This is a genomic window from Kitasatospora sp. NPDC058444, assembly GCF_042721415.1.
Classification (GTDB): Bacteria; Actinomycetota; Actinomycetes; order Streptomycetales; family Streptomycetaceae; genus Kitasatospora.
Genome location: NZ_JBHXLL010000002.1, coordinates 304,369 through 417,635, shown reverse-complemented (window position 1 = coordinate 417,635; position 113,267 = coordinate 304,369). Strand labels below are relative to the sequence as shown.

The following is a 113,267-nucleotide window of genomic DNA, read 5'->3' as shown; positions in this document are numbered from 1 at the left end:
ATCGCGACGGAGAGCACGACCGCGAGCACCGGCGCGGCCAGCGCGAGCACGATCCGCTCACCGCTGAACCGCTGGGCCAGGCCGGGCTTCGCGGCGGCGGGGTTGGGACTGGTCATGGGTTACTCCCCCGCCTGCGGGTCGTCGGCGGTGTCGGTGGGCTGGTCCCCGGCCTCGGCCTCGGTGCCCTCGGCCGCGACGGCCTGCGCCTCGGCGAGGGCCTCCGGCTCGGACTCCAGGTGGCCGCTGGCGGCACCGGTCATCGCGGTGCCGAGGTCCTCGGCGGTGACGGTGGCCGGGTCGGCGTCGGCGACCAGGCGGCCGCGGTAGATCACCCGGATGGTGTCGGACAGGCCGATCAGCTCGTCCAGGTCGGCGGAGATCAGCAGGACGGCCAGACCGGCCCGCTGGGCGACCCGGATGTGCTCCCAGATCTGCGCCTGCGCGCCGACGTCCACACCGCGGGTGGGGTGGGCGGCGATCAGCAGCTTGGGCTGGTGGCTCATCTCGCGGCCGATGATCAGCTTCTGCTGGTTGCCGCCGGAGAGCGAGGCCGCGGTGACCTCGATGCCGGGAGTGCGGACGTCGTACTGCTCGACGATCCGCCAGGTGTCCGTACGGGCGGCGGCCGGGTCGAGCAGCACGCCCTTGGAGTTGGGCTCCTCGGTGACGTGGCCGAGGATGCGGTTCTCCCAGAGCGGGGCCTCCAGCAGCAGGCCGTGCTTGTGGCGGTCCTCGGGGATGTAGCCGATGCCGGCCTCGCGGCGGGCCCGGGTCAGGGTGCCGGAGAGGTCCTTGCCGTCCAGGGTGACGGCGCCGGCGTTCAGCGGCAGCATCCCCATGACGGCCTCGACCAGCTCGGCCTGGCCGTTGCCCTCGACACCGGCGATGCCGAGGATCTCGCCCTTGTGGATGCGCAGCGAGATGTCGTCCAGGACGACGCGCTCGATGCCCTCGGCGTCGGTCTTGGCGATCCGCAGGCCCTCGACGTCCAGCATCACGGTGTCGGTGACGGTCGACTCGCGGCTCTCCGGGGAGGGCAGCTCGGCGCCGACCATCAGCTCGGCGAGCTGCCGGGCGGTGACGGCCTTCGGGTCGGCGTCGCCGACCGTGGTGCCGCGCCGGATGACGCTGATCGCGTCGGCCACCGCGAGCACCTCGTGCAGCTTGTGCGAGATGAAGATGACGGTGACGCCCTCGGACACGAGCTCGCGCAGGTTGTCGAACAGCGCGTCGACCTCCTGCGGGACGAGCACGGCCGTGGGCTCGTCGAGGATCAGGATCTTGGCGCCGCGGTACAGCACCTTGAGGATCTCGACGCGCTGGCGGTCGGCGACGCCGAGGTCCTCGACCAGGGCGTCCGGGCGCACGCCCAGGCCGTACTGGTCGGAGATCTCCCTGATCTTCGCCCTCGCCTTGGCGCCGATGCCGTGGAGCTTCTCGCCGCCGAGGACGACGTTCTCCCACACCGTGAGGTTGTCGGCGAGCATGAAGTGCTGGTGCACCATGCCGACGCCGCGGGAGATGGCGTCGCCGGGGGTGTTGAACTCGCACAGCTCGCCGTTGATCGCGATGGTGCCCTCGTCCGGCTTCTGCATGCCGTAGAGGATCTTCATCAGCGTCGACTTGCCGGCGCCGTTCTCACCCATCAGGGCGTGCACGGTTCCGGTGCGGACGGTGAGGTTGATGTCGTGGTTGGCCACGACACCCGGGAAGCGCTTGGTGATGCCGCGCAGTTCGACGGCCGGTGTCGCCGTCCCCGCGCTGGGGGTGCCGTCCTTGCGCAGGGGGACGGGGTCGGATGCGGTGATGGCGATCTCCTGGTGGTCTGGAGGCGCGTCGTTGCGCACGGAGGGCCAAGGGGGAACGGGGAGACGGAACGGGGCCCGGGGGTACGCGTTGAGCGCACCCTGCCGGGCCCCTCCCGTGAACTGTCCGGATGCGTCGCGCTGCCGGGCAGGCGGCAGGCGCTGCGGTGTCCGGGACGCGCGGTCCTTACTTGACCGGCGCGGTCGGAATGGTGGTGGCGCCCGACTTGATCGCGTCGGAGGCGGCCTTCAGCTTGTCCTGGATGTCGTCGATCTTGCCGCCGGTGATGGCGAGCGAGACACCGTCGGCCTTCAGGTCGAACAGCTTGATGCCGGTCGGGCTCTGGCCCTGCTTGACCGACTGGATGTACGAGAACACCGCGTTGTCGACGTTCTTGACCATCGAGGTCAGGATGCTGTTCTTGTACTTCGCCAGGGCCGGCTGGCTGGCCTGGTCGGAGTCGACGCCGATGGCCAGGGCGCCCGGCTTGTTGGCGACGGCCTCGATGGCGCCGTTGCCGGAGGAGCCGGCGGCGGTGTAGATGACGTCCGCGCCCTTGTCGAGCTGACCCTGGGCGGCCTCCTTGCCCTTGTCGGGCGAGGCGAAGCCGGTGAAGTCCGGCGGGGTGGTCAGGTAGGTGGTCTCGACCGTGATGTTCGGGTCGACGGACTTGACGCCCGCGGTGTAACCGGCCTCGAACTTCTTGATCAGCTCGGACTGCACACCGCCGATGAAGCCGACGTGCTTGGCCTTCGACTTGTTCGCGGCGGCGACACCGGCCAGGTACGAGCCCTCCTGCTCGGCGAAGAGCAGCGAGGTGACGTTGGCCGGCTGGTCCTTGTCGTTCGAGTCGATGATCGCGAACTTGACGCCCGGGTTGTCCTTGGCGACCTTGTCGACGGCCGGCTGGTAGACGAAGCCGACCGCGATGATCGTCTTGTAACCCGCGTCGATCAGGTTCTTGAGACGGGTCTCCTTGTCGGCCTCGGCCTCGCCGGACTTGGCCTCGGCCTCGGTCACGGAGACGCCCAGCTCGGACTTGGCCCGGTCGAGGCCACGGGCGGCGGAGTCGTTGAACGACTGGTCGCCGCGGCCGCCGATGTCGTAGGCCATGCCGACCTTGAGCGAGCCGTCGCCCGAGGCGGAGGAGGAGGAGGAGTCGGTGCTCTTTGCGCCGCAAGCGGCGAGCGAGGCCATGCCCAGGGAACCCGAGAGCACAACCGCGGCGAGCTTCATTGAACGGCGCAAGGGGATATCTCCTTCTACACGCAACCGTTTAGCGTGGTCGGACGCCACCGTAACGCGCGTAGAACACGGTTGTGTTACGGGGTGCCGGAGCATACGGGTTGTTATCAAACCGTGGTCTGATGTTCTTCCCGGGGCTCTATCCCCCGCGCGGACGGTGATCCGAGATCGGTTCGGCCAGTTTACGGAACCATTTCGCGACACCGGATCCCGCCATTCCGCTCCGTGCCGGCCGCACCGCCCCCGGACCCGCCGTCAGCTGCCGTCCGCCTCCAGCGCGAGCGCCGAGAACAGCTCCACGCCGACGCCGATCGCCCGCTCGTCCACGTCGAAGCGGCCCTGGTGCAGGTCCCGCACCGTGGCGTCGCCGGGGGCGCGGACGCCCAGCCGGGCCAGGGCGCCCGGGGCGTGCTCCAGGTACCAGGAGAAGTCCTCGCCGCCCAGGCTCTGCTCGGTCCCCTCCACCACCACGGCGCCGTCCCGGCCGAAGCGGGCGTGCATCGCCTCGTCCAGCCGTGCGACCGAGACCGCCTCGTTCACCACCGGCGGCACCCCGCGGTGGTAGTCCAGCGTCCACTTGGCCCGGTAGGTCTCGGACACCTTGGCGATCAGCTCGTGCAGCAGGTCCGGCGCCTCACGCCAGCCGTCCAGCTCCAGGCAGCGGACGGTGCCCTCCAACTCGGCGTGCTGCGGGATGACGTTGGGCGCGGAACCGGAGGCGATCCGCCCCCAGACCAGGCTGACGCCCCAGCGCGGGTCCATCCGGCGGGCCAGCGAGCCCGGGAGGTCGGCGGCCATCTTGGCGACCGCGGTGACCAGGTCCGTGGTCAGGTGCGGACGGGCGGTGTGCCCGCCGGGGCCGTCCAGGTGCAGCAGCAGGCGGTCGCAGGCCGAGGTGATCGCCCCGACCCGCAGGGCGATCCGGCCGACCTCCACCTTCGGGTCACAGTGCACCGCGAAGATCCGCCCGACGCCGGCCATCCCGCCGGCCTTGATCACGTCCAGCGCGCCGCCCGGCATGACCTCCTCGGCGGGCTGGAACACCAGCCGGACGGGGCGGCGCAGCTCGCCGGTGCGGACGGCCTCGGCCAGCACCAGGCCGGTGCCCAGCACCACCGAGGTGTGCACGTCGTGGCCGCAGGCGTGGGCCCGGCCGGGGACGGTGGAGCGGTACGGCACGTCGGTCTTGGCGTCGTCGATCGGCAGCGCGTCGATGTCGGCGCGGAAGGCCAGGAACTCCGTCCCCGGGGTGGTGCCGGGCGGAACGATGTCGACGAGCAGGCCGGTGCCGCCGGGCAGCACCCGGGGTTCGAGGCCGGCGGCCACCAGTCGGTCGCACAGCAGCCCGGTGGTTCGGAACTCCTGGCGGCCCAGCTCCGGGTGCCGGTGCAGATCACGGCGGAAGGCGATCAGCTCGGGCTCCAGCTCCCGGACCCGCTCGCGCAGATCGGCGGCGGGGCGTGCGACGGCGAGAGTGGTGCCCGGCTGAGCGGGCTCAGGACGGTTCATCTCGCCAATCGTAGGCCCGTTGGGGGGATTTGGCCCGACTTCCGGAAAATTAGTCCCCGGATGGGTGCATACCGGCCGGACACGTGGGTATGACATCTTGTTTCAGCCGCCTTCCCCGGATTGCGTGCCCTGTGCAACGATCCCCCCGGCCGGCGGTCACGGCCGCCACCTCCTCGACGACACCCGGGGGTTGACGGCCGTTCAGCGCGAGGTCAGAAGCGCTCCACCGGGGCGTACGTCCCCCACACCCCGCGCAGCGCGTCGCACACCTCCCCGACGGTGGCCCGGGCGGCCAGCGCCTCCTTCATCGGGTAGAGCACGTTGTCCGCCCCCTCGGCCGTACGGCGCAGCGCGTCCAGCGCCCGGGTGACGGCGCCGGCGGAGCGCTCGGCCCGCAGCCGGGCCAGCCGCCGCGCCTGCCGCTCCTCGATCGCCGGGTCCACCCGCAGCGGCTGGTACGGCTCCTCCGTGTCCGACCGGAAGCGGTTGACCCCGACCACCGTCCGCTCCCCGGAGTCGGTCTCCTGCTGGAGCCGGTAGGCGGTGCGCTCGATCTCGCCCTTCTGGTAGCCGCGTTCGATCGCGGCCACCGCGCCGCCCTGCTCCTCGATCCGGTCCATCAGCGCCCTCGCGGCGGCCTCCACCTCGTCGGTGAGCGACTCGACGGCGTAGGAGCCGGCGAACGGGTCGACGGTGGCGGTCACGTCGGTCTCGTACGCGAGCACCTGCTGGGTGCGCAGGGCGAGCCGGGCGGCCTTCTCGGTGGGCAGCGCGATGGCCTCGTCGAAGCCGTTGGTGTGCAGCGACTGGGTGCCGCCGAGCACCGCGGCGAGCGCCTGCACGGTGACCCGGGCCAGGTTGACCTCGGGCTGCTGGGCGGTGAGCTGCACTCCCGCGGTCTGGGCGTGGAAGCGCAGCATCTGCGAACGCGGGTCCCGGGCGCCGAACACGTCCCGCATGATTCTGGCCCAAATCCTGCGTGCGGCCCGGAACTTGGCCACTTCCTCCAGCAGGGTCACCCGGGCCACGAAGAAGAAGGAGAGCCGGGGGGCGAAGTCGTCCACGGCCATCCCGGCGGCGAGCGCGGTACGGACGTAGGCGATGCCGTTGGCCAGTGTGAAGGCGATCTCCTGCGCGGGATCGGCCCCGGCCTCGGCCATGTGGTACCCGGAGACGGAGATGGTGTTCCAGCGCGGGATCTCGGCCCGGCAGTACCGGAACACGTCGGCGGCCAGCCGCAGCGAGGGCTGCGGCGGGAAGATGTAGGTGCCGCGGGCGATGTACTCCTTCAGCACGTCGTTCTGGACCGTGCCGGTGAGCGCCGCCGGCGCCACCCCCTGGGCCTCGCCGACCAGTTGGTAGAGGAGCAGGAGCAGGGCGGCGGGCGCGTTGATGGTCATCGAGGTGGACACCCCGCCGAGCGGGATGCCGTCGAACAGCACCGCCATGTCCTCGACGCTGTCCACCGCGACGCCCACCTTGCCGACCTCCCCGGCGGCGAGCGGCGCGTCCGAGTCGTAGCCCATCTGGGTGGGCAGGTCGAAGGCGACCGAGAGGCCGGTGCCGCCGCCCGCGATCAGCCGGCGGTAGCGGGTGTTGGACTCGGCGGCGGTGCCGAAGCCCGCGTACTGGCGCATCGTCCAGGGGCGGCCGGTGTACATCGTCGGATAGACGCCCCGGGTGTAGGGGTACTCCCCCGGCCGGCCCAGCCGGGCGCCGGCGTCCCAGCCGGCCAGGGACCCGGGGCCGTACAGCGGCTCGATCGCGAAACCCGACTCGGCGCGGCGCGGCTCGGCGGTCATGGGGTGCCTCCTCCGGAGCTGGGGAGCGGGGTCCTCGCAATGTAGGCCCTGACCGGCCCGCCGAGGCGGCGACGCGGTTGAGATGATCGGGTGAACGACCGACGAGCCCCAGGGAGTGGCAATGACCGAGCAGAAGGTGGCCGTGGTCACCGGTGCCAGCAGCGGAATCGGCGCGGCGACCGCCCGCCGACTGGCCGCCGAGGGCTTCGACGTGGTGCTGACCGCCCGCCGCACCGACCGCGTCGAGGCGCTGGCGAAGGAGATCGCCGAGCGGGGCGGTTCGGCCCGGGCCGTCACCCTGGACGTCACCGACCGGGCCGCGGTGGACGCCTTCGCGGCCGCGGTCGGCCGGGTGGACGTCCTGGTGAACAACGCCGGCGGCGCGATCGGCGCCGAGACCGTCGAACACGGGGACCCGGCCGACTGGCGGGCCATGTACGAGGTGAACGTGCTCGGCGTGCTGCACGTGACCCAGGCCCTGCTGCCGGCCCTGCGGGCCACCGGCGACGGAACCGTGCTGGTGCTCTCCTCGACCGCCGCGCTGGCCGCCTACGAGGGCGGCGGCGGGTACGTCGCCGCCAAGCACGCCGCGCACACCATCGCCGCCACGCTGCGGCTGGAGCTGTGCGGGGAGCCGATCCGGGTGATCGAGATCGCGCCCGGCATGGTGAAGTCCGAGGGCTTCGCGGTCACCCGCTTCCGCGGCGACGAGGAGAAGGCCGCCGCCGTGTACGCGGGCGTGGCCGAACCGCTCACCTCGGAGGACATCGCGGACACCGTGGCGTGGGCGGTCACCCGGCCCTCGCACGTCAACATCGACCTGCTGGTGGTCCGCCCCCGGGCGCAGGCCGCCAACCACAAGGTCCACCGCGCCTGAGCCGGCCGGCCGCGCGGGAAGGGGAGGGCGGCGCTGACGCACAGGTGTCAACGTCACAACTTGATAGCTCGTCCGGATGAATTCGGCGCGCGCCCTCCCCAACTGATGACCGCTCAACTACCTTTGAGGCGCAGGTCGACCGGCGCCAACGCGCCCCTCGGCAGCCCCCATCCCACCTGTTCACCACCCCACTCCACCGGCACCTTCCCGCCCTCACGAGGAGGACCCGCTGGCCAGCGACATCCCGCCACAGCGGCTCGACGTCACGACGGAGCCGACCCTCCTCGGGTTGCACCGCTTCAACGAAGCCGACGCCGGCGCTGCCGAGGAGGCCCTACTGGCCTGCTGCGGCAGCCACCGCTGGGCCCTGCGACTCACCGCCCACCGGCCCTACCCCGACATCGAGTCCCTGCTGGCCGCGGCCAGCGAGGCCTCCTACGACCTGCGCCCGGCCGACCTCGCCGAGGCACTGGCCGACGAGAGCTGGATGCCGCAGCCACTGCTCGGCATGCGGGCTCCCGGAAGCCAGGCCGCGCACACCGCCCTGCGGGCGGCGCACGCCGCGTACGAGGCCCGGTTCGGCCACGTGTTCGTGGTCTGCCTGGAAGGGGTCGCCCCGGAGGAGATGCTCGACACCGTGCTCTCCTCCATCCGCACCCGCCTCGCCAACGACCCGGACGAGGAGCGGCTGATCGCGGCCGACGAACTCCGCCGGATCGCCCTCACCCGCCTGGAGCACCTGGTCGCCACCCCCTCGGAGGCCGCGGCGCGCTGAGCACGCATCACGCACTCCCCTCACCCGCGAGGGTGAACCAACCCGCGAAACCGCCCGAACGAGTGAGGCCGAAGCACCGCCCGATCCGAACCACCGCCGAACCACCGACCGCCCCGCCCCGCGCCCCTCACCCTCCGGCGCGGGGCGCGAGCATGCCGTCACCCATCGTGATGACCTCGGGTTTGGTTCCCGCCCCGCTAGGCCAGAAGTGCCTGATTGATCACACCTGGGGCCCCCGGAGGCGGTTCACGACAAGGCGTCGATAGGATGCTGGCGGCCGGTGGACCGTACCCGGCCGGGCTGACCGACACCGAAGCCGGCCGAGCCCCCAATCGCTTCCGGAGGGTTTTTCCGTGCCGGCTGGAACGCTGTACCGCGGCCGGGAAGGCATGTGGAGCTGGGTGGCTCATCGAGTCACCGGCGTCCTCATCTTCTTCTTCCTGTTCGCCCACGTCCTCGACACCGCCCTCGTGCGAGTGTCGCCGGAGTCCTACGACACCGTCATCCAGACGTACAAGACTCCGCTCGTGAACCTGATGGAGTACGGCCTGGTGGCCGCCATCCTGTTCCACGCCCTCAACGGCCTGCGCGTCGTCGCGGTGGACTTCTGGTCCAAGGGCCCGAAGTACCAGAAGCAGATGCTCTGGAGCGTCGTCGCCGTCTGGGTCCTCCTGATGGCCGGTTCCTTCTACGGGATCCTCCAGCACACGCTGATCTCCTGGTTCGGGAAGTGAGCCGAGACATGTCCACGGAAATCTCCGACGCCATCGTCGTCCCCTCCAAGCAGGCGCACACCGGCAAGGGACTGGGCACCGGCAACCCGGCCGACGCGTTCGTCATCGAGCCCCCGCGCCAGCGGACCAAGAAGACCCCGCGTCGCACCCGCACCAACTTCGAGATGCTGGCCTGGCTCTTCATGCGCCTGTCCGGTGTCGTCCTGGTCGTGCTGATCCTCGGCCACCTGCTGATCATGCTGGTGCTCGACGGCGGCGTCTCCAAGATCGGCTTCGCCTTCGTGGCCGGCCGCTGGGCCTCGCCGTTCTGGCAGGGCTGGGACCTTCTGATGCTCTGGCTCGCCATGCTGCACGGCGCCAACGGCATGCGTCAGGTCATCAACGACTACGCCGAGAAGGACTCGACCCGGCTCTGGCTCAAGGGACTCATGGGTACCGCCACGGTCTTCACCGTGCTGCTGGGCACCCTGGTGATCTTCACCTTCGACCCCAACATCTGAGCCGCGAGCACCATCGACCATCGGCAGAGGCCAGAGGCGAGTTAACCCCCCATGCAGATTCACCAGTACGACACCGTCATCGTCGGCGCCGGCGGCGCTGGCATGCGCGCGGCCATCGAGTCGACGCAGCGCAGCCGCACCGCCGTCCTGACCAAGCTCTACCCCACCCGGTCCCACACCGGCGCGGCCCAGGGCGGCATGTGCGCCGCCCTCGCCAACGTCGAGGAGGACAACTGGGAGTGGCACACCTTCGACACGGTCAAGGGTGGTGACTACCTGGTCGACCAGGACGCCGCCGAGATCATGTGCAAGGAGGCCATCGACGCCGTCCTCGACCTGGAGAAGATGGGCCTGCCCTTCTCCCGCACCGAGCAGGGCCGGATCGACCAGCGCCGCTTCGGCGGTCACTCCCGCAACCACGGCGAGGCCCCGGTCCGCCGCTCGTGCTACGCGGCCGACCGCACCGGTCACATGATCCTCCAGACGCTGTTCCAGAACTGCGTCAAGCACGGCGTCGAGTTCTTCAACGAGTTCTACGTCCTCGACCTGCTGATCAACGAGGGCAAGACGGCCGGCGTCGTCGCGTACGAGCTCGCCACCGGCGAGATCCACGTCTTCCAGGCCAAGTCGGTCGTGTTCGCCTCCGGCGGCACCGGCAAGTTCTTCAAGGTCTCCTCCAACGCCCACACCCTCACCGGTGACGGCCAGGCCCTGGTCTACCGCCGCGGCCTGCCGCTGGAGGACATGGAGTTCTTCCAGTTCCACCCGACGGGCATCTGGCGCATGGGCATCCTGCTCACCGAGGGCGCCCGCGGCGAGGGCGGCATCCTGCGCAACAAGGACGGCGAGCGCTTCATGGAGCGCTACGCCCCCGTCATGAAGGACCTCGCGTCCCGTGACGTCTGCTCCCGCGCGATCTACACCGAGATCCGCGAGGGCCGCGGCTGCGGTCCCGACGGCGACCACGTCTACCTGGACCTGACCCACCTGCCGCCGGAGCAGCTGGACGCCAAGCTGCCGGACATCACCGAGTTCGCGCGCACCTACCTCGGCATCGAGCCCTACACGGACCCGATCCCGATCCAGCCCACCGCGCACTACGCCATGGGCGGCATCCCGACCAACGTCGAGGGTGAGGTCCTGCGCAACAACACCGACGTCGTCCCCGGCCTGTACGCGGCCGGCGAGGTCGCCTGCGTGTCCGTGCACGGCGCCAACCGCCTGGGCACCAACTCGCTGCTGGACATCAACGTGTTCGGCCGCCGCGCGGGCATCGCCGCCGCCGACTACGCCAACGCGAACGGCTTCGTCGAGCTGCCGGAGAACCCGGAGGAGAAGGTGCAGGCGCTGGTCGACGGCCTGCGCGAGTCCACCGGCACCGAGTCCGTGGGGCAGATCCGCAAGGAGCTGCAGGAGACCATGGACGCCAACGCCATGGTCTACCGCACCGGCGCCACCCTGAAGCAGGCGGTCGAGGACATCGCCGCGCTGAAGGAGCGCTACAAGAACGTCTCCATCCAGGACAAGGGCTTCCGGTACAACACGGACCTGCTGGAGGCCGTCGAGCTCGGCAACCTGCTCGACCTGGCCGAGGTTCTGGCCGTCTCCGCGCTGGCCCGCGAGGAGTCCCGCGGCGGCCACTACCGCGAGGACTTCCCGACCCGTGACGACGTGAAGTTCATGCAGCACACCATGGCGTACCAGGAGGTGGACGCCGACGGCACCACCTCCATCCGCCTCGACTACAAGCCGGTCGTCACGACCCGCTACCAGCCGATGGAGCGTAAGTACTGATGAGCACTCCGACCGTGGAGAAGCACTCGGCCGCTCTGGACGCGGTCGAAGCCGGCGCCGTCCAGCCGATCACCGTCACCTTCCGGATCCGCCGGTTCAACCCGGAGGAGCACCCGGACCCGGTGTGGGTGGACTACCAGCTGACGATGGACCCGAAGGAGCGCGTCCTGGACGCGCTCAACAAGATCAAGTGGGAGCAGGACGGCACCCTCACCTACCGCCGTTCCTGCGCGCACGGCATCTGCGGCTCCGACGCCATGCGGATCAACGGCCGCAACCGGCTGGCGTGCAAGACCCTGATCAAGGACGTCGACCCGGAGAAGCCGATCACGATCGAGGCCATCAAGGGCCTGACGGTCCTCAAGGACCTGGTCGTGGACATGGACCCGTTCTTCCAGGCGTACAAGGACGTCATGCCGTTCCTCATCACCAAGGGGAACGAGCCGACCCGCGAGCGCCTGCAGTCCGCCGAGGACCGCGAGCGCTTCGACGACACCACCAAGTGCATCCTGTGCGCCGCGTGCACGTCGTCCTGCCCGGTGTTCTGGAACGACGGCCAGTACTTCGGCCCGGCCGCCATCGTCAACGCGCACCGCTTCATCTTCGACTCGCGCGACGAGGGTGCCGAGCAGCGCCTGGAGATCCTCAACGACCGTGAGGGCGTGTGGCGCTGCCGCACCACCTTCAACTGCTCCGAGGCCTGCCCGCGCGGCATCGAGGTCACCAAGGCGATCCAGGAAGTGAAGCGGGCCCTGGTCACCCGCCGCTTCTGATCCCCGCCTGACAGCCCGGAGGCCCCCGCCCCGATCATCCGATCGGGGCGGGGGCCTCCGGCGTTCCCGGGCTCTAACGCAGCGCGCCGAGGTCCTTCGGAGCGGACCAGCCGCTGAAGGTCACCAGGTGCCGGTCGGGAGTGACGGCCCACAGGTCCGGCTTGCCGTCCCCGTCCCCGTCGCCCGCACTGTCGAGGGTCGGGTACGCGGCGGTGGTGAAGCCGGTGGCGACCACGTTCGCCGAGGGATCGGCGAGGGCGGAGAAGTCCAGCAGATCGTCGGACGTCCTGGTGACCGGGTAGGCGTGCAGGGTGCCGGTGGCCCGCTCGCGCGCCCACACGGTGAGGTTGCCGGAGGCGTCCGCGCCCGGGGCGATCAGCTCGTAGCCGCTCCAGTCGCCGGTGGTGGCGACGGGCTGGGCGTAGCCGTAGCCACGGCCCGTGTCGATGAAGGCGTACAGCTTGCCGTGCTCGACCGAGAGGAGCGTCGGCAGGGACGGCTCGGTGCCGGTGCGGACGCCGACCGCGACGAGCTGGTCGGCAGCGGACCAGTCCGCGGCGTAGTCCTCGGGGCAGGCGATCGACCCACCCGCGGGATCGAGGCAGTCGGACGGCTTCCACGCGAAAGTGGGCAGTCGGTCGCTGAAGTCGCCCTTGCTCCAGTTGGCGTAGACGTACAGGCCCCCGCCGTTGCCCTTGGGGCGCACCACCAGGTCGTCGCCGGGTCCGTGGATGTTGGCCCAGCCCCGGTGCAGCACCTGGTAGTCCTGCCAGCCGGCGTGTGCCGGGGCGAGCGCGGCCGGGACGATGGAGCTCGGAGTGGTGTCCGCGGCGGCGGCGCTGATGAGCTGCAGGTTGCCCTGGGCGTCCGGGAGCAGGATGTCCGGCACGGCGTCGCCGTCGACATCACCGGGGACGGCCGGCTTGGGGCGCGGGTCCCACGGCGCGTAGAAGGCGTAGGTGGAGGGCTGGCCGACGTTGCCCGCGTCGTCCATGGCCTGGACGGTCAGGAGGTTGGTGCCCCAGTCCTTGGGCTTGAGGGTGAGCTGGGCGGTGCCGTCGGCGCCCGCCTTGACGGTGTGCCCGGAGGCGCAGTCCCAGCCGACGCCGAGCGAGCCGTTCAGCACGTACTGGTAGCAGGCCACGCCGGAGGCCTGGCCGCCGGCCGGGGCGGCGTCGAGGCCCTTGAGGGTGAAGACGCCGTTCTCACCGGCGTACTTGCCGGGGGTGGTGCCGGAGCCGGTCTCCGGGAAGTCGGTGGAGGAGACGGACAGGCCCGGGTGGGTCAGGTCGACCCGGAAGTGGCAGGTCGGAGCGGGCTTGCCGCTGCCCGGGTCGTACGCGGGCCAGGTCTGCCAGGAGTAGGAATGGCCGTCCGCCAGGCCGCTGGTGGCCAGCCGGGCGGTACCGCCGGTGACGTCGACGGCGGTGTCGACGATCTTGTCGTGCTCCGGGGTCGAGTCGTCCCAGACCTTGAAGCGCACCTGTGGCGAGGTGGCCGAGACGGTCAGCACCGGGTTCGCGACCTCCAGCCAGCCGGGGGCGGTGGTGTCGTCGCAGGCGTCGGTGCGGACGCCGGTGGCGGCGAAGCCCGGTGCGGGCAGCGCCTTCGGGTCGGTGACCGCCTCCCCCGGAACGGCGGCGGCACCCGGCGCCGCGAGCAGACCGGCGGCGAGCACCGCCGCGGTGGCCCCGCCGATGCGACGGGCGTGTCGAAGTGTCATGAAGGTTCCCCACCCCTGGTGTCCAACGGACCGGTTTCATGTGAAAGCGGTGAGGATCCTGCCAGTGGGGACCGACAGCGGCAACGGGATTGTCAGTCGGTGGCCGGGGTGCGGCGGGTGGCGCGCAGGCCGCGGACGCCGATGGTGCCGACGGCGATGCCGAGGGCGAAGGAGGTGACGGCGAGGAGGAGGTGGACCCAGAAGAAGGCGGTGGGCTGGGAGTGGTCGCCGCCGGTGAACGCCTGGCCGCCGGAGTCCTTCCAGAGGTTCTTCACGAAGGTCGTCCAGATGATGATCGACCAGACCCCGAAGGCGGTCAGGAACCAGGAGGTGCGGCGGCTGAGCTTCATGGGGGTCCTCGGCGTGTGAAGGCGGTGTGCGTCCCCAGTATGCGCGGGCCGCCGATCGGCGTACGGCGGGCCCCTCCTGCGGAGGACGGGCTGCGGGGGGCGGGCGCCGGAAGCGGTGAGTGGGTACGGTCTGCTGGTGCCCACACCCCGTCTCACGTTCGCGCGCCTGTGCGCCGCGGTCACCGCGGCCCTGCCGGTACTGCTCGCCGCCCCGGCGGGCGCGGCCCCGCAGCAGCCGCCGCCGTCGGTCGCGATCGGTGGCGAGCGGCTCGGGCTCCCGGGGGTGCAGGTCGCCCCGATGGCGGGCGCCCCGCCGCTGCCCGGCGACCTCACCGGCCGGTCCTGGATGGTCTCCGACGTGGCGTCGGGGGAGGTGCTGGCGGCCAGCAATCCGCATCTGCGGCTGCCCCCGGCGAGCACCCTGAAGATCCTCTTCGCGGACACGGTGCTGCCCAAGTTCGACCGCGACGCGGTGCACCGGGTGGCCGACGAGGAGATCCAGGGGATCGGCCCCGGCAGCAGCCTGGTCGGCATCAAGGAGGACCTGGACTACCGGGTCGAGGACCTGTGGCGCGGGGTGTTCCTGAGTTCCGGCAACGACGCGGTGCACGTCCTGGCGCACATGAACGGCGGGATCCAGCGGACCGTCGCCGAGATGCAGGCGCGCGCCGAAGCGCTCCAGGCGCGGGACACCAGGGTGGTCTCCCCGGACGGCTACGACATGGACGGCCAGGTCTCCTCGGCCTACGACCTGTCGCTGATGGCCCGGGCCGGTCTGCGCAACCCGGACTTCCGGATGTACTGCGCCACCCGGGACGCGATGTTCCCGGGCGCCGTCGACCGGAAGACCGGCCAGCGCGGCAGCTTCGGGATCGCCAACACCGACCGGCTGCTGGGCAAGTACCCGGGCCTGATCGGCGTGAAGAACGGCACCACCACCAACGCCGGCTCGACCTTCGTCGGCGCCGCCGAGCGCGGCGGCCGCACCCTGCTGGTGACGGTGATGCACCCGGCGAGCTACCAGAAGGTGTACGACGAGACGGCCGCGCTGCTGGACTGGGGCTTCGCCGCGGCCGGCAAGGTCCAGCCGGTCGGCAGGCTGGTCGACGAGCTGCCGCCCGGCGGCGCCGAGCCGGCCGGCCAGGCCGGCGGCACCGACGGCCCGCCCGCGCCACCGCCGCACCCCTCGGCCCCGGCCGCCCCCGCGGCGTCCGCCGCGGCGGACGGGAACGGCTGGTTCGGCCCGGTCGGCTGGTCGGCCGTGGTGCTCGCCGGGGCCGCGGCCGGGTTCGGCGCGGTGGTGCTGCGACGGCGCCGCTCCGCCGGCCGGTCCCCCGGCTGATCCCCGGCCGATCCCCGCCTGGTCCGCCGCCTGGTCCGCCGCCGCGCCGGCCCGTGGGAGGGCCCGGTCTCAGTCCTGGGGCCGGGTGCTCCCCTTCCCCGTCGCCTCCTTCTTCTTCCCGGCCCGGACGGCCCGCTCCGCGGCGTCCGCCTCGGCCGCCGCCTCCGCCTTGTCGGCCGCCTCCAGCAGCGTCCGACCGTGCGCCCTGGTCCGTTCCCGGGCGGCCCGCGGGTCGGCCGTCGCCGTCCAGGCCACGCAGTACATCAGCAGCCGGGAGACGAAGTTGATCCACAGCAGCAGCGCCACGGGCGTGGCGAACGCCCCGTAGAGGCTCCGTCCGGCGACCGAGCCCAGGTAGGAGGCGAGCAGCAGCTTCAGCAGCTCGAAGCCGACCGAGCCGATCAGCGCGCCCTGCACGAGGTCCCGGCGGCGCTGGTCGGTGATCCCGGGGAAGGGCGCCAGCAGGTAGGCGAAGAGCAGCATGTCGCACGCTATGGCGATCAGCACGCCGACGGTGGTCAGCAGGTATCCGCTGCCCAGGCCGGTCGCGTCGGCGATCCGGCCGGCCAGTGTGGTCCCGGTGGCGGAGGCGGCCAGCGAGAACAGCGACACCAGGCCGAGGCCGGCCAGCACCGCCACGTCCCAGGCCTTGCGCAGCACCGGGTTGCCCTCCTCCTGGGGCAGCTGCCACAGGTCCCGGATCGAGGTGCGCATGGTGTCCACCCAGCCGAGGCCGGAGATCAGCAGCAGCGCCCCGCCGACCAGTCCGACGGTGCCCGCGTTGGACACCAGGGCGGGCAGGTTGAGCGCGTCCGAGAGCCCCGGCAGCTGGTCGGCGATGTGCTCCTGGAGCTCGTGCACCCGGCTGTCGCTCAGCGCCGCGGCGGCGATCGCCAGGCCCACCGTGAGCAGCGGGAACAGGGCGAGGAAGCCGAAGAAGGTGACGGCGCCGGCCAGCCGGTTGCCCCGGGCGGCGGAGAAGTACTCGTACACCCGGTACGGGCGGCTGCGCAGCACCCGGGCCACGAGCGGGCCGACAACCGGCAGACGGGTCAGGAAGTCCACCTACCGGTTATACCGGCATGTCCCCCGAACGGGTGTCAGGCCGTACTTACCGCTTGACGAGTCGGCGGGCCTTGGCGAGGGCGCGGACGGCCTGGTAGGCCCCGTAGCGGCCGTGGCTGAGCAGTTCGGTGCGCACGCCGTCCACGCCGGGCGGCGGCCGGTAGCCGGCGGGCCGCAGCCGGGCGCAGTGCTCGGCGGCCCGGCGGAAGTACTCGCGGCGGTCGCCGGGCGGGACCCGGCCGGGCTTGGAGACCACGGTGTTGAGGTGGTGCAGCATCCGGCCGTAGACGACCGGGCGCCAGCGCTCCAGGTCGGGGCGGCGGTCGAGGAAGGCGAAGACCAGGTCGTACTGGGCGAACACGTCGAAGTGCTTGCGGCTGGCGGTGGCCAGGATGTTGCCGCCCTCCTGGCGCTGGCGGTAGTGCACGCCGACCTCGTCGAGCAGGGTGATCCGGGCGGCGGCGAGCAGTGCCGGGTACGTCCAGGGGGTGTCCTCGTAGTAGCCGGCCGGGAAGACCAGCCGCTGCTCGGTGACGAAGTCGCGGCGGTAGGCCTTGTTCCAGACGACCTGGAGCAGGTCGAGCAGGTCGGGGCGGGCGTCGAGGTCGAAGACGTCCGGGGAGGCGGCGCCGAAGACGTGCGCGGAGGCGGCGCGGGTGATCCGGCCGTCGGCGTAGGTGCGGGCGTAGTCGTAAACCAGGATGTCCGGTTCACCCGTGGCGGTGAGCCGCTCGTCGATGCCCTTCAGCAATCCGGGGGTGAGGGTGTCGTCGCTGTCGAGGAAGATCACGTAGTCCCCGGTGGCGACCTCCAGGCCGGCGTTGCGGGCCCGGCCGAGGCCGACGTTCTCCGGCAGGTGCAGCACCCGGACCCGGGCGTCGGCGGCCGCGGCCTCGTCCAGCATGGCGCCGCAGCGGTCCGGGGAGCGGTCGTCCACGGCGATCAGTTCGAAGTCCGGGCCGTCCTGGGCGAGCACCGATTCGAGGCACTCGGAGAGGTAGTCCTGGACCTGGTACACGGGGACGATCACGCTGAAACGGGACACGGACCCAGCGTAGTGGTCCCCGGGTGGGCGAGGTCCCCGGAGGTAGGATCGGGGGCGCACGTACGCACCGATCCAAGTGCGGCCAGGCCCCGTACGGGCTGCCACGCTCCTCCAGAGAAAGGCCTGCGTAGCCGATGGCTCCCCGCCTCTCCATCGTCGTCCCGATCTACAACGTCGAGCGCTATCTCGTCGAATGCCTCGACTCGATCGCCGCCCAGACCTTCACGGACTTCGAGTGCGTCATGGTCGACGACGGTTCGAAGGACGGCAGCGCGGCGCTCGCCGAGGCGTACGCGGCGAAGGACTCCCGGTTCCGGCTGGTCCGGCAGGTGAACAAGGGCCTCGGCGCGGCCCGCAACACCGGCATCCGGCACATCGACCCGGACTCCGAGTTCCTGTGCTTCGTGGACAGCGACGACTCGATGCCGCCGAGCGCGTACGAGCTGATGATCAACACGCTGGACGAGACCGGCTCGGACTTCTGCACCGGCAACGTGCTGCGCTTCCGCGCCGTGGGCTACTACCAGTCCGGCGGCCACCTGAAGCCGTTCAAGGAGACCAGGCTCAAGACCCACATCACCGAGATCCCGGCGCTGGTCACCGACCGCACCGCGTGGAACAAGGTGTACCGCCGCTCGTTCTTCGACGCGGCCGGCCTGCTCTACCCCGAGGGCATCCTGTACGAGGACGCGCCGGTCAGCGTGCCGCACCACTTCCTGGCCAAGAGCGTGGACGTGCTCTCCGAGCCGATCTACCACTGGCGCGAGCGCGAGGTCGGCGAGATGTCGATCACGCAGATGCGCACCAACCCCAAGGGCCTGATCGACCGGGTCGCCTCGGTCGAGCTGGTGCGCGCCTGGCTGATGAAGCAGACCGAGCCGCGCTTCGCCGAGTACCTGCGCTCCTACGACGAGAACACCCTCGTCGAGGAGATCCCGATGTTCTTCTCGTCCCTCGTGGAGGGGGACAAGGAGTACCGGGACGCCTACCTCCAGCACGTCGGCCGGCTGCTCCGGGCGATCGGCGCCGACCACGTCAGCCGGCTGCGCGCGCCGCTGCGGCTGAAGTTCCACCTGACCCTGTCGGACCGGATGGACGAGCTGGTCGACCAGATCACCTACGAGCGCGAGAGCGGCGGCGGCGTCCAGGCCCGCGGCCTGCTGCGCCCGTACGCCGACTACCCGTTCCTGCGCGGCGGGCGCAAGAGCGTGCCGGCCGGGGTGCTCAAGCTGGACAACTCGCTGGTCATCCGCAGCCGGCTGTACCGCAGCTCCTGGGAGGACGGGAAGCTGCGGCTGACCGGGCACGCCTACCCGGAGCAGCTGGGCGCGGCCGGCAAGCACGACATGGTCCGCACCCTGGTGCTGCGCGAGGCCAAGGGCCGCCGGGTCATCGCGGTGCCGATGAAGACGACGTACGCCCCCGAGGCCACCGCGAGCTGCCAGCACGACCTGTACAGCTGCGACTGGTCCGGCTTCAGCGTGGCGATCGACCCGCGGAAGCTCCGGCACCGCGGCCAGTGGAAGGACGGCAACTGGCGCGTCCTGGTGGCCGGCGCGGGCAAGGGCGGCGTCTACAAGGGCCGGGTCTCGGCCGGGTGGAGCGACAGCGCGCTGTTCCTCCCGTCGCACTGGGTCGAGCCGGACGTGCGGATCGTGCCGTGGATCCGGGACAACTTCCTCTACCTCCGGGTGGAGACGGTCAGCGCCCGGGTGACCGGTCTGGCCGCGCGGGGCGACCGGCTGGAGGTCTCGGGCGCGGCCCGCTCCGGCCCGAGCTTCGCCGGGGCGCGGCTGCGGCTCACCCACGCCGAGTCGGACCGCCACGTGACCTTCCCGCTGGAGCTGGGCACTCCGGTCGGCTCGCTCCAGCCGTTCACCGCGGCCGTCCCGGTCGCCGAGCTGACCGCCGTCCGCGAGGCCTGGGCCGAGCTGGACCCGGTGGCCTCCGAGCGCAGCCGCGACCACTGGAACGGCGCCCTGCTGCTGGCCGACGGCAGCACCGTCCCGCTGGCCTGGGACGACCGCAACGCGCCCGAGCGGCTGCACCTGGCGCTGAACCCGCAGGCCCCGGCCGCCGAGCGCCGGGCGCTCTACTCCAAGCCCTCCCCCGACGGGCACCTCCAGTTCTCCGACCAGGTGCTCCAGCCGCTGGTGGACGAGGTGTCCTCGCGCGGCGCCGACGGCTTCCTGCTGAGCGGCTCGTTCCCGCTGCCCGGCGCGCACCGCTGGGAGCTGGTGGTCCGTCACGAGTGGCGCGAGGAGGAGCACGCCTACCCGGTGGAGATCTCGGACGGCCGGTTCCGCACCGCGCTGCCCGCCGTGCCGACGGCCTCCTTCGCCGGCCGGGTGCCGCTCTCCCGGGGCACCTGGCACGTCGTCTTCCGCCCGGTCGGCGTCCAGGTGCCGGACCTGCCGGACGCTGCCGCGCTGGTCACCCCGGACTGCTTCGACGTCCTGCCGGTCGTGGTGGAGTCCCGCGGCAAGCGGATACTGCTGGAACGCCGCAGCCACGACGGCCTGTCGCTGGAGTCGGACTCGGTGCTGCTGCCCGAGGAGCGGGCCGGCTACCGCCAGCGCCAGCTGCAGAGCGTGGACTACCCGGCCGCCCGGCGGCTGCCGGTGCGCGACACGGTGCTCTACCACACCGGCAAGTACGGCACGTACTCCGGCTCGCCCCGGGCCGTCCACGAGGAGCTGGTCCGCCGCGGCCTGCCGCTGGAGCACCTGTGGGGCAACGACGACATGCAGGCCGAGCTGCCGCAGAGCGCGACGGCGCTGCGCTTCCGGAGCCCGGAGTGGTACGAGGCGCTGGCCACCGCCAAGTACGTCGTGGCCAGCACCCACCTGCCCGCCTTCTTCGTCCGCCGTCCCGACCAGGTGGTCGTCCAGACCTGGCACGGCACCCCGCTGAAGCAGATCGGCTTCGACTTCGAGAAGGTCTGGTTCACCGACTCCAAGTACCTCAAGAGCCTGGCCCGGGAGGTCCCGAACTGGAGCCTGCTGGTGGCCGGCAACCGCTGGTCGGCCCCGGTGCTGCGGCGCGCCTTCGACTTCAAGGGCGAGATCCTGGAGAGCGGTTCGCCGCGGAACGACCTGCTGTTCGCGTCCGACCGGGAGAAGACCGCCGAGCAGGTCCGGGAGCGGCTCGGCCTGCCCGAGGGCAAGAAGGTCGTGCTGTACGCGCCGACCTGGCGCGAGGACCGGCGCCGGCCGCAGAACGGCTACCAGATCGACCTGCGGATCGACCTGGCGGCGGCCAAGGCCGCGCTCGGCGACGACCAGGTGCTGCTGGTGCGCCGGCACCACCTGATGTGCGGCCAGATCCCGGGCGCCGGCAACGGCTACATCTGGGACGTCGGCAGCTACCCCGACATGGCGGAGCTGCTGCTGATCGCCGACGTGCTGGTGACGGACTACTCGGCGAGCGTGTTCGACTTCGCCGCGACCGGCAAGCCGATCGTGTTCTTCACCTACGACCTGGAGCACTACCGGGACAACCTGCGCGGCTTCAGCCTGAACTTCGAGGCCGAGGCGCCCGGCCCGATGCCGGCCACCTCCGAGGAGCTCGTCTCCGTGCTCGGCCGGGTGGACGAGGTCGCGGCCGAGTACGCGGACCGGGCGGCCGCGTTCCGCGAGGCTTACTGCGACCTGGACGACGGCAAGGCCTCCGCCCGGGTGGTGGACGCGATGCTCCGCAAGGAGCCGTAGCCGCACCGCGCACGATCCGGGAGGCGCCCGGCACCGCAACCGGTGCCGGGCGCCTCCGCGCGCGTTCGGGAACCTTTCGGGGGAATCCTTCGAAGGTCCTTTCGGGGGAATCTTCGAGGAACCTTCGAGGGGCCTTTGGAGGAGCCTTTCGGGGGATCCTTTCAAGGGGAAAGGGCGGACAGCCGGAACACCGGAGCCGGTGTCGAACCGGTGTTCCCGGAAATGCATTCCCCGGAGCATTCGAAAAGGCGTGCAATTGACCCCGGCGCCATTTCTGGGTGGGATGTTGGTTTCCCGTCCGAAAGGCTTCCACCGCCATGCCCGTGCTCACGCGGCTGGTCCTGCCGCACGCCGCTCCCCGGGTGGCCGCCGGCCGCCCCGCCGACGACGAGGACGTCGTCTTCGGGCTGCTGCGCGCCCGCTGGCACGGCCGCGGCCTGGAACTCACCGGCTTCGCCCGCCCGAACGGCCAGGACACCGCCCGCCCCGGCTCCGCCTGGACCTGGCTGACCCTGCGCCACCAGAACCGCTCCCAGCCGCCGGTGCACCTGCGCTCGCGCCCCCGCCGGATGCCCGAGGTCACCGACGACAGCGCCCAGTCCGCGCACAACCACGACTGGTCCGGCTTCACCGCGCTGATAGCGCCCGGCCGGCTGCGCCGCGGGGACCACTGGCTGCTCGGCGACTGGCGGATCGAGGCCACCCTCTTCACCCGCCCCGGCCCCGCCCGGGTCCGCCGCCGCTACGGCACCCTCGCCCCGCACTGGTGCGGCTCCGGCGAGTACCCGCCGGCCCACTGGGTGGACCACGGCGTCCGGCTCCAGCCGTTCTTCGCCGACGGCCGGCTGCACCTGCGGCTGGAGCGCCCCGCCGTCCGGATCACCCGCGCCGCGCCCGCCCCCGACGGCCTGGACCTGGGCGGGGTCGCCGACGCCTGCCCCTCCGGCACGGTGCTGCGGCTGCGCCACCGGGAGAGCGACGCGGTGCTCGAGCAGCCGCTCGCCCGCACCGGGAACACCTTCACCGTCCGGGTGCCGTACCGGCCGTTCACCGCCGACGGGCGGGGCAGCGGCAGGCTGGAGCACTGGGACGCCGAACTGCTGCGCCCCGACGGCGGCACCGAACAGCTCTGCCTCGACGAGCGCGGCGGCCCGGTGGCCGGCCAGCACCCGCTGCCCGGCACCCCGGACCGGGTGCTCTACCTCAAGCACCTCGCCGACGGCCGGCTCCAGCTCTGCGTCCAGCCCGCGGCCGGCCTGGTCGACCGGATCGCCGTCCGGGACGACGGCTTCGAACTGTCCGGCCACTGCCCCGGTCCGGCCGCCGACCGGCTGCAGCTGGTGCTGCGGCACTCCGGCTCCGCGAGCGAGGTCCGCACCCCGGTCGACACCGGCCCGGGCGGCCGCTTCCGGGTCCGGGTGCCCGCCGGCCGGACCGGCTCGGACGGCGTGGCGCTGCCGCTGCGCAAGGGCGTCTGGGAGGCCGCCCTGGAGCCGGCCGGGCGCCCCGGGGACGGCCGGCCGCTGCTCGCCGCCCCCGCCGCACTGCCCGGTGTCCCCGCCGCCACCACCACCGGCGGCAAGCGGATCCTGCTGCAACGCCGGTGGCACGACACCCTGGTGGTGGACTCCACCCCGGTGCTCACCGCCGCCGAGCGCAGTGCCTGGACGCAGCGCCGGCTGCGCACCGAGCGCTACCCCGCCGCCCGCCGCGCGCCGCTGCGCGAGGCGGTGCTGTACGACGTGTTCGGCGGCCGCGGCTACGCCGACTCGCCGCGCGCGGTGCACGCCGAACTCGTGCGCCGGGGCGCCCGGTTGGAGCACCTGTGGGTGGTCGACGACGCCCAGGCCGAGCTGCCGCCCGGGGTCGTCCCGGTGCGGAGCTGGAGCCCGGAGTGGTACCGCGCGCTGGCCACCTGCCGGTACCTGGTCGGCAACACGCACTTCCCGGACTTCCTGGAGCGCCGACCCGGCCAGGTCGTCGTGCAGACCTGGCACGGCTCCCTGCTGAAGCGGATCGCCCACGACGTCGAGAGCCCCTGGCTGGCCGACCGCGGCTACCTGGCGGCGCTCGACCGGGAGACCCCGCAGTGGAGCCTGCTGCTCTCCCCCAGCCCGTTCGCCACCCCGATCCTGCGCCGCGCCTTCCGCTACGGCGGCGAGCTGCTGGAGTCCGGCTACCCGCGCAACGACGTGCTCGCCCGCCCGGACCCGCGGACCGCCGCCACCGTCCGCCGCCGGCTCGGCGTCCCCGCGGACCGGCGGATCGTGCTGTACGCGCCGACCTGGCGCGAGGACCAGCAGCGCGGCGACGGCGACGGCTTCCGGCTCGACCTGCGGCTGGACCTCGACCACGCCCGGCGCCTGCTCGGAGCGGACCACGTGCTGCTGGTCCGCCCGCACGCGCACGTGCGCGAACCGCTGCCCGGCGCCGGCGACGGCTTCCTGTACGACTGCGGGGACTACCCCGACCCGCAGGAACTGCTGCTGGTCGCGGACGTCCTGGTGACCGACTACTCGTCGATCATGTTCGACTTCGCCATCACCGGCCGCCCGATGTACTTCTTCACCTACGACCTGGAGCACTACCGCGACACCCTGCGCGGCTTCTCCTTCGACTTCGAGGCGGACGCCCCCGGCCCGCTGCTGCCCACCTCGGCCGAACTGCTCGGCGCGCTGCGCGAACTCGCCGACGGCGACGGCGGACCGCCGCCCGGCTACGCCGGGCGCTACCGGCGCTTCCGGGCCGAGCACTGCGCGCTGGACGACGGCGGCGCGGCCCGCCGGGTGGTCGACCGGATGCTCGAACTCGGCGGCGCGGGAGGCTAGTTCACGAAGTTCAGCCGAACGGGTAGCTCCGCCAGGGCCGCCAGACCTCGTCCGCGTCGAAGCGGGAGAGTCCGAAGCCCTCCACCGGGAAGTCCGCCCGGAAGTCGCGCGCCTGCTCGTACGCCTGGTCCAGCACGTCGTCGGACAGACCGTGGGCGACCGTCACGTGCGGGTGGTACGGGAAGGCCAGCTCGCGGGCCAGCGGGCCGGAGCGGATGTCCGCCTCCAGCAGCCGGCACTCCTGGGCGCCCTCCTCGACCCGGACGTACACCACCGGGGAGACCGGACGGAAGGTCCCGCTGCCGTGCAGCAGCATCCGGAACGGGCGGTGCGCGGCCGCCACCGCCGCCAGGTGCTCCTCGATCTTCGCCAGCGCCTCGGCGGGCACCTCGGTCGGCGGCAGCAGGGTGACGTGGGTGGGTATCGACCGGGCCAGCGGATCCCCGTGCCCGGCCCGGGCGTCCTGGATCGCCGTGCCGTACGGGTCCGGAACGGTCACGGACACGCCGATGGTGACGACCTCGGGGAGGTCGTCACCACCAGGCAGGCGTGTGAGGGGAGTCACCGCTTGGCGGCCGGGAGGAAGCCGATCCGGTCGTACACCGTCTCCAGGGTCACCGACGCCACCGAGCGGGCCTTCTCGGCGCCGATCGCCAGCACCCGGTCCAGCTCCGCCGGGTCGTCCAGGAACAGCCGGGTGCGCTCCTGGAAGGGGGTGACCCACTCGGTGAACAGCTCGGCCAGCTCGGTCTTCAGGGCGCCGTACATCTTGCCCTCGAAGTGCTCGACCAGCTGCTCGACCGACTGGCCGCTGAGCGCGGAGTGGATGCGCAGCAGGTTGGAGACGCCCGGCTTCTCCTCCTCGTCGTAGGAGACGACGGTGCCGGTGTCGGTGACGGCGCTCTTGAACTTCTTGGCGCTCGCCTTCGCCTCGTCCAGCAGGCCCACCAGGCCCTTGGCCGAGGAGGCGGACTTGCTCATCTTCACGCCCGGGTCCTGGAGGTCCATGATCTTCGCCGTCTCCTTGAGGATGTACGGCTTCGGGACCGTGAAGGTCGGGCTGTAGCGGGTGTTGAAGCGCTCGGCGATGTCACGGGTGATCTCCACGTGCTGGCGCTGGTCCTCGCCGACCGGGACGGCGTCCGCCTGGTAGAGCAGGATGTCCGCGATCTGGAGGATCGGGTAGGTGAACAGGCCGACCGTGGTGCTCTCGGAGCCGTACCGGGAGGACTTGTCCTTGAACTGGGTCATCCGCGAGGCCTCGCCGAAGCCGGTGAGGCAGTTCATCACCCAGGCGAGCTGCGCGTGCTCGGGCACGTGCGACTGGACGAAGAGCGTGCAGTGGTCCGGGTCCAGGCCCGCGCCGAGCAGCTGGGCGGCGGAGACCCGGGTGTTCTCGCGCAGCGTCGCCGGGTCCTGCGGCACCGTGATCGCGTGCAGGTCGACGACCATGTAGAAGGCGTCGTTCTCCTTCTGGAGGTCGACCCACTGGCGCACCGCGCCCAGGTAGTTGCCGAGGTGGAACGAGCCGGAAGTGGGCTGGATGCCGGAGAGCACCCGGGGACGGTCCTTGACCGGACCAGTGACCGCTGCGTTGACCATGCGCGCCATTGTTCCAGTTCCACCGCTCGCTCAGGAAACCTCCGCCCCCGGAGGTTCGGCCAGTGTGACCGCACTCACCCCCACCCGGGCGATCCGCCGGCCCTCGACCTTGGCCACCGTCAGCAGCACCCCGCCGCCGCCCTCGACCGGAACGCGCACCTGGTCGCCGTCCCGGGGCAGCCGGCCGAGCGCGGCGACCAGGCAGCCCGCCACCGTCTCGTACGGGCCCTCGGGGAGGGTGACGCCGGTCTCCTCGGCGAAGTCGCCGAGGTTGAGCAGACCGTCCAGCTCCATGCCGCCGCCGGCCAGCCGGCGGGTGGGGGCGGTCACCGGGCGGTCGTACTCGTCCCGGATCTCGCCGATCACCTCCTCGACCAGGTCCTCCAGGGTGACGATCCCGGCGGTGCCGCCGTACTCGTCCACCACGATGGCCAGGTGGTGGCCCTCCCGGCGCATCTCGCCCATCGCCTCCAGCACCAGCTTGGTGCCGGGCAGCAGCTTGACCGGGCGGGCCAGGTCGCGGACCTTGGCGGCCTGCTCGCCGCGCGCGCCGTACAGGTCGCGGACGTGGACGAAGCCGACCACCGCGTCGGCGCTGCCCTCGACCACCGGGTAGCGCGAGTGCGGGGAGGTGTCGGCCTGGTGCCGGACGGCGGCCAGCGGGCGCTCGGCGTCCAGGAAGGTCACCTCGGTGCGCGGGACCATCACCTCGCGCAGCTGACGCTCCCCTGCGGAGAAAACGTCGGCGATCAACGCCCGTTCGTCGCTTCCGAGTTCGGTGTTGGCGGCGACCAGGCCGCGCAGCTCCTCGGAGCTCATCGAACCGCGGCCCGCCGTCGGGTCGCCGCCGAGCAGCCGGACCATCAGGTTGGTGGAGTGGCCGAGCAGCCAGATCACCGGCCGCAGCACCACCGACATCACGTCCACCACCGGCGCGGCGCCGACCGCGATGGACTCGGCGCGCTGCAGGCCGATCCGCTTGGGGGTCAGCTCGCCCAGCACCAGCGAGGCGTAGCTGATCACCAGGGTGAGGCCGACCAGGGCCACCGCGTCGGCCACGCCCTCGGACAGCCCGGCCCGGACGAACAGCGGGGCGACCTTGCCGGACAGGGTGTCCGCGCCGAAGGCGGCCGACAGGAAGCCCATGCAGGTCACCCCGACCTGGACGGCGGCCAGGAAGCGGTTGGGGTCGGCGGCCAGGTGCGCGGCCCGCGCCGCGCGCCGGGTGCCGCGCCCCTCCAGCGTCCGGATCTGGCCCTCGCGCAGCGAGATCAGCGAGATCTCGGCGACGTTGAACAACCCGCCCAGCAGGATGAAGACGAGGACGAGCGCGGCGTCCCCGAGTGTTTCGTTCACAGCGGGCCAGTGTAGGACGGCCGCCACCCGCCGGTGAAGCCGTACGGGGCGGGCTCAGATGAGGCCCAGCTCCTGGACCGCGTCGCGCTCCTCGACCAGCTCGTTGACCGAGGCGTCGATGCGGGCGCGGGAGAAGTCGGAGATCTCCAGGCCCTGGACGATCTCGAACTTGCCGTCCTTGGTGGTGACGGGGAAGGAGGAGATCAGGCCGGCCGGGACGCCGTAGGAGCCGTCGGAGACGACACCCATGGAGGTCCAGTCGCCCTCGGCGGTGCCGTTGACCCAGGTGTGGACGTGGTCGATGGCGGCGTTGGCGGCCGAGGCGGCCGAGGAGGCGCCGCGGGCGTCGATGATGGCGGCACCGCGCTTGGCGACGGTCGGGATGAAGTCCTGCTCCAGCCAGGCCAGGTCGCTGCCGACGGCCTCGAAGGCCGGCTTGCCGGCGATCTCGGCCTGGAAGACGTCCGGGTACTGGGTCGCGGAGTGGTTGCCCCAGATGGTGACGCGCTTGATGTCGGAGACCAGGGCGCCGGTCTTGGCGGACAGCTGGCCGACGGCGCGGTTGTGGTCCAGGCGGGTCATCGCGGTGAAGCGCTCGGCCGGGACGTCCGGGGCGTTGCGCTGGGCGATCAGGGCGTTGGTGTTGGCCGGGTTGCCGACGACCAGGACCTTGATGTCGTCCGCGGCGTTGTCGTTGATGGCCTTGCCCTGCGGGCCGAAGATGCCGCCGTTGGCCTGGAGCAGGTCGCCGCGCTCCATGCCCGCGGTGCGCGGACGGGCGCCGACCAGCAGCGCGACGTTGGCGCCGTCGAAGGCCTCGTTCGGGTTGTCGGTGATCTTGATGTCGCGCAGCAGCGGGAAGGCGCAGTCGACGAGCTCCATGGCGGTGCCCTCGGCGGCCTTGAGGCCCTGCGGGATCTCCAGGAGGCGCAGGTTCACCGGCACGTCGGCACCGAGCAGGTGGCCCGAGGCGATGCGGAAGAGCAGCGCGTAGCCGATCTGGCCGGCCGCTCCGGTGATGGTGACGTTGACGGGGGTGCGGGTCATTTCTACCTTCTCCAGCAAATCGCCAGGCGCCCCAGGCACACCGGCACTGGAGCCAGGATGATCTCTCTCGACGTCGAGAGACCGGCGTCAGGTTATCGCAAAGGGAAGCCTACGCCGGGTGCCCCGGCGTGGCTGATGCGTCACAGGAGGCCGATGCGTGACGGAAGCAAGGCGGCCCCCGCCCGGACCCTGGATTTCCATGGTGCCGGGCGGGGGCCGTCGCGGGCCCGCGGATCAGTGCCTGGGCCGGCCCATCAGCTGGCCGATGTTGTCGAGCAGGGGGATCTGCAGCCACGGGTTCGGCTGCGCCACCAGGGTCAGCAGCACGATCGAGATGCCCAGGAAGCTCAGCACGATCACGTCGGTGAAGCGGCTGCGCACCGCCAGCATCCCGACCTCGGGAAGCACCAGCCGCAGCACCGCGCCGAGCAGCACCCCGAAGCCGAGGATCAGCAGCCCGTACTTGAACCCGTCCTTGAAGTCGGCGAACCAGGTGACCGCGAGGCCGGCGCCGACGACCAGCAGGACCAGCGTGATCGGCCACTGCCGCACCGGCAGGGCGTGATCGCGCCCCAGGGCCGCGGAGGAGCCCTCGGGCGGCAGGGTGCCGGTGGTCTTGACCGGCCTGCGGCGGGACCGTGCCGGTCGCGGTTCAGTCATGCTCGCCGTCCCTGGGGTGTCAGATGCCGGCGCGGCGCTCGGCCGCCTCGACGATGTTGTTGAGCAGCATCGCGCGGGTCATCGGGCCCACGCCGCCGGGGTTCGGGGAGATCCAGCCGGCCACCTCGGCCACGCCCGGGTGCACGTCGCCGACGATCTTGCCCTCGCTGCGGCTGACGCCGACGTCCAGCACGGCCGCGCCCGGCTTGACGTCCTCCGGCTTGACCAGGTGGGGCACGCCGGCGGCGGCCACGATGATGTCGGCCTTGCGCAGGTGGGCGCCGAGGTCACGGGTGCCGGTGTGGCACAGGGTGACGGTGGCGTTCTCGCTGCGGCGGGTCAGCAGCAGGCCGATCGAGCGGCCGACGGTGATGCCGCGGCCGACCACGACCACCTCGGCGCCGTCGATCTCGACGTCGTGGCGGCGCAGCAGCTCGACGATGCCGAGCGGGGTGCACGGCAGCGGGCCCTCGATGCCCAGGGCGAGGCGGCCGAGCGAGGTCGGGTGCAGGCCGTCGGCGTCCTTGTCCGGGTCCATCAGCTCCAGGACCGGGTTCTGGTCCAGGCCCTTGGGCAGCGGCAGCTGGACGATGTAGCCGGTGCAGGAGGGGTCGGCGTTGAGCTCGCGGACGACGTTCTCGACGTCCTCCTGGGTGGCGGTGGCGGGCAGCTCGCGCTGGATCGAGGCGATGCCGACCTCGGCGCAGTCCTTGTGCTTGCCGTTCACGTACCAGCGGCTGCCCGGGTCGTCGCCGACCAGGACGGTGCCGAGGCCGGGCGTGACGCCCTTCGCCTTGAGGGCCGCCACGCGGGCGGCGAGTTCGGACTTGATCGCGGCGGCGGTGGCCTTGCCATCGAGAATCTGGGCAGTCATGACCCCATTCTCCCGGATCGCCGGAGGTCTCCGTACCGAGGGCCGCCGACCGCCGCGGCCACGCTCCGGGGGCGGGCGGACGGGGGCCGGGCGGACGGGCGGGCGGGCCGACGCACGGATGGACGCACGGGTGGACGCACGGGTGGACGGACCCGTTCGGGCCGGTGGACGGGCCGGTGGACGGCCGGGTGGACGAATCAGATGGACGGACAGGTGGACGGGCGGGTGAACGGACGGGTACGAAGGTCCGCCGCACGTTGCGGTTGCGCCACAGTCTGGGCGCACCACGCGTAACCGGCTGGACAGGGCGCCGCCGTCCGGATGACGATAAGCGCGCATTCCCGCCGCGACACCGGCCCGGTGACGAGCCGACGGACCCCGCGGCGGGGCGTACCCGGGGGAAAGAGCCAGTGAGCCGATCACAGCAGAACGAGCAGTCCGACCGCGGGGGCACCGTCCCGCCCGCGCCGCACCCGTCGGCCGCCTCGCGCCCCTGACGCTCACCGCGCTGCCGAGCCGCGGCGCCCGTCACCGCCGCCGGGCTGTCATCCCGCTCCGCCAGACGTCCCCTTCGGCCGGTGGCCCGACCCACCGACCGGCACCGGGACGTCCGTGTCCCGTCCCCGCGTCCCCGTAACTGCCCGGAGGCATCCATGAGTTACCCGCCCGACCCGAACAACCCGTACGGCCAGCCGCCGGCCGCCCCGGGCTACGGCTACCCGCAGCAGGCCCCGCCGCCGCAGGCCGCGTACGGCTACCCGCAGGCCGCCCCCGCCTACGGGTACCCGCCGATGGCGGCCCCGCAGCTGTCCATGCCGGGCCTGGTGACGACCACCCGCGTACTGCTGTTCATCGTCGGCGGCGTGCAGACGCTCCTCGCGATCCTCTACATGGTCATCGGTGCGGCCGCCAAGGACGTCACCAACTCCAGCCGGTCCGTGAGCGGCGACAACCCGTTCACCGCGCTGGGCGACGCCGCCGCCGGCATCCTGATCGTCGTCGCGGTGCTGTTCGGGCTGTTCGCCGCGCTCTCCATCACGCTCGGCGCGAAGTTCGGCAAGGGCGGGAACGCCGTCCGCGTCACCACCATCGTGTACGGCTCGCTCGGCGCGCTGGTCGGCCTGCTGATCCTGCTGAGCGCCATCGGCGCCGGCTCCGCCGTGGGCCTGGTGATGGCCCTGCTCTGGCTGTCGATCAGCATCATCTGGATCACCGCCATGTGCGTCCAGGACGGCGTGAACTGGTTCAACCGGCCGCGTTACTGACCGGCCCGCACGGCAGAGCGGCCCGGCTCCCTCCTCGGAGGGGGCCGGGCCGCTCTGTCATGCCGTCACGCAGTCGGGCCGTCGGGCCGGGCGGCGGATCAGTGGAAGAAGTGCCGCGCGCCGGTGAAGTACATCGTCACGCCGGCCTCGGCGGCCGCCGCGACGACCTCCTCGTCACGGATCGAGCCGCCGGGCTGCACGATCGCCTTGACGCCGGCCGCGATCAGGATCGCCGGGCCGTCCGCGAACGGGAAGAAGGCGTCCGAGGCCGCGTAGGCGCCCTTGGCGCGCTCGCCGGCCCGCTCGACGGCGAGCTTGCAGGAGTCCACCCGGTTCACCTGGCCCATGCCGACGCCGACCGAGGCGCCGTCCTTGGCCAGCAGGATCGCGTTGGACTTGACGGCCCGGCAGGCCCGCCAGGCGAAGGCCAGCTCGGCCAGCTCCTCGGCGGACAGCGCCTCACCGGTGGCGAGGGTCCAGTTCGCCGGGTCGTCGCCCTCGGCGTGCACCCGGTCGGCCTCCTGGAGCAGCACGCCACCGGAGATCGGGCGCACCTCCTGGCGGTTGGCCGGGGCCTCGGGGGCGAGCAGCACCCGCAGGTTCTTCTTGCGGGTGAGCACCTCCAGGGCGCCCTCCTCGTAGCCGGGGGCCACGACGACCTCGGTGAAGATCGGGGCGATCTGCTCGGCCAGCGCGACGGTGACCGGGCGGTTGACGGCGATCACGCCGCCGTACGCGGAGACCGGGTCGCACTCGTGCGCCTTGCGGTGCGCCTCGGCGACGTCGGCGCCGGTCGCGATGCCGCACGGGTTGGCGTGCTTGATGATCGCGACGGCCGGCTCGGCGTGGTCGTAGGCGGCGCGGCGGGCGGCGTCGGTGTCGACGTAGTTGTTGTACGACATCTCCTTGCCGTGCAGCTGCTGCGCACCGGCCAGGCCGCCGGTGCCGTCGCTGTACAGCGCGGCGCCCTGGTGCGGGTTCTCGCCGTAGCGCAGCACGTTCTGCCGCTCCCAGGTGGAGCCCAGGAACTCGGGGAAACGCTCGTCGCTGGGCGCGTAGCCGTCCTCGAACCAGGAGGCGACGGCCACGTCGTAGGCGGCGGTGTGGGCGAACGCGGCACCGGCCAGGCGCTTGCGGGTGGCCAGGTCGAAGCCGCCCTCGCGGACGGCCTCCAGCACGTCGCCGTAGCGGGCCGGGTCGACCACCACGGCCACCGAGGGGTGGTTCTTGGCGGCGGCGCGGACCATGCTCGGGCCGCCGATGTCGATCTGCTCGACGCACTCGTCCGGGGTGGCGCCGGAGGCGACGGTGGCCTTGAACGGGTAGAGGTTCACCACGACCAGGTCGAAGGGCTCGACGCCCAGCTCGGCCAGCTGCGCGCGGTGCGACTCCAGCCGCAGGTCGGCCAGCACGCCGGCGTGCACGCGGGGGTGCAGCGTCTTCACGCGCCCGTCCAGGCACTCCGGGAAGCCGGTCAGCTCGGACACCTCGGTCACCGGGACGCCGGCGGCGGCGATCCGGCCGGCGGTGGAGCCGGTGGAGACGATGGCGACCCCGGCGGCGTGCAGGCCCTGGGCCAGCTCCTCCAGACCGGTCTTGTCGTACACGCTGATCAGCGCGCGACGGATCGGACGGACGTTCTCCGAAACGGGCGTGGTGGTGGAGCTGGCACTCATGCCGGGATCCATACCTTTCGGTCCTCGATGCGGTGACCTTCGCGGGCCAGCCGGCCCACGACGTCGACGAGCAGCTTGCGCTCGACAGTCTTGATGCGCTCGTGCAGCGCTTCGCCGCCATCGGCGTGGTCGGCGTCGACGACCTCGACGACGCCCTGCGCGATGATCGGCCCGGTGTCCACGCCGGAGTCGACCAGGTGGACGGTGCAACCGGTGACCTTCACCCCGTACGCGAGCGCGTCGGTGACGCCGTGGGCGCCGGGGAAGGAGGGCAGCAGTGCGGGGTGGGTGTTGACGATCCGCCCGGCGAAGGCGGTGATGAACTCGGGGCCGAGGATCTTCATGAAACCGGCCGTGACCACCAGGTCCGGCTGGTACTCGGCGACGGAGGCGGTCAGCGCGCGGTCCCAGGCGGCCCGGTCCGGGTGGTCCTTCACCCGGTGGACGAAGGTCGGCAGGCCCGCCGTCTCCGCGCGGTCCAGGCCGGCGATCCCGTCCCGGTCCGCACCGACGGCGAGGATCTCCGCGCCGTAGGCCGGGTCGGCGACGGCGTCGACCAGCGCCTGCAGGTTGGTGCCGGAGCCGGAGACCAGCACCACCAGGCGGGCCGGTCCGGGCGTACGGGGCGGGAAGTGCTGGGCGGGGGCGGCGGCCACTGCGCGTCTCTCCGTAGGTCGGGCGCCGTCCGCTGGTACGTCCACCGGTGGTGGGGCCACTACGAACGGCAGGTCGAGCGAGGGGGAACTCCAGGGAAATCCGCCGCGACGCGGGCCCCGGGGAACCTCTGTGGGCTGCTGACCGTCACCACGATAACGGCTGGTCGGAGGGCCTCCGCACCCTCCCGGCGGCGCTACGCGCGTAGTTGAGACGGGGATCTCCTCCGGCCCACCGCACCGGAGTCGCCCCGGGCCGCACCGGCCCCCCGGCGTCCCGCCCGGCCCCGCGGCACCGGGCCGCCGGTGGCCCGACGGACGGCTGCGGGATCATTGGGGCGCGGGAGACCGCTCCGACGCGAGAACCTCCGAACGAGCCCCGACCGAGAAGGAATGGCTGAACCCATGAGCAGCGGCGACGACACCGGCGAGCGCAACCCCTTCGCGCCGCCGCCGGCGGATGCCCCGGACCAGCCGTGGCAGCCGCGCAGCCCCTGGGCCGGCGGGGGCCACGGCTCCGACGGCCAAGGTAGCCCCACCGGGCAGGGCGGCCCTACCGGGCAGGGTGGCTCCGCCTGGCCGGGTGGCCCTACCGGGCAGGGTGGCTCCGAGGGCCAGGGCGGCGAGCGCCCGCAGCTGCCGCCGCCGTGGGGCCCCGGCGACGGCCGCCCCGGCCAGCGCCCGCCGGCCCCGCAGCCGCCCCGGCTCGACCTCGCCGACCCGGCCCACCGCAAGGCCCGCAACGCGGCGCTGGCCGGGCCGTTCGCCCTGGTCTGCCTGTTCGCGGGGTTCCACTGGATCGCCCTGCTGATCGGGGTGCTCGGCATCGTCTGGGGCGTCGGCGCGCTGCGGACCCGGCGGCCCGCCCCGGCCGCCACCGTCGCCGGACCGGCCGGACCGCTCCCCGCCGCCCCCGCGTCGAACCCGCTCACCCCGGCCGCGCTCGCCGGCGTCCTGACCGGCGCGATGACCGTCGTGGTCGCGACCTCGGTGATCGGCCTCGGGTACCACTACCGCGACTACGTCACCTGCGTCCAGGACTCGCTGACCAGCGTCGGCGCCCAGAACTGCGACCGGTACGCGCCGCAGTGGTACGTCGACTTCACCGGGAACACCGAGTAGTCGGGGGTTCGCGGCCGGCCGGGTCACCCGGTCGCCCCGGTCCCGCTCGTCGCCCCGGTCCCGCTCGTCGCCCCGGTCCCGCCGGTCGTCGAGGTCCGGCTCAGCCGTCGAGGTCCAGATCGTCGGCGGCGGGCCTGACGCCCGGCTCCGAGAGCCGCAGCACGAGGGCGTACGCACCGGCGCGCAGCCCCAGCGCACCCCGGCGGGCCCGGCGCGCGAGCCGGGCGTACACGCCCACGCCGTCCGCCGGGCCCAGCGTGCGGTACCGGACCAGCAACGCGCCCGGAACGGCGACCAGCGCGATCCAGCCCGCCGCCGCCGGACCCGTCCACGGCAGCGGCCCCACCCAGGCCAGCCGCTCCGCCGCCAGCGCCCCGCCGGAGAGCCAGCCCAGCACCGCCGCCCCGGCCCCGGCCCACAGCGCCGCCGCCAGCGCGGCCACCACCGTCGCGGCCGGCGGCCAGGGCCCCGGCCGCTCCCCGGCCGGCGCCCCGACCCCGGAGACCGCGAGCCGCCGGCCCGCCGCCGCCCGGCCCAGCAGCACCGCCGGCACCACCCCGGCCAGCAGCGGCAGGACCGCCACCACGAGCCGCCAGCCGCCCGGCCCGTCCGCCGGCAGCAGGGCGAACAGCGGGAACTCCGGCACCGGGCCCAGCACCGCACCGGTCGGCGACACCGCCGTCCCGGCGCCCACCGCGAAGCCCGGCCCCACCGCGTACGCCGCACCCCACAGCACCGCGTTCGGCAGCAGCGCCAGCGCGAGCAGCACCAGCCCCAGCACCGCGGCGGGCCCGCTCCCCAGCAGCGCCGTCCCGCGCCCGCCGCCGGCCACCGCGTCCAGCACCGCCGAGCACACCACCAGCAGGCCGCCCGCCGCGACCAGCCCGGCCCCGGCCGCCAGCGCCGCGGCCCGCACCACCGGCGCACCGCCGACCGGGCGGTACGGCGACGGAAGGCGGTCCAGCGGGAAGTCGACCGGCACGTCGAGGACGGCCACCGAACGGGCCCCGGCGGACGTCGCCAGCCCCGCCACCAGCGCCACCACCAGCACGTCCAGCAGCACCCGGCTGCGGAACACCCCGCCACCCGCGCAGTGCAGCGCCACCGCGACGGCCACCGCGCAGTACCCCGCCCACACCGCCACCGGCCCGCCCCAGCGCGAGCGCAGCCCGCGCCGGGCGGCCACCCCGGCGGCCGCCCGGTAGAGCCGGACCACGGCCAGGACACCGAGCAGCAGCGGCGTGACCGTCAGCGGGGCGTCCGCCGGGCCGCGCAGCAGCGGCGCGCCGTGCCCCAGCAGCCAGAGCACCCCCGCCAACCGGGTGACAGCGGCCGCGCCGTCCTCCGCGTACGGCGACACCACCCAGAGCCCGAGCACCGGCGCGCCGACCACCGCCAGGCCGACCAGCGCCGTCCGCACTCCCGCCAACACGTCGGCCAGCGCGGGGCGTCCGCCCAATTCACCGGGCGACTCCAGGATCGGACGGCCCATCAGCTGCGTCATGGGCCACATGGTGCCAAGGCGACTCGCCATGCTCCGTGAAGCGCCAAACCGCCGCCGTGTCCCAGATTATTGGCTTATGCGCATTTTCAGACCCTGCCCCCAAGCCGCCGGCGCCCCGGCACGGAGCGTCTGATGGCCACGCCACCCACCGCCGACTCCCCCACCCCGGAGCGCCACCGCAAGCCCGCCCGCGCCGACGCCGACCCGGGCCACCTGCTGCGGAAACTGACCCCCCGTGAGGCCCAGACCCTGGCCCACCTCGCGGCCGGCCACGACCTCCCCCGCACCGCCGCCACCCTCGGGATCACCCCGACCACCGCCCGCAGCTACCTCCAGCGCGCCCTGCGCAAGCTCGGGACCCGCACCCAGGCGGAGGCCCTCGCCCTGCTGGCCGCCACCCAGCACCGCCCCCGGGACCCCGACCCGACCGGGCTCCCGGCCGGCCTGGGCCCGTCCGGGGGCGCCTGGCCCCCACCGCCCGGCCCGCTCCACACGGCCCCGGCCCCGAGCCCCGCCGCCGCCCTCCACCCCATGGAGGGAGCAGCCCGCCCACGGGCCGACCTTGCCCCGAACGGGGACGCGGCCGGGAAGCGGCGCCGCGCACGAGCCGGGAAACCCGCCCCGGGTGCCGCCGACGGCACCCGGGGAGCGGCCCTGGTAGGCGGCACGGATCACGGGACTCCGGCCGACCAGCCGCAGCCGGCTGCCGTCACACCGCCGGCCACCGCGAAGAGCGCCGCCCCCCGGCGCGCGCAGCGGGCACTCACGCCCGGGGGCCGACCGGGAGACGCCGACGCGAATCCGGCGCCCTCGGCCGCACCGGCGCAGGCCGACGGGCACCATCAGCCGCCCGACCCGAGCCACCCGCCGACGGCCCCCGCCGACCCGGGCGGGCGCGGAGATGCTCCCCGCACGCCCCCCACCGGGCAGGCTCGGGTGGCGAGCGCCCCGACCGCGACGGCGAGTGGAGACGGCCGGCCGACCAGCGCTCCGGCCATGAGCGCGAGTCGAGAAAGCGGGTCGACCGGCACGCCGACCGCCGGGCCCGCGGGGCACGTCCCCGTCGGCCCCGACCGGGAACGGCAGGCCTCACCGGAGCACGAGGAACACGACCCCACAGCGCCCGCCCGGGCTCCGCGCCCGGGCCGGGGTCCGGCTACGCCGTGCGGCGCCCCGACCGCGACCGCCGCCGCGGGCGGGGGAGGTGGACCGGAGCACACCGCCGGGGCCGCTGACCGCGACGACACGCCGCACCGGCCCTCGTCCGTACCGGAGCCGGACGACCGGCAGCCGCAGCCCGCCGAGTCCGTGGGGCACACCCCCGTCGGCCCCGACCGGCCCCCGCACCCGGCCGCCGACGGCAGCGGCATTCCGCCCCGAGCCCCGGCCGCACCTGAGGCCGACGCCGGACACCCCCGACCCGCCCGGCCGGAGCCACCGGAGGAACGCGCCCCCGCCAGTCCCGGCCGGACGGCGCTGGCCGCCGCCGCTCCCGGGGGCGGGGACGACGACCTCGACGCGGAGCCCCCCGTGGGGAGCTTCGAGGAGCTCTACGAGACCGCGCACACCCGGCTGGTGCAGCAGGTGTTCCTGCTGACCTCCTGCCGGCACCGGGCGGTGCACTGTGTGCGGCGGGCGTTCGGGGAGGCCCGGCGGTGCTGGGGCGCGGTGGCCGCGTCGGGGAGCCCGGAGGGCTGGGTGCGGGTGCGCGCCTGCGAGCTGGCGCTGTCCCCGTGGCACCGGGGCGGCCCCCGTCGGGCGCACGCATGGGGGCTGCCGCACCGGCGGATCAAGGTGCGGCCGGCCGACGAGTCGCAGGCGGTGCTGCCGGACCACGACCGGCTGACCGACCGGGACCGGGCGTTGCTGAAGGCGCTCAAGCGGCTGTCCCGCCCCCAGCGCCGGGCGCTGGTGCTGCACGACGGGCTGGGGCTGCCGGCCGCGGCGGTCGCGGTGGAGGTGGAGTCCACCCGAGCGGCGGCCGAGGGACGGGTGTGGGCCGCCCGGGCGGCGCTGGCCGCGTGGGTGCCGGAGCTGGTGGGGCCGGATCCGGCGGCGCCGGGCTTCGCGGACGGGCTGTGCGGGCTGCTGCACCGGGCGGCGGTGCGCGGCTGCCCGGAGCCGCACCGGACGCCGGTGCCGGTGCTGCGGGCCCGCTACCGGCTGCGGACGGCGAGCCGGACGGGCGCGGCGGCGCTGCTGACGGTCGTGGTGGGCGGGGCGACGCTGGCGACCCTGGCTGGGGTGCGCCCGGCGGAGCTGTTCCGGCCGACCGCGCCGCCGGCGCCCGCGCTGTGTCTGCCGGTCACCTGGTCGGAGGAGGGGGAGTCGGGTGTGCCGCTGCTGCCCGACGGGGCGCCGAACGGCATCGCCAGCATCTGGTGCAGCCCGGCGCCCGGCCTGGCGGCCGTCCTGGCGGATCCGCAGCCGCAGGCGTTCGCGCGCTGGGAGCTGCCGCCGGCGGCCCGGGGCGCCGCTCCCCCGCCGCAGGGGCCGGTGGCCTGTCGGCAGTGGTCGCCGCTGCCCTGCACGACGGGGCCGCGGCGGCACTGATCAGGAGAACGACGGCACTGATCGGGAGAACGGCGAGCGCCCCCGCCCGGGAGGGCGGGGGCGCTCGTCACGCGCGGGGCGGGATCAGGCCTGGGCGGCGATGATCTCGCGGGCCAGGCGGGCGGTCTCGGACGGCGTCTTGCCGACCTTGACACCGGCGGCCTCGAGGGCCTCCTTCTTGGCCTGGGCGGTGCCCGAGGAGCCGGAGACGATGGCGCCGGCGTGGCCCATGGTCTTGCCCTCGGGGGCGGTGAAGCCCGCGACGTAGCCGACGACCGGCTTGGTCACGTGCGCCTTGATGAAGTCCGCGGCACGCTCCTCGGCGTCGCCACCGATCTCACCGATCATGACGATGATCTCGGTCTCCGGGTCCTCCTGGAAGGCCTTGAGAGCGTCGATGTGGGTGGTGCCGATGACCGGGTCGCCACCGATGCCGACGGCCGAGGTGAAGCCGATGTCCCGCAGCTCGTACATGAGCTGGTAGGTCAGGGTGCCGGACTTGGAGACCAGGCCGATCTTGCCGGAGGTGGTGATGTCGGCCGGGATGATGCCGGCGTTCGACTGTCCGGGGCTGATCAGACCGGGGCAGTTCGGGCCGATGATGCGGGTCTTGTTGCCCTTGGCACCGGCGTGCGCCCAGAAGGCGGCGGTGTCGTGCACCGGGACGCCCTCGGTGATGACGACGGCCAGGCCGATCTCGGCGTCGATGGCCTCGATGACGGCGGCCTTGGTGAAGGCCGGCGGCACGAAGAGGACGGAGACGTCGGCGCCGGTCTTCTCCATGGCCTCGGCGACGGAGCCGAAGACCGGGATCTCGGTGCCGTCGACGTCGACCGTGGTACCGGCCTTGCGCGGGTTGACACCGCCGACGATCTGGGTGCCGGAGGCGAGCATGCGGCGGGTGTGCTTCATGCCCTCGGCGCCGGTCATGCCCTGGACGATGACCTTGCTGTCCTTGGTAAGGAAGATAGCCATGGTGTTAAGTCCCCTTCCTTACTTGTTGGCCAGCTCGGCGGCGCGGTCGGCCGCACCGTCCATGGTGTCCACGCGCTGGACCAGCGGGTGGTTGGCGTCGTCGAGGATCTTGCGACCCAGCTCCGCGTTGTTGCCGTCCAGGCGGACGACCAGCGGCTTGGTGACCTCCTCGCCCTTGCCCTCCAGGAGGGCGAGGGCCTGCACGATGCCGTTGGCGACCGCGTCGCACGCGGTGATGCCGCCGAAGACGTTGACGAAGACCGACTTGACGTCGGGGTCGCCCAGGATGATCTCCAGGCCGTTCGCCATGACCTCGGCCGAGGCGCCGCCGCCGATGTCGAGGAAGTTGGCGGGCTTGACGCCGCCGTGGTTCTCACCGGCGTAGGCGACCACGTCGAGGGTGCTCATGACGAGGCCCGCGCCGTTGCCGATGATGCCGACCTGGCCGTCGAGCTTGACGTAGTTCAGGCCCTTGGCCTTGGCGGCCGCCTCGAGCGGGTTGGCCGCGGCCTTGTCCTCGAGCGCCTCGTGCTCCGGCTGGCGGAACTCGGCGTTCTCGTCCAGGGAGACCTTGCCGTCGAGCGCGATGATCTTGCCCTCACCGGACTTGATCAGCGGGTTGACCTCGACGAGGAGGGCGTCCTCCTTGATGAAGACGGTCCACAGCTTCTGCAGGACCTCGGCGACCTGGTCGGCGACCTCGGCCGGGAACTTCGCCGCGGCGACGATCTCGGCGGCCTTCTCCGGGGTGCAGCCCTCGTTGGCGTCGACCGGGATCTTGGCGAGCGCCTCGGGGTTCTGCTCGGCGACGACCTCGATCTCCACGCCGCCCTCGACGCTGGCCATGGCCAGGAAGGTGCGGTTGGTGCGGTCCAGCAGGAACGAGACGTAGTACTCGTCCTTGATGTCCGCGGTCTGGGCCAGCATCACCTTGTGAACGGTGTGGCCCTTGATGTCCATGCCGAGGATCTGCTCGGCCTTGGCGACGGCGTCCGCCGGGTCGGCGGCGAGCTTGACGCCGCCGGCCTTGCCTCGGCCACCCACCTTCACCTGAGCCTTGACGACGGCGCGGCCGCCGAAGCGCTCCGCGATGGCGGCAGCGTCTGCGGCGGTCTCGATGACATCGCCGTCAAGCACGGGCACGCCGTGCTTGGCGAAGAGGTCCCTCGCCTGGTACTCGAACAGGTCCACGTGTTTGTCCTTGTTCGTGGTCGCGGATTGTGTCTCTACGAGCGTGCCACGGCAGGATCTTCGCTGCGGGTCGTCGGGGCGGTGCGGGTACGCAGAGGTACGGCCTTGCGGCCCACACAGCCACGGGCGCACACGTCAATCAACACGCGCGTCACGTCCGTCTGGCAGGTTATCCCCGTGGGACGGGACTGTTCCGCCCGCAGCCTGCCCGGCATGGGTGAGAACCGTCACAGAATGCCCAGGAGGCACGGGGTGGGCGGCCGGTCCACCGATCGGTCCGATTAGCACGTTCGGGTGAATCCCTCACCCCCCCTGGGCGGGCACCGGGATCGGGCGCTTCTCGATCGCCGCCGCCATGATCTCCGGGAACGCGTCCGGGGTGCAGGCGAAGGCCGGCGCGCCGAGCGAGGCCAGGGCGGCGGCGTGGGCGTGGTCGTACGCCGGGGCCCCCTCGTCGGAGAGCGCGAGCAGCGCGATGAACTGGACGCCGGCCGCCTTCATCGCGGCGACCCGCTTGAGCATGCCGTCCCGGATGCCGCCCTCGTACAGGTCGCTGATCAGCACCACGACGGTCTCGGAGGGCCGGGTGATCTTCGACTGGCAGTAGGCCAGCGCCCGGTTGATGTCGGTGCCGCCGCCGAGCTGGGTGGCGAACAGGACGTCGACCGGGTCGGTGAGCTGCTCGGTGAGGTCGACCACCGAGGTGTCGAAGACGACCAGCCGGGTGTCCAGGGTGCGCATCGAGGAGAGCACCGCGCCGAAGACCGCCGAGTGGACGACCGAGGGCGCCATCGAGCCGGACTGGTCGATGCAGAGGATGACGTCCTTCTTCACCGCACGCTGGGCGCGGGCGTAGCCGACCAGCCGCTCGGGGACGACGGTGCCGTGCTCGGGCAGGTAGTTCTTCAGGTTGGCCCGGATGGTGCGGTCCCAGTCGATGTCGCGGTGGCGGGGGCGGTTGACCTTGGCGCTGCGGTCGAGGGCGCCGCCGAGCGTGGCCCGGGTGCGGTCCGCGAGCCGGCGCTCCAGGTCGGCGACCACCTTGCCGACCACCGCCCGGGCGGTCTCCCGGGTGGTCTCGGGCAGTGCGTGCTTGAGCGACAGCAGGGTGCCGACCAGGTGCACGTCCGGCTCGACGGCCTCCAGCATCTCCGGCTCCAGCAGCAGCCGGTCCAGGCCGAGCCGGGTGATCGCGTCCTGCTGCATCAGCTGCACGACGGTGGACGGGAAGTACTCGCGGATGTCTCCCAGCCAGCGGGCCACCTGCGGGGCGGAGCCGCCCAGCCCGGCGCTGCGGCGGCCGGTGCGCCCGGCCCGGGCGCCCTCCTCGGGGGCGCCTCGGTAGAGCGCGGCGAGGGCGCCGTCCATCGCGGCGTCACGGCCGCGCAGGGTGCAGCCGGTGCCGTCGGCCTCGCCGCCGAGCACCAGCCGCCAGCGGCGCAGCCGTTCGTCGGTCGTGGGCGCTGCCATCTCGTCCTCCTTCAGCGGGGCCTGCGGTGGGGCAGGTGTTCGGTGCGGTGGGTGTCACCGCGGCGGGGTGTCACCGAGCGGATGTGACTGCGGCGGGTGTCAGCGCGACGGGTATGAGCGCGGCGGGTGTCAGGTGTCGCGGCCGGCGGCCTGCCGGGGGATCCTCGGGCGGATCCCGAGCAGCAGGGCCACCACCGGGACGGCCGCGTCGGCGCGGGCCCGGTCCAGCTCACCGGCCGTGGCGCGGACGGCCGGAGGCTCGCCGAGCGGGCCGGCCGCGACCCGGCCGCCGATGGTGGTGCGCACGCCCGCCTCCAGCCCGGCGAAGGTGCGGCGCAGCAGGGGCAGGACGTCGGTGAAGACCTCGCCGCTCACCCCCGTCAGCCACTCGTCCAGCAGGGCGAGCAGCCGCGGGTCGTGCAGCAGCAGGGCGCCGCCGCCGGTCAGGAAGCCCTCGACCCAACCGGCCGCGTCCGCCGGGGCGTTGGCGACGGAGAGCACCAGCCGCAGTCGTCGGCCGGCCTCCTCGGAGTCGAGCCGGCCGTCGTCCAGCAGCAGCCGTACGGCCCGGCCGCGCAGCAGTCCGGGGGCGCCGGTGGCCGGTCCGCCGGCCGGCTCGCGGCGGGCCAGCGAGCGCAGGGCGGCGGCCCAGCGGTCGGCCAGGCCGGCCAGGTCGGCCAGGCCGGCCAGGTCGGCCAGGTGGGCCAGGTCGGTTTGGCCGTCGGGGCCGTCGGGGCCCTCCGGGTCCGGGGTGGTGTCGGAGGTGGTGGCGGCGGGATCGGCGGCCAGCAGTCCGATCGCGCCGTGCACCTCGTCGAGGCGGGCGCGCATCGCCTCCGCGCCCTGCGCGTCCAGGCCGACGCAGGCGGGCGGCAGCCCGACGCAGATCCGCTCGGCCAGGCCCGAGGCCGCCCCGGCGAGCGCCCCGTGGTCGGTGCCGCGCACGTCGCCGTAGCGCAGCGCGCGGACCAGCGCGGGCAGCGCGCCCGCGAGGTGCGCGACATCGGTGTCCAGGGCCGCGCAGTCGGCGAGCACCCGCATCACGGCGGGCAGCGCGCCGGACAGCCCGGCCAGCAGGCAGGTCTCCACCAGGCCGGTCAGCTCGGCGAGTTCCCCGGCGGCGCGGGCGGTGCCGACGGCCTTGTTGACCGCCGCCTCCTCGACCGTGGTGCCCCACTGGGCGGCCTCGGCGATCCGGACCGCGAACTCGGGCTGCCAGCACAGCCGCCAGCTCTCCCGGAACGTCCCGGTCGAGTTCACCGAGGAACGCGCGGGCACGCCCCAGTCCACGCCCAGCAGCCGCAGCCGGTGCAGCAGCCGGGAGCGGGCCGCGTCGGTCTCCTTGCGCAGGTCGAGGTCGACGTCCTTCGGCGCGGCGTCGGGCTTGAGCCGCAGCGAGCGCTGCCACCGGGTCAGGTCGCGCTGGAGCGGTACCGCCGGTGCGGCGTCCGGGACCTCGCCGAGCGCGTCGCCGACCACCAGGCGGTCCCGGACCAGCTCCAGGGCGACCTCCGAGCCCTCGCAGAGCACCGCGCGCACGGCGTCCAGCGTCTCGGTCAGCCCGGCGAGCGGGCGGCCGCGCAGCACGGCCAGGGTCTCGGCGAGCCGGACCGCCTCGATCACGTGCGCGGAGGAGACCGGGTGGTCCTCGGCGCGCAGCAGGTCGGCCGCCCGGGTGAGCCAGCGGGGCACCGGGTCGCCGTCGGTGGTGAACAGGTGGTGGTACCAGCCGGGCGACTGCACGCCCGCGCCGTAGCCGGTGGCCTGGGAGAGCCGGCGGTGCGTCCACGGCACCCAGGTGATGTCGGTGCGCACCTTCTTCGGCAGCCCGGCGAGCAGCGCCCGGTCGTGGGCGACGGTGGGCATCCGCTCCAGCGCGGGGACGTGGAAGGCCCCGCAGACCACGGCGATCCGCTGGTGCCCGGCGCGGCGGGCGGCGCGGATCTGCTGGCGCATGTGCGCCTCGCGCAGCAGGTCCCGGCGGGACTCGCCGAGGCCCTCGGCGCGCAGCGCGCCCATCGCCTCGGCGACGGCGGCGAACGGCGCCAGCGCGTCGGTGCCGGGCGCGCGGTGCTCGACCACGTCCTCCCACCAGCGCTCCGCGTCGTCGTGCCCGGCCGCCTCGGCGAGCAGCGCCAGCGGGTCGGCGACCGGCTCGACGGCCTCCGCCCCGTCGGCCTCCTCCCCGGCGGCCGTCCCTCCGTCGGCCGCCCCCTCGGCGCCGTCCTCCGGGGCCGGCGCGAAGCCGTACCCGGCGGGCAGGTCGATGAAGCGGACCGGCAGGTCGTGCTCCACGGCGTGCCGGATCGCCACCCACTCCGGGGAGAACTCGGCGTACGGCCAGAAGGCGGCCTTCGCCGGGTCGTCCACCGCGTGGGCGAGCAGCGCCACCGGCGGGACCATGTCCTTCTCGCCGGCCAGGTGGACGATGCCGTCGGCCTCCGGCGGGCCCTCGATCAGCACCGCGTCCGGCCGCCACTGCGCCAGCGCGGCGGCGACCGCCCGGGCCGAGCCGGGGCCGTGGTGGCGGATGCCCAGCAGGGCGACCTCGGGCGTCGTCATGCCCCCACCTCGCGGGCGGCGCGGTAGAAGTCCTTCCAGCCCTCGCGCTCGCGCACCACCCCTTCGACGTACTCGCGCCAGACCGCCCGGTCCGCCACCGGGTCGCGGACGACGGCGCCGAGGATGCCGGCCGTCAGGTCCCCGGCGCGCAGCACGCCGTCGCCGAAGTGGGTGGCCAGCGCCAGGCCGTTGGTCACCACCGATATCGCCTCGGCGGTGGAGAGGGTGCCGCTCGGGGTCTTGACCTTCGTCCGGCCGTCCACCGTGATCCCGGCGCGCAGCTCGCGGAAGACGGTGACCACGCGCCTGATCTCCTCGGCGCCGCCGGGCAGTTCGGGCAGCTCCAGGGAGCGGCCGAGCTGGCCGACCCGGCGGGTGACGATGTCGACCTCCTCGTCCAGCGAGCCCGGCAGCGGGAGCACCACGGTGTTGAAGCGGCGGCGCAGCGCGCTGGACAGCTCGTTGACGCCGCGGTCGCGGTCGTTGGCGGTGGCGATCACGTTGAAGCCGCGCACCGCCTGCGTCTCGGAGCCCAACTCCGGTACGGGAAGCGTCTTCTCGGACAGGATGGTGATCAGACTGTCCTGCACGTCGGCCGGGATGCGGGTGAGCTCCTCGACCCGGGCGATCTTGCCGTCGGCCATCGCCCGCATCAGCGGCGAGGGCACCAGGGCGTCCCGACTGGGCCCGTTGGTGAGCAGCTGGGCGTAGTTCCAGCCGTACCGGACGGCCTCCTCGGGAGTACCGGCGGTGCCCTGCACCAGCATCGTGGAGTCGCCGCTGATCGCCGCGGCCAGGTGCTCGGACACCCAGGTCTTCGCGGTGCCCGGCACGCCGAGCAGCAGCAGCGCGCGGTCCGTCGCCAGGGTCGTCACGGCGACCTCGACGACCCGGCGCGGGCCGATGTACTTGGGGGTGATCCGGGTGCCGTCCGGCAGCTCGCCGCCGAGCAGGTACGTCGCCACGGCCCACGGCGAGAGCTTCCAGCGCTCGGGGCGCGGACGGTCGTCCTGCGCGGCCAGCGCGGCCAGTTCACCGGCGAACGCGTCCTCGGCGTGCTGCCGCAGAACGTCGGTCATGGGGGCTCCTTCGGGTCTGGCGCCGGGCACACGGGTGCCCCGGGCGCAAGGGTGATCGGGGGGAGCCAGGTCGGCGTCCCGGCCTGTGGAACCAACCCTGCACCGAGCCACTGACAACCCGGCGGCGGCTCCGAACGGGCCGTCAGCCGATGTCAGTGCCCCCGCCTACGGTCGGTCGCATGGAGGAACGCTGGAGCACCGAACACGTCCTGTCCCTGGCGCCTGACGCCGCCTCGCAGAAGGCCGCGGGCAAGCTCTCGGCGCCCGCGCCGTGGTCCGGCACGGGCACCGACGGCACCGCACTGTGGGGCGAGTGCAAGGGCAGCGGCCGCACGCCGTACCGCACCGCGATCGAACTCGCCACGCCCGCCTACCAGTGCAGCTGCCCCAGCCGGAAGTTCCCGTGCAAGCACGCGCTCGGGCTCCTCCTGCTGTGGAGCGGCACCCCGCAGGCCGTCCCGGCCGGGGAGCCCGCCGACTGGGTGGCCGAGTGGCTCACCTCCCGCCAGGAGCGCGCCGAGAAGCGCGCGAAGGAGCCGGTCGACCCGGAGGCCGCCCGGCGCCGGGCCGAGAAGCGCGGCACCCGGGTCGCGGCCGGCGCGGCCGAGCTGCGGCTGCGGCTGGCCGACCGGGTCCGGCACGGCCTCGCCGACCAGTCCACCGCCGGGCCCTGGGAGGAGGTCGCCGCCCGGATGGTCGACGCCCAGGCCCCCGGCCTGGCCACCCGGGTCCGCGAGCTGGACGCGCTGCCGCAGGAACGGCTGCTGGAGGAGTACGCGATGCTGCACCTGCTCGCCACCGCCGCCACCCGGATGGACGAACTGCCGGCCGAGCTGGCCGCCACCGTCCGCGCCCGGGTCGGCTACACCGTGGAGACCAGCGAGGTACTGGCCGGCCCGACCGTCCGCGACCGCTGGCTGGTGCTCGGCAGCCGCACCGTGCCGATGGAGGGGGGCTCGGACGAGCGGCTCACCACCCGCCGGATCTGGCTGCGCGGCGCCAAGACCGGCCGCCCGGCGCTGCTGCTCTCGTTCGGCCGCCCCGGCCAGGCCCCCGCCCTCGCCCTGCCCACCGGCCACCTGGTGGAGGCCGACCTCGCGTACCACCCCGGCGCCCACGCGCTGCGCGCCACCCTCGGCGAGCGCTACGGCGTCCCCGAGCCGGGCCCCGCCGAACCGCCCGCCGGGCTCACCGTCGCCGAGGCGGTGGCCGGCTACGGCACCGCCGTCGCCGACGACCCGTGGCTGGAGAGCCGGCCGACCGTGCTCGGCGACGTCGTCCCGGTCCACACCCCGGACGGCTGGTTCCTGACGGACGGCCACCACACCGTGCCGGTCCGCACCTCGACCGTCCCGGAGCCGGCGCTGTGGCGACTGGCCGCCGTCTCCACCGGCCGCCCGCTGACGGTCTTCGGCGAGTACGGCCACCAGGGCTTCGCCCCGGTCACGGCCTGGGCCGCCGACCGACGCCCGGTCGGCCTCACCAATCCTTAGGGCGTGTCTTGTGGATCCCTGCCGGGCCCGCGACCCCGGGGCACGCACCTCGCCGCGTTGTCGTCGGTCGCCAATGCTCCGCAGTGGCTCCCTCCTCCGCCTTGCGATGCACGCACCCCAATGCCGCGGCCTGATCCGACAAAACCCACAAGACACGCCCAGGAGCACCGAGAATGACGATCACCCAGGACCCGTGGGAGACCCTGCACACCAGCGCCCTGCTCGGCACCGACCGCCGCCCGCTCCCAGCCACCGCCCTGCCGCTCGCCGACGCCGTGGACCAGGGCGATCCGGCCACCGCCCTGCTGGAGCTGGCCGCGCTGGCCGCCGTCCGCCGCCGGGCCGGCGCGCTGCCCGTACCGGCCGCCGAGCCGCCCGGCCCGCCCGCGGCCGAGGACACCCGCCCCGAGCTGCCCGAGCCGGCCGCCCGCCGGCTGGCCGTCCTGCTCTCCGGGCGGGCCGGCGGCAGCGGCGGCACCCTGGCCAACCTCGCCGAGCTGCTGCCGCAGTGGCTGAGCACCGCCCGGGCCCGGGGCCTGCGCCCGCCCGCCGCGCTGATACCCGGCCTGCTCGACGCCGCCCGCGCCCGCAGCGAACTGCGCCCCGACGCCGTGGCGCTGGCCGGCCCGCCGGGCCGCTGGCTGGCCGAGCGGAACCCCGACTGGCGGTTCGTGCTGCGCACCACCGCCCCCGAGGTGCCGCAGCAGCCCGCGGACGACCGGCTCTGGCACGAGGGCCTGTTCGCCGAGCGGGTCACCCACCTCACGCTGCTGCGCCGCCGCGATCCCGCGGCCGGCCTGGAACTGCTGCGCGGCACCTGGCCGACCGAGCGGGCCGAGGACCGCCTGCTCTTCCTGGACGCCCTCCAGGACGGCCTCTCCCCCGCCGACGAACCGTTCCTGGAGGCCGCCCTCGGCGACCGCAGCAAGAACGTCCGGGCCACCGCCGCCGAGCTGCTCTCCACCCTGCCCGGCTCGGCCCTGGCCCGCCGGATGGCCGAGCGGGCGCGGGCCGCCGTACGGCTCGCCGGCACCGGCACGCACCTGCTGGTCACCCCGCCCACCGAGTGCGACGCCCGGATGCAGCGCGACGGGATCGCGCCCAAGTCGCCCACCGGGCGCGGCGAACGGGCCTGGTGGTTCGGCGAGGTGGTGGCCGCCGCACCGCTGTCGCTCTGGCCGGAGACCACCGGGCTGACGCCGGAGCAGCTGCTCGCCCTGCGGGTCGGCGACAGCATCGACGAGACCAGCAGCAGCTGGGCCGACGACCTGCGGGAGGCCTGGGCGCGGGCCGCCGTCCGCCAGCAGGACGCCGGCTGGGCCCGGGCGCTGCTCGGCCCGGCCCCGGCCCCGCCCGGACGCGGCGCCAGGGCCCGCGCGCCGCGCACCACCGGCGCCCCCGCCAAGCTGCTGGCCGTCCTCCCGCCGCAGGAACGGGCCGCCTGGACGGCCGCGTTCATCACGGTGCACGGGCTGGGCGAGGCCTTCCAGCTGCTCGGCGCCTGCGCCACGCCGTGGACGCCGCCGCTGTCCACGGCCGTGGTGTCGGCGCTGGCCCGGGCGGCGTCCTTCGGGGCGTACCCGTGGAGCCACAGCGGGGTGCTCGGGATGACGGAGCGCGCGCTCGCCCCGGAGGCGGCCGCCGCGGTGGAGGAGCTGGCCGCCGAGGCCGCCCCGGACTCCGCGTGGTCCGAGACCTTCGCCCGGCTGGCCGGCACCCTGCGCTTCCGGGCGGCGATGCTGGCGGAGCTGGCGGGCTGAGCCGGGGCCGGGGCTCCCCGGGCTCGGCCCCGGAACGGCGGAGCGGGCCGCCCCCGGGGAGGGACGGCCCGCTCGACGCGCGGTGGCTCAGCCGGCCCGCAGGTTCGACTCGACCCAGGCGACCACGTCGCGGGTCGGCGTGCCCGGGGTGAAGATGTCGGCGACGCCCATCGCCTTGAGCTCGGCGATGTCCTCGTCCGGGATGATCCCCCCGCAGAAGACCTTGATGTCCTCCGCGTCGCGCTCCTTCAGCAGCTCCAGCACCCGCGCGCACAGCGTCATGTGGGCGCCGGAGAGGATCGACAGCCCGATGCCGTCCGCGTCCTCCTGGATCGCGGTGTCGACGACCTGCTCGGGCGTCTGGTGCAGTCCGGTGTAGATGACCTCCATACCGGCGTCGCGCAGGGCGCGCGCGATGACCTTGGCACCACGGTCGTGACCGTCGAGCCCGGGCTTGGCGACCACCACACGGATCGGCCCCGACACACTCATGACTGCCTCCTGGACGTCGTCGTCCACCATCCGACCGGGCCTCGTGGGCCGCCGGCGCGGTTAACGGTCAATAACCAACCTGAGGGGAGGTTAGCGCCACCCGGCACGGTTGACCGTGCCACCTCCGAAGAGGAGGGCAAAGTCACAGCTCCGGCCCTTGCTACCAGCCGGTATGCCCCTCCTCCCCGCAACCTCCGCACAGACCCCCCGGCCGACCCCTTGACATCCGGAGGTTTTTCCGGGGCATCGGCCGGGGGGCTACAGTCACGGCTGTTTTCACCCCTCGCCCGACGACGCCCGAGGCCCACCGAGGAGGCAGCCCCCGATGGCTCCCGATGCAGCCGCCCGTCCGACCCGCGCGGAGCTGCGCCTCGCCGCCCGCGAGCAGTCCCGCGCCCAGCGCCGCGGCGCCGCGAAGGCGGCCACCCGGACGGCGCTGCTGCGGGTCGCGCTGCCGTCGGTGGCCGCGCTCGGGGTGGCCGCGGCGGCGGCCGTCACGGTGCAGGGGGAGGCCGACCAGCGCGCCCAGGCCGCCGGACGGGTGCCGCTGAGCGCGACGGACGCCGCCCCGGACGCCGCCGCCGCGCACGCGGCGGCCGCCCAGGCGGTCGCGGCCGGCGCACCGGCCCAGGCCTCGCGCGGCGACGCCCGCCAGCCGCTGGCCGGGGCCCAGCCCGCCGAGGCCCCCGCCGCCCAGCCCACGGCCCAGCCGGCCCCCGAGCCGGTCAAGCCGAAGGTGGTCATGCCGGTCGCCCAGCACGGCCTCGGCGAACTGTTCGGCGAGGCCGGCACCCACTGGGCCAACCGGCACACCGGCATCGACTTCCCGGTGGACGGCGGCTCCGAGGTCTACGCCGTGACCGACGGCACCCTGCGCACCCAGTGGAACCCGTTCTACGGCTACATGACGATCCTCAAGATGCCCGACGGCACCGAGGCCTGGTACTGCCACCTGCGGGCGTACAAGGTGCGCAAGGGCCCGGTGAAGCAGGGCGACGTGATCGCCTTCGTCGGCACCAGCGGCAACAGCACCGGCCCGCACCTGCACTTCGAGATCCGGCCGCAGGACAGCAAGCCGATCGACCCGCTGCCCTGGCTCCTCTCCAACGGACTGGACCCGCGCTGAGCGCCCGGCCCGCGCCGTCGGGCGCGGGCCGGGACATGCCCCACGGCTTCCCGACTACAGCTTCTCGACGGGCGCGTAGCGCAGCAGCAGCTGCTTGCGCCCCTCCGTCCCGAAGTCGACGGTGGCCTGCGCCCGGTCGCCGGCGCCCGTGACGGCCACCACCGTGCCCAGCCCGAAGCTGTCGTGGGTGACCCGGTCGCCGACCGCGAGCGAGACGGCCTCGCGCTCCACCACCTGGCCGCCGCGCCGGACCGACTGCCCCCAGCCCGCCTTCGGCGCGGCCGCCGACGACGAGGACCGCGAACTCCCGCCCCCGGACGAGGACTTGCCCCAGGACGAGCCCGAGGAGTAGCCGCGCTGGACCGGCGCCTGCGCCGCCCCGGTGCGCTTCCACTCCACCAGCGTCTCCGGGATCTCCTCCAGGAACCGCGAGGCCGGGTTGTAGGCCGGCTGCCCCCAGGCGCTGCGCAGCACCGAGCGGGTCAGGTACAGCCGCTCGCGGGCCCGGGTGAGCCCGACGTACGCGAGCCGGCGCTCCTCCTCCAGCTCCTTGACCTGGTTGAGCGCCCGCATGTGCGGGAAGATCCCGTCCTCCATGCCGGTCAGGAAGACCACCGGGAACTCCAGGCCCTTGGCGGTGTGCAGGGTCATCATCGTGATGACGCCCTGCCCGTCCTGATCGTCGTCCGGGATCTGGTCCGAGTCGGCGACCAGCGCGACCCGCTCCAGGAAGTCGGCCAGCGAACCGACCGGCGGCGTGCCCTCCTCGCCGGCGTCCGGCCGCTCGCCCGGGTCCTGCTCGTACTCCAGGGCGACGGAGGCGAGCTCCTGGAGGTTCTCCACCCGGGTCTCGTCCTGCGGGTCGGTCGAGGCCTGGAGCTCGGCCAGGTAGCCGGTCTCCTCCAGGACGGCCTCCAGCACCGCCGCCGGGCCCGCGCCCGACTCGACGACCTGGCGCAGCCCGGCCATCAGGGTGTTGAACTTCTTGACGGCGTTGGCCGAGCGCGCGGCCATCCCGTACGCCTCGTCGACCCGGACCAGCGCCTGGGGGAAGGAGATCCGCTCCCGCGCGGCCAGCGCGTCGATCATCGCCTCGGCCCGCTCGCCGATGCCGCGCTTGGGCACGTTGAGGATCCGGCGCAGCGGCACGGTGTCCTCCGGGTTGGAGAGCACCCGCAGGTACGCCAGGACGTCCCGGACCTCCTTGCGCTCGTAGAAGCGCACCCCGCCGACCACCTTGTACGGCAGGCCGACCCGGATGAATACCTCCTCGAACACGCGGGACTGGGCGTTGGTCCGGTAGAAGATCGCGACGTCGCCGGGCTTGGCCTCGCCCTTGTTGGTGAGCCGGTCGATCTCGTCGGCGATGAACTGGGCCTCGCCGTGCTCGTCGTCCGCGACGTAGCCGACGACCTTCTCGCCGTGCTCGCCGGCCGTCCACAGCTTCTTGTCGCGGCGGTTGGCGTTGCGCTCGATGACGGCGTTGGCGGCGCTCAGGATGGTCTGGGTGGAGCGGTAGTTCTGCTCCAGCAGGATCGTGGTCGCGTTCGGGTAGTCCTCCTCGAACTGGAGGATGTTGCGGATGGTCGCGCCGCGGAAGGCGTAGATCGACTGGTCCGCGTCGCCGACCACGCACAGCTCGGCCGGCGGCACCTCGGCGAGCCGCCCGGCCGCCGGGTTCACGAAGTCCCCGTCCGCGGTGCGCTTCGGCGCGTCCGCCACCGAGCCGCCGGTCAGCTCCCGGACCAGCGTGTACTGGGCGTGGTTGGTGTCCTGGTACTCGTCGACCAGGATGTGCCGGAACCGGCGCCGGTAGTGCTCGGCGACGTCGGGGAAGGCCTGCAGCAGGTTCACCGTCGTCATGATGATGTCGTCGAAGTCCAGCGCGTTGGCCTCGCGCAGCCGCCGCTGGTAGAGCGCGTACGCCTCGGCGAGCTTCTTCTCCATCGGGTTGGCGGCCTGACCGGCGTAGGTCTCCTCGTCGATCAGCTCGTTCTTGAGGTTGCTGACCTTCGCCGTGAAGGACTTCGGCGGGAACTGCTTCGGGTCCAGGTCGAGGTCGCGGCAGACCAGCGACATCAGCCGCTGCGAGTCCGCCGAGTCGTAGATCGAGAAGCTGGAGGTGAAGCCCAGCTGCTTGGACTCGCGGCGCAGGATGCGCACGCAGGCGCTGTGGAAGGTGGAGACCCACATCGCCCGGGCGCGCGGGCCGACCAGCGCCTCGACGCGCTCGCGCATCTCGCCGGCCGCCTTGTTGGTGAAGGTGATCGCCAGGATCTCCCCCGGCTGCACCCCGCGGGCGCCCAGCAGGTAGGCGATCCGGTGGGTCAGCACCCGGGTCTTGCCCGAGCCGGCGCCGGCCACGATCAGCAGCGGCGAGCCCGCGTGCAGCACCGCCTCGCGCTGCGGGTCGTTCATCCCCTCCAGCAGCTGCGCCGGGTCCACCACCGTCCGCGCGGCGCCGTTGCGGTACCAGGCGTCCCGCTCCGCCTCGGCGGCGTGGTCGGTCCGGAACAGCCCGTCCGGGATGGCCTCCTCGTACGCGTCGTACGCGTCGTACGGAACGTCGTCGTCGTACGGCGGGGGCTCCTCGTCGATGGGCGCGTCGGGCTGCTTCGACCCGGCGGCGGGTGCCTCGAAACCGGGGAGCGGAAGGTCTTCAAAGAGGCTACTCATGGCACATCGAGTCTATGGCCACCCGCCGACAAGCCCGCCCGCCCCGGCCCCGTCGACGCGGACCGAGCGGGCGGACTCGCCCTGACGTGCGAGGACGCCGGGGGCGTCAGACCAGGCGGCGGGCGGTGGCCCAGCGGGTCAGCTCGTGGCGGTTGCTGAGCTGGAGCTTGCGCAGGACGGCGGAGACGTGGCTCTCGACCGTCTTCACCGAGATGAAGAGCTGCTTGGCGATCTCCTTGTAGGCGTACCCGCGGGCGATCAGCCGCAGCACCTCGCGCTCGCGCTGGGTGAGCCGGTCCAGGTCCTCGTCCACCGGCGGGGTGTCGGTGGCGGCGAAGGCGTCCAGCACGAAGCCGGCCAGCCGGGGCGAGAACACCGCGTCGCCGTCGGCGATCCGGAAGACCGCGTTCACCAGGTCGGTGCCGGTGATGGTCTTGGTGACGTAGCCGCGCGCGCCGCCGCGGATGACGCCGATGACGTCCTCGGCGGCGTCCGACACCGACAGCGCCAGGAACTTCACCCCTCCCTGCTCGCCCATCAGCCCGACGGAGCGGCGCAGCACCTCGACGCCGCCGCCGCCCGGCAGGTGGACGTCGAGCAGCACCACGTCCGGCCTGGTCTCGGCGACCACGCGGACCGCCGAGTCCACGTCGTCGGCCTCGCCGACCACGTCGATGCCGGTCACCTCGGTGCGGCCGATCTCGGCCCTGACCCCCGTCCGGAACATCCGGTGGTCGTCCACCAGCACGACCCGCGCAGTACTCCCCCTGCCTCCGGCCGGGGGGACCCCCATCGGAGCTGCCTCAGTCATCCGTTCTCTCCATCTCCAACTCGACCTCGGTGCCGCCGCCCGCCGCCGGCCGCACCCTTGCGGTGCCGCCGTTGCGCTTCATCCGGCCGATGATCGACTCCCGTACGCCCATCCGGTCCTCGGGCACCGTGTCGGGGTCGAAGCCGGGACCGTGGTCGCGGACGAACACCGACACCGTCCTCCCCTCCACCTCGGCGTAGACCTGGACCGGTCCCCCGCCACCGTACTTGGCCGCGTTGACGGTCGCCTCCCTCGCGGCCTGCATCTGTGCCGCGATCCTCTCGTCCATCGGGCAGTCGCCGACGATCACCAGCTCGACCGGGACGCCGTGCCGGTCCTCGACCTCGGCGACGGCGGCCCGCAGGGTCTCCGCCATGGTGTCCGGCGCGGCCTCGGCGGCGGCCTCCGGGCGGTACAGCCACAGCCGCAGCTCGCGCTCCTGCGAGCGCGCCAGCCGCAGCACCTCCTTGGGGTCCTCGGCGCGGCGCTGGATCAGGGTCAGGGTGTGCAGCACGGAGTCGTGGATGTGCGCGGCGATCTCGGCCCGCTCCTGGGCGCGGATGCGGGCGGTGCGCTCGGCCCCGAGGTCCTGCCAGAGCCGCAGGCCGTACGGGCCGAGCAGCACCAGCACGCCGGCCAGCACCGCGAGCGAGGCCTCGATCACCGAGCCGAGCGTGGAGCCGCTGCCCTGCATGGCGAGCAGCGCGATGGTGCCGGCCACCGCGAGCAGCACGCCCGCGCCGACCCGGGTGTAGGCGCCGCGCCGCTTCTCGCCCTCCTCGATGCCGAACCAGCGCTGCCAGCGCGAGTCGTCGGCCTGCCGCCAGACCAGCGCCACACCGACGCCGATCGCCAGCAGCGGCCAGGTGTACGGCTTGGCGGTCTGCCAGCCGAGCACGTTGAGCAGGGCGATCACGCCGATCACCGTCATCACCAGGGCGGCGAGCTGGCCGAGGCCGCCCTGCCCGCCCTTGCCGGCCTGCGCGGCCTCCTCGCCCTCCGCCGGGGCGCCCACCGGCTCGCCCTGCAGGGTGTGCTGGAGCAGCCGGCGCATCCGGCCCACCCAGCCGCCGCCCTGGCCGCCCTGACCGCTCTGGCCGCCCTTGCCGCCCTTGCTCAGCAGGCCGCCCTGCACCCCGGGGGAGGCCGGGACGAACACCCCGTTGACGTAGACCCACTGGGCGCCGCCGCGCTGCGAGGGCTCGCCGATGCCGATCGGCACCACGAACCAGAACGCGGCGTACAGCAGCGCGCCGATCCCCTGCGCGAAGAACAGCGCGACGAAGGCGATCCGCACCCACCGCACCGGCAGCCCGAGGTGCACCGCCAGGCCGTGCGCGACGCCGCCCAGCATCCGTCCCTGCGGACTGCGGTAGAGCCGCCGGTAGGGCGGCCGCCCGCCGTCGGGCGCGCTCGGGTCCGCGCCGGCCGACGAGGCGGCGTCGGGGGCGGTGGGTCGGGGATCGGTTCCGGGGGCTGCCACGGCACCGATGGTTCCACGCGGGCACCCGCGGGCGCATCAGGGTGTGTCCCCATCCCTTATCAGGGACAAGTCAGGGTACGGACAGGGATCGACCCGGTTGGGCCGGACCCTCCCCGGCCGGAAGGATGGTGCCCATGACCGAGGACCCCCGCATCGAGGAGGCCGGGCCCGCCGCCCCGCCGGAACCGGACCGCCCGCCACTGACCCGGGCCGAGCACCACCGCGTGGTGGCCGGCGTCTGCGGCGGCCTGGGCCGGCACCTGGACATCGACCCGGTGGTCTTCCGGGTCGTCACGGTGGTGCTCTGCCTCTCCGGCGGCCTCGGGCTGTTCCTGTACGGCCTGGCCTGGCTGATCGTCCCGACCGACGCCGCGGCCAAGGGCCGCGGCGGGCGCACCGAGCTCCAGCGGGTGCTCACCGGGCGGGTGGACGGCCAGTCGGTCGGCGCGGTGCTGCTGACCGTGATCGGCACCGGGGTGTTCTTCTCCTCGATGGGCAACGGGGACCAGATGTTCCCGCTGCTGCTGCTCGGCGCCCTGGTCTTCCTGGCGGTGCGCTACGACCCGGACCGCCGCCGGGGCCGGGGACGCGAACGCCGCCGCCGCGGCGGCCCGTACGACCGCCACTTCCCCGGGGCGGAGGACTCCGTGGCCGGCCGCGACACCGGGAGTGCGGGCAGCGCCGCGAGCGCCCCGAACGCCGCGAGCGCCGCGGGGGCCTACCGCTGGCCGCGGCCGGAGCAGGAGGAGTCCGCCCGCGCGGCCGGAAGGGCCGGCGCCGACAGCCCGGCCGCCGGCGCCGGCGGCTACCTCTGGGACCCCCGCCACCCCGAGCGCAACCCGTACGGCGGCGCCTCCTCGGCCACCCCGACCCCGCCCTTCGGCACCCCGGTGCCGCCGGTCGGCGGCCCGGCCCAGCCCTGGTGGCAGCGCGCCGACCTGCCGGAGGGCGACCCGCTGCGCAAGGAGCCCCCGCGCCGCCCCGAGACCGCCGCCGTACGGAGCCCCCGGGAGCGCTCCGCGCTCGGCTTCTTCGGCTTCCTGCTGGCGATCGGCGCGGGCGCCGCGGTCTGGGCCGCCACCGCCGGCCACCACGACCCCACCGTGCGGGGCGCGACGGTGCTGGCCACCGCGCTGCTGGTGGTGGGCCTGACGCTGCTGGTCGGCGCGAAGTTCGGCCGGGCCCGCCGGCTGGCGGTGACCGGCCTGCTGCTCACCCTGGCGCTGGCCTTCGTCGGCCACTCGCCGGACTCCGTGCGCGACGCCGTCGGCGATCGCGACTGGACCGTCACCTCGGCGACCGACCTGCGCGACCGCTACAACCTGGGCGCCGGGGACATCAGGCTGGACCTCTCCGCGATCGACCCGGCGGGGGCCACCCTCGCCACCAAGGTCGACCTCGGCGCGGGCGAGATGGCCGTCGCCGTGCCGGACGACGTCACGGTGAACCTGGTGACCCGGGTCGGCCTGGGCAACGTCACCGTCCCCGGCGAGCAGAACGACAGCACCGGGCGGCGCACCTACCTGATCGGCCCTGCCAACGGGCAGCAGTCCAGGGGGACCCTCAATCTCGAACTCGGAATCGGGCTCGGCAACATCAAGGTGGTCCAGCAGTGAGGAAGCACCGGCTCGACCTGTTCTCGCTGATCGCGGGCGCGCTGTTCACCGTGATCGCGGTGCTCTACCTGGTCGCGGCGCTCAACGACCAGTCGGTGAACGGGCGGATCGTCATCCCGGTCACGTTCATCGTGCTCGGCGTCGGCGGCCTGGCCGGCGCGGTCGCGGCGGTGGCCCGGCGCGGACGGCCCGACGGCGAGGAGTGACGGCGACGGGTGACCGCGGGGAGCGACCGGCCGGGAGGGCCCCACGCCGGCACCCCGCACCGGCCCCGGGTCCTCAGCTCTGCTGCGGGCCCAGGGTCAGCCGGTCCCCGTCCTTGCTGACGGCGTACCTGGGCAGCGGCTTGACCGCCGGCCCGTTGACCACCGCACCGGTCGCGGCGTCGAACCGGGAGCCGTGGCAGGGGCAGTACAGCTGGCCGTTCTTCGGCGCGTCCACGGCGCAGCCGGAGTGGGTGCACACCGCGGAGAAGGCGCAGTACTGGCCGGCCTTGGGCTGGACGATGTAGACGGCGTCCCCGGTGGCCGGGTCCTTGACCTGGGCCGAGCCGCCGACCGGCACGCTCGCGGCGGGCACCGCCGGAGCCGACGCCGGGGCGCCGGAGGCAGGGGCGCCGGAGGCAGGGGCGCCGGAGGCAGGGGCCGCCGGCTGCTGGGGCACGGCCGACTGCTTGGCCTCGGCCGACTTGTCCCGGCCGAAGGTGCGGGTCAGCGAGCCGGTGAGCAGCCCGGCCCCGCCGATCGCGACGGCCGCGATCCCGCCGTCCACCAGCGCCCGGCGCTTGACGTGGTCCTCGCCCAGCCCGCGCGCGCGGTCCCGCCCGGCCCGGCGGGCCAGGTAGCCGTCCACCGACAGGTACGGCGTGCCGGCCAGCAGCAGCGGGGTCCAGGCCATCAGGTAGGCCAGGTCGTTGCCGAGGTAGTACGGCGAGACGCTCCAGCTGACGGTCAGCCACAGGCTGAGGTTGAGCAGCGCGCCGCCGAGCGCGGCGACCCGGCCCCAGAGGCCGAGCAGGGTGCCCAGGCCCACCGCCAGCTCGCCGAAGGCGACGGCGAGCGCGAACAGGGTCGGGTGGTCGAGGGCGGGGCCGAGCAGGAAGGAGATCGGGCTGCCGCCCGCCTTGGCGGCCTGGGTCTGCGAGACGAAGGACGCCGGGTCGCCCGCTCCGGCCAGGAAGTGGGCGTCGGAGAGCTTGTCGAGGGCGGCGTAGACGAAGGTGACGCCGAGGAAGAGCCGCAGGGGCAGCAGCGCGTACTTGGACGCGAGCGCCCGTCGCTGCGCCGCCCTGGCGGCCCGACCGGCCGCTCCCCCACCGGCCGGCACCGCGTTGCTGGCCTCCGACATCCCTCACACCTTCCCTCGCCGCCTGCCACTCCCTGACAGGTCCGGTCCGCATTCTGCCCGCTCCCGGCCGCTTTCGGTGGGAGGTCCCTCCCGGAGAGCGGCTCCCGCACCGCAAACGGCCGCGCCGTCGCTCCCTCCAGTACGGGAACGACGGCGCGGCCGTTCAGGCATCGGCCTCAGGACGAAGAAGACGCGTCCCGGCGGCCGGTGGGAGCGGTCACTCCCACTCGATGGTGCCCGGCGGCTTGCTGGTGACGTCGACGACGACGCGGTTCACGTCGCGGACCTCGTTGGTGATCCGGGTGGAGATCTTCGCCAGCACGTCGTACGGCAGGCGCGACCAGTCGGCGGTCATGGCGTCCTCGGACGAGACCGGGCGCAGCACGATCGGGTGGCCGTAGGTGCGGCCGTCGCCCTGCACGCCCACGCTGCGGACGTCGGCGAGCAGCACGACCGGGCACTGCCAGATCTCGCGGTCCAGACCGGCCGCGGTCAGCTCCTCGCGGGCGATCGCGTCGGCCTCGCGGAGCAGGTCCAGACGCTCCTTGGTGACCTCGCCGACGATCCGGATGCCCAGGCCGGGGCCCGGGAACGGCTGGCGCTGGACGATCTCCTCCGGCAGGCCCAGCTCCTGGCCGACCATCCGGACCTCGTCCTTGAACAGCTTGCGCAGCGGCTCGACCAGCTGGAACTGGAGGTCCTCGGGCAGGCCGCCGACGTTGTGGTGGGACTTGATGTTGGCGGTGCCGGTGCCGCCGCCGGACTCCACCACGTCCGGGTACAGGGTGCCCTGGACCAGGAAGTCGACCGACTCGCCGTGCTCGCCGGCCTCGGCGACGATCTCGGCCTGGGCCTGCTCGAAGACCCGGATGAACTCCCGGCCGATGATCTTGCGCTTCTCCTCGGGGTCGGTGACCCCCTTCAGCGCGTTCAGGAAGCGCTCGGAGGCGTCGACGACCTTCAGCTGGACGCCGGTGGCGGCCACGAAGTCCTTCTCGACCTGCTCGGTCTCGCCCTTGCGCATCAGGCCGTGGTCGACGTAGACGCAGGTCAGGCGGTCGCCGATGGCCTTGTTCACCAGGGCGGCCGCGACCGCGGAGTCCACGCCGCCGGACAGGCCGCAGATCGCGCGCTTGTCGCCGACCTGCTCGCGGATCAGGGCGATCTGCTCGTCGACCACGCTGCCGGTGGTCCAGGTCGGGGCGATGCCGGCGCCGCGGTAGAGGAAGTGCTCCAGGACCTGCTGGCCGTGGTCGGAGTGCAGCACCTCGGGGTGGTACTGGACGCCGTAGAGCCGGGCCTCGTCGTTCTCGAAGGCCGCGACCGGGACCAGGTCGGTGGAGGCGGTGACGGTGAAGCCCTCCGGGGCGGCGGAGCAGGCGTCGCCGTGCGACATCCACACCGAGTGCTCCGCCGGGACGCCCTCGAACAGGGTGGAGCCGGTGCGGGAGACGGTCAGCGGGGTGCGGCCGTACTCGCGGGCGCCGTTGTTGTCGACGGTGCCGCCGAGGCTCTTGGCCATCAGCTGGAAGCCGTAGCACATGCCGAAGACCGGGACACCGGCTTCGAAGACCGCGCGGTCGATCTGCGGCGCGCCCTCTTCGTAGACCGACGAGGGACCACCGGAGAGGATGATCGCCTTGGGGTTCTTGGCGAGCATCTCGGCGACCGGCATGCTGCTCGGCACGATCTCGCTGTAGACCCGCGCCTCACGCACCCGACGGGCGATGAGCTGGGCGTACTGGGCGCCGAAGTCGACCACCAGGACGGGGTCGTTGTCCGGCGCGGACTGGACGGGAATTGCAGAGGACACAGACGGCCTTCCGGCAGCGGTATCGAGGTGTCACGCGTGGCCGCCTCCCCGGCGGGACTGCGGCTGCGGCGGACGGTGTGGGGTGTCTGGACACCGATTCTACCGGGCTGTCCGGTTTCACTCGTCTGCCCGTCCAATGAACCGTGACCGGACGGGGCCGAGGTTCGTTGCTTCTGACGAACGTACGGCCGCGCCGCGTCCGCCAGACGCGCCGCCCGCCCCCGCGGGGGCACCGCCGTACGGGAGCAGGACCACGCGTGGAGCTCCACCCAGTCCACCGGCGCACGTGGTGCCGCCGCCCGGCCCGCCGGGCGCACGGCTCCGTGGGACCGTGCGCGGGTGCCGCGGCCGGCCAGCAGGGGACAGCGACCCCGGCCGCGACTGGGCCGAGAGGTGGGACGGCCGGCGTCCGGGGACGCCCGGGACCGGCCGTCGCACCCCCGGTCCGACCCGGTGCGCGCCCCGGGCGCACTCCCCCCTCCGTCCCGTGCCGCTACGCGCGTCCCCGTGCGCCACAACCATTCGAATCACTACGCACCGTGATCATCGACGGCGGCCTCGGCAGGAAATGCTCTGTGCCGAACTGTGCCGAACCGGTTGCAGAGCGAGCCCCTCGTCCAGCACGATGCTCGTTGTAAGCGGTTCTCCCGGCGCCTCACGGCTCACCGAGGAGGCCCGCGACGGCTTTCTCCGCAGCCGCGCCGCAGGGAGGCGGCAGCGGATGTCAGTTCACGCTCCGTGAGCGCGGGACCGGCGCAGACCTGTGCGTCGGTCCGCCCCGCACGGAGGTGCGCGCCCCGCGAGACCGGCCACCCACGCCGGAGCCGCGCGGCGCACCCCGAAGCCAACCGACACGACGGCGCTCCTCCCCCGGCGCCGTCACCCCAGCACCGGCGCGGCCCTGACGCCGAGTGCTGAACGACAAAGGGCCCCGTTCCCCCGCGGGGCCCTTTGCCCTTTGCCCGTCGCCTTTTCCCGCTGCCGTCGCGCTCGCGTTCTCCCGTCCGCCCCCAACGGTGGACCCGGGGGCGGACTCAGGGGTGCTCGCGCCAGACGCTCGGGTCGACCGGCTCCTCCGCCGGACGCGGCGGCACCACGCCCGGCAGCGCACCGGGCACCGGCGCCCCGCCGGCCGGGGCGGGCGACTCCTCGTGCGAGGCGAGCACCTCGCTCACCCCGCCCCCGGGGGCGAACGGCGCGTCCTGCGGCGCGGCGGCCTGCGCCGGCACGCCGTACCCCGGCACCGGACCGCCCTGCCGCACCGGAACGCCGTGCGCCGGCGTCGCGTACGGCACCTCCGGCGGCACCGTCCCCGGGTGCGGAGCGGCACCCTGGGCGTGGGCGAACGGGGACTCGGCGTACGGCACCGCACCGCTCGGCGCGCCCACGCCCCGGTCGCGGACGGCCGCCAGCAGCGGCGGCACCAGCAGGGCGCCGGCCAGCGCCCAGACCGCGTTGGCCACCAGCGTGCCGAGGAACACCAGCCCGACCGTGGACTCCTGGGAGAACTCCATCCGACCGGCCTCGCTCCAGCCCGTCATGGAGGTGGTCTCCACCAGCCGCGCCCCGGCGACCGCCATCAGCAGGGTGAGCGCCCCGGCGTACAGGGCCGCCAGGCGCAGCCGGTCGGTCGCGTCCAGGCGCCGCCGGTACGCCGACCAGCCGAGCACGCCCGCCGCGACGAGCGCGATCAGGCCCGCCCAGCGCCAGTCGGCGCTCAGGTCCCGCAGGTCGAAGAAGGAGAACTCGGTGTCGGTGTTGCGGTCGCGCCACGAGCTGCCGCCCTCACCGGACAGACCGCTGTGCGCCCGGAAGCCCGCCCCCGAGCCGAAGCCGAGCAGGCCGAGGCCGAGGTTGGGCAGGAAGGCCAGCGAGACGCCGGTCAGCGTCCCGTCGTCGCTGTTCAGCGCGACCAGCAGGAAGGCCACCACCGAGGACAGCCCCACCGCGACCGCGAGCGCCTGGCCGGCGGTCAGCGCGGCCACCGCCCAGCCGCGCACCGAGCGGCTGCGCCAGGCGGCCCAGCGCAGCGCGTCGGTGCCGTACACGAGGAAGGTCAGCAGGGCGGCCGGCACGACGGTCCAGGCGACCGCCTCCAGCCAGCCGGAGTCCGCGGTGATCAGCAGCTCCGACCTGGCTCCGGAGTCGAAGTAGTCGGACTTGACGCCGCGGCCGTCCGGGTTCCACTCCGTGCCGCCGACCAGGCCGAGCACCAGGCTCACCGCCGCGAGGACCGCCGCGGTGCGCATCGCCTCGGCGGCGGCCTGGCCCCGGGTCAGCTGGCCCTCCGCCGCCTTGCGCCGGCGCAGCCCGGCCCGCACGCCGAGCCAGAGCGCCAGGCACCACAGGACGGTGACGGTCATCGGCAGCATCCGGACGCTCTCGGTCCAGCCGGCCTGGCCCCGGCTCACCGAGCTCTGGTAGGCGAGCCGGAACGGCGCGCCGAGCGCGCTCAGGGCCATCGACAGCATCGCGCCGAAGCGCTCGCCGAAGCCGGGCGCCTCGAACCGGTACTGGTACTGGTAGCCGCTCGGGATCGCCGCGATCAGCGCGACCGCCAGCAGGACGAGGGTCGGCGCGACGGCCGCCTTGACCGCCGGGCGCCAGTCCGCGGCCGTCAGCAGGCGCCGGAGGGCGGGCTGCCGGTCGTACGTCTGCCCGGCACCCCAGCTGCCCAGGGCGGGCGGGGCCACGGCCGCCGACCCGTACTCCGGCTGCGGGACGTGCCCCGGCTGCGGGACGTGCCCCGGCTGCGGCCCGTGCCCCGGCTGCGGCCCGTACTCCGGCTGCGGGACGGGCGGGGCCGCGGCCGGCGGGGGCGGCGCGGCGGCGGGCGGCGCGGGCGGCGGGGGTGCGAACGGCCGCCCGCAGGTCCCGCAGGCGGGCGCCCCCTCCGGCGAAGTCGCCCCGCACGATGTGCAGTTGGCCATGCCCGCGTTCCCCCCGCTCGACGAGTTCCTGGCCGTCCCAGGGAGCCCGTTTATCCCATCGGACCCGAACGGATGTCAACCGGGAATCGGTGCTGGCGGATTGGCCCGCGGACCGGTCTCAGTCGCGCTTCTTCGGGACCTCCGGGACGGGCAGCAGCGGCAGCCGCAGGGCGCCGAACGCACCCTCGGGCACGGCCGGCCGCACCGGCGCCACCGACGCGACCCGCCGGTACTCCTCGCCCTGGGCCGGGCGCTGGTCCGCCTCGCCCTTGTTCGGCCACATCGACAGGGCGCGCTCGGCCTGCGCGGTGATGGTGAGCGAGGGGTTGACGCCCAGGTTGGCGGAGACGGCCGAACCGTCCACCACGCTGATCCCCGGGTAGCCGTACAGCCGGTGGTACGGGTCCACCACGCCGGTCTCGGGGGCGTCGCCGATCGGGCAGCCGCCCAGGAAGTGCGCCGTCATCGGGATGTCGAAGATCTCGCCGACGGTGCTGCCGGCGAAGCCGTTGATCTCGTCGGCCAGCGCCTGGGCGCCGTGCTCGGCCGCCGGGATCCAGGTCGGGTTGGGCTCGCCGTGGCCCTGGGAGGAGGTGAGCCGGGCCTTGCCGAGCGGGCCCTTCTTCAGCGAGACGGTGATCGAGTTGTCGAGCGACTGCATCACCAGGCCGATGATCGTCTTCTCGGACCAGCGGCGCTGGTTCATCGAGCGGGCGAAGGTCACCGGGTGGAGCGCCGAGTTGCCCAGGTAGCGCAGCCAGCGCGGAATCGTTCCGCCGCCCTTGACCTGGGCGATGGACAGCGCGCCCATCGCGTTGGAGCCCTTGCCGTAGCGGACCGGCTCGATGTGGGTGTTGGCGTCCGGGTGGATCGAGGAGGTGATCGCCACGCCCTTGGTGAAGTCCGCCTTGGTGCCGTAGCGGCGGTCGGTCGTCTGCGCGCCCACCAGGGCCTCGGAGTTGGTCCGGGTCAGCTCGCCCAGCCGCTGCGAGATCCGGGGCAGGTGGCCGCCGTCGCGCATCCGGTGCAGCAGCGACTGGGTGCCGTAGGTGCCGGCCGCGACGACCACCCGGGCCGCGGTGATGGTCCGCGCGCCCGCCTTCACCCGGTCGGTCTTCGAGCGCGCGTCGGTGCGGCGCACGTCCACCGCGAACCCGGTGGCGCCCTCGGCCCCGCCGATCTCCCTGATCCGGGCCACCGTGGTGAGCGGGTGGATCTCCGCGCCGCCCTTCTCGGCCAGGTACAGGTAGTTCTCGGTGAGCATGTTCTTGGCGCCGTGCCGGCAGCCGGTCATGCACTCGCCGCACTCCACGCAGGCCTTGCGGGCCGGGCCGGCGCCGCCGAAGTACGGGTCGGCCACCTCGTCCCCGGGGGCCGCCTTGGCGTTGCCCCCGGAGTCCTCCCCGTCACCGAAGAAGACCCCGACCGGCGCCATGTGGAAGGTGTCGCCGACGCCCATCCGCTCCGCGGCCGCCTTGAGGTGGACGTCGGAGGGGGTGAGGGTCGGGTTGAGCCGGACCCCGAGCATCCGCTGCGCCTGGTCGTAGAACGGCGCCAACTCCTGCTGCCAGTCGGTGATGTGGCGCCACTGGCGGTCCTCGAAGAAGGCCTTCGGCGGCACGTACAGGGTGTTGGCGTAGTTCAGCGAGCCGCCGCCGACCCCGGCACCGGCCAGGATCAGCACATTGGCCAGCAGGTGGATGCGCTGGATGCCGTACAGCCCGAGCTGCGGCGCCCACAGGTAGTTCGGCAGGTCCCAGGAGTTCCTGGGCAGTTCGTCGCGGTCGAAGCGCCGCCCGGCCTCCAGGACGGCGACCCGGTAGCCCTTCTCGGTCAGCCGCAGCGCCGCGACCGAACCGCCGAAGCCGGACCCGACCACCACCACGTCGTAGTCGAACTCCGCCGCACCGCCGGACTGCACCATCTGCCGCCGCTCCTTCACCGGGTGAACCTGTCTTCGGGGGCCGCGAGCCGGGCCCCGGCGCACGGGGCCCGGCTCGCCGCCAGGCCTGCTTCCCGCCGCCTGGCGGGCTTCTCGCCGCCGGGCCTGCTCCCGCCGCCTGGCGGCGGGCTTCCGGCCGCCTGGCCTACTTGAAGCGCAGCGCCTTGAGCGCCCGCAGGCCGCCGGTCATCACGGCGGCGAACTGCTTGTCGTCCAGGCCGAACGAGGGCGCGATCGGCATCAGCCGCTGGGTCGCGATGGTCTGCGCCTCGGTGAAGCGCAGGATGCCCTCGGCGCCGTGCCGGCGGCCCAGCCCGGAGTCGCCCATGCCGCCCATCGGCGAGGCGACCGAGCCGTACGCGGCGGCGTACGCCTCGTTGACGTTGACCGTGCCGGTGCGCAGCCGGGCCGCGACCGTCCGGCCGCGCCGCGGGTTCCTGGTCCAGACGCTGGAGTTCAGGCCGTACGGCGTGGAGTTGGCGGCGGCCACCGCCTCCTCGTCGGTGTCGAACCGGTAGACGGAGACGACCGGGCCGAAGGTCTCCTCGGCGCAGACCGCCATGTCCGGGGTGACGCCGTCGAGGATGGTCGGCTCGAAGAAGAACGGGCCGAGGTCCGGCCGGGCACGCCCGCCGGCCACCACGGTGGCACCCGCCTTGACCGCCTCCTCGACGTGCCGGGTGGTGGTCTCCAGCTGGCGGACGGAGACCAGCGAGCCCATGTCCGCGCCGTACGCGAGGCCGCCGCCGAGGCGCAGGGCCCGGGTGCGGGCGGCGAAGCGCTCCAGGAACTCGTCGGCCACCGAGCGGTGCACCAGCAGCCGCTCGATCGAGATGCACAGCTGTCCGGCGGAGGAGAAGCAGGCCCGTACGGCACCGGCGGCGGCCGCGTCGAGGTCGGCGTCGGCGAGCACCAGCATGGCGTTCTTGCCGCCGAGTTCGAGCGAGGCGCCGACCAGCCGGGCGGCGGCGCGCTGGGCGACGTCGCGGCCGGTGCGGGTGGAGCCGGTGAACGAGACGTAGTCGGCGTGCTCCACCACGGCGGGGCCGATCACCGGGCCGTCGCCGATCACGATCTGCCACAGGTCGGCCGGCAGCCCGGCCTCGACCAGCAGCTCGCGGGCCCACAGCGCGGTCAGCGCGGTCTGGGTGTCGGGCTTGTTGACGACCGCGTTGCCGGCCGCGAAGGCGGGCAGGGCGTCACCGATGGACAGTTCCAGCGGGTAGTTCCACGGCGAGATGTGGCCGATCACGCCCTTGGGCCGGCGGGCCTCGACGGCGTGGGTGAGCACCGGCAGCGCGCCGCCGCGCCGCTTGTCCTTGAGGTACCCGTGCGCGGCCCGCCCGTAGTGCCGGGCGGCCATGGCGACGGCCAGCACCTCCTCGAAGGCGTGCGGCCGGGCCTTGCCGGTCTCCGCCTGGATGAGGTCCAGCACCTCGTCCTGCCGCTTGAGCAGCAGGTCGTGGAAGCGCAGCAGGACGGCGGCCCGGCGGCGCACCGGCAGTGCGGCCCAGGCGCCCTGGGCGCGGCGGGCCAGCTGGAAGGCGACCTCGACGTCGGCCGGGGTGGACTGCGGCAGGCTGGCCAGCCGTTCGCCGGTCAGCGGGGCGACGGTCTCCACCAGGTCGGGCTCGCCGGTGGCGGTGACGCCGGCAGCCAGCTTGGCGACCAGGGACGGCGGGACGGCCGCGGCGACGGTGCGACCGCCGCCGGGGGCCGCCGGATTGCCGGCGCCGGGGTGTTCGGTGGCCACTGCATCTGCTGTGAGGTCCGACATACGGCGCAGCCTAGGCGTTCGGCGGCCGGTCCGGTACCCGTCGGTAACAAGAATCTGCCGCAGTCGGGCGAAAGCGGGCGCTCCGCCCGGCCCGGTCAGCGGGTCGGGGTGAAGCTGTTGAGCACCGCGTAGAAGCGCTGCTCGGCCTCGTTCCACTCGTTGCCCTTCTCCGGGCTGGACGAGTAGATCGCGTAGCTGGTGCCGTCCTGGCTGATGAACTCGGTCTCGATCGCGCGCCGCCGGCCGCCCTCCTTGGCCTGGTAGCTGAACTCCCAGACCGCCGCCTCCTGGCCCTTCACCGCCGTGCCGGCCATCCGGTGCTGCTTGTACTCCTTGAGCGACTTGGAGACGTTGGCCTCCATCTGCCGCATGTGCTCCAGCGGCTTGACCGACTGGCCGACCGTGACGGCGAACTGGAGGTAGTGCACCTTGCCGTCGGGGCTGTAGTAGATCTGGTTGTCCCCGGTGCTGATCCGCTGCCAGGACGGGGTGCCGTTCGGCAGCGGGAAGCGGAAGCCGGCCGGGTCGTCGACCCAGTGGTAGCCGCTGGGCGGTGCCACCGCGGGGGTGGCGTCGCTGGTGGGCTCGGGCCCGGTGGACTCGGCGGCGGTCGGCGTCGGGTCGTTGGGGGTGTCGCCGCCGACCACGTGCCGGGTGACCAGGAAGGTGCCCGCGGCGGCCAGCAGGCCGACGGCCACCGCGATACCGACGATCTTCAGCAGGCTGCGGCGCTTGGCCGGCCCGCGCGCGGGCGCGACGGAGTGCGGCACCGGCGCGACGGGCCCGGTCTGCGCCCGGGCGGCGGCCTGCGCGCCCCCGGCGGTGTCCGGTTCGACAGGGACGACGGGCTCGACGGGCGCGGCGGGCGCGGTGGCCTTCGGCTCGGTCGGCTCCTCGGAGCCCTCGACCGGCTCAGCCGCCGGCGCCGGGCCCTCGCTGCGGTCCACCACCGGCACCGACCGGGTGGGCGTGCGCACCGCCGCGACCGACTTCAGGCCCATCGTGTGCCCGGCCTGCACCTCGGCCAGCATTCCGGCCGCCTCGTCCGCGGTGGGCCGGTCGGCCGGGTCCTTGGCCATCAGCGCGGACAGCACCGGCCCCAGCGGACCGGCCCGCCGCGACTCCGGCAGCGGCTCGTCGACCACCGCGGCGAGCGTGGTGATCGGCGAGTCCCGCCGGAACGGCGACTGGCCCTCGACCGCCGCGTACAGCGTCGCGCCGAGGCCCCACAGGTCGGAGGCCGGCCCGGGCCGCTCACCCTGGGCGCGCTCCGGCGCCAGGTAGTCCGGCGAACCGACCAGGTCGCCCGGCCGGGTCAGCTCGGTCGAGCCCTCGTAGGTCGCGATGCCGAAGTCCAGCAGCACCACCCGCCCGGTGCCGCGCTCCAGCAGCACGTTGGCCGGCTTCACGTCCCGGTGCAGCACGCCCAGCTGGTGGCCCCGGTGCAGCGCGGCCAGCACCTGGCTGCCGACCTCGGCGGCGGCGCGCGGCTGCAGGGTGCCGTCCTGGCTGATCACGTCGGCCAGCGAGCGGCCGTCGACCAGCTCCATCACGATCCACGGCCGGCCGTCCTGCTCCAGCACGTCGTGCACGGTGATCACGCCGGGGTGCTTGATCCGCGCGGCCGCGCTGGCCTCGCGCTTCATCCGGGCGTGCAGGATCTGGAGGTCCTCCTCGGGGAGGTGGTTGACGGTCAGCTCCTTGACCGCCACCTCGCGGTCCAGCATCCGGTCCCAGGCCCGCCAGACGGTGCCCATGCCGCCCCGGCCGAGCCGCTCGCCGAGCTCGTACCGCCCGGCCAGCAACCGCTCCGCCTCGGCCGCCTCCGGCCGGTCCTGCACGCCCATCTGCGCCCGCTCCCCCACACATTCCGCCTGCCGTCACCGCGACGGAGGGCCTGGTGCAGACCACTGTTCGAACAAATCCCACGCACACATTAGGCGCACCTTGCCGCCCCCGGTAATCACGCCCACCCCCCGGACCGCAGGACCGGAACCCCGGCGGATCGTCAGCCCGCGAACAGCACCACCGCGACAATTCCCAGCGCGAGCAGCGCAAACACTCCACCCACCAACAGCGGGCCCAGGAGGGAGGGGGGTATCCGGGGCGGCTTCGCACCGTTTCCTGCCCCGAAGTCCCCGCCCTTCCCGCCCTTTCGGGCACTCCTTCCGCCCCTGGGCCCCCCGGCCCTCCCGCCCCGCGTCCGCGGCCGCCGAGGCGCCGGCGGCACGGGCACCGCGACCGCCGCCGCCCGCTCCTCGTCGACCGGCTCCGGTGCCCCCGCCAGCAGCTCCGCCAGCTCCTCGCACACCGCCTCCGCCGTCGGCCGCCGCGCCGGGTCGGACTGCAGCAGCCGCTCCACCAGCGGCCCGAGCGGCCCGCACACCACCGAGGGCTCGCGCCGCCCGTCCCGTACGGCCGTCACCAGCTCCGGCACGCTCCCCTCCGGGTACGGCGAGCGGCCGGTGACCAGCCGCTGCACCAGCACCCCGAGCGCCCAGCAGTCGCCCGCCGGGCCGCCGTCCAGCGGCCAGCGCTCCGCCACCGGCCCGACCAGGTTCGCCCGCACCTCGTACCGGCGCCGCCCGCCCGGCCCGCCGAGCTCCTCGGCCAGCGCCTCCTCCGCCACCCCGGCGAGCAGCCCGCCGAGCATCGCCGCACCGTCCTCGCAGACCAGCACGGACTCCGCGGTCACGGCACCGTGGGTCAGCCCGGCCGCGTGCAGCGCCCGCAGCGCGCCGGCCAGGTCCGCCGCCAACTCGGCGGCCCGGTACGGCGGCAGCGGCCCGTCGGCGAGCAGCTCCGCCACCGTCCACCCGACCGGCCGCTCCTCCACCGTCCACAACAGCTCGCCGTCGACGAACGCGCCGACCCCCCGCAGCAGCCGCGGGTGCGCGACCGGCGCGGCCGAACCGACCGCCGCCACCCGCCGCACCAGCCGGTCCGCCTGCGCCGCGGCGGCGTCCTCCGGATCCTGCCCCACCGTCAGCAGCCCCGGCAGTTCCAGGGCGCTCAGCAGCACCGATTCACCGGTCCGCTCGTCCACCGCGTGGGCGTGCAGCGGTCCGGGACGGTCCGTCAGCCGGTACCGCCCCGCCAGCAACAGCCCGGAGCCGCCTCGCATGCCAGTTCCTCTCGCTCGCCGACCAGCCTACTGAGCGGCTCCCTTAGGCTCGATCCCATGGACTGGACCGATCTGATCGACACCGCCCTCGAGGCGTCCGGAAACAGCAGCAAAGCCCACCAGGCCGAGGCCCTCCGCGCCTTCGCGGCGACCGTCATCGACGACGAGAAGCCTGTCGCCTCCACCGCCGGGCGCCACCCGGAGCACTTCCGCAAGGGCATGCTCGTGCTGACCACCCATCGGCTCCTGTTCCTGAAGGACGGGAAGCCGCCGGTCCCGGTTCCGCTCACCGCCGTCACCGACGCCACCGTGACCCGCACCAAGCTCAACGGCGAAGTGCTCCTCGTGGTGGCGCTCACCGGCTCGCACCGCTTCGAGGACGTGGTCAAGGCCGAGTTCTTCGCCGAACAGCTCCGGGCCGCCGCCCGCACCGCCCGCAACGCCCCGAAGGCCGTCCCCGCCGCCGCACCGGCCGAAGCCTCCACCGGCGAACAGCTCATCGGCCAGCTCGAACGACTGGCCGCCCTGCGCGCCTCCGGCGCCCTCACCGAGGACGAGTTCGCCCGCGCCAAGCAGCGCCTGATCGGCTAGGGAGCGGGCTGGAAACTGTTGAAGACGACGTCCCGGACCGGGGCCTGGGCGGCCCACTCCGCGTCCGGGACGATCCAGTAGATCGAGTACCCGTACTTGGCCGGGGTCCCGGTCACGAAGCCGCGGTTGAGCGAGTGCATCCTGGGCGTGCCGTTGGTCCACTCCCAGTCCGCGGCGTTGGTCCACTGCCGGTAGGTGATCGCCGAGAGGTTCAGCCGCTCGTAGCTGCTGACCTGCCCGCGGACACTCGGCTCCGACTCCTGCCAGTCGGCCACCGCGCTCGCACCGGGCGACGTGGTCCACTCGATCCGCAGCTGGCTGCCGTCCGCCGCGTTCTTGAAGATCCGCCGGTTGGCGTCCGACCCGGTCGGCTGCAGGGCGTCCGGCAGCACGACCGAGAACCCGCTCGGGTCCTTGTACTCGTGGTACCCGGCCGGGACGGCCCCCGGCACGGGCTGCGCCGGCGTCTGCGCCGGTGTCTGGGCCGGTGCCGGGGGCTGCACGGGAGCCGCGGGCGCGCCGGCGGACTGCGCGGGCGCGTCCGGCACGGCGGCCGGGTCACCGGTCGGCTGCGGCGCGGGTTCACTCGCCGGCGGCGCCGTCGCACTCGGGCTCGACACCGGTTCCGTACTCGCCGCCACCGACGCGCCGGCCCCCGCGCCCTGCGCGTCCCCGCCGTCGCCGACCATCCGCAGCACCGCCACCACCCCGGCGATCAGCAGTAGCACCACGACCACGGTGGCGATGGCCAGCCGCCGCCGGCCGGTGCGCGGATCGGCCCCGGCCGCCTGCGTCGCCCCCATCGTCCACTCACTGGTCACCGGCCGGATCGGCTCCGGCTCCGCGGACGGCTCCGCGGACGGCTCCGCGGCGGGCTCCCCGTCCTGGGCCCGGCTGCCGACCCGGACCGTCCCCAGCAGCCCGCCCACGGCCGGCCTGCGGCTCTCCTCCGACCGCTCCGACTCCTCCTTCACGGGCTCCGGCGCCGCCGTCTCCACCGGCACCGCGTGCTCGGTGGTCGACTCCGCCCGCGCGGTCGACTCCGCGACCACCCGCTTGAGCATCGACCGGGTCTGCGAGGCGTCCAGCCGCTCGGCCGGATCCTTCTCCAGCAGCCCCTCGATCACCGGCCGCAGCGGCCCGGCGTTCACCGGCGCGGCCAGGTCCTCGGTCATCACCGCCGTCAGCGTGGCCAGCGCCGAGCCCCGGTCGTACGGCGGCCGGCCCTCGACCATCGCGTACAGCGTGCCGCCCAGCGACCACAGATCGGCCGGCGGCCCGGGCTTCTGCCCACGGGCCCGCTCCGGCGAGATGTACGAGGGCGCGCCGACCAGCATCCCGGTCGAGGTGACGGACGCGTCGCCCTCCACACTGGCGATCCCGAAGTCGGTGAGCACCACCCGGCCGTCCTCGCCGATCAGCACGTTGGACGGCTTGACGTCCCGGTGCAGGATGCCCAGCGCGTGCGCCGCGCTGAGCACACCCAGCACGTCCAGCGCGATCTCCGCGGCCCGGACGGGCTCCAACGGCCCGTCCTCCCGCACCACGTCGGCCAGCGAGCGGGACTCGACCAGCTCCATGACGATCCACGGCCGGTCGTCCTCGTCGACCACGTCGAAGACCGTCACCGCCGAGTTGTGCCGGATCCGCGCGGTCGCCTTCGCCTCGCGCAGCGTCCGGGTGATCAGCCGGTGCTTCTCCTCCTCCTCGACGCTGGCGTTCATCCGCAGTTCCTTGACCGCGACGGTCCGGCCCAGCATCTCGTCCTCGGCGCGCCAGACCGTGCCCATGCCACCGCGCCCGAGCACGCCGTTCAGGCGGTAGCGGCCGGCCAGGAGGCGGCCGGTGGAACCCTGCGCCTGGGTCATTCGGAACGTTCCCCCATGTGCTGCTGGCGGTCGTGGTGACGGCGCGTCGGCCCGACCTGGGGCCCGGACGCCCAAGCCTCCATCATCCCCTGTCCCGAGGGCCCTCGACCACCCGGCCCCCGCCCCGAGCCGGTACGAACCGGAACGGGCACGGCGCTCCGTGCTCGATCTGTGATCGAAAACTCGCCAAGATCTGCCCGAGTCACTGCTACCGTTCGGCAGCTCATCGTCTTTCCGGGGGGATTCGACGCCCATGACCGCACCCGCACCGGGCACTGACGGCCCATCGACCCGGCCGCGCACCGCCCAGCACTACTCGGTCGCACCACCCCCGGCCACCCCCGACGGCTACATCGCCCCCGGCATGCCCGGCGCCCCCGTGGCCGGCTTCGACCCCACCCCCGTACGCACCCCCCGCCACCCCCGCCGCACCGCCCTCGCCATCGCCCTGGCCCTGCTCGCCATGCTCCTCGGCGGCCTGGCCTACGGCAGCGCCCCCCTGCGCGCCGCCGACAGCCTCGGCTGGCTGGCCATCGCCCCGGCCGGCCTGGTCGCCCTCCCCCTCGGCCGCCTCGGCGGCCAGAACCGCCTCCTCCCCCCACTCGGCGCCCTCCTCGCAGCCGGCGCCCTCCTCCTCGGCCAACTGATCGAACACCTCCGCCGCCTCCACCCCGACGCCCCCACCCCCAACGGCCTGCTCCACGACACCCTCACCACCTGGCGCGCCGACCTCCGCCCCCTCGACGCCGCCTTCTACACCATCGCCCTCATCGGCGGCTACCTCCTCACCCGCCGCACCGCCACCCGAAGCTGACCACCCGGCACCCCCCGCCCCCACCCCCACCCCCAGCGGTCAGGCAGGGCAAAGCCCGCACGCCCACACAAGAACCACCCCCACCCCCCGCGAGGGACACCCCCCACCTCCCCCACCCACCCACCCCTCCCTCCCTCTGGCGAGAGGGACGCGCTGCGGGAGGGGGCGGCGCAGGGGGTGGGTGCGGAGAGGGGCGTTGCGGGTGATTTTCAGACTGCCAACGAGGGTTGCTCCCCACCCCCAGTACGGCAGTCTGAAAATCATCCAGCCCCCGGAGCACCCACCCCCGGAGCCGCCCCCGACACCCACCCTCCCGAAAGCCCAAACCCCCCCGAAAACGACGAAGACCCCCACCGCTCCCGGCAGGGGCCCCCATCAACACCCGTCAGCGGTGATCAAGCGCCGGGTTCACCGTCACCTCGACCCGCTGGAACTCCTTGAGCTCCGTGTACCCCGTCGTGGCCATCGCCCGCCGCAGCGCACCGAACAGGTTCATGGTCCCGTCCGGGGTGTGCGAGGGCCCGGTCAGGATCTCCTCGGTGGTGCCGACCGTACCGAGGTTCACCCGCTTGCCGCGCGGCAGCTCCTCGTGGACGGCCTCCATCCCCCAGTGGAACCCCTTGCCCGGGGCGTCCGTCGCCCGGGCCAGCGCAGCGCCGATCATCACCGCGTCGGCGCCGCAGGCGACCGCCTTCGGGATGTCCCCGCTGTAGCCGACGCCACCGTCCGCGATCACGTGCACGTAGCGCCCGCCGGACTCGTCCATGTAGTCGCGGCGGGCGGCCGCCACGTCGGCCACGGCGGTCGCCATCGGCACCTGGATGCCCAGGACGTTCCGGGTGGTGTGGGCGGCGCCCCCACCGAAGCCGACGAGCACACCGGCGGCGCCGGTCCGCATCAGGTGCAGCGCCGCGGTGTACGTGGCGCACCCGCCGACGATCACCGGAACGTCGAGCTCGTAGATGAACTGCTTGAGGTTGAGCGGCTCGGCGGCGCTGGAGACGTGCTCGGCCGAGACGGTGGTGCCGCGGATGACGAAGACGTCGACGCCGGCGTCCACCACGGCCTTGGAGAATTCGGCGGTGCGCTGCGGCGAGAGCGCGGCGGCGGTGACCACGCCGGAGTCGCGGACCTCCTGGATCCGCTGCTTGATCAGCTCGGCGCGGATCGGGGCGGCGTAGATCTCCTGGAGGCGGCGGGTCGCGGTGGACTCGTCGGTGATCGCGGCGATCTCGTCCAGCAGCGGCTGCGGGTCCTCGTAGCGGGTCCACAGGCCTTCGAGGTTCAGCACGCCCAGGCCGCCGAGGCGGCCGATCTGGATGGCCTGCTGCGGCGAGACCACGCTGTCCATCGGGGCGGCCAGGAACGGCAGCTCGAAGCGGTAGGCGTCGATCTGCCAGGCGATCGAGACCTCCTTCGGGTCCCGGGTCCGGCGGCTGGGGACGACGGCGATGTCGTCGAAGGCGTACGCCCGTCGGCCGCGCTTGCCTCGCCCGATCTCGATCTCGGTCACTTCGAGCCCTTCTGCTGTGTTGCTCATGCCCGCCGGGTCACCCCGGCCGCACCCCAGTATCCCGTACTACCGCTGCTCCCGCCCCGACGGCCCACGCCCCGAACGCCTCGAGGGGCCCGCCACCGCGGTGCGGCAGCGGACCCCTCGGTCGCTCGGTGGCTCAGCGCCGGCGCCTCAACGCCTCAGCCTCAGCCTCAGCGCCTGGACGTCAGCGGGCCGAGTAGTTCGGCGCCTCGACGGTCATCTGGATGTCGTGCGGGTGGCTCTCCTTGAGGCCCGCCGAGGTGATCCGGACGAACCGGCCCTTGCTCTCCATCTCGGCGACGGTGGCGGCGCCGACGTAGCCCATGGTCTGGCGCAGACCGCCGACGAGCTGGTGCAGCACGGCCGACAGCGGGCCGCGGTACGGCACCTGGCCCTCGATGCCCTCGGGGACGAGCTTGTCGTCCGAGGCCACCTCGGCCTGGAAGTAGCGGTCCTTGGAGTAGGAGCGGCCCTGCCCGCGGGACTGCATGGCGCCCAGCGAGCCCATGCCGCGGTAGGACTTGAACTGCTTGCCGTTGATGAACAGCAGCTCGCCCGGGGACTCCTCGCAGCCGGCCAGCAGCGAGCCGAGCATCACGGTGTCGGCACCGGCGGCCAGCGCCTTGCCGATGTCGCCCGAGTACTGCAGGCCGCCGTCGCCGATGACCGGCACGCCGGCCGCCAGGCAGGCCTGGGCGGCCTCGTAGATGGCGGTGACCTGCGGGACGCCGATGCCGGCGACCACGCGGGTGGTGCAGATGGAGCCGGGGCCGACGCCGACCTTGACGCCGTCCACGCCGGCGTCGATCAGCGCCTGGGCGCCGTCCCGGGTGGCCACGTTGCCGCCGACCACGTCGATCTTGACGGCCGACTTGATCTTCTCGATCCAGGCCAGCGCGTTGTGGCTGTGGCCGTGCGAGGTGTCCACCACCAGGAAGTCCGCACCGGCCTCGACCAGGGCCTGGGCCCGGTCGAACGCCTCGGCGCTGGCGCCGACGGCGGCGCCGACCAGCAGCCGGCCCTCGGCGTCCTTGGCCGCGTTGGGGTACTGCTCGGCCTTGACGAAGTCCTTGACGGTGATCAGGCCCTTGATCCGGCCCTCGTCGTCGACCAGCGGCAGCTTCTCGATCTTGTGGCGGCGCAGCAGGGCCATCGCGTCCACGCCGGAGATGCCGACCTTGCCGGTGATCAGCGGCATCGGGGTCATGATCTCGCGGACCTGGCGGCTGCGGTCCGACTCGAAGGCCATGTCGCGGTTGGTGACGATGCCGAGCAGCTTGCCCGCCTCGTCGGCGATCGGCACGCCGGAGATGCGGAACTTGGCGCACAGCGCGTCGGCCTCGGCCAGGGTGGTCTCCGGGCCGACCGTGATCGGGTCGGTGACCATGCCGGACTCGGAGCGCTTGACCAGGTCGACCTGGTTGGCCTGGTCCTCGACCGACAGGTTGCGGTGCAGCACGCCGACGCCGCCCTGGCGGGCCATGGCGATGGCCATGCGCGACTCGGTGACCTTGTCCATCGCCGCGGAGAGCAGCGGGATGTTGACGCGCACGTTCCGGGAGACCCGCGAGGAGGTGTCCACCTGGTTCGGCAGCACCTCGGAGGCCCCGGGCAGCAGCAGCACGTCGTCGTACGTGAGCCCGAGCATCGCGAACTTCTCGGGTACGCCTGCGGCGTTGTAAGACATTTGGGGGGTACCTTCCGTGGCCGGCCTAATCCGCTCACGCCCGAGGGTGGGGGCGCATTCATCGCTCACTCGCGCAGACCGCCGAAGCCGGGTGCAATGGGAGGATCCTCCAAGGGGACCCCGGCCGCACCCGTCAAACTTTGGCAACCCGCCCAGGCGCCGATACCCCATGGTACTGGCACCGCGAATGTGTCCTCGTGTGCCCTTGACAACACCCCCGCCCCGTGGCTCATTCCCCCGCAACGGGCGAAAGCGGCACGGATCGGCACGGCCCGGTCAGGAGGGCCCGTTCAGGAGGACTCCTCCGCGAGGGCCCGCAGCCGGCTGAGCGCCCGGTGCTGGGCGACCCGGACGGCGCCGGGCGACATCCCGAGCACCTCGCCGGTCTCCTCCGCCGACAGCCCGGCGGCCACCCGCAGCAGCACCAGCTCGCGCTGACGGGCCGGCAGGTTGGAGAGCAGTTCCTTCGCCCAGGCGGCGTCGCTGCTCAGCAGCGCCTGCTCCTCCGGGCCGAGCGCCTCGTCCGGCACCTCGGGCAGGTCGTCCTGGGGCACCACGGTCGAGCCGGGCCCGCGCATCGCGGCCCGCTGGAGGTCGGCGATCTTGTGCGCCGCGATCCCGTACACGAAGGCCTCGAACGGCCGCCCCTGGTCCTTGTACCGGGGCAGCGCGCAGAGCACCGCCACGCAGACCTCCTGCGCGACGTCGTCCACGTGGTGCCGGGCCCCGCCGGGCAGCCGGACCAGCCGGGCGCGGCAGTACCGCAGCGCCAGCGGGTGGACGTAGGCGAGCAGCGCGTCGATCGCCGGGCCCTCGCCGCGCACCGCGGCCGCGACCAGTTCGCCCACCAGCGGCGAGCCGCCCGTGCCGAGCACCGGCGGGCGGTCCGGCCCGGTCAGGCCGGTGGGATCGTCGGAACCGTCGGAATCGGCGTACGACGGATCACGGCCCGGACCGGAGGGCTCGGCCTCCACCGGGTCCGCCTGGCCGGCCGCACCGGCGACGTCGTCACGCATCGGTCCATGGTGCCTGGTCGAGCGGGAAAACGCGGCACCGCGTCCGGAGTTGTGCACCGGAACGTTATGCGCTGCGGCACCGTAAGGCGTGCCGCGCACCACCGGCCCCTCCTGCACCGTGCCGCCTCCCGCCCCGCCGCCGTCGGTGGTCCCGTCCGTCGCGCCGTCCGCCGAGTGTCCTGCGGCTGCGTGGTTCGCCGCAGTGCCTGCCCGCTGGTCCCCGAGGTGCTCCACTCCTCCATGGTGCAACCTCGGGACCGTAACGTCACACGCCCGTGCGGCACCCGCTCCGGGAACCGCCGACGGCACGCCGCAACCGGCGGCGCCGCCGGTGGTCAGCGGACCAGGCCCCAGCGGAAGCCCAGCGCCACCGCGTGCGCCCGGTCGGAGGCCCCGAGCTTCTTGAACAGCCGTCGGGCGTGGGTCTTGACGGTGTCCTCGGAGAGGAACAGCTCGCGGCCGATCTCGGCGTTGCTGCGGCCGTGGCTCATGCCCTCCAGCACCTGGATCTCACGCGCCGTCAACGTCGGTGCCGCGCCCATGTCGGGGCTGCGCAGCCGGCGCGGGGCGAGCCGCCAGGTCGGGTCGGCGAGGGCCTGGGTGACGGTGGCCCGCAGTTCGGCGCGCGAGGCGTCCTTGTGCAGGTAGCCGCGGGCGCCGGCGGCCACCGCGAGCGCGACGCCGTCGAGGTCCTCGGCGACGGTGAGCATGATGATCCGCGCGCCCGGGTCGGCGGACAGCAGCCGCCGGACCGTCTCGACCCCGCCGAGGCCGGGCATCCGGACGTCCATCAGAACGAGATCGGAGCGGTCGGCCACCCAGCGGCGGAGGACCTCCTCCCCGTTCGTCGCGGTGGTGACCCGGTCCACACCGGGTACGGTCGCGACCGCGCGGCGAAGCGCCTCGCGGGCGAGCGGGGAATCGTCGCAAACGAGAACGGAAGTCATGACCGTCGTCCTCCGCAGCTGATCCGCGTCACGTTGAGCCTCCTGGCTGGTACGAACCTCTCCGACACGGCCGATCGGCGACAGACTTCGTCCTGATCGCCCCAACCTGCCCGCGATCGTTCCCGACGTCCGGCGCCCGCTAACCGCCTCCGCACTTCCAACGACCGTCACTCGAATGAGTTACGGCCTTCGGGGCCATCTCCACCACTGTACGTGGCCAACCCATTACCGATCAGCCGCATCGCGGTGCACACGCCGCACTTTTGCGCAGCTCGCGCGCGGTCGGCGTACGACCCGCACACCGATTCGGCACGTCGCGCGCCCGTCGGCCACCCGATTGCCACGCCCGCGCCCGGCGGAGCCCTTGCCCACTATGCCCGTTTTTATAGCTTTCGTATGGTCATTGACTGTTGTGCCAGTGTGTGGGTGACTTGTCCATGGAGTTGCCTTAAGTCATATTTCCAGGTGTCCACACCAGCGCATCGAAGCCCCGCCGTACCGCTCGGCAGCAGCCCCGCCGAACGCCCGGCCGACGGCCGACAGCCTCTGAAGGGAATGAGCCATGGCAGATTTCTCCCGCCTCCCCGGTCCCAACGCGGACCTCTGGGACTGGCAGCTCTCCGCAGCGTGCCGTGGCGTGGACAGCTCGCTCTTCTTCCACCCCGAGGGCGAGCGCGGGGCCGCGCGCAGTTCGCGCGAGGCCAGCGCCAAGGAGGTCTGCATGCGCTGCCCGGTGATCGCCGAGTGCGCGGCGCACGCGCTGGCGGTCCGCGAGCCGTACGGCGTCTGGGGCGGGATGACGGAGGACGAGCGCGAGGAGATGCTGGGGCGCTCGCGGCACCGGCTGGTCGAGGTTCCGCTGACGCCGCCGGCGGTCGCCCAGCGCTAGACCCGCCTCCACGAGCGCCGTGAAGAAACGTTCCTTCGCGGCGCTTCAGCCTTCTGGCTCACCGTGTGTACCGGGCCGCCGCAGGCCCGTCACCCACCGTCAGCGATCGGCGGCCGCCCCCGCCAGCCGCTCCAGCATCAGCGCCACGGCGGGCACCTCCGCCAGGTCCGGCAGGGTCAGCGCGACCACCTGGCGCACCGCCGGCGCCCCCGAGGCCGTGCGCACCGGCACCGTCGACACGCCGTCAGGACGCACCGACCGGAGCGCCAGCCGGGGCAGCACCGCCACCCCCAGCCCGGCCGCCACCAGGCCGACCACCGCCGGGTAGTCGTCCGTCGCGAAGTCGATCCGCGGCTCGAAGCCAGCCCCGGCGCACAGCTCCACCAGGTGCCCCCGGCACTGCGGGCAGCCGGCGATCCACTGCTCCCCCGCCAGCTCGGCCAGCTCCACCGCCCCGCCGCGCCCGGCCAGCCCGTGGCCGGCGGGCAGCAGGCCCACCAGCGGGTCGTCCAGCAGCGGGGTGACCACCAGGTCGGACCAGTCGGTCCCCGCGGTCAGCTGCTGCGCCTCCAGATTGGCCTCGGCCCGGGCCTCGCGCGGCGTGCCGTGGGCGGGCGCCGGGAGCGCGAGGGCGCCGTCGGACTGCGGGTAGCGGAAGGCCAGCGCGATCTCGCACTCGCCGCCGCGCAGCATCGCCAGCGACTCCGGCGGCTCCGCCTCGACCAGCGACACGCGCACCCCCGGATGGCCGTCGCGCAGGCGGGCGACCGCGGGCGGCACCAGGGTGGAGCTGGCGGTCGGGAAGGAGACCAGCCGCACCCGCCCGGCCCGCAGCCCGGCGATCGCGGCGACCTCCTCCTCGGCGGCGGAGAGCCCGGCGAGGATTCCGGTGGCATGCTTGAGCAGGACCCGGCCGGCCTCGCTGAGCTGCATCCCGCGGCCCGAGCGGACCACCAGCGGGGTGTCCACCGACTTCTCCAGGGCCTTCATCTGCTGGCTGATGGCGGGCTGCGTACACCCCAGCTCGCGGGCGGCGGCGGAGAAGGAGCCGGTGCGGGCGACGGCACGCAGGACGCGCAGATGGCGGGCCTCGATCATGCCTTAGTTATAAGGCAATCTTTGCATTCTGCAAAATTCTACTGATAGTTGAATCGCGAAGGTGAACGCCGGAGGCCCGGCCCGCCACCCCTCGCGGGGCGCGGACCGGGCCTCCGGTCAGGCGTCGGAGCCTCAGTGCGAGTGGCCGTGGCCGTGCCCGTGGCCGTGACCGTTGTCGGCCTCCTCCTCCTTCTTCTCCACCACGAGGGTCTCGGTGGTGAGGAGCAGGGAGGCGATCGAGGCGGCGTTCTCCAGGGCGGAGCGGGTGACCTTGACCGGGTCGATGACGCCGGCCTTCAGCAGGTCGCCGTACTCGCCGGTGGCCGCGTTGTAACCGTGACCGGTCTCCAGCTCGGCGACCTTGTGGGTGATGACGTAGCCCTCGAGGCCGGCGTTCTGGGCGATCCAGCGCAGCGGCTCGTGCAGCGCCTTGCGGACCACGGCGACACCGGTGGCCTCGTCACCCGACAGGCCCAGGCCGTCCTCCAGCACCTTGGCGGCGTGGACCAGGGAGGCGCCACCACCGGCGACGATGCCCTCCTCGACCGCGGCGCGGGTCGCCGAGATGGCGTCCTCCAGGCGGTGCTTGCGCTCCTTCAGCTCCACCTCGGTGGCGGCGCCGACCTTGATGACGCAGACGCCGCCGGCCAGCTTGGCCAGGCGCTCCTGCAGCTTCTCGCGGTCCCAGTCGGAGTCGGTGGCGGCGATCTCGCCCTTGATCTGGGCGACGCGGCCGGCCACGGCCTCGGTGTCACCGGCGCCGTCGACGATCGTGGTCTCGTCCTTGGTGATGGTCACGCGGCGGGCGGTGCCCAGCACGTCCAGGCCGACCTGGTCGAGCTTGAGGCCGACCTCCTCGGAGATGACCTGACCGCCGGTCAGGACGGCCAGGTCGCCGAGGATCGCCTTGCGGCGGTCGCCGAAGCCCGGGGCCTTGACGGCGACGGCGTTGAAGGTGCCGCGGATCTTGTTCACGACCAGGGTCGACAGCGCCTCGCCGTCGACGTCCTCGGCGATGATCAGCAGCGGCTTGGAGGCACCGCCCTGGAGGATCTTCTCCAGCAGCGGCAGCAGCTCCTGGATGGAGGAGATCTTGCCCTGGTTGATCAGGATGTACGGGTCCTCCAGGACCGCCTCCTGCCGCTCCGCGTCGGTGACGAAGTACGGCGACAGGTAGCCCTTGTCGAACTGCATGCCCTCGGTGAAGTCCAGCTCCACGCCGAAGGTGTTCGACTCCTCGACGGTGATGACACCGTCCTTGCCGACCTTGTCGATCGCCTCGGCGATCAGCTCGCCGACCTGGGTGTCCTGCGCGGAGAGGGACGCGACGGCGGCGACGTCGTCCTTGCCCTCGATCTCGCGGGCGATGGACAGCAGGTGCTCGGAGACGGCGGCGACGGCCTTGTCGATGCCCTTCTTCAGGGCGGCCGGGCCGGCACCGGCGGCGACGTTGCGCAGACCCTCGTTGACCAGGGCCTGGGCCAGCACGGTGGCGGTGGTGGTGCCGTCACCCGCGACGTCGTTGGTCTTGGTGGCGACCTCCTTGACGAGCTGCGCGCCAAGGTTCTCGTACGGGTCGTCCAGCTCGACCTCGCGGGCGATGGTGACACCGTCGTTGGTGATGGTCGGGGCGCCGAACTTCTTGTCGATGACGACGTTGCGGCCCTTGGGGCCGATGGTCACCTTGACGGTGTCGGCCAGCTTGTTGACACCGCGCTCCAGCGAGCGGCGGGCGTCCTCGTCGAACTGCAGGATCTTCGCCATGTTCCCTATTCCCTCGGGGCTGCGGCCGGCCCACCGGCCGCCGAACTACGTGAACCAACAACCACGCCCCGGGCCCCTGTCACTTGGGACACGGATCCGGGGCGGGTCGGAACGTCTTACTTCTCGATGATCGCGAGGACGTCGCGGGCGGAGAGCACCAGGTACTCCTCGCCCTGGTACTTCACCTCGGTGCCGCCGTACTTCGAGTACAGGACGATGTCACCCACGGCGACGTCGAGCGGCAGACGCTGGCCGTCCTCGAAGCGGCCCGGGCCGACGGCCAGGACGACGCCCTCCTGGGGCTTCTCCTTGGCGGTGTCCGGGATAACCAGGCCGGAGGCCGTGGTGGTCTCGGCGTCGAGCGGCTGGACCACGATGCGGTCCTCGAGCGGCTTGATGGCAACCTTGCTGCTGGTGGTCACGTCCGAGCTCCCCTTCGGAGATTACGGGGTTTTCTAACGGGTAGGGGCGAACCTGCGAGCCTGCCGTCGCGGGGGTCAGACACGCGTCGTCGCGTTAGCACTCTCCAGGTGGTGAGTGCCAAGGACGACCATAGGGCCGTGTTAGCACTCAGTCAACCAGAGTGCCAACGGCGCGCCCTGGGACCCCCGGTTCCACGGATGATTCGGCCGTACTCATGTACGACCCGCCCCGGCTCCGACACACTCCTGCCATGACATCGATCACGGGGAGCGGCCGGCCCGAGCGGCCGCGGATCCACTGGGCGCCGGACCTGCTGCTGTCCGTGGTGGTGGTGGTGACGACCGTCGTGGCGGCGTTCGTCGGGTCGTTCGTGCTCAACGCGCTGAAGCTGCTCGCCCTGTACGGCTCCGGGGTGGCGGCCCTGGACGTCTTCGGCGTCGCGGTCCTGCTCCTGCTGCTGGGGCTGACGGCCTGGGGCGCCCGGCGGCTCGGGTACCGGATCGTGCCGTACTCCGCGCTGGCGGCGGCATCGCTGGTGCCGCTGGTGTTCTGGCTGACCCACGACGTCCCCGTCATCGGCCGGTGAACGCCGCGCCGCCGCTCCGGCCGACCGGCTGACCGGGCGACCCGCGAGAATGGCCCCGTGGACACCGAGAACCTCCAGCCGTTGCTGACGCCCGAGGGCCAGGCCCTGCTCGCCGAGTTGCGCGAGTTCACCCCCGAGGAGGAGCTGGCGCTGGCGACCCGCCTGCGGCGGACGCATCCGGCGGAGCTGGTGTCGGCGGCGTTCGGGCAGGCGCGGCTGCGCCAGCGGGCCCGGGCGAAGTTCGGGGCGGACGCCGACCTGATGTACTTCACGCCCAACGGGGTCGAGCAGTCCACCCGGCGCAGCGTGGCCGAGTGGCGGGCGCGGCGGTTCGCCGCCCTGGGCGTGCGACGGCTGGCGGACCTGTGCTGCGGCATCGGCGGGGACGTGCTGGCGCTGGCCCGGGCGGGCATCGAGGTGCTGGCCGTCGACAAGGACCCGGCGGCCTGCGCCGCCACCGCGGCCAACGCCGCCGCGCTGGGCCTGGCCGAACTGGTCGAGGTGCGCTGCGCGGACGTCGCCGAGGTGGACGTCACCGGCTACGACGCGGTGTTCACCGACCCGGCCCGGCGCACCTCGCGCGGCCGGGTGTTCGACCCGGAGGCGTACGCCCCGCCGCTGTCCTGGGCGATCGAGGCCGGCCGGCGGACCCCGATCGGCGCGCTGAAGGTCGCGCCGGGCATCCCGCACGAGGCCGTGCCGCAGGACGCCGAGGCCGAGTGGGTCTCCGACCACGGCGACGTCAAGGAGGCGGTGCTCTGGTTCGGCACCGGGGCCGCGAGCCCGCACCGCGCCACCCTGCTGCCGCAGGGCGCCAGCCTGACCGGCGGCGACCTGCCCGACCCGCCGGCCGGCCCGGTCGGGCGCTACCTGTACGAGCCGGACGGCGCGGTGATCCGGGCCCACCTGGTGGCCGAGGTGGCCGGGCAGGTGGGCGGCCGGCTGATCGACCCGAAGATCGCCTACGTGACCTCGGACCGGCTGGTCGCCACCCCGTACGCGCACGCCTTCGAGCTCACCGACGTGCTGCCGTTCCACATCAAGAAGCTGAAGGCCCTGCTGCGCGAGCGGGCGGTCGGCACGGTGGTGATCAAGAAGCGCGGGATGGCGATCACCCCGGAGGAGCTGCGCCGCCAGCTCAAGCCCTCCGGGCCGAACGCCGTCACGGTGATCCTCAGCCGCACCGACAACGGGCCGCTGATGATGCTGGGACAGCCGGTCTGAGCCGCGGCTACGACGCGGGCGCCTGGATGTAGTCCTCCAGCCGGGCCACCGAGAAGCCCTGCTCCTGGATCCGGGCCAGCAGCTCGCCGAACATCTGGGTCATCGTGGAGCCCTTGAGCTCCTTGGGGCCGCGGAAATGCGCCAGGACGATGTCGCCGGGCTTCAGCTTGTCCCCCGACTGGTACTGCATGCCGTGGATCTGCATCGACTCGCGCCAGAGCACGATCGCGCGCGGGCCGCACTGCTGGACGGAGGTGTTGAGCGTCGGGGTGTTGGCGCCGTCGCCGAACGGCGGGCGGAACAGCAGCGGGGCGGTGCCGTACTGCTGGGTGAGCGCGGACTGGGCGTCGCAGATCTCGGACTTCTGCTTCTCCGCCGGGATCTTGCTCATCACCGGGTGGTCCACGGTGTGGTTCTGGACGTGGTTGCCCAGTGCCTGGAGCGGCTTGAAGTAGGCGTAGTCGTTCTTGACGATGTCCCGGGTCAGGAACATCGAGATCGGCACCTTGAGGTCGGTGAGCATCTCGACGAACTTCGGGTCCTTCTCGGCCCCGTCGTCGATGGTGATGAAGACGACCTTGTCGCTCGTCTTCACGTCGCTGAACACCGGTACGGGGCCGGTCCGTTCGAGCTTGATCGGCTTGTCGGCGGGGGGCGCCGGGGCGGGGGCGAGCGGGGTGAGGTTCCACTTGGCCCAGGCCGCCGCGTCCGCCGCGGCGGGGGCGGCGCCCGGGGTGGCGGCCGCGCCGGTCGGGGTGGCGGCTCCGCTCGGCCGGGGTGCGGCCGACGCCGGCGTGGTGGCGGCCGGGGCGGCCTTGCCGCCGCCCGCGCCCCCGTTGTCGCCGCACGCGGTGGCGAAGGCCAGCAGGGCCACCGCCCCCGCCGCGTAGGTCCTGGTCCTGCTCCGCCCGTCCCTGCTCACCGCACCGCACTCCCGGTTCCCGTTCAGCTTCTTATCAGCTGATTCACGGTAACTGCCGGGGTCACGGTTCCCGGTGGCGGCCTATTCGACGTGTTCGCTGGTGAAGGACCAGCGGTGCACCGGGCGGCCGAGCAACTCGGCCGGCGGGTCGGCGACGGGCACCGGCTCGCCGTTCCACCAGGCGATCAGCAGCACCCGCTCCCCCGGGGCGGAGAGCAGTTCGAGGCGCTCCAGCCCGGCCGAGCCGCGCAGCGCGGGCAGCGCCGACTCCCGCGCCCAGGCGGCGAGTTCGGCCCCCCGGCCGGCCGCCGCCCGGGCCTCCCACATCGCGGCGACGGTCATTCGGCGCCGCCGCCGAGGGCGTCGTAGGCCTGGCCGTGGACGTCGGTGTGCGGCACGTGGACCTCGGTGACGGGCAGCGAGGAGTCCGCCGACAGGTCGAAGGCGGAGGGGGTGCGGTCGCGCCAGACCATCTCGGCGCCGAGCGCCGCGACCATCGCGCCGTTGTCGGTGCACAGGCCCGGCCGGGGCACCCGCAGCCGGATGCCGGCCCGGTCGCAGCGCTGCTGGGCCATCTCGCGCAGCCGCGAGTTGGCCGCCACGCCGCCGCCGATCATCAGGTGGTCGACGCCGTTGTCCTTGCACGCCTTGACGGCCTTGCGGGTGAGCACGTCGGTGACCGCCTCCTGGAAGGACGCCGCCACGTCGGCGATCGGCACCTCCTCGCCGGCCCGGCGCTTGGCCTCCACCCAGCGGGCGACGGCGGTCTTCAGGCCGGAGAAGGAGAAGTCGTACTCCGGGTCGTTCCTGCCGCTCAGGCCGCGCGGGAAGGCGATCGCCTTCGGGTCGCCCTCGCGGGCCGTGCGGTCGACGATCGGGCCGCCGGGGAAGCCGAGGCCGAGCACCCGGGCGACCTTGTCGAAGGCCTCGCCGGCCGCGTCGTCGATGGTCGCGCCGAGCGGGCGGACGTCGCTGGTGATGTCCTCGCTGAGCAGCAGCGAGGAGTGCCCGCCGGAGACCAGCAGGGCCATCGTCGGCGAGGGCAGCCGGCCGTGCTCCAGCTGGTCGACGCAGATGTGCGAGGCGAGGTGGTTGACCCCGTACAGCGGCTTGTCCAGCGCCCAGGCGTACGCCTTCGCGGCGCTCACGCCGACCAGCAGCGCGCCCGCCAGGCCGGGGCCGGCGGTGACGGCGATGCCGTCCAGGTCGCTCGCCTTGATCCCGGCGGTGTCCAGGGCGCGCTGGATGGTCGGGACCATCGCCTCCAGGTGCGCGCGGCTGGCGATCTCCGGGACGACGCCGCCGAAGCGGGCGTGGTCGTTGACGCTGGAGGCGACCGCGTCGGCCAGCAGCGTGGTGCCGCGCACGATGCCGACGCCGGTCTCGTCGCAGGAGGTCTCGATGCCGAGGACGAGCGGTTCGTCAGCCATGGCGGGTGTCCTCAATGTCCTTCGGGTCAGTGCTGTCAGTGCTGTCAGTGCTCGGGTGGTCGAGGCGCATCACCAGCGCGTCGACGTTGGCGGGCTGGTAGTAGCCGCGCCGGATGCCCACCGGTTCGAAGCCGTGGCGCTCGTACAGCCGCTGGGCGCGCGGGTTGTCCACCCGCACCTCCAGCAGCAGCTCGGCGCACTCGCGCCGGGCGGCCTCCCGGATCAGGTCGGTGAGCAGCGCCGCGCCGAGGCCGGCGCCCTGGTGGCGCTCGTCGACGGCGATGGTCTGGACGTCGCCCTCGCCGGCGATCGCCATCAGGCCGGCGTAGCCGACGATCGTGCCGTCCGCGGCGGCCGCGACGGTGTAGTGGCGGGTGCCGCCGGGGTGGGCCTCGGCCAGCTCGGACCAGAACATCCCGGCGGACCAGGCGTCCTCGGGGAAGAGCCGCAGCTCCAGGTCCAGCACCGGCGCGATGTCCCACCAGCGCATCGGGCGCAGGGTGGTGCCGTGGTTCACGCCGGGAGCACCGCCTTGTAGCCCGCCGGCACCTGGGCGTCCGGGCGGCGAAGGTACAGCGGGTGGTTCGGCAGCAGCTCGCGCCCGGCGGCCAGCTCGGCGGCGGCGAAGCCGGCCAGGGCACCGGCCGAGACGTGCTCGGGGCCGTGCCCGCCCGGGAAGGCCTCGGGGTAGAGCAGCGCGCCGGCGCCGACGGAGCGCTGCTGCGGGGTCAGCTCGGCCGGGCGGTCCACGCCCGGGCCCTCGGTGCGACGGCCCTCGGCGTCGTACGAGGCCCAGTAGACCTCCTTGCGGCGCGCGTCGGTGGCGACGGTGAACGGCTGCCCGGCCAGGCCCTCGGCCCGGGCCTGGAAGGCGATCGCGTCCAGGGTGCAGACCCCGTGCACCGGCAGCCCGAGCGCGTGGCCGAGCGCGGCGGCGGTCACCAGGCCGACCCGCAGGCCGGTGTACGGGCCGGGGCCGACGCCCACCGCGATGCCGGTCAGCCGGTGCTTGTCCACCCCGGCGGCCCGCAGCACCCCGTCGATCGCGGGCAGCAGCAGTTCGCCGTGGCGCCTGGCGTCGACCTGGTGGGTCTCGGCGAGGACGGCCGTGCCGTCGTGGACGGCGGCGGTGACGGCGGGGGTAGCGGTGTCGAACGCGAGCAGCAGCACGGGTCAAGGTTAGACCGCGTTGGGCCGACCGGCCGATCGGCAGGGTGTACCACCCGGGAACACACATCCGAGGCGCTGCGACCCGCGCGGATGAACCTGGCACGATGGGGCCGTACGTAAAGGGACGGCGGCGGGAGCGGCAACGTGGCGAAGATGGGTCCTGGAGTGGTGGTCACGGGGTTGACCCTGGGGGCCCTGGCGGTGGTGAGCCTGCTGGCCTTCCAGGCCAACGGCGCCCAGGACCGGGCCGGCGGCCCCAAGCCCACCGCCACCACCACGGCGACCGGCACGGCCACCGCCGCGGCGCCCACCGCCTCGGCCACCCCGACCGTCCCCGCGCTGCCGGCCACCTCGGGCACCGGCCTCCGGGTCGTCTACTCGGTCGGCAGCCACTACGTCTGGCTGGTCGACCCGAAGAAGACCCCGCAGGTGGCGGCCGCCTTCCCGGTCACCCCCGGCTCGGTCGAGCCGACCCCGGGCAGCTACGCCGTGTACAGCCGCACCCCGACCACCACCGGGACGGACGGCAAGCAGATCGAGCACGTGGTGCGCTTCGCACAGCAGAACGGCGTGGTGTTCGGCTTCAGCGCGGCGGTGGACGGCGCGACGCCGACCACCGACCCGACCGCCAAGACCGGCGGCATCCGCAGCGGGCGCGCCGAGGGGCAGCTGCTCTGGGACTTCGCGCCCAAGGAGACCAAGGTGGTCGTGATCGCCTGACGCGGGACGACCCGGAACGGGTCCGGCCGGTCCGGGCGGCCCGGGCGCGGATCAGCCCGGCTGGTCCGGGCCCGGAAGGCTCGGCCTCACGCGGCCCGCGGCGCCTGCGCCTCGGGCCGTTCGTCCTGCCGGGGCCGCGGTTCGGGCGGGGTGGACACCGCCTCGGCGGCCGCGCAGGCGGCCAGCAGCGCCCGCATCGGCTCTCCCGGAGCGCGACGGGCTGACTCTCCGGCCCCGGCGGCGGGGACCGCGCGCTTCGGGGCGGGGGTGGGGCTCGACATGGCGCCTCCCTAGTTAGGCAGACCTAACCGCAGCACCCATCCCACCACGCCCGGCACCCCGCCCGCAACATCTTGCCGACAGCCTGTCGGCAAGATGTCGGCACGTCGTCGGCGGGTCGTCGACGCCCGTCGGCACGTCGCCGGCATGTCGCCGGGGGGCCGCCGACGCCCGTCGGCTATCCGAGGTCCGTCAGCGCCACGTCCGCCCAGCGCGGGCCGATGCCGGTCAGCACCACCCGGCGCGGGTCCTGGTCGTCCCCGTCCGCCGTGTCGCCGATGGCGCGCTCGATCCGGACCTCCAGCCGGTCCTCGGACAGCCGCTCGACCTTGCCCTCGCCCCACTCGACCACGACCACCGACTCGGGCAGCGAGACGTCCAGGTCGAGGTCCTCCATCTCGTCCAGGTCCCCGCCCAGCCGGTACGCGTCCACGTGCACCAGCGCCGGGCCGCCGACCAGCGAGGGGTGCACCCGGGCGATCACGAAGGTCGGCGAGGTCACCGCCCCGCGGACCCCGAGGCCCTCCCCCAGGCCCCGGGTCAGCGTGGTCTTCCCCGCTCCCAGCTCACCGGAGAGCAGCACCAGGTCCCCCGGCCGCAGCAGCGCGGCCAGCTCCCGGCCGAGCCGGCCCATCCGCTCCGGGGTGGGGACGGTGAGAGTGGCGTGCGAGCCCATGCGCGTTTCTTGCCCTTCGGTCCGTACGGCGCACCGACCACCGGCCGCCACCGCTACCGTGCCACATCCGCGCGCCACCGGGGCTCACGCGGGGTCGACGACGGTTCCCACGACATCCACGGCCCGCTCCCGGGCCAGGTCGAGGACGGCCGCGGGCAGTGGCGCGGCCCCGGCGAAGCCGGCGGCCCGGCGCAGCAGCCGCGCCAGCTCGTGGTCGACCAGCTCGGGGCGCTCCAGCATCACCAGGTGCCCGGCGCCCTCGGCCAGGACCAGCTCGGCGCCGGGCAGCCGCTCGGCCATCGCCTCGCTGTGCGTCGAGGGCGTCAGCAGGTCCTTCGTCCCGGCCAGCACCAGCGCGGGCAGGCCCCGCAGGGCGGCCAGCGCCTCGTACTTCTCGTGCGCGCCGAACACCGGGTAGAACTCGGCGACCACGTCGATCGGGGTGGCGTCCAGCAGCTGCTCGGCGAAGCGCACCACGCCGGGGTCGACGTCCCGGCCGCCGAAGGAGAACTTCCGGTAGAACACGGCGGCCACGTCCGAGCCCAGCCGCCTGGTCGCCTCGACCAGGTCGACCTGGCGGCCCAGCAGCTTCACCATGCCGGGCGCGACCTTCCGGAACAGCTTCGCGCCGGCCCTCGGCAGGCCGAGGCTGACGTCGTTCCAGTCCCCGGCGAGGGTGCCGATCAGCGCCACCCCGGCGACGCGCTCGCGGAACAGCTCCGGGTGCTGGTCGGCCAGCGCCATCACCGTCATGCCGCCCATCGAGTGACCGACCAGCACCAGCGGCCCGGTCGGGGCGACGGCGTCGATCACCGCCTTGAGGTCGCCGCCCAGCTGGTCGATGCCGGCCGGCTCGCCCGCCAGGTACGAACGGGAGCGCTCGGAGCGGCCGTGGCTGCGCTGGTCCCAGAAGACCAGCCGCATGCCCTCGCGCAGCGCGGCCCGCTGGAAGTGCCAGCTGTCCTGGTTGAGGCAGTAGCCGTGGCAGAACACCACGGTCAGCGGCTCGGCACCGGCGCCGTCCCCGTCCGGCCCGCTCCAGCCGGTGCCGTCCAGCTCGACGTACAGCTCGGTGCCGTCCGGCGCGGCCACCCGCCTCGGACGGCCGCGCAGCGAGCCGTACGGGGCGTTCGCGTCCAGCTCGGCCCGGGCCCGGCGGCGCATCGCCCGGCCGACGGTCAGCCGCTCCATCGCGACGCCCGCGGCCGCCCCGGCCGCCAGCACGCCGACCGAGATCCCGATCACACCCGCCCGGCTCACCCCGGAGGCGGCACCCGCCGCCTTGGCGACCGCCGCGACCGGACTGCCCTCGGCCGGTGCGCCGGTCATGCCGACGGGCCCTCCGGGTGGCTGCCGCCCAGGTAGCGGCGGGGCACCCGGGCACCGATCCGGGTGATGATCTCGTACGAGATGGTGCCGCAGGCGCGGGCCCAGTCCTCGGCGGTGGGCTCGCCGCGCTCGCCGTTGCCGAACAGCAGCACCTCGTCGCCGATCGCCGGGGTGTCGCCGCCGAGGTCCACCACGAACTGGTCCATCGCGACCCGGCCGGCCACCGTGCGCCACTTGCCGTCGATCTGCACCGGACCGGTGCCACTGGCGTGCCGGGGGATGCCGTCGCCGTAGCCGACCGGGACCAGGCCCAGGGTGGTCTCGCCCGGCGTCGTGTAGTGGTGGCCGTAGCTCACCCCGTGCCCGCCGGGGACGTGCTTGACCAGCGCCAGCCGGGCGGTCAGCGCCATCACCGGGCGCAGCCCGAAGTCGGCCGGCGAACCCACCTCCGGCACCGGCGACAGCCCGTACGCGGCCAGGCCGGTACGGACCAGGTCGAAGTGCGACTCGGGCAGCAGCAGGGCGGCCGGGGAGTTCGCCAGGTGCCGGACCTCGGGGCGCAGCCCGGCGGCCTCGGCCGTGGCCAGCGCGGCGCGGTAGGAGTCCAGCTGGGCCTGGATCGACGGGTGGCCCGGCTCGTCCGCCGCGGCGAAGTGCGACCAGACGCCGACGACCGTCAGCAGCCCCTCGGTCTCGGCCCGGCGGGCGGCGGCGACCAGCCGCGGCCAGTCGCGCGGCTGGCAGCCGTTGCGGCCGAGGCCGGTGTCGGCCTTCAGGTGCACCCGGGCCGGGATGCCGGTCTCGCGCACGGCGGGCAGCAGCTCGTCCAGCGCCCACTGGCCGCTGACCGAGATGTCCAGGTCCGCGCGCAGCGCCTCGCGCCACGGCCCGCCCGGCGTCCACAGCCAGCACAGGACGCGGGCCTGCTCCGGGCGGATGCCCGCGGCCCGCAGCGCCAGCGCCTCGTCCGGCGTCGCGCAGCCGAGCCAGCCGACCCCGTTCGCGACCGCCTCCCGGGCGCACTCGACCGCGCCGTGGCCGTAGGCGTTCGCCTTGACCGCGAGCATCACCGCCGCGCTGCCGACGCGCTCGCGCAGGGCGGCGAGGTTGCCGCGCAGGGCGGCGAGATCGATGGTCGCCTCGGCCCGGAGGCCGTCGGTCAGGGGGGCTGTGCCGGTCGTGTTCGCAGTTGTCATCAGGGTCAGTCTCCCAGACGTCCCGGAGTCCTCGCCGAACGGCCCGTCGGCGCGGCGGCCCCCGCGACGCGCCGACCTGCGGCGGTCGGCCCGTCCGCCCTGCTGAGGACGCCGTGTACGGACATTTCGGTTCCCGCTCCGGGCGGGTCGACGGCGCGGGCCACGACGCGGCCCCGGCGCGGGCCACGGCCCGGCGGAGCGCCCGGCTCCGGACCGCCCGGCACCGGGCACCGGGCTGCCGGTTCCCGGCTACGCCTCCCGGACCGCCCGCCACACCCCCGGCAGCGCCCCCGCCACCGCGAGCGCCGTGGTCGGGGCGCCCGGCACCCCCGCCGCCTCGCGGCCGGCCAGGCCGTGCAGGTAGGCGGCCGCCGACGCGGCGTCCAGCGGCGCGAGGCCGGCCGCCAGCAGGGAGCCCGCCAGCCCGGCCAGGACGTCGCCGCTGCCCGCGGTGGCCAGCCAGGAGGTGCCGGTGGAGTTCACCCGGACGGCCCCGCCCGGATCGGCGACCACCGTGGTGGAGCCCTTCAGCAGCACCGTCGCGCGGTAGTCGGCCGCGAGGCGGCGGGCGGTGGCCAGCCGGGCCGCGGCCAGCTCGTCGGCGGCCGGCGGGGTGCCGCCCCCGGCGCCCGCGAGCAGCCGGGCGGCCTCGCCGGTGTGGGGGGTGAGCAGGGTGGGCGCGGTGCGGCCGGCCAGCGCGTCCGGGCCGAGCCGGCCCAGCTCGGTCAGCCCGTCCGCGTCCACCAGCACCGGGACGTCGCTCGCCAGCGCCTCGGTCAGCGCCTGCCGCGCCCCCTCGCCGCCGCCCGGCCCGACCACCCAGGCCTGCACCCGTCCGGCCCCGGCCGGCCCGCCCTCGGTGACCAGCACCTCGGGGAAGCGCCGCACCACCTCCTCGGCCGCCGCGCCCACGTACCGGACGGCGCCCGCGCCGCCGTGCAGCGCCCCGGCCACCGCCAGCAGAGCCGCCCCCGGGTAGGTCGCCGAGCCGGCCGCCACCCCGACCACGCCGCGCCGGTACTTGTCGCTCTCCGCGCCCGGCACCGGCAGCAGTGCCGCCACGTCCGCGTGCTGGAGCGCCGTCACCTCGGCGGCGGGCGGCTCCAGCCCGATGCCGACCAGCTGCACCACACCCGCGTACGAGGCCCCCGGGTCGACCAGCAGCCCGGGCTTGTACGTGCCGAAGCAGACGGTGACGTCGGCCCGCAGCGCCGCGCCGGGCACCTCGCCGGTGTCGGCGTCCACCCCGCTCGGCAGGTCCACCGCCACCACGGTCCCGGACCGCCCGGACCGCGCGTACGGCTCCGCCTCCGGGCGCAGCCCGCCCCGGCCGCCGATGCCGACGATGCCGTCCAGCACCAGGTCCGCGCTCGAGAAGTCGGCCAGGCCGACTTCCTGCTCCACCGTCACCCGCCCGCCGGCCGCCCGCAGCGCGGCCAGCCCGCCCGGGTGCGCCTTCCCCGGCGCCAGCAGCACCGCCGTCACCCGCGCCCCGCGCCGGGCCAGCGCGGCCCCGGCGTACAGCGCGTCACCCCCGTTGTCCCCGCTCCCCGCGAGCACCGTCACCCGGCTGCCGTACACCCGCCCCCGACGCCGCGTCAGCAGCCGCGCGCAGGTCGCGGCCAGCCCGGCGGCCGCCCGCTGCATCAGCGTGCCCTCCGGCAGCCGCGCCATCAGCGCGGCCTCGGCTGCCCGGACGGTTTCCACAGGATGTGCATGACGCATGGCGGGGCTCCTCCGACCGTCGACGTACCGACGACGCTAGCCCGCGCCCCCGCCCCACGGGAGCCGCCCCTGCGGCACACTTTCGAGTGACACCAACTTCGATCCCCCACCGGCTTGAGTCCGTGCACCTACCTTGTGGCTCGACACGAACCAGCAGGAGGGAGAAGGGCCATGGTCGCCATGCCGGCAGTCGAGCACCCGCTGGACCAGGACAGCGTCCTCCAGGCGTTTCTGGGGCTGGACACTCCGCCCGGTTTCAAGGCGGAGCTCATCGAAGGGGAGATCGTCGTGACACCGCCGCCGGACGGGCCGCATGAGACTGCGTTCTCGCTGCTCGCCAAGCAGTTCTTCCGCAAGGCCGCGATCGATCTGGACCTCTCGGGAAACAAGGGCCTGATCATCGGTCCCAAGAGCCGGTTCATCCCGGACGGCACCGTGGTCCCGGTCGGCCACTTCGAGAACGCGGACTCCTGGGCCCCCGCCGAAGGCGTTCTGCTCGTCTTCGAGATCACTTCTTCCAACCCGCACAAGGACCGCGAGCCCAAGCGCAGGGGCTACGCCGCAGCCGGCATCCCGTGCTACCTGCTGATCGACCGCAGCGAGGGGATGGTGACGCTGTTCACCAGTCCCCGGGACGGCGACTACGTCACACGCAGCCAAGTCGAGTTCGGCAAGCCCATCGACCTGCCCGCGCCGTTCTCCTTCACGCTCGACACGGCGCCCCTGCGGTAGGACGCAGCCACCGCAGGGGCGCCGTTGCCGACGGGCGTGGACCTACTCGACGGTGACCGACTTCGCCAGGTTGCGCGGCTGGTCGACCTCGTGGCCCTTGGCCGTGGCCAGCTCGCAGGCGAAGACCTGCAGCGGGACGGTGGAGACCAGCGGCTGGAGCAGGGTCGGCGTGGCCGGGATGCGGATCAGGTGGTCCGCGTACGGGACGACCGCCTCGTCGCCCTCCTCGGCGATCACGATCGTGCGGGCGCCGCGGGCCCGGATCTCCTGGATGTTGGAGACGATCTTGTCGTGCAGGATCGAGCGTCCGCGCGGCGAGGGCACGACCACCACGACCGGCAGCCCCTCCTCGATCAGCGCGATCGGGCCGTGCTTGAGCTCGCCCGCCGCGAAGCCCTCGGCGTGCATGTACGCCAGCTCCTTGAGCTTGAGCGCGCCCTCCAGGGCCACCGGGAAGCCGACGTGGCGGCCGAGGAACAGCACCGAGCGGGCGTCGGCCAGCGAGCGGGCCAGCTCGCGCACCGGCTCCATGGTCTCCAGGACCTGCTCGACCTGCTTCGGCGCGTCGCCGAGCTCCTTGATGACGGCGAAGATCTCGTCGCCCCACTTGGTGCCGCGCACCTGGCCCAGGTACAGGGCGACCAGGTAGCAGGCGACCAGCTGGGTCAGGAACGCCTTGGTCGAGGCGACCGCGACCTCCGGCCCGGCGTGGGTGTACAGCACCGCGTCCGACTCGCGCGGGATGGTGGAGCCGTTGGTGTTGCAGATCGCCAGCACCTTGGCGCCCTGCTCGCGGGCGTGCCGCAGGGCCATCAGGGTGTCCATGGTCTCGCCGGACTGCGAGATGGCGATGACCAGCGTGCCCGGGCCCATGATCGGGTCGCGGTAACGGAACTCGGAGGCGACCTCGACCTCGCAGGGGATGCGGGTCCAGTGCTCGATCGCGTACTTGGCGATCATGCCGGCGTGGAAGGCCGTGCCGCAGGCCACGATGACGACCTTGTCGACCGAGCGCAGGTCGGCGTCGGAGATCCGCAGCTCGTCCAGGGTCAGCCGGCCGTCGGTGCCGATCCGGCCGAGGAGGGTGTCGGCGACCGCCTTCGGCTGCTCGGCGATCTCCTTGAGCATGAAGTAGTCGTAGCCGCCCTTCTCGGCGGCGGAGGCGTCCCAGTCGACGTGGTACTCGCGCACGTCGGCCGGGGTGCCGTCGAAGTTGGTGACGGTCACGCCCTCCCGGCGCAGCTCGACCACCTGGTCCTGGCCCAGCTCGATCGCCTCGCGGGTGTGGGCGATGAAGGCGGCGACGTCCGAGGCGAGGAAGTTCTCGCCCTCGCCGCGGCCGACCACCAGCGGCGAGTTGCGGCGGGCACCGACGACCACGTCCGGCGCGTCCGCGTGCACGGCGACCAGGGTGAAGGCGCCCTCCAGCTGACGGCAGACCACCCGCATGGCCTCGGCGAGGTCACCCGCGTAGGCCTCGCCCAGCAGGTGGGCGACGACCTCGGTGTCGGTCTCGGACCGCAGGGTGTGGCCGCGCTCGGCGATCTCGGCGCGCAGCTGGGCGAAGTTCTCGATGATGCCGTTGTGCACCACGGCCACCCGCTGGCTGTCGTCCAGGTGGGGGTGGGCGTTGGCGTCCGTCGGGCCGCCGTGGGTGGCCCAGCGGGTGTGGCCGATGCCGGTGGTGCCGCCGGGCAGGGGGGTCTCGGCGAGCGACTTCTCCAGGTTCGCGAGCTTGCCGGCCCGCTTGTCGGTGGCCAGGCTCCACTGCCCCTCGGAGTCCTGCACCTGCACCGCGACACCGGCCGAGTCGTAACCCCGGTACTCCAGTCGCTGCAAGCCTGCGATTACTACGTCGAGGGCGGTCTGAGCGCCCACGTATCCAACAATTCCGCACATGCGTGCCAGCATAAGGGCGGTTCTGTGGCCGCTTCCCCGCCGCGCGCGAACGCTGCGTGACCGACACCACAGCCACCGTGAACGCCGCTACGGCTCACAATGGAGCATGTGCTGACCGAACTCTGTACGCGGGGCGCCGCCACGCCCGGCCCGTCGCCGTCCCCCTACGTGGACCTCAGCCGGGCCGAGTGGAGCGCGCTGCGCGAGCGTACGCCACTGCCGCTGACCGCCGAGGAGGTGGAACGGCTGCGCGGGCTCGGCACCGCCCTCGACCTGGACGAGGTCCGCGACGTCTACCTGCCGCTGTCGCGCCTGCTGAACCTGTACATCCACGCCACGCACGAGCTGCGCGGAACGCTGGGCACCTTCCTGGACACCCCGGACACCGAGCGGACCCGCACCCCGTTCATCATCGGCGTGGCCGGCTCCGTCGCGGTCGGCAAGTCCACCACCGCCCGGCTGCTCCAGGCGCTGCTCGCCCGCTGGCCCGAGCACCCCCGGGTCGAACTGGTCACCACCGACGGCTTCCTGCTCCCCAACGCCGAGCTGCGCCGGCGCGGCCTGATGGCCCGCAAGGGCTTCCCGGAGTCGTACGACCGCCGGGCGCTGATGCGCTTCGTCGCGGACGTGAAGGCGGGCAAGGAGCGGGTCAGCGCGCCGGTCTACTCGCACCTGGTGTACGACATCGTGCAGGGCGAGCGGCTCACCGTGGAGCGCCCGGACATCCTGATCGTCGAGGGCCTGAACGTGCTCCAGCCGGCCCTGCCCGGCAGCGACGGCCGCACCCGCCTCGCGGTGGCCGACTACTTCGACTTCTCGATCTACGTCGACGCCCGGACCGACGACATCGAGCACTGGTACCTGGACCGCTTCCGCAAGCTGCGTCAGACCGCCTTCCAGGACCCGAACTCCTACTTCCGCCGCTTCACCGAGGTGCCGGAGGAGGAGGCGATGGAGTACGGCCGGCAGGTCTGGCGCACCATCAACAAGCCCAACCTGCTGGAGAACGTGCTCCCGACCCGCGGCCGCGCCACCCTGATCCTGCAGAAGGGCTCGGACCACAAGGTCCGCCGGGCGCTGCTGCGCAAGCTCTGACCACCCGTCGGACACGACGGAAAGGGCCCCCGCCTCGCACGGGGGCCCTTCGTCGTCTCCGGGGCTCAGCCCAGGTGGGTGCGCACGGCGTCGGCCAGCCGCTGCGCGACCGTCTCGGCCTGGGCCGGGTCGGCGGCCTCGACCATGACCCGGACCAGCGGCTCGGTGCCCGACGGGCGCAGCAGCACCCGGCCGGTGGAGCCCAGCTCGGTCTCGGCCTCGGTGACCGCGGCGGCCAGCCCGGTGCTGGTCTTCACCCGGGACTTGTCGACGCCCTTGACGTTGATCAGCACCTGCGGCAGCCGGGTCATCACGGCGGCCAGGTCGGCCAGCGGCTGCTTGGTGGCGGCCAGCCGGGCGCCCAGCATCAGGCCGGTCAGGGTGCCGTCGCCGGTGGTGGCGTGGTCCAGCAGGATCACGTGGCCGGACTGCTCGCCGCCCAGCGCGAAGCCGTGCTCCTTCATGGCCTCCAGCACGTAGCGGTCGCCGACGGCGGTCTCGACCAGCTCGATGCCCTCGCGCTCCATCGCCAGCTTGAAGCCGAGGTTGGACATCACGGTGGCCACCGCGGTGTTGCGGCGCAGGGTGCCGGCCTCCTTCATGGCGACCGCGAGGATGGCGATGATCTGGTCGCCGTCCACCTCGTCGCCGTCGGCGTCGGCGGCCAGGCAGCGGTCGGCGTCGCCGTCCAGGGCGATGCCCAGGTCGGCCTGGTACTCCTTCATCGCGGTGCGCAGCCGGTCCAGGTGGGTGGAGCCGACGCCGTCGTTGATGTTGAGGCCGGTGGGCTCGGCCCCCAGGGTGTGGACGACCTCGGCGCCGGCCCGGGCGAAGGCCTCGGGGGCGACGTAGGCGGCCGCGCCGTGGGCGCCGTCGATGACGACCTTGATGCCGTCCAGGCGGTTGGGCAGCACGCCGATCAGGTGGGCGACGTACTTGTCGAAGCCCTCGGTGTACTCGCGCACCCGGCCGACGGCCGCGCCGGTCGGACGGTTCCAGTCCTCCTCGCCGAGCGTGTGCTTGCGGTAGTGGGACTCGATCGCGTCCTCGATCCGGTCGTCCAGCTTGTGGCCGCCGCGGGCGAGGAACTTGATGCCGTTGTCCGGCATGGCGTTGTGGCTGGCGGACAGCATCACGCCGAAGTCGGCGCCGAGCGCGCCGGTGAGGTACGCCACGGCCGGGGTGGGCAGGACGCCGACCCGCAGGACGTCGACTCCGGCGCTCGCCAGACCGGCGATGACGGCGGCCTCCAGGAACTCGCCCGAGGCGCGGGGGTCACGGCCGACCACCGCGACCGGCCGGTGGCCGTCGAAGGCGCCGGCCTCACCGAGCACATGGGCCGCCGCGACCGACAGGCCGAGCGCCAGCTCCGCCGTCAGGCCCACGTTGGCCACCCCGCGCACGCCGTCCGTACCGAAGAGTCGTCCCACTGTCCCGTTCCTCCATCACCACTGCTCGGAACCCAACCGATGATCCCGGCCGCCGCACAGTAGCCGGGGAACACGTCGCCCCGGAGTACACGGGGTACTCCGGGGCGACGGTTTCGCGCAACCAGGGGGTGCGCCGCCAGGGCGGACCGCACCCCCGGGGAGGCGATTAGCGCTTGCTGTACTGCGGCGCCTTGCGGGCCTTCTTCAGACCGGCCTTCTTGCGCTCGACGGCGCGGGCGTCACGGGTCAGGAAGCCGGCCTTCTTGAGGGCGCCGCGGTTGTTGTCCACGTCGGCCTCGTTCAGGGCACGGGCCACGCCGAGGCGCAGCGCGTAGGCCTGGCCGGAGACGCCGCCACCGCTGATGCGGGCGACGACGTCGTAACGGCCGTCCAGCTCCAGGAGCTTGAAGGGCTCGTTCACGGTCTGCTGGTGCACCTTGTTGGGGAAGTAGCCCTCGAGGGTGCGACCGTTGATCTTCCACTGGCCGGTGCCGGGGACGATGCGCACGCGGGCGATCGCCTCCTTGCGACGGCCGAGGCCGGCGCCCGGGGTGGCCTCGCCGAAGCGGCCGGCCAGGGACTCGGAGGTGTAGCTCTCCTCGGAGGTGTACTCGCCCTCGACGGCCTCAACGGCCTCGTCGAAGTCGACCTCAAGGGTTTCAGTGGTCTCGGCCACGATGTTCCTCAGCTCTTTTCAGTGTTGGGGGGCTTGGTGGCCGAATTACTGCGCGACCTGGGTGATCTCGAACGGCACCGGCTGCTGGGCAGCGTGGGGGTGCTGGTCGCCCGAGTAGACCTTCAGCTTGGAGAGCATCTGGCGGCCCAGGCTGTTCTTGGGGATCATGCCCTTGATGGCCTTCTCGACGGCCTTCTCCGGGTTGTTCGCCAGCAGGTCGTCGTAGCGCACCGAGCGCAGACCGCCCGGGAAGCCCGAGTGGCGGTAGGCCAGCTTCTGGGTCTTCTTGTTACCGGACAGGTGCACCTTGTCGGCGTTGATGATGATGACGAAGTCACCAGTGTCAACGTGCGGCGCGTAGATCGCCTTGTGCTTGCCCCGGAGGAGGTTGGCGGCCTGGGAGGCCAGGCGGCCGAGCACGACGTCGGTCGCGTCGATGACGTGCCACTGACGCTGGACGTCGCCGGGCTTGGGGCTGTACGTACGCACGGTCGTAGCCTTCGCTTTTCAGTGAGTGAGTCCTGACAGGAGCACCCGGACGGAAGAGCAGCCTGGCCATCCTTGGACGCAATTCAAGGGGGACCGCTGGTCGACGACCTGATGTCTCCGGCGTACCGACCTCTCACGTGAGATAGAGCGAGCCAATACGCACATCAAGCGTCCAGGTTACCGGCAGGGCCCGAGCCGGTCAAAACTGCCCGGGCCCGACCCCCGCCGTCACTCAGCGTTCGCGCTCCACCCGGGTCACGTCCCAGACCGGCTCCGACGACTCGAACACCCGGCCGTCCGCCCCGAAGACCAGGAAGCGGTCGAAGGTCTTGGCGAACCAGCGGTCGTGGGTGACGCACAGCACGGTGCCCTCGAAGGCCTCCAGACCGGCCTGCAGCGCCTCGGCGCTCTCCAGGTCCAGGTTGTCGGTCGGCTCGTCGAGCAACAGGGCCGTCACACCGGAGAGTTCGAGCTTGAGGATCATCAGCCGGGCCTGCTGCCCGCCGGACAGCGACTCGAACTTCTGCTCCTCCTGCCGGTCCAGCTCGTAGCGGCGCAGCGCCCCCATCGCGGCGCCGCGGCTGAGCGCGTGCTCCTCCTCGACGATCGACCGCACGGTGCGGCCGAACAGCTCCGGGTGCGCGTGGGTCTGCCGGAAGTGGCCGGGCACGACCCGGGCGCCGAGCTTCCAGTCGCCGGTGTGCTCGACCGTCGTGTCACCGGCCAGCAGCCGCAGCAGATGCGACTTGCCGGCGCCGTTGGCGCCCAGCACCGCGACCCGCTCGCCGTAGAAGACCTCCAGGTCGAAGGGCTGCATCAGGCCGGTGAGCTCCAGCTGCTCCAGGGTGAAGGAGCGCACTCCGGTGCGCCCGCCCTTGAGCCGCATGGTGATGGACTGCTCGCGCGGCGGCTCCTCCGGCCGCCCGGCCTCCTCGAACTTCTTCAGCCGGGTCTGGGCGGCGGCGTAGCGGGTGGCCAGGGCGTGGCTGACGGAGGCCGCCTGGCGCAGGGTGACGACCAGCTTCTTGAGCTTGGCGTGCTCCTCGTCCCAGCGCCGGCCCAGTTCCTCGAAGCGCGCGAAGCGGTCCTTGCGGGCCTCGTGGAAGCTGTCGAAGCCGCCGCCGTGCACCCAGACGCTGCTGCCGGCGGCGCCGGACTCGACGGCGATGATCTTGTCCGCGGTCTTCGAGAGCAGCTCGCGGTCGTGCGAGATGTACAGCACGGTCTTCGAGGTGGTCTTGATGGCCTCCTCCAGCCAGCGCTTGCCCGGGACGTCCAGGTAGTTGTCCGGCTCGTCGAGCAGCAGCACCTCCTCCGGGCCGCGCAGCAGCGCCTCCAGGACGAGCCGCTTCTGCTCGCCGCCGGAGAGGGTGTTCAGGCCCCGCCACTGGGCCTTGTCGAACGGCACCCCGAGGGCCGCCATGGTGCAGACGTCCCAGTCGGTCTCGTAGTCGTAGCCGCCGACGTCGGCCCAGTCGGAGAGCGCCTGGGCGTAGGCCATCTGCGTCTTCTCGTCGTCCTGGGCGATCATCGCCAGCTCGGCGGCGTCCACCGCGCGGGCGGCCTTGGCGATCCGCTCGGGGGCGACCGACACCAGCAGGTCGCGCACCGAGGCGTCGGCCGGCAGCGCGCCGGGGGTGGACGACTGGTCCTCGCGGCCGGTGGTGCCGACGAACTGGCGCATCACGCCGAGCCCGCCGCTGATCGTCACCGAGCCGCCGTGCGGCTGGAGGTCCCCCGCGATCATGCGCAGCAGGGTGGTCTTGCCGGCGCCGTTGGCACCGACCAGGGCGACCGCGGCGCCCTCGCCGACCCGGAAGGACGCGTCGTCGAACAAGACGCGCCCGTCCGGCAGGTAGTACTCCAGGTGCGAAATCTCGACGTGTCCCATAGGAGCGATTCTCCCAAGCGGACGCGCCGGGCCAAAACGGATTACCCGACGACCGGCTGCCCGGGCAGGGTCCGCATCCGCCGGGCCGCCCGGTTGCGCTCGGCCAGCTGGTCGTCCGGCGGGTAACCGACCTCCTCCAGGGTGAGGCCGTACGGCCGGATCACGTTGACGGCGGAGTTGCGCACCCCGCCGGCCAGCACCTCGCCGGGGAACTCCACCGGCCGGTGCCCGTCGCCGACCAGCAGCATCGAGCCGACCAGCGCCCGGACCATGTTGTGGCAGAAGGCGTCGGCCCGGACGGTGGCGACCGCGAGCGAGCCCTCCTGGGCGGCGTAGGAGTCCACCGGGACGCGGTCCCAGCGCAGCTCCAGCAGGGTGCGGATGGTGGTGGCGCCCTCGCGCTTCTTGCAGTACGCGGCGAAGTCGTGCTCGCCCAGCAGCAGCTCGGCGGCGGCGTTCATCCGGTCCAGGTCCAGCGGGCGGTCGTGCCAGAGCACGTGGCCGCGCAGCAGCGGGTCCACCCCGCCCGGGTGGTCGGCGACCCGGTAGGCGTACCGGCGCCAGATCGCCGAGAAGCGGGCGTCGAAGCCGGCCGGCGCCTCGCCGACCCGGTAGATCCGGACGTCCCCGGGCAGCCGGCCCGCGAGCCGCCGCAGCAGCTTCTCCCGGTGCGCCGCCCAGAGCTCGGCCGGCAGGTCGACGTGGGCGACCTGGCCGCGGGCGTGCACCCCGGCGTCGGTGCGGCCGGCCACGGTCAGCGGGAACAGCTCCGCGCTGCGGGTGACGATCTGGAGCGCGGTCTCGATCTCCTCCTGGACCGTCCGGCGTCCGCCCTTCTGGCGGGCCCAGCCGGAGAACTCGGCGCCCTGGTAGGCCAGGTCGAGGCGGACCCGGACGTACCCGTCCGCCGGGCCGTCCTTCACCGGCGGCCGCTCGGCGCAATCGTTGACCACTGCTTCCCAATCTCCCGTGAATGAGGAACGGGCCCGCTCCCCCAGTGCTGGGGAAGCGGGCCCGCGGAACACCTGGAGGTGTCAGGCCTGCTCGGCGGCCTCGGCCTCGTCGGCCTTGGTCTCCTCGACCTTGGCGTCGGCCTCCTTGACGGCACGCTTGGTGGCGGCCTCGGCCTCGCCGACGGCGGTCTGCGCGACGGTCAGCGCCTCGACCAGCTCGATCACGGCCATCGGGGCGTTGTCGCCACGACGGGGACCGATCTTGGTGATGCGGGTGTAGCCACCCGGGCGGTTCTCGTAGCGCGGCGCGATCTCGGTGAAGAGGGTGTGCAGCACCGAGATGTCGGTGATGGTCTTGCGCACCAGGCGACGGTTGTGGATGTCGCCCTTCTTCGCCTTGGTGATCAGCTTCTCCGCCAGCGGGCGCAGGCGGCGGGCCTTGGCCTCGGTGGTGGTGATGCGGCCGTACTGGAACAGCTCACGGGCCAGACCGGCGAGCAGCAGCGGCTCGTGGTGCGGGCCACCGCCCAGACGGGCACCCTTGGTGGGACGCGGCATGGAATTACTCCTTGAATCTCCGACTGCGGCCGTACCAGGTACCGCAGCGGGCGTACGGGCACTGTGCCCGTACGGCTTTCACGACGACGGGGGCGGCTCCGTGGAACCGCCCCCGCGGCCAAATCTCTTAGTACTGCTCGGTCTCGGCGAAGTGCGAGTCGTCGAGGTCGTCGGCGCCGAAGGCGTCGGCGGCGGCGGTCGGGTCGAACCCGGGCGGGCTGTCCTTGAGGGCCAGGCCCATGCCGGCCAGCTTCGCCTTGACCTCGTCGATCGACTTCGCGCCGAAGTTGCGGATGTCGAGCAGGTCCGCCTCGGAGCGGGCGACGAGCTCACCCACGCTGTGGATGCCCTCGCGCTTGAGGCAGTTGTAGGAGCGGACGGTGAGCTCCAGCTCCTCGATCGGCAGCGCCAGGTCGGCGGCCAGGGCGGCGTCCGTCGGGGACGGGCCCATGTCGATGCCCTCGGCGTCGATGTTCAGCTCGCGGGCGAGGCCGAACAGCTCCACCAGGGTCTTGCCGGCCGAGGCCATGGCGTCGCGCGGACGCATGGCGGGCTTGGTCTCGACGTCGACGATCAGCTTGTCGAAGTCGGTCCGCTGCTCGACACGGGTGGCCTCGACCTTGTAGGTGACCTTCAGCACGGGGCTGTAGATCGAGTCGACCGGGATGCGGCCGATCTCCTGGCCGGAGGCCTTGTTCTGGACGGCGGAGACGTAGCCGCGACCGCGCTCGACGGTCAGCTCCATCTCCAGCTTGCCCTTGCCGTTCAGGGTGGCGAGGACCAGCTCGGGGTTGTGCACCTCGACACCCGCCGGCGGGGCGATGTCGGCGGCGGTGACGACACCCGGGCCCTGCTTGCGCAGGTACATCACGACCGGCTCGTCGTGCTCCGAGGAGACGACCAGCTGCTTGATGTTGAGGATGAGGTCGGTCACGTCCTCCTTGACGCCCGGCACGGTGGTGAACTCGTGCAGGACGCCGTCGATGCGAATGCTGGTGACAGCGGCACCCGGGATCGACGACAGGAGCGTGCGGCGCAGGGAGTTGCCGAGGGTGTAGCCGAAGCCCGGCTCCAGCGGCTCGATCACGAACCGCGAGCGGAACTCGTCGACGACCTCTTCGGTCAGCGAAGGACGCTGAGCGATAAGCATGGGGGGATTCCTCCAGTTGTCTTCGGCACCCACTATTTGATGCCGACAGGACCAAGCGTACGGGCTCCCGCGAGCAGCGACTAATCACTACGTGGGAGCCCGTACGAGGTTTAAAACATGACCCGCGTGCCCGAAGGCGCTGCGTCAGACGCGGCGGCGCTTCGGCGGACGGCAGCCGTTGTGCGGGGTGGGGGTGACGTCCTGGATCGAGCCGACCTCCAGGCCGGTGGCCTGGAGCGAACGGATCGCGGTCTCGCGGCCGGAGCCCGGACCCTTCACGAAGACGTCAACCTTGCGCATGCCGTGCTCCTGCGCGCGACGGGCAGCGGCCTCGGCGGCCATCTGCGCGGCGAACGGGGTGGACTTGCGCGAGCCCTTGAAGCCGACGTGGCCGGCGGAGGCCCAGGAGATCACGTTGCCCGCGGGGTCGGTGATCGAAACGATGGTGTTGTTGAACGTGCTCTTGATGTGCGCGTGGCCGTGAGCGACGTTCTTCTTTTCCTTGCGGCGGATCTTCTTCGCGCCGGCAGCCTGACGACCCTTGGGGGGCATAAGTCTGTTCTCCTACTGAGGTGGTCGGTCCGCTGACCCGCGGGCCGGAGGGATGTCCGGTTACGGGACGGACTACTTCTTGCCCGGCTTCTTCTTGCCGGCGATCGCGCGACGCGGGCCCTTGCGGGTACGCGCGTTGGTGTGGGTGCGCTGGCCGCGGACCGGCAGGCCACGGCGGTGACGCAGACCCTCGTAGCAGCCGATCTCGACCTTGCGGCGGATGTCGGCGGCCACCTCACGGCGGAGGTCACCCTCGACCGTGTAGTTGGCGTCGATGTACTGGCTCAGCTTGACGAGGTCGTCCTCGGAGATGTCGCGAACGCGGACATCCGGGTTGACACCGGTCTCGGCCAGGGTCTGCTGGGCGCGGGTACGGCCGATGCCGTACACGTAGGTGAGGGCGATCTCGATCCGCTTCTCACGGGGGAGATCAACGCCGGCGAGGCGTGCCATTCAAGGCTCCTGTGGTTCTTCAGAGGTCTTGCGTGCTACCTACTCCTTCGCCTCTCGACGATGGAGCCCCGGCCTCTTACCGGGGGCGGCAGTCCGTCCGCGAAGGGACGGATCGGGTAGCCCGCTTATGACGTTTTCGCGTCGCGCGAAGTACTACGAGAAATGCTGGAGAGCGATCAGCCCTGGCGCTGCTTGTGGCGCAGGTTGTCGCAGATCACCATGACCCGGCCGTGGCGGCGGATCACCTTGCACTTGTCGCAGATCTTCTTGACGCTCGGCTTGACCTTCATGTTTCAGGTTCTCCGGGTCTAGATCTGACGTTCTTACTTGTAGCGGTAGACGATCCGCCCGCGCGTGAGGTCGTAGGGGCTGAGCTCCACGACGACCCGGTCGTCCGGCAGGATGCGGATGTAGTGCATGCGCATCTTGCCACTGATGTGCGCGAGGACCTTGTGACCGTTCTGCAGCTCGACCTTGAACATCGCGTTCGGCAGAGACTCGATCACGGTGCCCTCGATCTCAATGGCGCCTTGCTTCTTAGCCATGAACTGCGAGATCCACCTTCCGGGACCGGCTACCGTATGCGGAACGCTCGTGCGAACCTGGGTTCACCCCTCCCCCGGAGGGAAGAGGGCGCGCTGAAGCACGCTACGAGTGAGCCGACGGTCCATCCTACGCCAGCGCGTCCGATGGACCAAAACGGAGGCCCCGGAAAGCGGCCGCCGTCACACCCGGCGCGTCAGGCCTTGGTGGCGACCGCCAGCGGCTCGACGTGGGCGGTGCAGGCCGAGCAGCGGCGGGCGGCCTCGGGGATCTCGGTCAGGCACTCGGGGCAGGGGCGCTTCGGCGTCTTCGGCTTCTTCGGCATGTACCGCGCGGTCGCCTTGGTGATCGGCAGCACCACGCAGAAGTACAGCACCGCGGCGGTCATGAAGAACGCGATCAGCACGTTGAGGAACTGCCCGTACGGGAAGGTCACCCCGGCGATGTGCGCCTTGTAGGAGCTGAAGTCGCCGGCCGCACCGACCACCACACCCACCAGCGGGGTGAGGAAGGCGGACACGAAGCCGGTCACCACCGCGGTGAACGCGGCACCGATGACCACACCGACCGCCATGTCGACGACGTTGCCGCGCATCATGAAGTCGCGGAATCCCTTGAGCACGTGCTGTCTCCTGCTCGCTCGTGAGCCACTGCTGACCACTGCTGACCACTACCAGCGGATAAAAATAGGACAAAAGCCCTGGAGGTCCAAACCTCCAGGGCTCTGATCCCTTGTCAGCAGCGGCGGTCGGACGCCGCCGCGACTACGCGAGGGGGTCCGGAGCTGCGGTGATGCCCAGCTTGGCCAGCTCCGCCTTGCCGCCGTCGAAGGCGGTCAGCACCAGCGGGCCCTGCTCGGTGACGGCCACCGAGTGCTCCCAGTGCGAGGCCCAGGTGCCGTCGTTGGTGACGACCGTCCACTCGTCGTCCAGCACGGTGGTGTGCGGGGTGCCGAGCGAGACCATCGGCTCGATCGCCAGCACGGTGCCGGGGACGAGCTTCGGGCCCTTGCCGCGGCCGCGCTCGACGTAGTTCAGCACGTGCGGCTCCATGTGCATCGCGGTGCCGATGCCGTGGCCGCCGTAGCCCTCGGTGATGCCCCACTTGCCCTTCGGCGGCAGCGGCTGGCGGCGGATGTAGCCCTCGATCGCCTTGGAGACGTCCACCAGGCGGTTGTTCTTCTTCATCTGGGCGATGCCGGCCCACATCGAGCCCTCGGTGACCCGGCTCAGCATCTCCACCTCCGGGCGGACCTCGCCGACCGCCACGGTGATGGCCGAGTCGCCGTGCCAGCCGTCCAGGATGGCGCCGCAGTCGATCGAGATGACGTCGCCCTCCTGGAGCACCCGCTCGCCGGGGATGCCGTGCACGACCTCGTTGTTCACCGAGGCGCAGATCACACCCGGGAACCAGAGCCCGCCGTGGTGGGCCCGGAAGTTCGAGGTGGCGCCGTGGCCGGTGATGACCTTGTCCGCGACGTCGTTGAGCTCCTGGGTGGTCACCCCCGGAACGACGGCCTCGCGGCAGGCCTTCAGGGCCTCGGCGACGACCAGCCCGGCCGCTCGCATCTTCGCGATCTGCTCGGGGGTCTTGATCTCCACCATCTGGTCACGCCTTCCAAGTCCGGATTACCACTGCTACCACCGTACGACGCCGAAACGGCCGGGCCACCCGCGTGGGGCGGGCGACCCGGCCGTACCGTCGTACGTTCGCCGAGAGACTCAGCTGTCCTGCTTCAGCGCCTCGATCGCGCGGGCGGTGACCTCGTCCACCTTGCCGAGGGCCGGGATGGTCACCAGGAGACCCTGCTCCTTGTAGTAACCGATGATCGGCTCGGTCTCCGTGTGGTACACCTCCAGGCGGGTGCGCACCTTCTCCTCGGTGTCGTCCGAGCGCTGGTACAGCTCGCCGCCGCACTCGTCGCAGACGCCCTCGGCCTTCGGCGGGTTGTAGTCCACGTGGAAGACGTGGCCGCCGTCGTTGCGGCAGAGCCGGCGCCCGGCGATCCGCTTGACGACCTCGTCCTCGGGGACCTCCAGGTCCAGGACGCCGTCCAGCTTGATGCCCTGCTCGCCGAGGAACTCGTCGAGCGCCTCGGCCTGGCCGAGGTTGCGGGGGAAGCCGTCGAGCAGGAAGCCGTTGGCGGCGTCCTCCTGGAGCATCCGGTCCTTGGCCATCCCGATGGTGACCTCGTCCGGCACCAGGTGACCCGCGTCCATGTAGCTCTTGGCCTCGAGCCCCAGCGGGGTGCCCTGGCCGATGTTGGCGCGGAACAGGTCTCCGGTGGAGATGTGGGGGATGGACAGGGTCTTGGCGAGCAGGTGCGCCTGAGTACCCTTCCCGGCCCCGGGAGGACCAACGAGGACGATACGCATCAGCGGAGGAACCCTTCGTAATTGCGCTGCTGGAGCTGGCTCTCGATCTGCTTCACAGTTTCGAGTCCGACGCCGACGACGATGAGCACGCTGGTGCCGCCGAACGGGAAGTTGGTCTGCTGTCCGAAGGCGACCAGGGCGATCATCGGGATCAACGCGATCAGGCCCAGGTAGAGCGAACCCGGCCACGTGATTCGGGTCAGCACGTAGTTCAGGTACTCGGCCGTCGGGCGGCCGGCCCGGATGCCCGGGATGAACCCACCATACTTCTTCATGTTGTCGGCAACTTCTTCGGGGTTGAAGGAGATGGCGACGTAGAAGAAGGCGAAGAAGACGATCAGCAGGAAGTAGGTGGCCATGTAGATCGGGTGGTCACCCTTGACGAAGTTCGTCCGGATCCACGTGGCCCAACCCGCCTGGCTGTTGGTCAGCTGGACGACGAGGGCGGGGATGTACAGCAGCGACGAGGCGAAGATGACCGGGATGACACCGGCCTGGTTCACCTTGAGCGGGATGTACGTCGAGGTCCCGCCGAACGCCCGGCGGCCGATCATCCGCTTCGCGTACTGGACCGGGATCCGGCGCTGGGCCTGCTCGACGAAGATGACGAGCATCACGACGATGACGCCGACCGCGACCACCGACAGGAACTCGACCCAGCCGCCGCCGATGGTGCCGGACTGCTTGATCGCCCACATCGAGGACGGGAACTGGGCCGCGATCGAGGTGAAGATCAGCAGCGACATGCCGTTGCCGATGCCGCGGTCGGTGATGAGCTCGCCCAGCCACATGATGACCGTGGTGCCCGCGGTCATGGTGAGCACCATGACGGCGATCCGGAACACGCCGGTGTCCGGGACGATCTGGTTGGCCAGCGGGCAGCCGGAGAACAGCGCGCCGCTGGAGGCCGTCGCCACGATGCCGGTGCCCTGGAGCACCGCGAGCGCGATCGTCAGGTAACGGGTGTACTGGGTGATCTTCGCCTGGCCCGCCTGTCCCTCCTTCTTCAGCATCTCCAGTCGCGGGATCACGACGGTGAGGAGCTGGAGGATGATGCTCGCCGTGATGTACGGCATGATGCCGAGGGCGAAGATCGTCAGCTGGAGGAGCGCGCCACCGCTGAACAGGTTGACGAGTCCGAAGAGGCCGCTGTTCTTGGTCTCCTTCACGCACTCGTTCACGGCCGTGAAGCTCACGCCCGGAATCGGGATGTGCGAGCCCAGCCGGAACAGCACCATGATGCCCAGCGTGAACAGCAGCTTCTTGCGCAGGTCGGGCGTCTGGAACGCCCGCGCGAACGCACTGAGCACGGTGCCTCCTGCGCCTCCCGCGCGTCGTCGGCGGGAGGGTCGGTCCTGAATGGGGAGTTTGCGGTTCGGGCTCCCGTACAGACGGCACAGGCGAGCCTACGCGCAGCCTACAAGGGAACTCCACGGACTCTAACAGTGCGCAGCCACTCGGAAGAAGCGCGTACCGCCGCTCCCCCACTCACGGGGTACGGGATGCCCGGGTTTGCCACACAAAAGAACGAGCGCCTTCCGGCCGGATGTCCCCGGAAACGGCTCGAGCCCCGCACCTCCCGAAGGAGGTGCGGGGCTCGAAGGCGATTGTCAGCGGGCTCAGACGAGCTCGGTGACCGTACCGCCGGCGGCCTTGATCTTCTCGGCGGCCGAACCGGAGACGGCGTCCACCGTCACCTGGAGGGCGACCGAGACCTCGCCGGTGCCGAGCACCTTGACGAGCGAGTTCTTGCGAACCGCGCCCTTGGCGACCAGGTCCTCGACCGTGACCTCGCCACCCTGCGGGTAGAGCTCGGCCAGCTTGTCCAGGTTCACGACCTGGAACGTGATCTTGAACGGGTTCTTGAAGCCCTTCAGCTTCGGCAGACGCATGTGGAGCGGCATCTGGCCACCCTCGAAGCGCTGCGGAACCTGGTAGCGGGCCTTGGTGCCCTTGGTACCACGACCAGCGGTCTTACCCTTGGAGCCCTCACCGCGACCCACACGGATCTTGTCGGTCTTGGCACCCGGGGCGGGACGCAGGTTGTGGATCTTGATCGGGTTGTCGCCCATGATCAGTCCACCTCCTCAACCGTCACCAGGTGACGGACCGTGTGGGCCATCCCGCGGATCTCGGGACGGTCCTCCTTCACCACGACGTCGTGCATGCGCTTGAGACCAAGCGAACGCAGGGTGTCACGGTGGTTCTGCTTGCTGCCGATGTACGACTTGGTCTGCGTGATCTTCAGGCGAGCCATCAGGCGCTCACCCCAGCAGCACGCGCCCGCAGCAGGGCGGCGGGGGCCACGTCCTCCAGCGGCAGACCACGACGGGCGGCGATCTCCTCGGGGCGCACGAGGCCCTTCAGAGCGGCCACGGTGGCGTGCACGATGTTGATCGCGTTGTCCGAGCCGAGCGACTTCGACAGGATGTCGTGGATGCCGGCGCACTCCAGGACGGCGCGCACCGGACCACCGGCGATAACACCGGTACCGGGGGCGGCGGGCTTCAGCAGCACGACGCCGGCGGCCTTCTCACCCTGGATCGGGTGCGGGATGGTGCCCTGGATACGGGGGACCTTGAAGAAGTTCTTCTTGGCCTCCTCAACACCCTTGGCGATGGCGGCCGGAACCTCCTTCGCCTTGCCGTAACCGACACCCACGGTGCCGTCACCGTCGCCCACCACGACCAGCGCGGTGAAGCTGAAGCGACGACCACCCTTGACAACCTTGGCGACACGGTTGATCGCGACGACGCGCTCGACGTAAGCGGTCTTCTCGACGGCGGGGGCGTTGCCCCGGTCGTCACGCTTACGGTCGCGCCGCTCGCCACCGCCGGTGCCACCGCCGGCGCCGCTACCGCGGCGCTGGGGTCCAGCCATTGGAATTACCTCTCTCGTTTACGTCCGTCGACAGGGTCGACGAGCGGCTTAGAAGTCGAGCCCGGCCTCGCGGGCCGCGTCCGCCAGGGCGGCGATGCGGCCGGCGTACCGGTTGCCCGCGCGGTCGAAGACGACCGACTCGATGCCGGCGGCCTTGGCGCGCTCGGCGACCAGGCTCCCGACCTTCTTGGCCAGCTCGGTCTTGTCGCCCTCGGCGCCCTTGATGGACACGTCGAGGGTGGACGCCGACGCCAGGGTGTGACCCTTGGCGTCGTCGATGACCTGGGCGACCATGTGACGGTTCGAGCGCGTCACGACGAGGCGCGGACGCACCTCGGTGCCGACGACGCGCTTGCGAACGCGGATCGCGCGGCGCTTGCGAGCGGCGCTCTTGTAGGCGTTGCCCTTGCCGATCTTGACAGAGACACTCATCGCTTACTTACCACTCTTTCCGACCTTGCGGCGGATGACCTCGCCCGCGTACTTGACACCCTTGGCCTTGTACGGGTCCGGCTTGCGCAGCTTGCGGATCTTCGCGGCGACCTCGCCGACCTTCTGCTTGTCGATGCCGTCCACGTGGAACTTGGTGGCCGACTCGACGACGAAGGAGATGCCCTCGGGGGCCTCGACGAGGATCGGGTGGCTGTAGCCCAGCTGGAACTCCATGTCGGAGCCCTTCGCCAGAACTCGGTAGCCGACGCCGCTGATCTCCAGCGACTTGCGGTAGCCCGCGGTCACGCCGGTGATCATGTTCGCCACCAGCGTGCGGCTCAGGCCGTGCAGGGCCTTCGACATACGCTCGTCGTTGGGGCGGGTGACAGCCAGAGTGCCGTCCTCGCCCTTGCCGATCTCGATCGGCGCGGCGACGACGTGGGTGAGGGTGCCCTTCGGGCCCTTCACCGAGACCGTCTGGCCATCGATGGTGACGTCCACGCCAGCGGGGACCTGGATGGGCAGCCGTCCAATGCGCGACATTGCTGTACCTCCGTTTCCCGAATTACCAGACGTAGGCGAGAACTTCTCCGCCTACGCCCTTCTTGGCGGCCTGCTTGTCGGTCAGGAGGCCGGAGGACGTGGAGATGATCGCCACGCCCAGGCCGCCGAGAACCTTCGGCAGGTTGGTGGACTTTGCGTAAACGCGCAGACCCGGCTTGCTGATGCGCTTGATGCCGGCGATGGAGCGCTCACGGTTGGGGCCGAACTTGAGCTCGATGGTCAGCTTCTTGCCGACCTCGCCCTCGACGGGCTCCTCAACCTTGTAGGAGGAGATGTACCCCTCCTGCTGCAGGATCTCGGCGACGTGCGCCTTGATCTTGCTGGCCGGCATCGCCACGGAGTCGTGGTACGCCGAGTTCGCGTTACGCAGACGCGTGAGCATGTCTGCGATGGGGTCGGTCATGGTCATGATGGCCTCAGGCCTCTCTCGCCGCGGTTTCTCCGCGCCAGGTCCCCCTTCCGCACTCTTCCGAGTTCGTCAGGGGCACAAGCGCAGGGGACCTGCGACGTCGTAAGACTGGGTGCGAGCCCTCCCTCGAGAGGGCCACAGGCGTCCATGGGGAAGCCGTGGCAGGGGGCCCGACCCCACTACCTTACGGGAATCCGTACGGCAGGCCCAAAACGGGCCGGTGTGGGATCGGGCACCTCTGCTTCGCTGTGTGCCTAAAGCGCCTGGATTACCAGGAGCTCTTGGTCACGCCCGGCAGCTCGCCGCGGTGCGCCATCTCACGGAGGCAGACACGGCACAGGCCGAACTTGCGGTACACCGAGTGCGGGCGGCCGCAGCGCTGGCACCGGGTGTAGGCCCGGACGCCGAACTTCGGCTTCCGCTCGGCCTTCGCGATGA

The 113,267-nt window shown here is 73.0% G+C and carries 100 protein-coding genes (2 of these 100 only partly in view); 25 read left to right on the top strand and 75 right to left on the bottom strand.

The window, feature by feature from the left end; translation table 11 throughout:
- From ACFWP2_RS04480 to ACFWP2_RS04460, 5 genes are all read right to left on the bottom strand, one after another.
- Positions 1-116: the 5' end (the start) of an ABC transporter permease gene (locus ACFWP2_RS04480; RefSeq protein WP_380448136.1), read on the bottom strand. 1,045 nt of this gene lie to the left of the window's left edge; only the first 116 of its 1,161 coding nucleotides appear in the window; the start codon lies at positions 114-116; its stop codon lies off the left edge, out of view.
- A 3-nt stretch (positions 117-119) separates the two neighbouring features.
- Positions 120-1,646, bottom strand: coding sequence for an ABC transporter ATP-binding protein (locus ACFWP2_RS04475; RefSeq protein WP_380448224.1), 1,527 nt, complete (start codon positions 1,644-1,646; stop codon positions 120-122).
- A gap of 346 nt (positions 1,647-1,992) precedes the next feature.
- Complete coding sequence (locus ACFWP2_RS04470) at positions 1,993-3,054, bottom strand: BMP family protein (protein WP_380448134.1); 1,062 nt, start codon at positions 3,052-3,054, stop codon at positions 1,993-1,995.
- Positions 3,055-3,306: 252 nt separating this feature from the next.
- On the bottom strand, positions 3,307-4,560 hold the full coding sequence (locus tag ACFWP2_RS04465) for an amidohydrolase (protein WP_380448132.1): 1,254 nt from the start codon (positions 4,558-4,560) through the stop codon (positions 3,307-3,309).
- Positions 4,561-4,772: 212 nt separating this feature from the next.
- Positions 4,773-6,362, bottom strand: a complete 1,590-nt coding sequence (locus ACFWP2_RS04460) for a methylmalonyl-CoA mutase (RefSeq protein WP_380448130.1) — start codon at positions 6,360-6,362, stop codon at positions 4,773-4,775.
- A gap of 121 nt (positions 6,363-6,483) precedes the next feature.
- Here ACFWP2_RS04460 and ACFWP2_RS04455 point away from each other — a divergent pair, with 121 nt between their 5' ends.
- The 6 genes from ACFWP2_RS04455 (at position 6,484) to ACFWP2_RS04430 (ending at position 11,815) form a co-directional block, all read left to right on the top strand.
- Positions 6,484-7,239: an SDR family oxidoreductase gene (locus ACFWP2_RS04455; protein WP_380448128.1), complete on the top strand. Its 756-nt coding sequence runs from the start codon at positions 6,484-6,486 to the stop codon at positions 7,237-7,239.
- Between the two features lie 289 nt (positions 7,240-7,528).
- A complete protein-coding gene (locus ACFWP2_RS04450) occupies positions 7,529-8,014 on the top strand; it encodes a 2-oxo-4-hydroxy-4-carboxy-5-ureidoimidazoline decarboxylase (RefSeq protein ID WP_380448126.1) in 486 nt (161 codons plus the stop codon).
- A 353-nt stretch (positions 8,015-8,367) separates the two neighbouring features.
- Positions 8,368-8,748 carry a succinate dehydrogenase, cytochrome b556 subunit gene (gene sdhC, locus ACFWP2_RS04445; protein ID WP_380448124.1) on the top strand — a complete coding sequence of 127 codons (381 nt, stop codon included), beginning with the start codon at positions 8,368-8,370 and terminating at the stop codon, positions 8,746-8,748.
- Positions 8,749-8,756: 8 nt separating this feature from the next.
- Entirely contained in the window at positions 8,757-9,248 is a 492-nt protein-coding gene (sdhD, locus tag ACFWP2_RS04440) for a succinate dehydrogenase, hydrophobic membrane anchor protein (RefSeq protein ID WP_360352340.1), read from the top strand.
- 51 nt (positions 9,249-9,299) lie between these two features.
- Positions 9,300-11,042, top strand: a complete 1,743-nt coding sequence (gene sdhA / locus ACFWP2_RS04435; RefSeq protein ID WP_380448122.1) for a succinate dehydrogenase flavoprotein subunit — start codon at positions 9,300-9,302, stop codon at positions 11,040-11,042.
- Positions 11,042-11,815: a succinate dehydrogenase iron-sulfur subunit gene (locus ACFWP2_RS04430; protein ID WP_316523749.1), complete on the top strand. Its 774-nt coding sequence runs from the start codon at positions 11,042-11,044 to the stop codon at positions 11,813-11,815. Before sdhA ends, ACFWP2_RS04430 begins: the two co-directional genes overlap by 1 nt.
- Positions 11,816-11,888: 73 nt before the next feature.
- Here the strand turns inward: ACFWP2_RS04430 and ACFWP2_RS04425 are convergent, their stop codons facing one another.
- A complete protein-coding gene (locus ACFWP2_RS04425; RefSeq protein ID WP_380448119.1) occupies positions 11,889-13,538 on the bottom strand; it encodes a hypothetical protein in 1,650 nt (549 codons plus the stop codon).
- A gap of 92 nt (positions 13,539-13,630) precedes the next feature.
- Positions 13,631-13,888 carry an SCO4848 family membrane protein gene (locus ACFWP2_RS04420; protein WP_380448117.1) on the bottom strand — a complete coding sequence of 86 codons (258 nt, stop codon included), beginning with the start codon at positions 13,886-13,888 and terminating at the stop codon, positions 13,631-13,633.
- Positions 13,889-14,024: 136 nt separating this feature from the next.
- Between ACFWP2_RS04420 and ACFWP2_RS04415 the strand changes: the two genes are divergently transcribed.
- Positions 14,025-15,230, top strand: coding sequence for a D-alanyl-D-alanine carboxypeptidase family protein (locus ACFWP2_RS04415; protein ID WP_380448115.1), 1,206 nt, complete (start codon positions 14,025-14,027; stop codon positions 15,228-15,230).
- 69 nt (positions 15,231-15,299) lie between these two features.
- On the opposite strand, the gene ACFWP2_RS04410 is transcribed toward ACFWP2_RS04415, so the two are convergent.
- Complete coding sequence (locus tag ACFWP2_RS04410) at positions 15,300-16,295, bottom strand: YihY/virulence factor BrkB family protein (protein ID WP_380448113.1); 996 nt, start codon at positions 16,293-16,295, stop codon at positions 15,300-15,302.
- Between the two features lie 46 nt (positions 16,296-16,341).
- Complete coding sequence (locus tag ACFWP2_RS04405) at positions 16,342-17,340, bottom strand: glycosyltransferase family 2 protein (RefSeq protein ID WP_380448111.1); 999 nt, start codon at positions 17,338-17,340, stop codon at positions 16,342-16,344.
- 134 nt (positions 17,341-17,474) lie between these two features.
- Between ACFWP2_RS04405 and ACFWP2_RS04400 the strand changes: the two genes are divergently transcribed.
- Positions 17,475-21,050, top strand: coding sequence for a CDP-glycerol glycerophosphotransferase family protein (locus tag ACFWP2_RS04400; RefSeq protein ID WP_380448109.1), 3,576 nt, complete (start codon positions 17,475-17,477; stop codon positions 21,048-21,050).
- Between the two features lie 317 nt (positions 21,051-21,367).
- On the top strand, positions 21,368-23,878 hold the full coding sequence (locus ACFWP2_RS04395) for a CDP-glycerol glycerophosphotransferase family protein (protein ID WP_380448107.1): 2,511 nt from the start codon (positions 21,368-21,370) through the stop codon (positions 23,876-23,878).
- A gap of 10 nt (positions 23,879-23,888) precedes the next feature.
- Here ACFWP2_RS04395 and ACFWP2_RS04390 read toward each other — a convergent pair whose 3' ends face one another.
- The 6 genes from ACFWP2_RS04390 to ACFWP2_RS04365 form a co-directional block, all read right to left on the bottom strand.
- The gene (locus ACFWP2_RS04390; protein WP_380448105.1) at positions 23,889-24,377 is read right to left on the bottom strand and encodes a 2'-5' RNA ligase family protein; all 489 of its coding nucleotides are present in this window, start codon (positions 24,375-24,377) and stop codon (positions 23,889-23,891) included.
- Between the two features lie 62 nt (positions 24,378-24,439).
- Positions 24,440-25,435 carry a tryptophan--tRNA ligase gene (gene trpS / locus ACFWP2_RS04385; RefSeq protein WP_380448222.1) on the bottom strand — a complete coding sequence of 332 codons (996 nt, stop codon included), beginning with the start codon at positions 25,433-25,435 and terminating at the stop codon, positions 24,440-24,442.
- Positions 25,436-25,510: 75 nt separating this feature from the next.
- Positions 25,511-26,836: a hemolysin family protein gene (locus tag ACFWP2_RS04380; RefSeq protein WP_380448103.1), complete on the bottom strand. Its 1,326-nt coding sequence runs from the start codon at positions 26,834-26,836 to the stop codon at positions 25,511-25,513.
- 54 nt (positions 26,837-26,890) lie between these two features.
- A complete protein-coding gene (locus ACFWP2_RS04375; RefSeq protein WP_380448101.1) occupies positions 26,891-27,883 on the bottom strand; it encodes a malate dehydrogenase in 993 nt (330 codons plus the stop codon).
- 234 nt (positions 27,884-28,117) lie between these two features.
- The gene (locus tag ACFWP2_RS04370) at positions 28,118-28,543 is read right to left on the bottom strand and encodes a DUF3017 domain-containing protein (RefSeq protein WP_360353553.1); all 426 of its coding nucleotides are present in this window, start codon (positions 28,541-28,543) and stop codon (positions 28,118-28,120) included.
- Between the two features lie 19 nt (positions 28,544-28,562).
- On the bottom strand, positions 28,563-29,417 hold the full coding sequence (locus ACFWP2_RS04365) for a bifunctional methylenetetrahydrofolate dehydrogenase/methenyltetrahydrofolate cyclohydrolase (RefSeq protein ID WP_359819675.1): 855 nt from the start codon (positions 29,415-29,417) through the stop codon (positions 28,563-28,565).
- Between the two features lie 653 nt (positions 29,418-30,070).
- On the opposite strand from ACFWP2_RS04365, the gene ACFWP2_RS04360 reads away from it, so the two are divergent.
- Positions 30,071-30,682: a hypothetical protein gene (locus tag ACFWP2_RS04360; RefSeq protein ID WP_380448099.1), complete on the top strand. Its 612-nt coding sequence runs from the start codon at positions 30,071-30,073 to the stop codon at positions 30,680-30,682.
- 98 nt (positions 30,683-30,780) lie between these two features.
- On the opposite strand, the gene purH is transcribed toward ACFWP2_RS04360, so the two are convergent.
- Both purH and purN read right to left on the bottom strand, forming a co-directional pair.
- Entirely contained in the window at positions 30,781-32,358 is a 1,578-nt protein-coding gene (gene purH, locus ACFWP2_RS04355; protein WP_380448097.1) for a bifunctional phosphoribosylaminoimidazolecarboxamide formyltransferase/IMP cyclohydrolase, read from the bottom strand.
- Entirely contained in the window at positions 32,355-33,014 is a 660-nt protein-coding gene (purN, locus tag ACFWP2_RS04350) for a phosphoribosylglycinamide formyltransferase (RefSeq protein ID WP_380448094.1), read from the bottom strand. Before purN ends, purH begins: the two co-directional genes overlap by 4 nt.
- A gap of 402 nt (positions 33,015-33,416) precedes the next feature.
- Here purN and ACFWP2_RS04345 point away from each other — a divergent pair, with 402 nt between their 5' ends.
- On the top strand, positions 33,417-34,133 hold the full coding sequence (locus tag ACFWP2_RS04345; protein ID WP_380448092.1) for a hypothetical protein: 717 nt from the start codon (positions 33,417-33,419) through the stop codon (positions 34,131-34,133).
- 100 nt (positions 34,134-34,233) lie between these two features.
- Here the strand turns inward: ACFWP2_RS04345 and ACFWP2_RS04340 are convergent, their stop codons facing one another.
- Positions 34,234-35,637 carry a DUF6350 family protein gene (locus ACFWP2_RS04340; RefSeq protein WP_380448090.1) on the bottom strand — a complete coding sequence of 468 codons (1,404 nt, stop codon included), beginning with the start codon at positions 35,635-35,637 and terminating at the stop codon, positions 34,234-34,236.
- 132 nt (positions 35,638-35,769) lie between these two features.
- Here ACFWP2_RS04340 and ACFWP2_RS04335 point away from each other — a divergent pair, with 132 nt between their 5' ends.
- Entirely contained in the window at positions 35,770-38,190 is a 2,421-nt protein-coding gene (locus ACFWP2_RS04335) for a LuxR C-terminal-related transcriptional regulator (RefSeq protein ID WP_380448088.1), read from the top strand.
- Positions 38,191-38,274: 84 nt separating this feature from the next.
- On the opposite strand, the gene sucD is transcribed toward ACFWP2_RS04335, so the two are convergent.
- The 5 genes from sucD to ACFWP2_RS04310 all read right to left on the bottom strand — a co-directional run bounded on the left by sucD (position 38,275) and on the right by ACFWP2_RS04310 (position 45,467).
- On the bottom strand, positions 38,275-39,165 hold the full coding sequence (gene sucD, locus ACFWP2_RS04330; protein WP_380448086.1) for a succinate--CoA ligase subunit alpha: 891 nt from the start codon (positions 39,163-39,165) through the stop codon (positions 38,275-38,277).
- Between the two features lie 18 nt (positions 39,166-39,183).
- A complete protein-coding gene (sucC, locus tag ACFWP2_RS04325; RefSeq protein ID WP_380448084.1) occupies positions 39,184-40,356 on the bottom strand; it encodes an ADP-forming succinate--CoA ligase subunit beta in 1,173 nt (390 codons plus the stop codon).
- A 303-nt stretch (positions 40,357-40,659) separates the two neighbouring features.
- A complete protein-coding gene (locus tag ACFWP2_RS04320) occupies positions 40,660-41,826 on the bottom strand; it encodes a VWA domain-containing protein (protein ID WP_380448082.1) in 1,167 nt (388 codons plus the stop codon).
- A gap of 129 nt (positions 41,827-41,955) precedes the next feature.
- Entirely contained in the window at positions 41,956-44,388 is a 2,433-nt protein-coding gene (locus ACFWP2_RS04315; protein WP_380448080.1) for a DUF5682 family protein, read from the bottom strand.
- Entirely contained in the window at positions 44,385-45,467 is a 1,083-nt protein-coding gene (locus ACFWP2_RS04310) for an AAA family ATPase (RefSeq protein ID WP_380448078.1), read from the bottom strand. Before ACFWP2_RS04310 ends, ACFWP2_RS04315 begins: the two co-directional genes overlap by 4 nt.
- A 179-nt stretch (positions 45,468-45,646) precedes the next feature.
- Between ACFWP2_RS04310 and ACFWP2_RS04305 the strand changes: the two genes are divergently transcribed.
- Both ACFWP2_RS04305 and ACFWP2_RS04300 read left to right on the top strand, forming a co-directional pair.
- Positions 45,647-46,960: an SWIM zinc finger family protein gene (locus ACFWP2_RS04305; protein ID WP_380448076.1), complete on the top strand. Its 1,314-nt coding sequence runs from the start codon at positions 45,647-45,649 to the stop codon at positions 46,958-46,960.
- A gap of 173 nt (positions 46,961-47,133) precedes the next feature.
- Positions 47,134-48,720, top strand: coding sequence for a DUF5691 domain-containing protein (locus ACFWP2_RS04300; RefSeq protein WP_380448074.1), 1,587 nt, complete (start codon positions 47,134-47,136; stop codon positions 48,718-48,720).
- Positions 48,721-48,807: 87 nt separating this feature from the next.
- Here ACFWP2_RS04300 and ACFWP2_RS04295 read toward each other — a convergent pair whose 3' ends face one another.
- The gene (locus tag ACFWP2_RS04295) at positions 48,808-49,212 is read right to left on the bottom strand and encodes a cobalamin B12-binding domain-containing protein (RefSeq protein WP_224285525.1); all 405 of its coding nucleotides are present in this window, start codon (positions 49,210-49,212) and stop codon (positions 48,808-48,810) included.
- 325 nt (positions 49,213-49,537) lie between these two features.
- Between ACFWP2_RS04295 and ACFWP2_RS04290 the strand changes: the two genes are divergently transcribed.
- Positions 49,538-50,338, top strand: coding sequence for a M23 family metallopeptidase (locus ACFWP2_RS04290; RefSeq protein ID WP_380448072.1), 801 nt, complete (start codon positions 49,538-49,540; stop codon positions 50,336-50,338).
- A 54-nt stretch (positions 50,339-50,392) separates the two neighbouring features.
- Here the strand turns inward: ACFWP2_RS04290 and pcrA are convergent, their stop codons facing one another.
- The 3 genes from pcrA to ACFWP2_RS04275 all read right to left on the bottom strand — a co-directional run bounded on the left by pcrA (position 50,393) and on the right by ACFWP2_RS04275 (position 55,179).
- Positions 50,393-53,014 (bottom strand): DNA helicase PcrA, encoded by a 2,622-nt coding sequence (gene pcrA, locus ACFWP2_RS04285; protein WP_380448070.1) that lies wholly within the window; start codon positions 53,012-53,014, stop codon positions 50,393-50,395.
- A 106-nt stretch (positions 53,015-53,120) separates the two neighbouring features.
- A complete protein-coding gene (locus ACFWP2_RS04280; RefSeq protein WP_380448068.1) occupies positions 53,121-53,825 on the bottom strand; it encodes a LuxR C-terminal-related transcriptional regulator in 705 nt (234 codons plus the stop codon).
- Positions 53,818-55,179 (bottom strand): PspC domain-containing protein, encoded by a 1,362-nt coding sequence (locus ACFWP2_RS04275; RefSeq protein ID WP_380448220.1) that lies wholly within the window; start codon positions 55,177-55,179, stop codon positions 53,818-53,820. Before ACFWP2_RS04275 ends, ACFWP2_RS04280 begins: the two co-directional genes overlap by 8 nt.
- Before the next feature lie 263 nt (positions 55,180-55,442).
- Between ACFWP2_RS04275 and ACFWP2_RS04270 the strand changes: the two genes are divergently transcribed.
- A complete protein-coding gene (locus ACFWP2_RS04270) occupies positions 55,443-56,924 on the top strand; it encodes a PspC domain-containing protein (protein ID WP_380448066.1) in 1,482 nt (493 codons plus the stop codon).
- Complete coding sequence (locus ACFWP2_RS04265; RefSeq protein WP_380448064.1) at positions 56,921-57,130, top strand: hypothetical protein; 210 nt, start codon at positions 56,921-56,923, stop codon at positions 57,128-57,130. The genes ACFWP2_RS04270 and ACFWP2_RS04265 overlap by 4 nt, the downstream gene beginning before the upstream one ends.
- 73 nt (positions 57,131-57,203) lie before the next feature.
- Here ACFWP2_RS04265 and ACFWP2_RS04260 read toward each other — a convergent pair whose 3' ends face one another.
- The 7 genes from ACFWP2_RS04260 to ACFWP2_RS04230 all read right to left on the bottom strand — a co-directional run bounded on the left by ACFWP2_RS04260 (position 57,204) and on the right by ACFWP2_RS04230 (position 69,857).
- Positions 57,204-58,271, bottom strand: a complete 1,068-nt coding sequence (locus ACFWP2_RS04260; RefSeq protein ID WP_380448062.1) for a Rieske 2Fe-2S domain-containing protein — start codon at positions 58,269-58,271, stop codon at positions 57,204-57,206.
- A gap of 217 nt (positions 58,272-58,488) precedes the next feature.
- Positions 58,489-60,084, bottom strand: a complete 1,596-nt coding sequence (gene guaA, locus ACFWP2_RS04255; RefSeq protein ID WP_380448060.1) for a glutamine-hydrolyzing GMP synthase — start codon at positions 60,082-60,084, stop codon at positions 58,489-58,491.
- A 1,034-nt stretch (positions 60,085-61,118) separates the two neighbouring features.
- A complete protein-coding gene (locus tag ACFWP2_RS04250) occupies positions 61,119-63,014 on the bottom strand; it encodes a hypothetical protein (protein ID WP_380448058.1) in 1,896 nt (631 codons plus the stop codon).
- Positions 63,015-63,132: 118 nt separating this feature from the next.
- Complete coding sequence (locus ACFWP2_RS04245; RefSeq protein WP_380448056.1) at positions 63,133-64,938, bottom strand: GMC oxidoreductase; 1,806 nt, start codon at positions 64,936-64,938, stop codon at positions 63,133-63,135.
- 163 nt (positions 64,939-65,101) lie between these two features.
- Positions 65,102-66,733 (bottom strand): succinic semialdehyde dehydrogenase, encoded by a 1,632-nt coding sequence (locus ACFWP2_RS04240; protein ID WP_380448054.1) that lies wholly within the window; start codon positions 66,731-66,733, stop codon positions 65,102-65,104.
- A 95-nt stretch (positions 66,734-66,828) separates the two neighbouring features.
- Positions 66,829-68,580, bottom strand: a complete 1,752-nt coding sequence (locus ACFWP2_RS04235; protein ID WP_380448052.1) for a serine/threonine-protein kinase — start codon at positions 68,578-68,580, stop codon at positions 66,829-66,831.
- A 161-nt stretch (positions 68,581-68,741) separates the two neighbouring features.
- The gene (locus tag ACFWP2_RS04230) at positions 68,742-69,857 is read right to left on the bottom strand and encodes a hypothetical protein (protein WP_380448050.1); all 1,116 of its coding nucleotides are present in this window, start codon (positions 69,855-69,857) and stop codon (positions 68,742-68,744) included.
- A 57-nt stretch (positions 69,858-69,914) separates the two neighbouring features.
- Between ACFWP2_RS04230 and ACFWP2_RS04225 the strand changes: the two genes are divergently transcribed.
- Positions 69,915-70,448, top strand: coding sequence for an SHOCT domain-containing protein (locus tag ACFWP2_RS04225; protein ID WP_380448048.1), 534 nt, complete (start codon positions 69,915-69,917; stop codon positions 70,446-70,448).
- Here ACFWP2_RS04225 and ACFWP2_RS04220 read toward each other — a convergent pair.
- On the bottom strand, positions 70,445-72,316 hold the full coding sequence (locus ACFWP2_RS04220) for a protein kinase (protein ID WP_380448046.1): 1,872 nt from the start codon (positions 72,314-72,316) through the stop codon (positions 70,445-70,447). The two genes, ACFWP2_RS04225 and ACFWP2_RS04220, sit on opposite strands and share 4 nt — an antisense overlap.
- A 253-nt stretch (positions 72,317-72,569) precedes the next feature.
- Between ACFWP2_RS04220 and ACFWP2_RS04215 the strand changes: the two genes are divergently transcribed.
- Positions 72,570-73,130, top strand: coding sequence for a hypothetical protein (locus tag ACFWP2_RS04215; RefSeq protein ID WP_380448044.1), 561 nt, complete (start codon positions 72,570-72,572; stop codon positions 73,128-73,130).
- Between the two features lie 385 nt (positions 73,131-73,515).
- Here the strand turns inward: ACFWP2_RS04215 and ACFWP2_RS04210 are convergent, their stop codons facing one another.
- The 4 genes from ACFWP2_RS04210 to ACFWP2_RS04195 form a co-directional block, all read right to left on the bottom strand.
- Positions 73,516-74,643 carry a GuaB3 family IMP dehydrogenase-related protein gene (locus ACFWP2_RS04210; RefSeq protein WP_380448218.1) on the bottom strand — a complete coding sequence of 376 codons (1,128 nt, stop codon included), beginning with the start codon at positions 74,641-74,643 and terminating at the stop codon, positions 73,516-73,518.
- 208 nt (positions 74,644-74,851) lie between these two features.
- Positions 74,852-76,354 carry an IMP dehydrogenase gene (gene guaB / locus ACFWP2_RS04205; RefSeq protein WP_380448042.1) on the bottom strand — a complete coding sequence of 501 codons (1,503 nt, stop codon included), beginning with the start codon at positions 76,352-76,354 and terminating at the stop codon, positions 74,852-74,854.
- A 290-nt stretch (positions 76,355-76,644) separates the two neighbouring features.
- Positions 76,645-77,370 (bottom strand): sigma-70 family RNA polymerase sigma factor, encoded by a 726-nt coding sequence (locus ACFWP2_RS04200; protein WP_380448040.1) that lies wholly within the window; start codon positions 77,368-77,370, stop codon positions 76,645-76,647.
- A 335-nt stretch (positions 77,371-77,705) separates the two neighbouring features.
- Positions 77,706-78,317 (bottom strand): response regulator transcription factor, encoded by a 612-nt coding sequence (locus ACFWP2_RS04195; protein WP_014136228.1) that lies wholly within the window; start codon positions 78,315-78,317, stop codon positions 77,706-77,708.
- A 562-nt stretch (positions 78,318-78,879) separates the two neighbouring features.
- Here ACFWP2_RS04195 and ACFWP2_RS04190 point away from each other — a divergent pair.
- Entirely contained in the window at positions 78,880-79,206 is a 327-nt protein-coding gene (locus tag ACFWP2_RS04190) for a WhiB family transcriptional regulator (protein ID WP_350519940.1), read from the top strand.
- Positions 79,207-79,305: 99 nt separating this feature from the next.
- On the opposite strand, the gene ACFWP2_RS04185 is transcribed toward ACFWP2_RS04190, so the two are convergent.
- The 3 genes from ACFWP2_RS04185 to groES form a co-directional block, all read right to left on the bottom strand.
- The gene (locus tag ACFWP2_RS04185) at positions 79,306-80,304 is read right to left on the bottom strand and encodes a LysR family transcriptional regulator (RefSeq protein WP_360349428.1); all 999 of its coding nucleotides are present in this window, start codon (positions 80,302-80,304) and stop codon (positions 79,306-79,308) included.
- A gap of 132 nt (positions 80,305-80,436) precedes the next feature.
- Complete coding sequence (groL, locus tag ACFWP2_RS04180; RefSeq protein WP_380448037.1) at positions 80,437-82,068, bottom strand: chaperonin GroEL; 1,632 nt, start codon at positions 82,066-82,068, stop codon at positions 80,437-80,439.
- Between the two features lie 116 nt (positions 82,069-82,184).
- The gene (gene groES / locus ACFWP2_RS04175; RefSeq protein WP_014136232.1) at positions 82,185-82,490 is read right to left on the bottom strand and encodes a co-chaperone GroES; all 306 of its coding nucleotides are present in this window, start codon (positions 82,488-82,490) and stop codon (positions 82,185-82,187) included.
- Between the two features lie 251 nt (positions 82,491-82,741).
- Between groES and ACFWP2_RS04170 the strand changes: the two genes are divergently transcribed.
- Complete coding sequence (locus ACFWP2_RS04170) at positions 82,742-83,077, top strand: hypothetical protein (protein WP_380448035.1); 336 nt, start codon at positions 82,742-82,744, stop codon at positions 83,075-83,077.
- A gap of 57 nt (positions 83,078-83,134) precedes the next feature.
- On the top strand, positions 83,135-84,301 hold the full coding sequence (locus tag ACFWP2_RS04165) for an SAM-dependent methyltransferase (RefSeq protein ID WP_380448033.1): 1,167 nt from the start codon (positions 83,135-83,137) through the stop codon (positions 84,299-84,301).
- A 7-nt stretch (positions 84,302-84,308) separates the two neighbouring features.
- Here the strand turns inward: ACFWP2_RS04165 and ACFWP2_RS04160 are convergent, their stop codons facing one another.
- The 5 genes from ACFWP2_RS04160 to tsaB form a co-directional block, all read right to left on the bottom strand.
- Positions 84,309-85,223 carry a polysaccharide deacetylase family protein gene (locus ACFWP2_RS04160; RefSeq protein ID WP_380448031.1) on the bottom strand — a complete coding sequence of 305 codons (915 nt, stop codon included), beginning with the start codon at positions 85,221-85,223 and terminating at the stop codon, positions 84,309-84,311.
- Positions 85,224-85,304: 81 nt separating this feature from the next.
- The gene (locus ACFWP2_RS04155) at positions 85,305-85,565 is read right to left on the bottom strand and encodes a hypothetical protein (RefSeq protein WP_380448029.1); all 261 of its coding nucleotides are present in this window, start codon (positions 85,563-85,565) and stop codon (positions 85,305-85,307) included.
- Positions 85,562-86,653, bottom strand: a complete 1,092-nt coding sequence (tsaD, locus tag ACFWP2_RS04150; RefSeq protein ID WP_380448027.1) for a tRNA (adenosine(37)-N6)-threonylcarbamoyltransferase complex transferase subunit TsaD — start codon at positions 86,651-86,653, stop codon at positions 85,562-85,564. Before tsaD ends, ACFWP2_RS04155 begins: the two co-directional genes overlap by 4 nt.
- Positions 86,646-87,143: a ribosomal protein S18-alanine N-acetyltransferase gene (gene rimI, locus ACFWP2_RS04145; RefSeq protein WP_380448216.1), complete on the bottom strand. Its 498-nt coding sequence runs from the start codon at positions 87,141-87,143 to the stop codon at positions 86,646-86,648. The genes tsaD and rimI overlap by 8 nt, the downstream gene beginning before the upstream one ends.
- 23 nt (positions 87,144-87,166) lie before the next feature.
- Entirely contained in the window at positions 87,167-87,823 is a 657-nt protein-coding gene (tsaB, locus tag ACFWP2_RS04140; RefSeq protein WP_380448025.1) for a tRNA (adenosine(37)-N6)-threonylcarbamoyltransferase complex dimerization subunit type 1 TsaB, read from the bottom strand.
- Between the two features lie 153 nt (positions 87,824-87,976).
- Here tsaB and ACFWP2_RS04135 point away from each other — a divergent pair, with 153 nt between their 5' ends.
- Positions 87,977-88,543, top strand: coding sequence for a hypothetical protein (locus ACFWP2_RS04135; protein WP_380448022.1), 567 nt, complete (start codon positions 87,977-87,979; stop codon positions 88,541-88,543).
- A gap of 86 nt (positions 88,544-88,629) precedes the next feature.
- Here the strand turns inward: ACFWP2_RS04135 and ACFWP2_RS04130 are convergent, their stop codons facing one another.
- The 5 genes from ACFWP2_RS04130 to ACFWP2_RS04110 form a co-directional block, all read right to left on the bottom strand.
- Positions 88,630-88,824 carry a hypothetical protein gene (locus ACFWP2_RS04130; RefSeq protein WP_380448020.1) on the bottom strand — a complete coding sequence of 65 codons (195 nt, stop codon included), beginning with the start codon at positions 88,822-88,824 and terminating at the stop codon, positions 88,630-88,632.
- A gap of 176 nt (positions 88,825-89,000) precedes the next feature.
- Complete coding sequence (gene tsaE / locus ACFWP2_RS04125; protein ID WP_380448018.1) at positions 89,001-89,498, bottom strand: tRNA (adenosine(37)-N6)-threonylcarbamoyltransferase complex ATPase subunit type 1 TsaE; 498 nt, start codon at positions 89,496-89,498, stop codon at positions 89,001-89,003.
- Between the two features lie 84 nt (positions 89,499-89,582).
- Positions 89,583-90,827 carry an alpha/beta fold hydrolase gene (locus ACFWP2_RS04120; protein ID WP_380448016.1) on the bottom strand — a complete coding sequence of 415 codons (1,245 nt, stop codon included), beginning with the start codon at positions 90,825-90,827 and terminating at the stop codon, positions 89,583-89,585.
- Positions 90,824-92,023 (bottom strand): alanine racemase, encoded by a 1,200-nt coding sequence (gene alr, locus ACFWP2_RS04115; RefSeq protein WP_380448014.1) that lies wholly within the window; start codon positions 92,021-92,023, stop codon positions 90,824-90,826. Before alr ends, ACFWP2_RS04120 begins: the two co-directional genes overlap by 4 nt.
- Before the next feature lie 249 nt (positions 92,024-92,272).
- A complete protein-coding gene (locus ACFWP2_RS04110; RefSeq protein ID WP_380448012.1) occupies positions 92,273-93,748 on the bottom strand; it encodes an NAD(P)H-hydrate dehydratase in 1,476 nt (491 codons plus the stop codon).
- Positions 93,749-93,928: 180 nt separating this feature from the next.
- On the opposite strand from ACFWP2_RS04110, the gene ACFWP2_RS04105 reads away from it, so the two are divergent.
- Complete coding sequence (locus ACFWP2_RS04105) at positions 93,929-94,480, top strand: Uma2 family endonuclease (protein ID WP_380448214.1); 552 nt, start codon at positions 93,929-93,931, stop codon at positions 94,478-94,480.
- Positions 94,481-94,522: 42 nt separating this feature from the next.
- On the opposite strand, the gene glmS is transcribed toward ACFWP2_RS04105, so the two are convergent.
- Positions 94,523-96,379 carry a glutamine--fructose-6-phosphate transaminase (isomerizing) gene (glmS, locus tag ACFWP2_RS04100; protein WP_360349549.1) on the bottom strand — a complete coding sequence of 619 codons (1,857 nt, stop codon included), beginning with the start codon at positions 96,377-96,379 and terminating at the stop codon, positions 94,523-94,525.
- Between the two features lie 99 nt (positions 96,380-96,478).
- On the opposite strand from glmS, the gene coaA reads away from it, so the two are divergent.
- Positions 96,479-97,474 (top strand): type I pantothenate kinase, encoded by a 996-nt coding sequence (gene coaA, locus ACFWP2_RS04095; RefSeq protein ID WP_359897501.1) that lies wholly within the window; start codon positions 96,479-96,481, stop codon positions 97,472-97,474.
- Positions 97,475-97,539: 65 nt separating this feature from the next.
- Here coaA and glmM read toward each other — a convergent pair whose 3' ends face one another.
- The 22 genes from glmM to ACFWP2_RS03985 form a co-directional block, all read right to left on the bottom strand.
- A complete protein-coding gene (glmM, locus tag ACFWP2_RS04090; RefSeq protein ID WP_380448010.1) occupies positions 97,540-98,904 on the bottom strand; it encodes a phosphoglucosamine mutase in 1,365 nt (454 codons plus the stop codon).
- A 166-nt stretch (positions 98,905-99,070) separates the two neighbouring features.
- Entirely contained in the window at positions 99,071-99,580 is a 510-nt protein-coding gene (gene rpsI, locus ACFWP2_RS04085) for a 30S ribosomal protein S9 (RefSeq protein WP_229928575.1), read from the bottom strand.
- Positions 99,581-99,625: 45 nt separating this feature from the next.
- Positions 99,626-100,069 (bottom strand): 50S ribosomal protein L13, encoded by a 444-nt coding sequence (gene rplM, locus ACFWP2_RS04080; protein WP_030055846.1) that lies wholly within the window; start codon positions 100,067-100,069, stop codon positions 99,626-99,628.
- Positions 100,070-100,301: 232 nt separating this feature from the next.
- Positions 100,302-101,960, bottom strand: coding sequence for an ABC-F family ATP-binding cassette domain-containing protein (locus ACFWP2_RS04075; RefSeq protein WP_380448007.1), 1,659 nt, complete (start codon positions 101,958-101,960; stop codon positions 100,302-100,304).
- A 41-nt stretch (positions 101,961-102,001) separates the two neighbouring features.
- Entirely contained in the window at positions 102,002-102,913 is a 912-nt protein-coding gene (gene truA / locus ACFWP2_RS04070; protein ID WP_380448005.1) for a tRNA pseudouridine(38-40) synthase TruA, read from the bottom strand.
- Between the two features lie 81 nt (positions 102,914-102,994).
- On the bottom strand, positions 102,995-103,471 hold the full coding sequence (gene rplQ / locus ACFWP2_RS04065) for a 50S ribosomal protein L17 (protein ID WP_380448003.1): 477 nt from the start codon (positions 103,469-103,471) through the stop codon (positions 102,995-102,997).
- Between the two features lie 127 nt (positions 103,472-103,598).
- On the bottom strand, positions 103,599-104,621 hold the full coding sequence (locus ACFWP2_RS04060; protein WP_380448001.1) for a DNA-directed RNA polymerase subunit alpha: 1,023 nt from the start codon (positions 104,619-104,621) through the stop codon (positions 103,599-103,601).
- 144 nt (positions 104,622-104,765) lie between these two features.
- Complete coding sequence (rpsK, locus tag ACFWP2_RS04055; protein ID WP_030232513.1) at positions 104,766-105,173, bottom strand: 30S ribosomal protein S11; 408 nt, start codon at positions 105,171-105,173, stop codon at positions 104,766-104,768.
- 72 nt (positions 105,174-105,245) lie between these two features.
- Complete coding sequence (rpsM, locus tag ACFWP2_RS04050; RefSeq protein ID WP_188306769.1) at positions 105,246-105,626, bottom strand: 30S ribosomal protein S13; 381 nt, start codon at positions 105,624-105,626, stop codon at positions 105,246-105,248.
- Positions 105,627-105,802: 176 nt separating this feature from the next.
- Positions 105,803-105,916: a 50S ribosomal protein L36 gene (gene rpmJ, locus ACFWP2_RS04045; RefSeq protein ID WP_003956441.1), complete on the bottom strand. Its 114-nt coding sequence runs from the start codon at positions 105,914-105,916 to the stop codon at positions 105,803-105,805.
- 33 nt (positions 105,917-105,949) lie between these two features.
- Positions 105,950-106,171: a translation initiation factor IF-1 gene (gene infA / locus ACFWP2_RS04040; protein ID WP_003956442.1), complete on the bottom strand. Its 222-nt coding sequence runs from the start codon at positions 106,169-106,171 to the stop codon at positions 105,950-105,952.
- A gap of 194 nt (positions 106,172-106,365) precedes the next feature.
- Positions 106,366-106,791, bottom strand: coding sequence for a large conductance mechanosensitive channel protein MscL (gene mscL, locus ACFWP2_RS04035; RefSeq protein ID WP_360349484.1), 426 nt, complete (start codon positions 106,789-106,791; stop codon positions 106,366-106,368).
- A 142-nt stretch (positions 106,792-106,933) separates the two neighbouring features.
- A complete protein-coding gene (gene map / locus ACFWP2_RS04030; protein ID WP_380447998.1) occupies positions 106,934-107,773 on the bottom strand; it encodes a type I methionyl aminopeptidase in 840 nt (279 codons plus the stop codon).
- Positions 107,774-107,890: 117 nt separating this feature from the next.
- The gene (locus tag ACFWP2_RS04025) at positions 107,891-108,544 is read right to left on the bottom strand and encodes an adenylate kinase (protein ID WP_380447996.1); all 654 of its coding nucleotides are present in this window, start codon (positions 108,542-108,544) and stop codon (positions 107,891-107,893) included.
- Positions 108,544-109,854 carry a preprotein translocase subunit SecY gene (secY, locus tag ACFWP2_RS04020; protein ID WP_359820423.1) on the bottom strand — a complete coding sequence of 437 codons (1,311 nt, stop codon included), beginning with the start codon at positions 109,852-109,854 and terminating at the stop codon, positions 108,544-108,546. Before secY ends, ACFWP2_RS04025 begins: the two co-directional genes overlap by 1 nt.
- Before the next feature lie 309 nt (positions 109,855-110,163).
- Entirely contained in the window at positions 110,164-110,616 is a 453-nt protein-coding gene (gene rplO / locus ACFWP2_RS04015) for a 50S ribosomal protein L15 (RefSeq protein ID WP_030280790.1), read from the bottom strand.
- Positions 110,617-110,618: 2 nt separating this feature from the next.
- On the bottom strand, positions 110,619-110,801 hold the full coding sequence (rpmD, locus tag ACFWP2_RS04010) for a 50S ribosomal protein L30 (protein ID WP_030055835.1): 183 nt from the start codon (positions 110,799-110,801) through the stop codon (positions 110,619-110,621).
- A complete protein-coding gene (gene rpsE, locus ACFWP2_RS04005; RefSeq protein ID WP_030055834.1) occupies positions 110,801-111,424 on the bottom strand; it encodes a 30S ribosomal protein S5 in 624 nt (207 codons plus the stop codon). Before rpsE ends, rpmD begins: the two co-directional genes overlap by 1 nt.
- 48 nt (positions 111,425-111,472) lie before the next feature.
- Positions 111,473-111,856, bottom strand: coding sequence for a 50S ribosomal protein L18 (rplR, locus tag ACFWP2_RS04000; RefSeq protein WP_030280785.1), 384 nt, complete (start codon positions 111,854-111,856; stop codon positions 111,473-111,475).
- A gap of 3 nt (positions 111,857-111,859) precedes the next feature.
- Positions 111,860-112,399: a 50S ribosomal protein L6 gene (gene rplF, locus ACFWP2_RS03995; protein ID WP_380447993.1), complete on the bottom strand. Its 540-nt coding sequence runs from the start codon at positions 112,397-112,399 to the stop codon at positions 111,860-111,862.
- Between the two features lie 22 nt (positions 112,400-112,421).
- Positions 112,422-112,829, bottom strand: coding sequence for a 30S ribosomal protein S8 (gene rpsH / locus ACFWP2_RS03990; RefSeq protein ID WP_030055831.1), 408 nt, complete (start codon positions 112,827-112,829; stop codon positions 112,422-112,424).
- A 268-nt stretch (positions 112,830-113,097) separates the two neighbouring features.
- Positions 113,098-113,267, bottom strand: partial view of a type Z 30S ribosomal protein S14 gene (locus tag ACFWP2_RS03985; protein WP_030393303.1) — the 3' portion only. The gene runs 16 nt beyond the window's last position; only the last 170 of its 186 coding nucleotides appear in the window; its start codon lies beyond the right edge, outside the window; it ends in the stop codon at positions 113,098-113,100.

What these genes read in the sequence shown, in the direction of transcription:
- ACFWP2_RS04475 (WP_380448224.1), bottom strand. Translation starts at nt 1,646, where the DNA reads ATGGGTGAGAACGGCGCCGGCAAGTCGACGCTGATGAAGATCCTCTAC.
- ACFWP2_RS04465 (WP_380448132.1), bottom strand. Translation starts at nt 4,560, where the DNA reads ATGAACCGTCCTGAGCCCGCTCAGCCGGGCACCACTCTCGCCGTCGCA.
- ACFWP2_RS04460 (WP_380448130.1), bottom strand. Translation starts at nt 6,362, where the DNA reads ATGACCGCCGAGCCGCGCCGCGCCGAGTCGGGTTTCGCGATCGAGCCG.
- ACFWP2_RS04455 (WP_380448128.1), top strand. Translation starts at nt 6,484, where the DNA reads ATGACCGAGCAGAAGGTGGCCGTGGTCACCGGTGCCAGCAGCGGAATC.
- sdhD (WP_360352340.1), top strand. Translation starts at nt 8,757, where the DNA reads ATGTCCACGGAAATCTCCGACGCCATCGTCGTCCCCTCCAAGCAGGCG.
- sdhA (WP_380448122.1), top strand. Translation starts at nt 9,300, where the DNA reads ATGCAGATTCACCAGTACGACACCGTCATCGTCGGCGCCGGCGGCGCT.
- ACFWP2_RS04430 (WP_316523749.1), top strand. Translation starts at nt 11,042, where the DNA reads ATGAGCACTCCGACCGTGGAGAAGCACTCGGCCGCTCTGGACGCGGTC.
- ACFWP2_RS04425 (WP_380448119.1), bottom strand. Translation starts at nt 13,538, where the DNA reads ATGACACTTCGACACGCCCGTCGCATCGGCGGGGCCACCGCGGCGGTG.
- ACFWP2_RS04420 (WP_380448117.1), bottom strand. Translation starts at nt 13,888, where the DNA reads ATGAAGCTCAGCCGCCGCACCTCCTGGTTCCTGACCGCCTTCGGGGTC.
- ACFWP2_RS04400 (WP_380448109.1), top strand. Translation starts at nt 17,475, where the DNA reads ATGGCTCCCCGCCTCTCCATCGTCGTCCCGATCTACAACGTCGAGCGC.
- ACFWP2_RS04395 (WP_380448107.1), top strand. Translation starts at nt 21,368, where the DNA reads ATGCCCGTGCTCACGCGGCTGGTCCTGCCGCACGCCGCTCCCCGGGTG.
- ACFWP2_RS04375 (WP_380448101.1), bottom strand. Translation starts at nt 27,883, where the DNA reads ATGACCCGCACCCCCGTCAACGTCACCATCACCGGAGCGGCCGGCCAG.
- ACFWP2_RS04370 (WP_360353553.1), bottom strand. Translation starts at nt 28,543, where the DNA reads ATGACTGAACCGCGACCGGCACGGTCCCGCCGCAGGCCGGTCAAGACC.
- ACFWP2_RS04365 (WP_359819675.1), bottom strand. Translation starts at nt 29,417, where the DNA reads ATGACTGCCCAGATTCTCGATGGCAAGGCCACCGCCGCCGCGATCAAG.
- ACFWP2_RS04360 (WP_380448099.1), top strand. Translation starts at nt 30,071, where the DNA reads ATGAGTTACCCGCCCGACCCGAACAACCCGTACGGCCAGCCGCCGGCC.
- purH (WP_380448097.1), bottom strand. Translation starts at nt 32,358, where the DNA reads ATGAGTGCCAGCTCCACCACCACGCCCGTTTCGGAGAACGTCCGTCCG.
- ACFWP2_RS04345 (WP_380448092.1), top strand. Translation starts at nt 33,417, where the DNA reads ATGAGCAGCGGCGACGACACCGGCGAGCGCAACCCCTTCGCGCCGCCG.
- ACFWP2_RS04340 (WP_380448090.1), bottom strand. Translation starts at nt 35,637, where the DNA reads ATGACGCAGCTGATGGGCCGTCCGATCCTGGAGTCGCCCGGTGAATTG.
- ACFWP2_RS04335 (WP_380448088.1), top strand. Translation starts at nt 35,770, where the DNA reads ATGGCCACGCCACCCACCGCCGACTCCCCCACCCCGGAGCGCCACCGC.
- sucD (WP_380448086.1), bottom strand. Translation starts at nt 39,165, where the DNA reads ATGGCTATCTTCCTTACCAAGGACAGCAAGGTCATCGTCCAGGGCATG.
- ACFWP2_RS04320 (WP_380448082.1), bottom strand. Translation starts at nt 41,826, where the DNA reads ATGGCAGCGCCCACGACCGACGAACGGCTGCGCCGCTGGCGGCTGGTG.
- ACFWP2_RS04315 (WP_380448080.1), bottom strand. Translation starts at nt 44,388, where the DNA reads ATGACGACGCCCGAGGTCGCCCTGCTGGGCATCCGCCACCACGGCCCC.
- ACFWP2_RS04310 (WP_380448078.1), bottom strand. Translation starts at nt 45,467, where the DNA reads ATGACCGACGTTCTGCGGCAGCACGCCGAGGACGCGTTCGCCGGTGAA.
- ACFWP2_RS04305 (WP_380448076.1), top strand. Translation starts at nt 45,647, where the DNA reads ATGGAGGAACGCTGGAGCACCGAACACGTCCTGTCCCTGGCGCCTGAC.
- ACFWP2_RS04300 (WP_380448074.1), top strand. Translation starts at nt 47,134, where the DNA reads ATGACGATCACCCAGGACCCGTGGGAGACCCTGCACACCAGCGCCCTG.
- ACFWP2_RS04295 (WP_224285525.1), bottom strand. Translation starts at nt 49,212, where the DNA reads ATGAGTGTGTCGGGGCCGATCCGTGTGGTGGTCGCCAAGCCCGGGCTC.
- ACFWP2_RS04290 (WP_380448072.1), top strand. Translation starts at nt 49,538, where the DNA reads ATGGCTCCCGATGCAGCCGCCCGTCCGACCCGCGCGGAGCTGCGCCTC.
- pcrA (WP_380448070.1), bottom strand. Translation starts at nt 53,014, where the DNA reads ATGAGTAGCCTCTTTGAAGACCTTCCGCTCCCCGGTTTCGAGGCACCC.
- ACFWP2_RS04280 (WP_380448068.1), bottom strand. Translation starts at nt 53,825, where the DNA reads ATGACTGAGGCAGCTCCGATGGGGGTCCCCCCGGCCGGAGGCAGGGGG.
- ACFWP2_RS04275 (WP_380448220.1), bottom strand. Translation starts at nt 55,179, where the DNA reads ATGCTGGGCGGCGTCGCGCACGGCCTGGCGGTGCACCTCGGGCTGCCG.
- ACFWP2_RS04270 (WP_380448066.1), top strand. Translation starts at nt 55,443, where the DNA reads ATGACCGAGGACCCCCGCATCGAGGAGGCCGGGCCCGCCGCCCCGCCG.
- ACFWP2_RS04260 (WP_380448062.1), bottom strand. Translation starts at nt 58,271, where the DNA reads ATGTCGGAGGCCAGCAACGCGGTGCCGGCCGGTGGGGGAGCGGCCGGT.
- ACFWP2_RS04250 (WP_380448058.1), bottom strand. Translation starts at nt 63,014, where the DNA reads ATGGCCAACTGCACATCGTGCGGGGCGACTTCGCCGGAGGGGGCGCCC.
- ACFWP2_RS04245 (WP_380448056.1), bottom strand. Translation starts at nt 64,938, where the DNA reads ATGGTGCAGTCCGGCGGTGCGGCGGAGTTCGACTACGACGTGGTGGTG.
- ACFWP2_RS04240 (WP_380448054.1), bottom strand. Translation starts at nt 66,733, where the DNA reads ATGTCGGACCTCACAGCAGATGCAGTGGCCACCGAACACCCCGGCGCC.
- ACFWP2_RS04235 (WP_380448052.1), bottom strand. Translation starts at nt 68,580, where the DNA reads ATGGGCGTGCAGGACCGGCCGGAGGCGGCCGAGGCGGAGCGGTTGCTG.
- ACFWP2_RS04230 (WP_380448050.1), bottom strand. Translation starts at nt 69,857, where the DNA reads ATGCGAGGCGGCTCCGGGCTGTTGCTGGCGGGGCGGTACCGGCTGACG.
- ACFWP2_RS04225 (WP_380448048.1), top strand. Translation starts at nt 69,915, where the DNA reads ATGGACTGGACCGATCTGATCGACACCGCCCTCGAGGCGTCCGGAAAC.
- ACFWP2_RS04220 (WP_380448046.1), bottom strand. Translation starts at nt 72,316, where the DNA reads ATGACCCAGGCGCAGGGTTCCACCGGCCGCCTCCTGGCCGGCCGCTAC.
- ACFWP2_RS04215 (WP_380448044.1), top strand. Translation starts at nt 72,570, where the DNA reads ATGACCGCACCCGCACCGGGCACTGACGGCCCATCGACCCGGCCGCGC.
- guaB (WP_380448042.1), bottom strand. Translation starts at nt 76,354, where the DNA reads ATGTCTTACAACGCCGCAGGCGTACCCGAGAAGTTCGCGATGCTCGGG.
- ACFWP2_RS04200 (WP_380448040.1), bottom strand. Translation starts at nt 77,370, where the DNA reads ATGCGTGACGACGTCGCCGGTGCGGCCGGCCAGGCGGACCCGGTGGAG.
- ACFWP2_RS04195 (WP_014136228.1), bottom strand. Translation starts at nt 78,317, where the DNA reads ATGACTTCCGTTCTCGTTTGCGACGATTCCCCGCTCGCCCGCGAGGCG.
- ACFWP2_RS04190 (WP_350519940.1), top strand. Translation starts at nt 78,880, where the DNA reads ATGGCAGATTTCTCCCGCCTCCCCGGTCCCAACGCGGACCTCTGGGAC.
- ACFWP2_RS04185 (WP_360349428.1), bottom strand. Translation starts at nt 80,304, where the DNA reads ATGATCGAGGCCCGCCATCTGCGCGTCCTGCGTGCCGTCGCCCGCACC.
- groL (WP_380448037.1), bottom strand. Translation starts at nt 82,068, where the DNA reads ATGGCGAAGATCCTGCAGTTCGACGAGGACGCCCGCCGCTCGCTGGAG.
- ACFWP2_RS04170 (WP_380448035.1), top strand. Translation starts at nt 82,742, where the DNA reads ATGACATCGATCACGGGGAGCGGCCGGCCCGAGCGGCCGCGGATCCAC.
- ACFWP2_RS04155 (WP_380448029.1), bottom strand. Translation starts at nt 85,565, where the DNA reads ATGACCGTCGCCGCGATGTGGGAGGCCCGGGCGGCGGCCGGCCGGGGG.
- tsaD (WP_380448027.1), bottom strand. Translation starts at nt 86,653, where the DNA reads ATGGCTGACGAACCGCTCGTCCTCGGCATCGAGACCTCCTGCGACGAG.
- rimI (WP_380448216.1), bottom strand. Translation starts at nt 87,143, where the DNA reads ATGCGCTGGTGGGACATCGCGCCGGTGCTGGACCTGGAGCTGCGGCTC.
- ACFWP2_RS04135 (WP_380448022.1), top strand. Translation starts at nt 87,977, where the DNA reads ATGGGTCCTGGAGTGGTGGTCACGGGGTTGACCCTGGGGGCCCTGGCG.
- ACFWP2_RS04130 (WP_380448020.1), bottom strand. Translation starts at nt 88,824, where the DNA reads ATGTCGAGCCCCACCCCCGCCCCGAAGCGCGCGGTCCCCGCCGCCGGG.
- tsaE (WP_380448018.1), bottom strand. Translation starts at nt 89,498, where the DNA reads ATGGGCTCGCACGCCACTCTCACCGTCCCCACCCCGGAGCGGATGGGC.
- ACFWP2_RS04120 (WP_380448016.1), bottom strand. Translation starts at nt 90,827, where the DNA reads ATGACCGGCGCACCGGCCGAGGGCAGTCCGGTCGCGGCGGTCGCCAAG.
- alr (WP_380448014.1), bottom strand. Translation starts at nt 92,023, where the DNA reads ATGACAACTGCGAACACGACCGGCACAGCCCCCCTGACCGACGGCCTC.
- ACFWP2_RS04110 (WP_380448012.1), bottom strand. Translation starts at nt 93,748, where the DNA reads ATGCGTCATGCACATCCTGTGGAAACCGTCCGGGCAGCCGAGGCCGCG.
- ACFWP2_RS04105 (WP_380448214.1), top strand. Translation starts at nt 93,929, where the DNA reads ATGCCGGCAGTCGAGCACCCGCTGGACCAGGACAGCGTCCTCCAGGCG.
- glmS (WP_360349549.1), bottom strand. Translation starts at nt 96,379, where the DNA reads ATGTGCGGAATTGTTGGATACGTGGGCGCTCAGACCGCCCTCGACGTA.
- coaA (WP_359897501.1), top strand. Translation starts at nt 96,479, where the DNA reads ATGGAGCATGTGCTGACCGAACTCTGTACGCGGGGCGCCGCCACGCCC.
- ACFWP2_RS04075 (WP_380448007.1), bottom strand. Translation starts at nt 101,960, where the DNA reads ATGGGACACGTCGAGATTTCGCACCTGGAGTACTACCTGCCGGACGGG.
- rplQ (WP_380448003.1), bottom strand. Translation starts at nt 103,471, where the DNA reads ATGCCGCGTCCCACCAAGGGTGCCCGTCTGGGCGGTGGCCCGCACCAC.
- ACFWP2_RS04060 (WP_380448001.1), bottom strand. Translation starts at nt 104,621, where the DNA reads ATGCTTATCGCTCAGCGTCCTTCGCTGACCGAAGAGGTCGTCGACGAG.
- rpsK (WP_030232513.1), bottom strand. Translation starts at nt 105,173, where the DNA reads ATGCCCCCCAAGGGTCGTCAGGCTGCCGGCGCGAAGAAGATCCGCCGC.
- rpsM (WP_188306769.1), bottom strand. Translation starts at nt 105,626, where the DNA reads ATGGCACGCCTCGCCGGCGTTGATCTCCCCCGTGAGAAGCGGATCGAG.
- rpmJ (WP_003956441.1), bottom strand. Translation starts at nt 105,916, where the DNA reads ATGAAGGTCAAGCCGAGCGTCAAGAAGATCTGCGACAAGTGCAAGGTG.
- infA (WP_003956442.1), bottom strand. Translation starts at nt 106,171, where the DNA reads ATGGCTAAGAAGCAAGGCGCCATTGAGATCGAGGGCACCGTGATCGAG.
- map (WP_380447998.1), bottom strand. Translation starts at nt 107,773, where the DNA reads ATGGTGGAGATCAAGACCCCCGAGCAGATCGCGAAGATGCGAGCGGCC.
- ACFWP2_RS04025 (WP_380447996.1), bottom strand. Translation starts at nt 108,544, where the DNA reads ATGCGTATCGTCCTCGTTGGTCCTCCCGGGGCCGGGAAGGGTACTCAG.
- rplO (WP_030280790.1), bottom strand. Translation starts at nt 110,616, where the DNA reads ATGGGCGACAACCCGATCAAGATCCACAACCTGCGTCCCGCCCCGGGT.
- rpmD (WP_030055835.1), bottom strand. Translation starts at nt 110,801, where the DNA reads ATGGCTCGCCTGAAGATCACGCAGACCAAGTCGTACATCGGCAGCAAG.
- rpsE (WP_030055834.1), bottom strand. Translation starts at nt 111,424, where the DNA reads ATGGCTGGACCCCAGCGCCGCGGTAGCGGCGCCGGCGGTGGCACCGGC.
- rplR (WP_030280785.1), bottom strand. Translation starts at nt 111,856, where the DNA reads ATGAGTGTCTCTGTCAAGATCGGCAAGGGCAACGCCTACAAGAGCGCC.
- rplF (WP_380447993.1), bottom strand. Translation starts at nt 112,399, where the DNA reads ATGTCGCGCATTGGACGGCTGCCCATCCAGGTCCCCGCTGGCGTGGAC.
- rpsH (WP_030055831.1), bottom strand. Translation starts at nt 112,829, where the DNA reads ATGACCATGACCGACCCCATCGCAGACATGCTCACGCGTCTGCGTAAC.